This window comes from Pseudomonas sp. BSw22131, from assembly GCF_026810445.1.
In the GTDB taxonomy this organism is placed as follows: Bacteria; Pseudomonadota; Gammaproteobacteria; order Pseudomonadales; family Pseudomonadaceae; genus Aquipseudomonas; species Aquipseudomonas huanghezhanensis.
In genome coordinates this window covers 2869014-2984356 of the sequence record NZ_CP113949.1, presented here as the reverse complement: position 1 = coordinate 2984356, position 115343 = coordinate 2869014, and the positions used below count along the sequence as shown (strand labels likewise).

The window sequence follows — 115343 nt, the reverse complement described above, 5'->3', positions numbered from 1 at the left end:
TCGTCAGGCGCCGGAAAATAAATTCCCGGCAGCCCACGACGATGCACTGGCGGCCTATCGCTGGCTGACGCGCAATGCTTCTTCGGTCAACGGCGATCCAAAACGCCTGGCGTTGGCAGGCGAAAGTGCGGGCGGCAACCTTGCTGTGGCCACTGCCGTCGCCGCGCATAAAGCCGGCCTGACCCAGCCCAAGCACGTGCTGGCGGTGTATCCGGTTGCGCAGAGCGACACCAACACCGAGTCGTACATGAAGTACGCCGATGCCGCTCCACTCAACCGTCCGATGATGCTGTGGTTCATCAACAACGTGACCAAGAGCCCGGCTGACGTGAAAGACCCGCGCATCGATCTGGTTCATGCAGACCTCAAAGGCTTGCCGCCAGTCACTGTGATCAACGCGGAAATCGACCCGCTGCGTGATGACGGCGCCCAACTGGAAACGGCTCTGCGCCGTGCCGGTGTCAGCGTCGAACGTCAGGTGTACAGCGGCGTGACCCACGAGTTCTTTGGCACCGCAGCCGTGGTCGCCAAGGCTCAGCAGGCCCAGGAGTACGCAGGCCAGCGCCTCAAAGCGGATCTGAAGTCGGCAAGGGCGTGGACCGCGTCAAAGTGGGTGACATTGTCTGTCTGCCATTCAACATTGGCTGTGGGTTTTGCGAAAACTGTGAGAAGGGCCTGACCGGGTTCTGTCTGACGGCCAACCCGGGCAGTGCGGGTGCAGCGTATGGATTTGCCGACATGGGCCCTTATGAGGGCGGTCAGGCAGAGCTTCTTCGGGTGCCCTATGCGGACTTCAACTGCCTGGTGTTGCCAGAGGACGCGGCTGAAAAAGAAAACGACTACGTCATGCTCTCCGATATCTTCCCAACCGGATGGCATGCGACTGAACTGGCGGGATTGCTCCCCGGCGAGAGCATTGCCATCTATGGGGCAGGGCCGGTTGGCTTGATGGCAGCCCATTCGGCAATGATTCGCGGCGCATCACAGGTGTTTGTCGTCGATAACCACCCGGACCGGCTTGCACTGGCGGCCAAACTCGGTGCCACGCCGATCAACTCGGTGGAGCAGGAAGCGGTTGATCAGATCCTGAACGCTACCAATGGCAAAGGCACCGACCGCGGCTGCGAATGCGTGGGCTACCAGTGCTGCGACCGTCACGGCCATGAGGCCAACCACCTGACGATGAACAACCTGGTGGCCTCGACCAAGGCCACCGGTGGCATCGGTGTCGTTGGCGTGTTTGTACCTCAGGATCCGGGCGCCAAAAACGACCTGGCGAAGGAGGGCAAAATGGCCTTCGACTTCGGTTCGTTCTGGTTCAAAGGTCAGCAGATCCGCACCGGTCAAGCCAACGTCAAAGTCTACAACCGCCGACTGGCAGAGCTGATCCACCATGGCCGCGCCAACCCTGCACAGATCATCTCTCACAGCCTTAAGCTGGAAGAAGGTCCGGATGCCTACAAGCATTTCGACAATCGGGATGAAGGCTGGACCAAGGTGATTCTTAAACCTGCGGCCTGATCACTCAGTCCTTGTGGCATCAGCGTTGCGGCATTAACGCTGCTCCACAAGGTTGAGAAAGCGCCGTGTCCGTTCGTTGTCCGGCTCGACCAGAATCTGTCTGGGCGAGCCGTCGGCAACAATTTTTCCTGACATTGGTCAGGAATTTTTGTCTCAGCGCTTCAACCACTTGCCTCATTGTTTGAGCGCGGCTTCACCCCGAAGCTTTTGCATGTGAGGTATCTGGTCTTACCCGCACTTCGTCGACACGTCGTTTCGTATCAGATCGGCAGTCCTGCGGGACGGTAACTGCTATCAGCCACTCACCCGGTCCATCACCACCTTATGCAGCAGCGCCGACAACGCGTCGGTGGAGTAGGGCTTTTGCAGCAGATCGAAGCGCCGTGTCTGCTCTCCACTCAAATGCGCGTAATCGTCGTTGTAGCCCGTGGTCAGCACCACCGGCAACCAGGGGTAACGGGCCTCGATTTCACCGAAGAGCTCGATGCCGCTCATACCCGGCATCGAAATATCGGAAAACACCACCTGAAAACTCTCGGGGTGGCTTCCCAGTGCATCCAGCGCGCTTTGACCGTCAGACACCCACAACACCTGGAAACCCAGATGTTCGAGGGTCTGCGAGGTGAAAATCCCGATGTCCTCGTTGTCTTCCACCATTAGCACGCACAGCGCAAGGTCAGTGTGGCTGGCTGAGCTAACGGCTTCTTCACGGGCGGCGCCATCCGGCGTAGCACTCGGTAGGTAGAGGGTGAAGGTGCTGCCTTTACCGTACTCGCTGTCCACCAGAATCTCGCCGCCTGACTGCTTTGCGAATCCATACACCTGAGACAATCCGAGCCCGGTGCCCTGGCCGACACCCTTGGTGGTGTAGAACGGCTCGAAGATCACACTCAGTTTGTCAGGATGGATGCCCGAACCGGTGTCGCTCAACGACACCGTGACGTAATGCCCGGCCCGCTGCGGATGGGAGCGAACCGACGGTAAACATTGTGCGCTCGCCACTTTGATGGAGAGCGTGCCTTCTCCCTCCATGGCGTCGCGAGCGTTGACCGCCATGTTCACCAGCGCCGTGTCGAACTGACTGCCGTCGGCGTTAACGAAGCACGGCTCGTCCGGAACGCTGATCGTGACCTTGATGCGCGCCCCGGTCAGGCTGTCCATCATCTCGCCGACGCGCAGCACACTTTGCCCGGCGTTGAACACTTCCGGCCTAAGTGCCTGACGCCGGGCGAAGGTCAACAGTTGTCCGGTCAGGCGGGCCGCGCGGTCCACAGTGCTGGAGATCGCGTCCACATACTTGAGCCGGCGAGCTTCGGCCAGCGACGTGTTTTTCAATAAGTCGGCGCAGGATTTGATGACGGTCAGCAAGTTGTTGAAGTCGTGGGCGACCCCACCTGTCAGCTGTCCGATGGCTTCCAGCTTTTGTGACTGACGAAGCGCATCTTCGGACTGGCGCAACGCTTCCTTGGCTTGCTCTTCAGCCTGAATGTCCCGGCCCACGGCATGAATGAACTGATTGTCCGGCACCGCCGTCCAGGCAATCATCCGGTAGCTGCCGTCAGCATGGCGGTAGCGGTTCTTGAAGCCGCTGAACACTTTGCCCTCACGCAGCTGCGCCGCTGCGGACTCGGTCTCGAGCATGTCGTCGGGGTGAACAAGATCGAGGAACGGCGTGCCGACCAGCTGTTTCTCCGTATAGCCGAGCACCTGATTCCAGGCCGGGTTCACGGCAAAGATGCCGCCGTCAAAGTAAGCCACCAGCATCAGGTCAGCAGACAATCGCCAGATGCGATCACGGTCCTGGGTACGTTCTATGACCCGTTGTTCGAGGGATTCGTTAAGCGCGCGCAAGGACGCTTCGGCTTCCCTGAGGCTGGTGATATCCCGTGAAACGCAGAGGATTTTCTCAGGGTGTCCGTCCTTGCCCAGAATCGGGCTCGCCTGAACGTGCCACCACTTCTTGTTGCCCGCCATTGTCTGCGCCACGCCGGTAAAGCTCGCGAAGCGTCCTTCCCGCGCCGCCTGAACGGCCGCCATGGCGTCGACATTGCCCTGATCCTGCCAAAAGTCAGGCCATGGGCAACCGCGAATGGCATTGAAGTCACTGACTTCCATGATTTTCTTGCCACCCTCACTCATGAAGGTCAGCTTGCCATCAAGGTCGAGCACCTTGATGCAGTCATTGATGCTGGCGAGCACGCGGTCAGTGAACGCCTCGTTTTCATCCAGACGGGTTTCAGTGCGCATCTGATCGGTGGTTTCGTCGATCTGGCAAAACAAGCCGGCGACCGAACCTGTGTCGTCGTAAAGCGGGCTGAACGACAATGACCACCAGGTGTTTTCATTGAGGCCGTTACGGCGGATGGTCAGGCGCTGATTTTTGACCCGGCTGCTTTCACCGGCAAATGCCTTTTCGGCATAGGGCTGCATGTCCCGCCAGGCGCTGCCGAGGACCTCGTGGGCAGGGCGGCCCAATGCTTTACGGGAGAGCCCGGGCAAGACACGGTGGAAGGCGTCGTTGAAAAACAGCAGGCGCTCGGGGCCCCAGACCAGATAGACGCTTTCGGCAGAGTTAAGCATCACGCTCATGGACGCGATGAAATCGGGCGACCAGTGTTCACGTGGCCCCAAGGCTGTGTTCGACCAGTCAGTGGCCCGCACTAAGCGGCCCAGGTTGGCGCCGCCTGCAGGCAGATCAGGAAAATTGCTCATCTCAGACAGTCATCCACATGTTCACCCATCAAAACCGCAGCTCATGAGAGCACTAACAGAGCACCAGTCGTGGCATTGTGCCAGAGCGGCACCGTCAACATTTTTTGAAACCAGTAGCCCCGGCTGGCTAGGCGTCTTCTTCAGGTGAGACCACGCACGCACGCACTTGAGCAGCGTTCATGAAATTTCTTTCGATAAATCACTCATTTTCATAGGTAAATGAAGGAAAAACGGCCGGACAGAGAAAGCTGCGCGCTGAGGCGAACTCGTTGCTCAGTCGATTTGTGGCAAGTGGGCGCTGCCAGAGTGCCTGCGCAAAGCGATGATCCTCTCGTGCGCCGACATCTGCCATCGACGCCGGCCAGCAAGGGCCAGGTCGATGGAAAGCGGCCAATGGCACGCCTTGGTAGAACAGGAACGGTGGTGCGTTCACGAGCAGCACGGGGTTTCAATCAACTGCGCAGGTCTCGTGCCTCGTTGTCCTGTTCCACCTGTTTTTCAGGGAAAAATTCGCCGGTCAGGCCCTGTTCGTCCAGCCGGGCCTTCAAGGCGTGCTGGACGTGTTCTATAGCCGGTTTGTCGGTCAGAGCATCGACGCGTAACCAGAGGCACGGTAAGGCCTGAAAATAGGATTCATCGATCTCGACATCCTGGGTCAATACGCGGTCCACTCGCCACAGGCACACGCTGTGCTCGTGAGAAGGGTCTTGCGGATGAGTTTCCTGAGACGTCAGCCAGACCTCCTGGAATTCGCTGAGATCGGTATCTGAAAGCTTTTCTAACGGGATGAACGTATTCATGGCTTGGCCTTCTGGGTCAGTGTGTCAATTACGTGCCAGCACTTGTCACGCTGGCGACTTGCAGCGCAAAAGGATAGAAACACTGCAGCGCAAACAGTTCAGAATTTATCCTGATGTCGGCCCTGTTTCTTTTATTGGCCCGATTCAACAGAAAATTCACACCTCATTGACCTCTCCGCGACACACCAGTGATTAGCCTTTGGGCCAAGTCACTGGAGAACACTCATGAGCGCCGCTTTCAGACTCAAACTGGACGAAAAATACGACAGCCCGCGCTCGCGCTATGACTTCTCCAAAAGAAAAAAATTGTTGCTCGCGACGTTGATCGTTATCTGCCTGGCATTCACGACGGGCCATATGATCTGGTCGCGTTCGCCAGTTGATCTGGGACGTGGCGATAACATGAGCAAGTCCGGTCTTTATGCGCAGTGGGCAGCAGGCGGCGTGGTGGTGTTGGTGCGTCACGCCGAGCGTTGCGATCGTTCGAGCCACCCGTGCATGGGGCCGCTAGACGGCATTACCACCCAGGGCAGCGAAGTGTCCAGGCGCGTTGGCGATTCTTTCAAAGCGCTGGGGCTCGAGCGTACAGACATCCTCACCAGCCCCTCGACGCGCACCACGCAAACGGCGTTTTCGATGTTCGGCCATGCCGTCCAGGCGCAGGACTGGCTTTACAACTGCGAATCTTTTTTGCTCGATCAGGTGGTTGCGCATAAAGCGAGTAACCGGAATCTGGTGCTGGTCACTCACAGCGGTTGCATGGCTCATCTGGAAAGCCAGCAAGGCTTTAAGCACGCCGAAATGGCTGAGTACGACAGCGCCCTGTTTCTGACACTGGATGCGCGGGGCAAGCCCAAGATTCAGGGTTTTATGAACGCTAACGACTGGAAACAGCTGGCTGTTGGCAGTAAAAACTGATCTAGGTTTCAGCGGCAGCTTCTTGCCAGAATCAGAAGCTTCGCAAGCCCCCGCTAATCCTGTAGGAGTTGAGGAGTCAGGGCGAGGCCGCGATGGCGGTGTGTCAGGGGAAGCGAATCTTGGACTCTCAACCACCCCACAAGCAGCAGCGACGGTTGTGTGCCGTCGCGGCCTGCCACGCTATTACTTGAGGTCTATGGGTTTCCAGTTCAGCACCTGCTGTTTTAAATCGTGGCTTGCGACCTGGTAATAGGCAATGGCGCGAGCGATCAATGGATCGTCAAGCGTGGACCTCGATTCCACACTGTATCAATGCTGGAGCGTAGATAAACAGCGGAATCTGGTAGTTGGAAACAGGCAAATCTTCCATGCCGGCACTGCCTGCCGTGTGATCCGCGACGAAGATAAACAGTGTGTTCTCGAACCACGGTTTCTTGCGCGCATCTTCAAGAAACTTGCCGATGGCGTAGTCAGTGTATTTCACCGCCCCGTCACGACCCTTGCCCGAAGGGATATCAATGCGCCCGTCCGGAAAGGTATACGGACGATGGTTAGAGGTGGTCATCAATTGCAGCAGAAACGGCTTTTTGCTGGCGAAGTCCGCATCGGCCAGGGCGAGTGCCTGCCGGTACAAGTCTTCATCGGCCATCCCCCAGGCGTTTTTGAAGTGGATGTCTTCTTCCTTGACGCTGCTCTGGTCGACAACGCGGTAACCGTTGCCGCTGAAGAATGCATTCATGTTGTCGAAGTAGCCCCGGCCGCCATAGACAAAAACGCTGTCGTAGCCCACTGCTGACAATTGCTGCCCCAGGCTGGCGAAGCCACTTTCACGACCCACGCGCTTGACGATGGAGCGTCCCGGAGTGGGCGGTATCGACAGCGTAATGGCCTCGAGCCGGCGGTCGGTGCGCGTTCCGGTGGCGTAGAAGTTCTTGAAGTACAGGCTTTGCGTACGCAATTTATCGAGATTGGGCGTCAGGCCCCGGGTGTCGCCATTGCTGCCCAAATACTTGGCGCTCAGGCTTTCAATGGTCACCAGCACGATGTTCAGTGTGCGTGCGTTACCGGGGTTATCGATCATGCGCCGGATGTCCAGCGGGTCCTTGCCGATAAACGTACTGTTGGGTTCGGCCAGTTCGTTACGGAGGCGCGACGCAACGTCAGCATCGGGCAGGGTGCCGTAAAACTGTGTGTAGTCGAGTTCATTGTTTCTGAACGCTGCAAAAAACTGATACGGACCATTGCTCGCCAGTTCGCGCTGATAGGCATTGCCGCCCTGACCGCGCGGATTGTCCTGATCGATCCACAGCAGACTCGCGCCGGCCAGCACCCCAAGCAGCCCGATCATCAGGAACCGGTTGCGCCACGGCGCAAGTGGCGCTTTCACCGAGGCAGTTACCAGACGATGCAAACCAACACTCAACGCATTGGCGACCACCGCCAGCCCGCTGAGCAGTTTGCCGATCGGATAGGACTCCAGGATGTTGTTGAGTACCTCATCGGAATACACCAGATAGTCGACTGCGATGAAGTTGAATCGCACGCCGAACTCATCCCAGAACAAGCCTTCCGCAACGGCCACGAAGAGCATCACGAATATGCTCAGGGTCATGAGTCCCTGGAGGAACCAGCCATGGCCGCGCGTGCGCCACAACGCAGGGGGCACAGCAACACATAAAGCCCAAGCGGCAAGGCGGCGTCAGTCAGAAAGGCCAGGTCATGAAGCAAGCCTATTGCGAAGGTGCTCGCGAGCTGATGCCCGGCTTCTGTGAGGTGAGTTGCGAATAAGAATAAACGCGTGAGAAAGAAAACAACGAGCCATGTTCCGGTCGTGAGCAGCAAGAACCGAACAGGGGCTGAGAGGTGAGTATGCACATTTCAAATTCCTTTGGAGCAGCAGAGAGTTGATCTTTTTATCGGGCGCAACGCCTTGGGGCTAACACTTCCGTTTTGCCGGAGGCACCAGAGGGGCTGTCGCATACTTGTTCAACGACCGTGCTGCATTAATATCCTTTTGGGTGAATCAAGAGCGTCGATGTGTCCGATTGAGCGTATGAAAAGTGTCCATCAAGGATTGTGAAAATCAGGTATGCGCAGTGTGAAAAGCATCTTGTCTTTTATCCATGATTTATATTAATAGCGCTTAAATAAACGGGTGCAAGTAGCGATGCGCTTAACAAGAATTCAACAATGGCCTGCTTATACTGCCTCTCACATGCACTCATATACATTGGCCGGTATTCAATTGATGACTTCTCGCGCGCTTTCTGTATTGCTGTTAGCCGTTGTTCTGTTCTTTTTTGCCTTGGGCAATCATCAATTGCAGAACTCCACCGAGCCTCGCGTCGCCGGTATTGCGATGGAGATGCACCTCAGCGGCAATTGGGTCACGCCCACCCTCAACGGCCAGCCGTTTCTGGAAAAGCCGCCTTTGAGTGTCTGGCTCGATGCTGCAGCCATTCGCGCTTTTGGGGCGACCCCCTGGGCGGTGCGCCTGGCCTCGGCATTCGCCGGTCTGTTCACGGTGTTGTTGCTCTACGCCGTGCTTCTTCGATTGGGGCGTCCGTCAGGCATCGCGTGGTTGGCAGCCATGATGCTGGCGACCACCGCGACGTTCTGGAGTAACAGCCGGCAAGTGGGCGAGGACGCCCTGTTGGCGTTTGGGGTAACGACCGCGTTGCTGGCGTTTTTTCTAGCCAGCTCAGCCACTCGCACCACGGCGCGTCCCTTAGGCGTGTGGTGCCTGTTTGCGCTCGGCATCATGATTTCCACCCTGAGCAAAGGCGTGCTGGGCCTGGCGTTGCCGGGGGTGGTTATTTTCGTCTGGCTGGTTTGCCAGACCGTCTTGCACAAACGCTTGGTTCTGACTGACTGGCTCCGGCCTGCGCTGTTCACACTGCTTGCGCTGCTGCCGTTGTTGTTCTGGTTGTGGTGCCTGTACGGGCAGGGCGGGGCGCAGTCGCTCAAAGACGTGCTGTGGACCAACAGCGTCGGACGCTTCAGTGGCTCGTTCGAAGATGCCGGTCACTACGAACCCTTCTATTACTACCTGAGCAAACTGCCGGAAGCCTTCCTGCCGTGGAACCTGCTGGTGTACCTGGGGTTGTGGCATTTTCGTAAACAGCTGGTCGCCAAGCCGTACCTGCTGTTCTTCACGGTCTGGTTACTGGCCCAGTTCGTGTTGCTGACGCTGGCGTCCAGCAAACGCATGGTCTACCTGATGTCGCTGACACCGGCCGCCGCCGTGATTGCTGCGCACTACGCAGCGGAGCTTGGCGAACGATTGCGCACACGGGTTCACGTTTCTGCGCGCATGGCAGGCTTCGTTCAGCATCGGCAGGCGATCATGCTCGGCGTCATGATGGCCGTCGTCGCGGGGTATCTGGCCGCCGCGTTCTGGCTGGCGCCACGCGCTGACCGACAACTGTCATTTTTGCCGCTCACTGACAAAGTCCACGCGCTCCAACTCGGCGGGCGACGTGTTGCGTTGTTTCAACCCAGCGAGCGTCTGGCAGGCGCCAGCGTTTTCTACAGTCAGAGTTTGCTCGACACCTTGATGACCGACGCCCAACTGATCACATTTCTCGGCGCCGCCCCGGGCAACCTGGCCATCGTCGAAAGCCAGTCAGAACCTGCGCCACCGCTCAGGGTGACCGATCGGGTCAAGGTGGGAGATCGCGACTACTATTTCGTCAGTCATAGCGCAGCAGATGTAAGCGCTGTTGGCACAAACACAGCAGGGGAAGGATTTTGACAGCGTTTGTCAGTCAGCCGTCAGTGGGTCTTACGAGGCGGGATGCGCGGGTGCAGGCCACGCTTGCCGGGCTGTTGGCTTTGTTGCTGTTCATCGCCGGCAGTTGGCATCAGGACATCATCGGCTTCGATTCACGTTTCGTGGTGTTCGCCCAGGAGATGCTGCGCCACGGCCCCGGGTTTTTCCCCACCACTTACGGCGAACCTTACGCCGACTACTCAGCGTTCACGACGCTGTTGATCTACCTGTGCTCGCTACCCTTGGGCCAGGTGACCAGCTTCAGTGCCTGGTTGCCAACGGCAATCGCCTCTGCCGTTCTGGTCGGCCTGATGTACCGGCTGGTGGCGCCTTACTCGCGGCAGTGGGCATTACTCAGCATTGGCATGTTGCTGCTGACCAATACGTTCATCACTGAGACGCGCGCGGTGTCGCTGGACCAGATGCTGGCAACAGTGACGTTTGCCGTGTTTTACCTGGGCTATGCCCACGATCAATTCCAGGCACCCCGACGCATGGGCTGGGTCTTTGCATTGCTGGTGCTGGGGTTTGCAATTCGGGGTCCCATCGGGCTGGTGGTACCCACCGGCGTGCTGTGCAGCTATTACCTGATCAGCGGCTGCCTGATGCAGGGCCAATGGCAGCGGCCCTTGAGGTTTGGGTTGCTCGCGCTGCTGACGTTGTTGCTGTGCATCGCGAGCTTGCTGGCGCTGGCCTGGATCAGCGGCGGCGACAGTTTCATGGCCGAGGTCGTGAGGATGCAGTTCACCTCGCGCATGGACGGCAGCGAAGGCAGCAGCCCGGCGTTGTGGTATTTCAACAGTTCAATGGGCAATTACGCATTGGCGTATCCGCTGGCCATCGTCGTGCTGCTCGTTGTGGGGGCCACGGCAGTGGGGCGACAACCGCGCACGCCAGCGCTGACGCTGGTGGGGCTGTGCCTGGCGGCGGCGCTGACGGTCATGCTCGGGCTGTCTGTTCCGCAGGCTAAAAAAGCCCGATACCTGCTGCCGATGTTGCCCATGGTCGCAATCATCGCGGCCTATCCATTTAAGGTGACCGGTCAGCGTTGGGCGCGTGTGCTGCGGACCTTCATGCTTGGCGTGTTCTGCGTGATTCCCGGGGTGTTGCTGGCCGCGCTGCTGATGGCCAGGCCACGCTTCCCGGAAGAGTTGGGCACCATCGGCCCGGTCTTGGTCGTGCTAGGGTTGTTGCAGATGGGCGCCATTGCGTTGCTGGTCAGGCCTCGCCTGCGCACGCTTGGCCTGACGCTGTGCGCCGTGCTGGCGGTCTGGGGATGCTACATCGGGCTGTTCGAGAAGGTGGAACGCAACCTGTATGACACCGAACACTTCAGCCAGGCCGTGTTCGGCATTCTGCGAGCCGACCCGTTGCCGTTGGTACTGCATGGCATGGGCAAGGACGCCAAGGCGATCAAGTTCATGGTCAACGTCGATACTGACCTGCGACCGCAGTTCACCCAGACTGCGCCGCAGTTGCAGGCCATTCACGCGCCTGCTTACGTAGCCATGAGCAATACCGATTATCTGGCCCTGCAAGGGACCGCGCAGGGGGCTTTGCCCGTGATTTACAGCGGTCGTTTCGACAAAGAGGATTACGTCCTGCTGCGTCTGCCGGGTGTCGCGGCTGGGGGACCTTGAGAGGGAAGAGAACTGAACGTTGAAGCGAGGCTTGCCCGCGAAGCCGTCGATTCAGATGATAGATCTGTCGCTGGCCCAGCTTCTTCGCGGGCCAGCGGCCCCCCCACGGGACATTCACGCGGCGGTAATCTGTGGCGGGATCCTTCGCGGGCAAGCCGCGCCAACAAGTCCGCAAACGCCACACACCCCTTGTAGGAGCGCACGAGCAACGCGAGGCCGCGATGGGGCGCGCAGCGGCCCTGAAACCAGACGCCCCGCTGAACCTGACACACCGCATGTGCCCGATTTACTGCCGGTGCCCGGCAGATCGCGAACAAGTTCGCTGCTACAGCCCTTCGGGCAGAATCAAAAGCTTAGCCGGCGAGCCTCGCGCCAAAAATTGGCAAGCGCCGCACATACTCTGTAGGAGCGCACGAGCAACGCGAGGCCGCGATGGGGCGCGAAGCGGCCCTGAAACCTGTGCCCACGTTGCACCTGACACACCGCATGTGCCCGATTTACTGCCGGTGCCCGGCAGATCGCGAACAAGTTCGCTCCTACAGCCCTCCGGGCGTAATCAAAAGCTTCGCGGGCGAGCCTCCAACGGACCGTGCCCACCGCGCCTACTACGAGGTGCAACACTGTAGGCGCGAATTGATTCGCGTGACGGCGTATGGGTTGGCCCATAAAGCCGCCTCGCAACACGTCACCTCAGACCGTCTGGCCGCTGGCGAGCAGTTCGTAGGGCGCCCACTGTTTTTGCGGTATGGGCAAATCACAGGATTCGCCACGGCCGATGGGATAGTAGTGAAACCCGCTCTGTGCCAGGCGCTCGGTGTCGTAGAGGTTGCGGCCGTCGAAGATCACCGGCGCCGCCAGCCGTTGCTGGATCAACTCGAAATCAGGGGCCTTGAACTGCTGCCATTCAGTGCAGATGATCAAGGCATCGGCGTCATTGAGCGTCGATTCCGGCGTGCCCATCAAAACCAGGTCCTTGCGGTTGCCATAAATGCGTTGGGTTTCCTGCATCGCTTCGGGGTCAAACGCTCGCACCGTTGCACCGGCCTGCCATAGCGCCTCCATCAGCACGCGGCTCGGCGCGTCGCGCATGTCATCGGTGTTGGGTTTGAACGCCAACCCCCACAACGCGAACGTCTTGCCCCGCAGATCGCCTTTGTAAAACGCATTGACCCGATCAAACAGCTTGTTCTTCTGCCGCTCGTTGATGGCCTCGACCACCGACAGCAGGTCGTTGGAACAGTGCGCCTCGCGCGCGCTGTGAATCAGCGCCCGGATGTCTTTGCCAAAGCACGAGCCGCCATAACCGCAGCCGGGGTAGATGAAGTCATAACCGATGCGCGAATCCGCGCCGATCCCCAGCCGCACCGATTCCACATCCGCCCCTAGGTGTTCCGCCAGCTCGGCAATCTGGTTGATGAAGCTGATCTTGGTCGCCAGCATGCAATTGGCGGCGTATTTGGTCAGTTCTGCACTGCGCAGGTCCATGAACATGATGCGGTCATGGTTACGGTTGAACGGCGCGTACAGCTCGCGCATGACCCGCTGCACGGATTCGCTTTCACAGCCGATGACTATACGGTCCGGACGCCGGCAGTCATTGACCGCCGAACCTTCCTTCAAAAACTCGGGATTGGACACGATATCGAACTGCAACAGCCGACCGGCCTGCCGCAAAGCCTTTTCGATGTGCAGGCGCAAGGCATCGCCGCTGCCCACTGGCACGGTGGATTTTTCGACGATGATCAACGGCTCCGATCGGTGCCTGGCGATGGCCTCGCCGACGGCAAAAAAACCTGTCAGATCAGCCGAGCCATCAGGTCGGGACGGCGTGCCGACGGCAATGAACAACACGTCGGCATGCTCCACGGCGAGCTGTTCGTCGCAGGTGAATTGCAGGCGTTTTTGCTCCAGGTTCTCACGCACGAGATTGGCCAGCCCCGGTTCGAAAATATGCACCTGGCCTTGGCGTAACTGATCGATCTTGGCCTGGTCGATGTCCATGCAGATGACGTCATGGCCGACTTCGGCAAGCACGGTGGCCTGCACCAGACCGACATAACCACTACCGAAAACGCTGATTTTCATGGGAGTTATCCTGAAGATTAGCCTGAAGATGAGGCTGAAGATGGGGTTGAAGCGGGACGCTTGGGATTCGCCGACGGTTGATGGTCAAAACGCCCATCACGATCAGCGTGACACCCACAGTTTTCGGTACCGTAAATGTCTCGTGGAAAAACGGCAGGAGGGCAGCCAGCGCGTAAACCAGCACGTAGCTGACACTCAGCATCGAATAGGCGCGACTCAGCGGCAGGTCTCGCAGCGCAATGAGCCAGCACAACATGGAAAGCGCATAAGCAAGGATCGATGCGCAGACGAGCGCGACCGCAGCAATGTCGATCTGCCCGGCCCACAACGCTTGCATCCATTGGCTGGGCGAGGGCAGGCGAACCATGCCCCAGCGCATGCCCAGTTGCGCCGCGCTGACCAGGCCCACGCTGCCCATGGCGAACAGGCTCCCGGTGCGACGGCTCATGCTTCACCTCCGAGCAAGATCACACCGGCGACAATCAAGCCGACGCCGAACCAGTGCCGGCTGTCGATGGATTCGTTGAACACGTAGCGCGCGCTGAGGGTGATCAGAACGAAATTCAGGCCCAGCATCGGGTAGGCGATGCCCACGTCCATGCGTTGCAGCACCAGCAACCAGCTCAGCAGACCCATGCCCATGCAGAACACTGCCAGCCACAGCCGGCGCGAACCCAAGGCCGCGGCGATGCCGGGAAATGCCCCGCGCCAGTGCTCAACGGCGAGCTTCTGCGCGATCTGGCCCAGACAGGTCAGCAGGCACGCCGCCAGCAGCATCAGCCAGGTCATGAGGCTGATTTCCCGTAAATGAGGATCACCAGATTGCCTTCCTCATAACGCTCGCCGTCTTTGGGCAGCAGATCCAGCTCGCGCAGTTCCTCGTCGCTGTTGCCGCGCATGATCACGCCAACCTGGCCCTCGCGCCGGGCCTGATTCATCCACGTGTTGATGTCGATCATCGACACCTCGCGGCCCTGTACGTCCGGGTAGCCAAGCCCGTACTCAAGCTCGCCAAAGGTGTTGAACAGGGCGACGTCTGGCCGGTTGAGGCGCCAGGACAATGCCGAAGCCGCGCCCAGATCATTGCTCAGCAAGTGCGTGCTGGCTGCCAGTGCCGGCTGATGCCGGGCCACGAACTGATCCGGAGTTTTGTTGAACACCACTTGGTCGGGCAGCGCCGACGGCAACAGCGCCACCAGCATCCAGCTGCCCAGCGCAGGCATCGCCCAGTAGCTCAGCGGCCGTGCACCCTGTAGCGCGTTGAACAACGCCCAGCCCGCGAGCACCAGCATTGCCAGCAGCAGCTGCAGAGGCTGATCCTCGTAAACCGGTTGCTTGAGTTGCACGAACAGCAGCGCCAGCAGGCCGATCAGCCCGATTGCGCTATTGAACAGCCCGTTGGCGCGCAAGGCGCTGGTATTGGCGTGCTTGAGCCTTTCCACCACCGCGTCGCCCATCATCAGCGCCACCGGCAACAGACACGGCAGGATGTAGGTCGGCAACTTGCCTTTGCTCAGGCTCAGAAACGCTAGCGGCACCAGCAGCCACAGCAGCAGAAACCCGCTGGCCGCCTGACGTCTTTGCTGCCACGCCTGCTTGAACGTCACCGGCAATAGCAGTGCCCACGGCAGGCACGCGGCCACCAGCAGCGGCAGGTAAAACCACCAAGGCTGCGCGTGTTGTGCATCGGCTCCGGCAAAGCGGCGGATGTGCTCGTGCCAGAAAAAGAACCGCCAGTAGTCAGGCTCCTGACGATGCACGGCCAGCACCCACGGCAGGCACACCGCAAGTGCGACCAGCACCGCCAGCGGGCCGTAGCGCAACAGCTCGCGCCAGCGTTTTTGCCAAAGCATGAAGGGCAGGGCAACCATCACAGGCAGCGCCCACGCCAGAAACCCCTTGGTCATGAAGCCCATGCCGCAGGCCACACCCAGCACTGCCCAGCCCAGCAGCCGAGAGCGGCCCGTGCTGTGAACCGCGTACCAGAACGCAACCAGGCTCAGGTTGACCCACAGCGTGAACTGCGGGTCCAGATTGCTATAGCCCGCTTGCCCGGCAATGAAGCCGAAACTCATGAACAGCAGCGCGCTGGCGAACGACTTACGCGGGTCGTTCCACATCCGGCCCGCCAGCAACCAGGCGAGCACCATGCTCAAGCCAGTACTGAGCGCCGAAGCGATGCGCACCCCGAACAGGTTCTCACCGAACACCGCCTGGCCTAGCGCAATCAACCAATAGCCGCCTGCGGGCTTTTCGAAATAGCGCAGGCCCATGAAATGCGGCGACGCCCACTGCCCGCTGTGGAGCATCTCCTGGCTGACTTGTGCGTAGCGGGTTTCGTCCGGAATCCACAGCCCGTGTGTGCCCAGCGGCACGAGGCAGGCCAGCGCGAACGCCAGCGTCAGCAAAGCGATGTAGCGGTGCTGGGAGGTCATGATTGCTGCACTCCCAGCCAGCCTTCGCGGCCATTGAGTGTGCCGCGCACCACACGGCCGGACGGCAGCTGTGCAAGGGTCGCGGGCAGCAAGTCGCCGAGTGGCGCGAAAGCGATGTTGCGGGCCTGCGCCTGACTCAGCAGTTGCCTGAACGACTCAGCCATCACGATGCCTTCCACTTCGGCGTGAACCGTGTAGACGTTGAGCTTTTCAGGGGCGAAACGCTTGAGCACAAACTGATTGAAATCCTGAGCGGAAAGCTGCGCGCCCACCACTTCATCGAAGGTGGGCAGGTCTACCGGGATCTGCGGCGTGCCCGCGCTGCCATCCGCCAGCAGCGGGCGAAAAACCCGGCTGCCACGGCAATCACTGTTGTAGCGAAAATTGAACGCTTGCTTGGCCTGGATCACGCGTTCGTCGGCGCGCCAACCGGCGGCCGCCGAACAGCTCACCTCTGTGCCGAGAATGTCGTTCAGGCAATCGACGCCGCGCCTGATCTGTGCGACCAGTTGCGCATCGCTCCAGCGCCCGGCGTTGGCTTGCCAGCCATGGTGGTCCCAAGCGTGCAGGCCCACTTCATGACCGGCTTCCTGCGCGCGACGCATCAGCGGCCACAGGTCGCGGGCAATCGGTTTGCCGGGCCAGGCGGTGCCCGCCAGCAGGATGTCCCAGCCATAAAGACTGACCGCCCGCGAGCGCAGCATTTTCCAGAAAAACTGCGGCCGCGCCAGACGCCAGAGATGGCGACCCATGTTGTCCGGCCCGACACTGAAAAAAAACGTCGCCTTGACCTGCGCCTGGTCGAGCATGTCCAGCAAACGCGGCACCCCCTCGCGGGTGCCCCGGTAGGTGTCGACATCGATTCTCAGGCCGGCCTGCATCAGCGTTGATCCGCCTTTTCAGCCATGGCTTCACGCAGGAAAAAGTCCAGGGTCTTGCCGATGGTGTCCTGCAGCGCAATGGTCGGCGTCCAGTCAATCAGGCGCCTGGCGTTATCGATGCTCGGCTTGCGGTGGCTGACGTCCTGATAGCCCTTGCCGTAGAACGACTGGCTTTCGACTTCGCGAAAACCGGCGAACGGCGGAAAGTTACCGCGCAGGGGATGGGCCTCGAACTGACGCAGAAGCTCTTCACCCAGTTGACGAATGCTGGCTTCGTTGTCCGGGTTGCCGATGTTGATGATCTGGCCGTTGCAGCGCTCGCCACTGTTTTCGATGATCCGCGCCAGCGCTTCGATGCCGTCTGCGACATCGGTGAAACAACGCTTTTGCGCGCCGCCGTCCACCAGCCTGATCGGCGTGCCTTCGACCAGGTGCAGGATCAGTTGGGTGATTGCCCGTGAGCTGCCGATGCGTGCAGAGTCCAGGCGATCCAGACGTGGGCCCATCCAGTTGAATGGTCGGAAAAGGGTGAATTGCAGGCCCTTTTGACCGTAAGCCCAGATCACCCGGTCCAGCAGTTGCTTGGAGACCGAGTAAATCCAGCGCTGCTTGTTGATCGGGCCGACCACCAGGTTTGAGGTGTCCTCGTCGAAACTCGGGTCCTGGCACATGCCGTAGACCTCGGACGTGGACGGGAAAATCACCCGCTTGTTGTACTTGACGCAGTAGCGGACGATTTTCAGGTTTTCTTCGAAGTCCAGCTCGAACACCCGCAGCGGGTTGCGCGTGTATTCAATCGGCGTGGCGATGGCCACCAGCGGCAGCACCACGTCGCACTTCTTGATGTGGTACTCGATCCACTCGGAGTGAATGCTGATGTCGCCTTCGATGAAGTGGAAATTGGGCTTGCTGCGCAGGCGCTCGATGGCGTCCGAGCCGATATCCATGCCGTAGATTTCGTAGCGGTCGTCCTGCAGCAGGCGCTCGGACAAGTGATTGCCGATGAAACCGTTGACCCCTAGGATCAACACCCGTGTGCGGCGCTGCGGCCGGCGAGGCTCGGTGCCCAGCAGGCGCGAGTCTTCGACCAGCCCGAACTCGCGGGCCAGCTGCGGGCCGCTCAGATAGAGCCCGTCGTCGCCGCGCTGACCTGCAGTGATCACCAGCGAGCCCTCGCCACACGCGATTCGCAGCGGATCGCAGCTGATGACGGTGCCTGGGGCGCGGTGCTCATTGTCGGGTAGCACGCGCGCGCCCCAGACAATCAACTTGTGCTCGCCCACCGGGCTGAACGCGCCGGGGTAGGGCTGGGTCACGGCGCGCACCAGGTTGTAAATGCGCGAGGCTGGCAGCGACCAGTCGATCAAACCATCGGCTGGCGTACGACGACCGACGTAAGTGGCCTTCGATTCGTCCTGTGCGGTGCCGGTCAGTTGGCCCTGCGCCAACAGCGGCAGGGTTTCACCGAGCAGGTCCTTGGCGGCATCGCGCAGCCTGGCGTGCAGCGTCAAGGCTGTATCGTTCTCGCTGATCGCCACTCGTTGCTGGGCGACGATGGGGCCGGCGTCTGCGCGTTTGACCATCTGGTGCAACGTGACACCGGTCTCGGTCTCGCCATTGACCAGCACCCAGTTGGCCGGTGCCCGACCGCGATAACGCGGCAACAGCGAGCCATGCAGATTGAACGCGCCGCTGCTGGCGCAGGCGAGCACGGGTTCGCCGAGCAGTTGGCGGTAGTAAAACGAGAAGATGAAGTCGGGCGCGCATTTGGCGATTCGCTCCACCCACAGCGGATGGTTGGGGTCTTCGGGTGCATGCACGGGGATATCGTGACGTGCACACAGTTGAGCCACCGAGTCGAAAAAGGTTTTTTTCTTGGGGTCATCGGCATGCGTAAACACCGCCGCGATGTCGTACCCGGCGTCGATCAGCGCTTGCAGACCCACACACCCAATATCGTGATAAGCGAAAACGACAGCTTTCTTGCTCATGGCGCAACCTTGCTCAAGTAGAGAGAAGCGGAGGAATCAATCGTGTCGGCGGCGCCTGAAGATGCGCTGCGCACAACCTTTTCTATGAAGAAACGTGGACGTGCCCTGACGTCGCTGTACATGCGGCCGAGGTATTCGCCCAGCAGCCCCATGCCAATGAACTGCCCGCCGGTGAACACGAACAGCACGGCGAACAGGACGAAGGTGCCGTGCCCGGCCCACTGGGCACCGAACATCAACCGCAGCACGATCAACAACGCGGCAAACAGCACGCCGAGAAACGCCATGCTGAAACCGATAATGCTGAGCAACCGCAGCGGGGTCGTGGTCATGCAGGTGATCAGGTCGAACATCAGGTTGATCAAACGCATCGGGCTGTATTTGGAGTCGCCGTGCTCGCGCTCAGCGTGTTCGACCAGCACTTCGGTGGTGTGCCGGGCGAAGCTGTTGGCGAGGATCGGGATGAAGGTGCTGCGCTCGCTGCAGGCCAGCATTGCGTCGACGATGGTGCGACGGTAAGCGCGCAGCATGCAGCCGTAGTCGGTCATGGCTACGCCGGTAGAGCGCTGCACCGCCAGGTTGATCAGCTTCGACGGCCAGCGCCGCCAGGCCGAATCCTGCCGGTTGCTGCGCACGGTCCCGACCACGTCGTAGCCCTGTTCGGCCAGTTGCACCAGGCGCGGGATTTCCTCGGGCGGGTTTTGCAGGTCGGCGTCGAGGGTGATCACCACGTCGCCCCGGCACTGCTCGAAGCCGGCCATGATTGCGGCGTGCTGACCGTAGTTGCGGTTGAGAATGACCGCCACCACCGGGCTGCCTTCACGTTCGGCGGCCTGCTGCAGGAGTTCCGCCGACTCGTCACGGCTGCCGTCATCCACCAGCACGATTTCGTAGGCGTGCTTGAGCTGTGCACAGGCGGCCTGGGTGCGGCGCAGCAGCTCGGGAAGGCTCTGTTGCTCGTTGTAGACCGGTATGACGATTGACACGAAATTGATGGGATAGGCTTTCATGAGCGCGGTTCCACGATGGATTCAATGGCACCGACCACACGCTCGACATCGTCGAACGTCATGTCAGGGAACAACGGCAATGAGCACAGCCGCGATGAGTTCCACTCGGTGTCTGGCAAGTGCACGTCGGGGAAGCGCTGGCGGTAATACCGGTGCAGGTGCGTGGCGATGAAATGGATACCGGTGCCGACGTTTTGCGCTTGCAGCGCCTTCATGAACCCATCGCGATCTATCCCGCAACGCTCGGCATCGATGCGGACGATGAACAGGTGCCAGGCGTGTTGCTGGTCGTAGCGCGGCTGCAGCAACGGCATCACCGGACTGCCCGAGAGGCGTTCGAGGTAATGGCTGGCGAGGCGCTGACGCTGGGCGTTGATTTGATCCAGTCGCTGCAATTGCACCCGCGCAATGCTGGCGTTGAGGTCGGCCAGGTTGTATTTGAAGCCCGGCTCGATCACCTCGGCCTGCGGTTTGCGCCCCAGGGTCATGCGGTCGTAGGCATCGACGCCCAGGCCGTGGAATTTGAGCTGGCGCACCCGATCAGCCAGTTCCAGGTTGTCGGTGACCAGCATCGCGCCTTCGGCACAGGTCATGTTTTTGATGGCATGGAACGAGAAAATCGCAGTCCCGAGCGCGCCCACGGGCCGGCCTTTATAGTCCGTGCCGGCAGCGTGCGCAGCGTCTTCGATGACGGGGATGCCGTGGCGCTGCGCCAGTGCGTAGATTGGATCGAGATCGGCTGCGGCACCCGCGTAATGCACCGGCACAATGGCTTTGGTGCGTGGCGTGATGGCGCGCTCTATCATCGTTGCGTCCGTCATCAAGGTGTCGCGGTCGACGTCGACAAACACCGGGGTCGCGCCCAGCAAACAAATCATGTTGGCCGTCGAGACCCAGGTTTGTGACGGCGTGATCACCTCATCACCTGGGCCGACACCCAGCGCGAGCAAGGCAACGTGCATCGCCCCGGTCGCCGATGACAACGCCACTGCGTAGGAGGCGCCGGTGAGCCCGGCAAACTCTTGCTCCAGCTTCTGGCATTCGGGGCCAGTGGTGATCCAGCCGGAACGCAACACGCGGGTAACCGCTGCGACTTCCTCGTCGCCCATGCTGGGCCGTGAAAAAGGAAGGAAAGCCTGATCCATGTGAGTCCTCTCGCGCTTGCGCTGTTTGTTTAGCTAAATAGATCTAACCGGGGTGAGTGCGTGTATCTGGACGTATTCAATTAACGCCCTGCGTATTAACCATCTGCTTTAGTAATGTCGGCGTCCTTTATCGAAGGTGCACTAAAACGTCCACGACAGGGCATGCGTGTTGAACATTACTGCCAGCAGTTCGATCTACATCAGGTACTGTGAAGATAGTGTGTCAAACATGAAAATTACGTTTACAGGTCGTTAGTTTTCCATGAGCACTGATAACTTGTCAGCCCTTTATTTTTCAACACGAACAGGCGGTTTGGCGCAGCGTTTGCTAAGGGTTTATCGAACAAAGAAGTTGTTCAAGTTACGTTAAGTTAACGTCAGTGCCGAATGTATCGGCAGACAGCTTATGTTCAGCTTGGCTGTGATAAATGCGTCAGAACATAATCGCGCTGATTGTTGTAAATTTTAAATTCGACACTAAGTTAAGATTTAATGACAACAGGCGAATTTATTTATCGGCTCGGCGATAACCGAAGGATGTGCATCGCAAAGCTGGAGGCTAAGAGGGTCGAGATGGGAGTGGTGCGGCAAGAGCGGCCTAGATGCAGGCCGCCAGGGGATGGGTTTCAAACAGCGTGGGCGCGGCGGACTTTGTGTGCGGCAACCCTCACCAGCCAAGTGAGGGCCGCGATCAGGCAGTAGCCGGCCAGAAGTGGATCAACCAGGCAGTCCCAATAGTTTTCCCAGGCCTTGAGCCGCAGTGCGAACGCCAGTGTGCCGGCGGCCAGCCTGCACAATTTGTCGATCACCTGGCCATCGGCGCTCAGGTAGAGGTACTCGGCAAAGGGCGACTCGGCCGCATGGCTCTTCTGCGCGAAGGGTGCGATGACGTGGGTTGGATGGCTACGCCACGCCGCGATAAAGATGGTGCTCAGCATCAGGCTGCCAATGGCGAACCTGATGGGAAAGGACAACTGCATAGCCCACTCACGTCAATGTACGGAAAACGGAAGGGTGGCAGGTGCCGGATCAGCACGGCTCGTCATCGGGCAACGGAGGGCGGCGCCGGGTCAGCATCGACAACGGAAGGTTGTCGCGGACCTGAATGCTTTCAAGCACTGCCGCAGCAATATGTACGCCGATCAACGCCATCAACACGTCGACCTCCGTTTCGTGAATAGGCCGCACATTGCCTGATCTCAGGCCCGTCACACAAAGACGCCGCTGATTGAGCGGCGTCTATTTTTGTCTGCTTTCTATGGATCTACCGACAGATCAGCCCGGTCAGTTGCTGCCCCGGCTCAAGCCGCCCAGTCGTGTCGAGATGGATTGCATGCCCTGACCCAGCTCACGCAAAGCGCTTGCATCACGTGCACCTTCTTCACTGGCCACATGAATACGCACCGCCAACTCGTTGATTTCATGGGTGACGTGACTCTGCTCCTGAGCGGCAACTGCGATCTGGTGCGCACGCTGGACGATGTCGTCAAAACTGCCCACGGTTGTGCCCAGCGTCGCCGACACGCCAGCTGCCTGCTCCACCGATTCACGGGTCCGACGGGCGCCGCTTTGCATGGTTGCGACGGCAGTACTGGATGCCTGGCGCAGCTGCGTGATCATTTCCTGAATTTCGTTGGCGGAAGTCTGCGTACGTCCGGCCAGTGTCCGGACTTCGTCCGCCACCACCGCAAACCCGCGGCCTTGTTCGCCAGCGCGGGCAGCCTCAATCGCAGCGTTCAGGGCGAGCAGGTTGGTTTGTTGAGAAATCGACTTGATGACCTCCAGCACAGTGCCGACTCGTTCGATGTCTTCACCCAGCTGAGTGATTGCCCCTGCGGCACCGGCGATGTCTGCGGCCAGGCTCTCGATGGACTGGCTGTTGCGCTGCACTTCGTTCTGGGTTTTCTGCGCGTCGTCCAGCGACTGTTTGGCGGTGTCCGAGCAGTCGGTGGTGTTGCGTGCCACTTCGCTTGCGCTGGCCGACATCTGCGTGATGGCGGTGGCGAGCAGGGTGTTGTCCTCGCGCTGCACTTCGGCCCGTTCGGCAAGGCCTCTGGACAACTGAGCGAGTTCGTTGGCTTGATGTTCCAGCGAGACGGATTCCTCGGCGATGCGTCGCAGCATGTCCCGCAGCGAGCCTGCGTAGCGATTGACCGCGCCACGCAGTGCACCGATTTCATCGTGACGGCTGATATCCAGTTCTGCGCCGGCCTGGCCACCCTGGCCCAGACGTTCGATCTGCGCGGTGGTTTCTTCCAGTTGCGCCAGCAGGCGTTTACCGGCCAGCCACGCCAACCCAAGCAAAATGCCCAGCAGCGGCAGCAGGAACATCAGGATCTGACCCGTCAGGCGGTTGGCCAGGCCTACGACCCGCGCTTCGGGCGTCACCAGACCGATGCGCCAGCCGGTGCCTTCCATGGTTTGCAGGGTCACGTAGGCCGGGCCGTCGAGCCGTGCATCATGCTCCAGATACAGCGTGGTGGCAGCTTTGGTCTTGTTGGCCAGACTCGCGGCGACCGGTTGCAGCCAGGGTTGTTGCTGGACGAGGTTGGCGACGGTCGGGAGCCCCTTGCTACTTTTGGCGTCGGGGAAAAACAGCAGGTTGCCGGCCGGGTCTACCGCGAAGGCATACCCCCCGGTGACGGCGCCATTGGACTTGAGGAAGTCTGCCAAGCCGTCGAGTTTGAGGTCCAGAGTGGCAACGCCTGCAAAGGCGCCGTTAGCCCGGTAAGGCACGCTGCAGGTGGTCATCGCGACGCCACTGACCGGGTCTTGATAGGCATCCGACCAGACGCAGCGTCCGGCCGGGGCCGTTTTAGCGCCGACATACCACGACTCTGCGTGATAGGGCGCCGTCTGCGCCAGGTTGTATTCATCCGAGTAATCCAGACCGTTGCCGGCATTACGCGCCCAGAAAAAACTGCGGCGCTCGATGCCCGGGCCAAATGCGTTCGGTTCAGGCCACAGCCCGCCACCGGCAATCGCGGCGTCACCCTGACTGTCGATCACGTTGGGCAGATTGGCTTTCACCAAGGCCTCGTCGTGGGGCAGGCTTTCGGCGAGGTGCGCCATGGCGGCCGTCGTGCCCTCGATTCGGTTGAGTTGCAACGCCAGTTGGCGGGTGATCGCGCTGGCGGACTGTTCGGCGGCTTCTGTGCCGGCTGCCACCAGCTGCGGCTTGCCGCCCAGCGTCATGACCGCGAAAATCGCCACCGCCGTCAGTCCCAGCAAACTCAGAATGCCAAGGGTCATGCGTGCAGCGATGCGGTTGGGTAACAGGGACATAGGGCAATTCCGAATCAAGGTTGGCTGTAGTGCTTTACGGCCGAACCCGGCCGGAGTTGAGCGGCGGACACCCCAACTTGCCGATCAGGCGACGGAAGGCGTGCTTTTGCCGTGCTGCAGAAAAGCCACACTTGCGCGTGGAGTTGTCTGCATTCATGGAGGCTGACGTTGCGGGGAATTCGCAAGTTCGGTAGAACTCGCCACCCCGGCGCCTGTCAAGAAAGAGTTGGCCATCCAGTGCATAGCATGCCGATCCCGCTTACTGGAAGAAACCGGTGCAAGTCATTGGGATCGCGACGAGCGCTGCCGCGAGCGGTCGTCGGTAGGAATTTCCATCTGACAGGGTGTCCGCAGCACGGCACTCAGGGGAGTCGTTGGTCTTGAGTAACGTGATATCTGGTGATCACCCGAGCGAATCGCATCCACTCGATTCGCAGGCACAAGAAGCGTCGGAGCGGCTGCAACTGGCCCTGGATTCCGGCGCGATCGTCGGTACGTGGGTCTGGGATGTGCCGACCGACCGCTTTACCGCTGACGAGCGGTTCGCCCGCTCGTTCGGGTTATCCGTGCAAATGTGCCGCGAAGGACTGCCCTTGGAACTGGTCACGCAATCCATTCATCCGGAGGACGTGTCGCGTGTCGATGAGGCAATTACCCTGGCGCTGGCCGTGGGTGGCGATTATCGCTGTGAATATCGGGTGCTGAATACCGACGGCGTTTACCGCTGGATTGAGGCCAACGGACGGGTCGAGACCGGGTCGGATGGGCGGGCCAGGCGTTTCCCCGGCGTGCTGCTGGACGTTAACTCCCGGCGTGCTGCCGAAGTCGAGCGCGACCGGGTAACCACGCTGCTGCGAACCTTTACTGCCGCCGTGCCGGGCGTGGTGTATGCCAAGGATCTGGAAGGCAGAATGTTGGTGGCCAATCAGGGCACGTCGCTGCTGATCGGCAAGCCGCCGGAGTTTTACCTCGGCAAGACCGATTACGAGTTTTTCGATGACAAGGCTCAGGCGCAGGTCATCATGGCCACAGACCGCCGGATCATGGACAGCGGCCAAGGCGAGCAACTAGAAGAAGTGGTCAACCTGGCCGACGGTTCGGCTGCCACCTGGCTGTCGGTCAAGACGCCACTGGTCAATGCAGACGGTAATGTCATCGGCCTTATCGGCTCATCAATAGACGTCTCGGCCAGAGTCAAGGCCGAAGCGGCACTGCAGGAACTCAATCAGACCCTCGAACAGCGCATTGCGCAAGCCATCCTCGAACGTGAACAAATCGAAGAAGTGCTGCGGCATTCGCAAAAAATGGAAGCGGTCGGGCAATTAACCGGTGGTATTGCGCACGACTTCAATAACTTGCTGGCCGGGATATCCGGCAGTCTGGAGCTGATCAGCACCCGCTTGGGGCAAGGGCGTCTGACCGATGTCGAAAAGTACGTGAATGTGGCTCAGGGCGCCGTTCGCCGCGCCGCGTCTTTGACTCACCGGCTGCTGGCATTCTCCCGTCGGCAGACGCTGTCGCCCCAAGTCACTGACGTCAACGGGCTCATTGGGGGTATGGAGGAGCTGATCACGCGTACGGTGGGCTCTTCCATCGAGCTGAAAGTGACGGCCAATAGTGAACTGTGGCCAGCGCTGATCGACTCGGCTCAGCTCGAAAATTCCCTGCTGAACCTATGCCTGAACTCGCGCGATGCCATGCCTCAAGGCGGCCGCATCGTTATAGAAACCGCCAATGAATGGCTTGACCCTCGTCTGGACTCGGAGCCCGCCCTGATCGCGGGCGAGCACCTGTGCATTCGTGTGTCCGATGACGGCATGGGCATGAGCTCGGCAGTGGTGTCCAAAGCCTTCGATCCGTTTTTCACCACCAAACCCATTGGCGCAGGCACCGGCCTCGGCTTGTCGATGGTTTACGGCTTCGTGCGGCAGTCCGGAGGCCAGATCAAGGTTGAATCAGTCGAGGGGCAGGGCACGACGGTGGTGATGCACCTGCCGCGTCACATCACGCAAGTCGTGCAGCAGGAACCGGCGCTACCGGTTGCCAGCGAGCCGCTGATCGGCCAGGGCGAGATCGTATTGGTGGTGGACGACGAGGCGTCGGTGCGAATGCTTGTGTCCGAAGTGCTCTCGGATCTGGGCTACACGATCATCGAAGCGGCGGACGCGTTTGCCGGTCTGCAAGTGCTGCAAGTGCTGCAATCGGATGCGCGCATCGACCTGTTGATTTCAGATATCGGGCTTCCGGGCGGCATGAACGGCCGGCAGATGGCCAACGCCGCACGTGAATGCCGTCCGGGCCTGCCGGTGTTGTTCATCACCGGTTACGCCGAGACCTCGGTGTTGGATAAATGCCACCTTGAACCGCTCACCGAAGTGCTCACCAAACCCTTTGGACTGGATGCACTGGCGTCGCAGATCAAGGATTTGATCAGGGCAGGGCGCTGAACTGCAATTAGCCTGAACTGTTTGGCGCGCTCAGCTTCTATCCTTAGACCCTTTTGGTCACACGATGAGTTAGCCCAATCTATTTCCGGAGCGTTTGATCATGACTGGTCAATCAGTGAGCGACAGCGCAGCAAGCCAGGATCGTCCTGCCAGCCGTGTAAACGAAGGCCTGCCATACCCGTTGGGTGCGACCTGGGATGGGACGGGTGTCAATTTCGCAATATTTTCTGCGAACGCTACAAAAGTAGAACTGTGTTTGTTCGATGCCGAGACAAACGAAGAGGTCGAGCGCATCGCGCTGCCTGAGTTCACTAACGAGATCTGGCACGGTTACCTGCCCGACGCACGCCCCGGGACCCTGTACGGCTATCGCGTGCACGGTCCGTATGAGCCGGCCAACGGCCATCGCTTCAACCACAACAAATTGTTGATCGATCCGTACGCCAAGCAGATTTCCGGTGAATTGCAGTGGGACGATGCGCTGTTTGGTTACACCGTCGGGCACCCTGACGGCGATTTGTCCTTCGACGAGCGTGACAGTGCGCCTTTCATGCCACGTTGCCGGGTGATCGACCCGGCGTTTACCTGGGGCAGAACCGCCAAGCCGAACGTGCCGTGGGAAAACACCATTTTTTATGAGACCCATGTGCGTGGCTTCACCATGCGTCACCCGTCGGTGCGTGAGTCCGAGCGCGGCACGTTCGCAGCGTTCCATGAGAACGATGTGGTCGAGTACATTCGCTCGCTGGGCGTGACCTCGGTCGAGTTGATGCCGGTGCATTACTTCCTGGATGACAACCATCTGCTGGAAAAGGGCCTGCACAACTTCTGGGGTTACAACACCCTGGGCTTCTTCGCCCCGCATGCTCGCTACATGGCCGGGCAATCGATCGGTGAGTTCAAGGTCATGGTGTCGCGCTTCCACAAGGCCGGCCTGGAAGTGATCCTGGACGTGGTTTACAACCACACCGCCGAAGGCAACGAAATGGGCCCGACCCTGTCGCTCAAGGGGATCGACAACGCCAACTACTACCGCCTGATGCCAGATGATGCGCGTTACTACATCAACGACACAGGCACCGGCAACACCCTGAACATGAGCCATCCGTGCGTGTTGCAGATGGTCACCGACTCCTTGCGTTACTGGAGTTCGGAAATGGGCGTTGACGGTTTCCGCTTCGACCTGGCGACCATCCTCGGCCGTGAGGCTCATGGCTTCACCGAAGGTGGTGGTTTCCTCGACGCGTGTCGTCAGGACCCGGTGCTGGCCAAGGTCAAGCTGGTTGCCGAGCCGTGGGACTGCGGTCCAGGCGGGTATCAGGTGGGTAACTTTCCACCGGGCTGGATGGAGTGGAACGACAAGTTCCGTGACATTTCCCGGGCCTTCTGGAAAGGCGACGACGAGATGCTGGGCGATTTCGCGAAAATCTTCCTGGGCTCGGGCGATCAGTTCAATCGACGCGGCCGTAAGCCTGCGTCGTCGGTCAACTTCATCACCGCGCACGATGGTTTCACGCTGAACGACCTGGTGTCGTACAACGAGAAGCACAACGAGGCCAATGGTGAAGACAACCGCGACGGTCACTCCGACAACCGTTCGTGGAACTGCGGCGTCGAAGGCCCGACCGAAGACCCGGAAATCATCGAGCTGCGTTATCGTCAGATGCGCAACCTGCTGTCGACGCTGTTCCTGTCCCAGGGCACGCCGATGCTGTTGGCCGGTGACGAGTTCGCCCGCACTCAAGGCGGCAGCAACAATGCCTACTGTCAGGACAGCGAGATCGGCTGGGTCGACTGGAACGTCAGCGAGAAAAGTAACGAACTGCAGGAGTTTGTTCGTTACCTGATCGAGTTGCGCAACCGCTATCCGTTGCTGCGCCGTAACCGCTTCTTCACAGGCGAGTTCGACGAGAGCATGGGCGTTAAGGATGTCAGCTGGATCCAGCCAAACGGCGGCGAAATGGGTGTCGAGCAGTGGCAGGACGGTAGCAGCCGCTGCATGGGTATCTTGCTCGACGGTCGCAGTCAGGCCAGTGGTATCCGCCGTGCCGGTATCGATCACTCGCTGTTGGTGATCCTCAACGCGCACCACGATGTAGTGGGTTTCACCCTGCCGGAGGTGCCGCAAGGTCAGCAGTGGATCCTGCAACTGGACACCAATCAGAGCGACTTCGAGCCGGGTGAGTCCTTCCCGTTCGGCGCGGAATACGCGGTGACTGGACGTTCGGTGTTGCTGTTCGAGTTGAAGCCTGCTTCGACCAAAAAACGCAAGCAGTGAGCGTGAGCCGGTAATCGCGTAACACACCGCAGCGTTTTAACCGCTGCGGTGTAATGAGCGTCGCTACCGATATCACCGACGCATTAAAAAACCCGCCAGCATCACTGTGGCGGGTTTTTTATTGGGAAGTTTGGGGGCGTGCCGCACTTGCGAGGGCCAAGGCTCTGCTTCTGCCCGAAGGGCGTGGGAGTCCGGCTTGCCGACGATGGGCAGCGCAGCTGCCCCAAAACCGGCGAATTCAGTTGTCCCTGACCTGTCGGGTGCATTACTTCCTGCCGGTTCCCGGCAGATCGCTGGCAAACGGAACGCCGCCCGGCCAGCTTCCACGCCTGCGGCAGAATCAAGAACAGCTCAGCGAGCGGAGCATGCAATCTCGAGTCTGCCTGGAGGACGTTGATTGTCCAGCGCATGTAACTCTGCTTCTGCCCGGAGGGCGCGGGAGTCTTGGCATAGGTCCCCGCTTGCGCTGTAAAACCCACCTCGGCTGATGCGTGAACGGTTGACATTATTTTCACCTTCTCTCTGTGAGTTTTGGAGGCGTAGTTACGCACCCGTCGCAACACCCCAGCGTTGACCGTACGTTCTCTGATTCCTGCACCTAATCCCGTCTCTATAGCTTTTCAAAGCGATGCCGATACAAAAGAACGATGCGAAAATTGTCGGCGATTCATGGAGTATTTTGAGTGATGTCATTTTCACACCACGGCTCTTGTATACCGCTGAACATTAACCTCCGGGAAGGATCCCGGCCCACTCAGAACATTTTGCGGATTTTGCCATGACCCTACTACCCGACCGCGCTGCAGACCTGACCCAATCCGGGGCCGACCTCAGCTCCTTGCTCAGTGCCATTGACCGTTCTCAAGCCGTGATCGAGTTTGATCTCCAGGGCAACGTGCTCTATGCCAACGATAATTTTCTGACCTGCATGGGCTATGACCTGGACGAAATCCGCGGCCGTCATCACCGTCTGTTTTGCATGCCAGATTACGCGACCAGCAAAGAATACCTGATGTTCTGGGAGAAGCTCGGCACCGGCAAATTCGACGCCGGTCAATATCAGCGCCAAGCCAAGGATGGTCGGCAGATCTGGTTGCAGGCGACCTATAACCCCGTCATGGACAGTAGCGGCAAACCCTTCAAGATCGTCAAGTTCGCCAGCGATGTCACCGAGGCCCGTAACCGCAACGCCGAGTGGGAGAGCAAGATCGCAGCCATCGAGCGCTCCCAGGCGTTGATCGAGTTCTCGCCTGACGGCCATGTGCTGACCGCCAACGACAGGTTTCTCGCGGCAATGGGCTACTCGCTGGATGAAGTGGTAGGTCAGCACCATCGCATGTTCTGTGAGCCCGATTACGCGGCCACCCACGCTTACCGCGAGTTCTGGGAAAAGCTGGGGCAGGGCGAGTACGACTCCAACGAGTACAAGCGTGTGGGCAAGGACGGCAGGGAAGTCTGGATTCAAGCGTCCTACAACCCGATTCTCGACGGACAGGGGCGTGCCTACAAGATCGTGAAGTTTGCCACTGACGTGACTGAAACCAAGATCCGCACCATGGAGCACGAAGGCAAAGTCAATGCCATGAACCGTGCCCAGGGCGTGATCGAATTTGACCTGAGCGGCAATATCCTGACCGCCAACACCAACTTTCTGGAGTTGCTCGGGTACCGTCCTGAAGAGCTCAAAGGCCAGCACCACCGCTTGTTCTGCGAGCCGGAATACGTGAAGACCACCGCCTATCGCGAGTTCTGGAGCGCGCTGGGCAGTGGCAAGTTTTTCAACGGCCGTTTCAAGCGCATCAGTAAATACGGTCAGAACATCTGGATTCAGGCGACCTATAACCCGGTGCTCGACGCCAATGGGCAGCCTTATAAAGTGGTGAAGTTCGCGACCGACATCACCGCCCAAGTGGAGCTTGAAGAAGCCATCGAAGCCAAGACGCAGGCGATGGATGAGTCCGTTGCACAGTTGATGTCTGCCATTGCCGACGTGGTCAAAACCACCGGCGATGCCAACGACCAGGCGCGCATCACTCAGGACGAAGCGCAGCGCGGCTCGCAAACGCTGAACGAGGCAGCGGTGGCGATGGACACCATCGGCAAATCGGCGGAGGACATTCAGGAAATCATTGAGGTCATCAGCAAAATTGCCGGGCAGACCAACATGTTGGCGTTCAACGCCGCCATCGAAGCAGCCCGTGCCGGTGAGCACGGCCTGGGCTTCTCGGTGGTTGCCGACGAGGTGCGCAAACTGGCCGAGAAATCCTCCCAGGCCACCACTGAAATCAACAAGCTGATTCAGGAAACCGTGCGCCGTATCAAGAGCGGCAGCGAGATCTCTCGCAGTGCGGGCAGCGCCTTCGAGCGCATCGTGGCCGGGGTTGCCAGAACCAACGGCGCGATGAGCACCATTGGCGAAGCCACCCATGAGCAACAGCATCTGGCGGAGCGGGTGTCTACGCTGATCAACGAACTCAACCGTATCAAGGCGGCCAACGGCTTGGGGGGCAGCCTGAACAATGCTGTCCTGGCTGAGCAGGCATGAACGAATCCCGCGCGTTCGGGGTGCTCAAGCTTGCGGGCATGGAGTTCGCCGTCGATGCCCATGCGTTGGAACAGGTGATCGACTGGCCGAGCCGGTTGCAGCCCCACCCCTCGCAACGGGGCGCGCTGGTGGGCATGTTCTGCCTGCGAGGGCACGCGCTGCCGTTGATTGACCTGCGTTCGCTGCTGGGCGAGTGCGATGTGCCCGCTGGGCAACCGACGGAAATGGTCGCCATCGTCAATCATCTGGGTCGGCGCCTGGGGATTGCGGTCAACGGGGTCAGCGATGTCATGAAAATTGAATCGCGAACCCTATGTCATTTGAGCGGGCAATCATCAACCTTTGCACTGCTGCCAGAGTTGGCACTGGTGGATAACGAACGGATGGTCTACCTGCTCGACTTGCAGGCGCTGTCTGGCTTGCCGGAGGTGCTGACCGCCCGCGCAGGCGATGCCGGGCAAGTGGCGCAGGTGCTGGAAGCGTCGCAGGTGTCGCACCACTTGTTGGTGTTTGAGTGCGAGCAGAAACGCTACGCCGTCGATGCAAAAGCCATCACTGAACTGGTGGACAAGCCCACGATGGCGCCCAGCAAGTTTGGCGTCGATTACTGTCTGGGCGTCACCAATCGGCGCGGGGTCGATGTGCCCGCACTGAGCCTGAGCCGGGTATTGGGCGTGGAGAATGCGGACGCCGCCGGTGAGCAGGATCAGTTGCTGGTGTTGACGTCCCGCGAGGGCTATCGCATCGGACTGGTGTACGACCGAATGGTGGCGATCATTCGCGCTCGGGCCAGCGACATCCTGCCGCTTTCGACTTACGGCCTGCGCGAACCGGAGCTGTTCGCCGGCGTCATCGGAGTTGAAAACGGCGAGCAGGCGCTGTTGATTGAACATCGCACGTTGCTGGAACGCCCGCAGACCCTCAACTTCGCCAAAATCTACCAGCCCGTTGCGCCAGGCCAGGACACGTCCGCACTGCGCTCCGTCCAGTCCGGCCAGACGTGCCTGGTGTTCCGCGCTCCTGTGCAGTTTGTGGTGCCCCTGGATCAGGTTCAGGAAATTCTCGACATGCCAGAACGCTACGTCATTTTCGGCCAACGTGACTCGCATCTGATGGGCAGCTTTAATCTGCGCGGCGAGCAGATTCCGCTGGTATGCCTGAGCAGTTTGATAGAGGGCTCGACGTCGGCAGAAAACGCCCGCACACGCGTGCTTTTGGTCAAAGGCGCATTCAGCAGTTTCGGGCTGGTGGTCAACGGCACCGACTCGATTGAAACGTTTACCCATCCGGCATCCGAGCACCCGGCTGGCTGGGAAAGCGGCATGAACAATGGCGCCTCGGTCAACGCTCGCGTGCGCAGCCTTGTCAGTATCGGCAGAGGCGAGCAGAACCGCTGGATGACCCTGATCAATCTGCGCGATGTGGTAATGAGGCTTGAAAAATCTTGCGAGCAGCCCACGACTTCGCGGCTCGCAAGTTGAAGAATGCGTGCCATTGCGAGAAGGGGGTGAACGAGTCTCGCGCGTTGATAACTAATCCTGACAAGTGCGCAGTTTGTGGGCTTTAAATCTACGAACGGTCATTGATGAATGCTCTGTTACTCAACAAACAAAACCCTGCAATGATATTATTGCGCCACTACTCAGCGTGTTCAGGTATCAAGCGTCATGAGGCAAGACAATCGCATGAAAACGACGCTGATCCTTCCTTCCACGCTGACGCAGTGCCTGGGAATAGTGGCGTGGGCGGCTAGCTGGTATTTCAATCCTTATTTCAACAGCGGCCTGAGTTCGGCGGTCTGTCTGGTATTCGCGGCGCTGCTCTGCAACTCGTTGTTAATGGTTTACGCCTCAAGTTCTGTGGTGTGGAGAGTGGCCAGTGTGATCTACGTCGGCTTCCTGGCCATGCTCTTTCGGTTCGAATTATTGCTGATGGCAGAAAGCGGCCAGTTATGGTCGTTGGTGGTGTCTTGTTTGATCGTCACCGGGATGAGTGCTTTTTATATTGAGGTTAAAGACTACTTGATGGCCGCATTATCGGTCTGGGTCATCATGTGGGACATCAATGTTGGAACGCTGCCGCCCTCATACCTGACGCTTTATTATGTTGCCGCTGTGAGTGCGACTTTCTTGGGGGCGAACATCAACTTGACGTTTACCCGGGCCATGCGCGAGGCCTACAACCTGCAAGAGAAATACCGCAGCCTGTCGGAGACCGATCCGCTGACGCAGGCGCCCAATCGCCGGGCATTGATGCAGAATCTGGAACTGTCATCACGCGCCACCAGCGCTTCAAAGTTATGGTTTGCGATGCTCGACATCGACAACTTCAAGAAGATAAACGACAGCTTCGGTCACGACGTGGGTGATCAAGTGCTCATTCACTTCGCCAATGTGATCGCGAACATACCAGGGCTGGTGTACTTCGGCCGCTTGGGCGGCGAGGAGTTTGGCGTGGTGGTCGCGGCTGCCTCAGTCGAGGGCGCGGCGGATGCGTTGCTCAAGGCACTTGCCCATACCTCGGACGGTGAAGGCGATTATGTGCACTACTCCTTCAGCGCCGGGGTCTCGGAGGTCAAAGCCGGATCGAGCTCCACCGAGTTGTTGAGCCGTGCCGACAAGCATCTTTATCTGGCCAAAGAGCAGGGCCGCTCCAGAGTGGTGTGCAGTGAGCATCTGGTGCTGACTGCACTGGCTCCAGCCTGACCGGCGTCAATGGGTGAACAGCGCCTGTTCGGTGTCCGGCAGGTTGGCGAAGAAAATGCAGCCGATCAACCTGGCGAACAGCTCAAGGGTCTCACTCAGGTTGGGATCATCGAACACCATCGGACGTGAATCCAGAGCGCACAGCGCGCCATACAATTGGCCATTGGGCAAGAAAATCGGCACCCCCGCGTAACTTTCCAGCGCATATTGCTTGACCACCGGGCGCGCGGCGTAGCGTTCGTGCTGGCTGATGTGCGAGATGAACAATGCCTTCGGGTCGATACAGAACTCGCTGCACAGCGTGGTTTCCAGCGCCAGGGCTTCACCCGCTTCGATCCCTAACAAGCCTGTGTCGTAGACGGAGCAGGTGACCCACTCGACGTCAGTAAACTTGGCGATGCCGGCGAACCGCAAATTTGTCAGGCGCGTGACCAACTTTAAAATATTGGTAGTTGCTTCTATCTCGGCAATCGCTGAGCGCTCGTGATTAGTCAGCAAGCTGTGAGTGCTGGTCGAACCTTGAACCATCGTGCAGATCTCCAGATCCGTGAAGTGCAATGCTATGCGTCATGAGGTTGCGTAGCATACCGGCGAGTTGGCGAGCCGTCATGAACCAATGGCTCGCCCTGAAATTACCAGACGGAATGCAATATAGCGTTTGCAGAATGCCAGTTAGCTGGCATTCGTTTCAAACACTAACGCGAGCTGCACCGATGATTTTCGCAAGATCTTCTGGCCGCATTGGCGGGCTTAGCAAATATCCCTGAAAGTAGGGGCAGTTCATCTCCTTCAGGCGCTCGTATTGTTCGGTGGTTTCCACGCCTTCAGCGGTTATATCGAGGTTCAATGCTCTTCCCAGTGACAGGATGCTGCTAACGATGGCTTCACTGCGTTCATGCAACATCATCCGAGAGACAAACGACCGGTCGATTTTTACTGCATCAATCGGGTAGCGATCGATGTAACCCAACGAGCTGTATCCCGTCCCAAAGTCATCCAGCGCCACCCGCACGCCCAGGCGTTGGATGCTTTGGAGTACCTGCGCAATAAACTCCGGCTGCTGGAGGAATACTGACTCGGTGACTTCAATTTGCAATTGGGTGGCAGGCAGCCCGGTTTCCGCCGTCACCTGGCTCACCAGATCAGCGAACCCCGGACGAATGAGCTGTTTGCCGGATACATTGACGTTGAGCCTCAAGTTCACATCGGGGAAGTTTTTACGCCATGACTGAACGTCAGTGCAGGCTTCGCGCAACACCCAAGCGCCCAGTTCGTGAATCAGCCCCAAGTCTTCTGCGATCGGGATGAAGGCGTCCGGCGCGACGATGCCCAAATGCGGGTGCGCCCATCTGACCAGCGCCTCCACGCCCGACAGACTGCCCGTTCTGCCGCAGTAGATCGGCTGATAGAACACCAGAAAGTCCTTGTCCTTGATCGCCTGACGCAAGGCGTTCTGAATCACCAGTGCATCAATCGCCGCCTTGCGCATGGACGAGTCAAAAATGCTCCAGCGCCCCCGACCTTGCTTCTTTGCCGCATACATCGCGACATCGGCGTCGCGTAGCAAGTCATCCGGTTTCAAGTGGCGTTCAGTGGCAGTCACGATGCCAATGCTGCAAGAGATGAAAATGTCTTGATCTTCAATGGTCATGGGCGTGTGCAGTTGCGCGACGATGCGCTCGGCAATGTCGACGGCCACCTGCTGCTGGTCTTTGCCAAGCACCAGAATGGCGAACTCGTCGCCACCGATCCGCGCCAGTATATCGTTGGATCGCACGCATCCCTGCAAGCGCCTGGCGACCCACGCCAGCAAGTGATCCCCGGCCAGATGGCCCATGCTGTCATTCACCAGCTTGAACCCGTCCAGATCCATGAACAGAATCGTCGCGCGCTCGAAGGCGCTGTCGCTGGACTGAAAAGCTGCCGTCAGTTCGTTCATCAGGTAGGCACGGTTGTAGAGCGCCGTCAGTTCGTCGTGAAAAGCGATGTAGGACAGTTCTTCGGAAATCCGCTCGCGTTCTCGCAGCCGGCTTTCCAGGGCCAGTTTTTCTTCCCAGTCGATGCGCGCTTGTTGGGCAAAACGCTGGGCCTCCTTGCGCTCGGTGATGTCCCGTTGCACCGACACCCAATGGGTAAACCAGCCTTTTTCGTTGGCCACGGGCACGATGCTCAGCTCCACCCAGAACTGGCTGCCGTCCTTGCGCGTATTGACCACTTCGACCTCAACGGGTTGCCAGCTGGACAGGGCGGCGCGAATCACATCCAGCGTGGCGCGGTTGGTTTCCGGGCATTGAAGGATGCGCGGCGTGCGACCGATGACTTCTTCTTCGGAGTAGCCGGTGGTGCTCAGGAACGCGGGATTGCAGTAAACGATTCGCGGGCCGGGTTTATCGATAGTCTCCGCTTCGGTGATCAGAATGGCGTCCTTGGCATTGATCACCACTGACTCCAAAAGCCTGAGGCGTTCGAGCGAACGGGCATCGCGACAGACCCCCTTGGCCGGCCAGCTCGGTTTCAAGTAGCTCGACAGTTGCGCGGCTTGGGTTTGCAGCGCATACCGCTGGGCAGCGCTCAGGTGCGTGTCTGCCTGCGGACTGCTCAACAAAAAAACGCCAAGCAGCGCATGGTCCGGGCAGCGAACGGCGACGCAGATGATCGTCGGGCGAGGTGCGTTGCCTGATGAATGGAGCAGCGGCATGTCGCGACCCACCAGCACCACGTCGCCGTAGGAGGTGGCCATTCTCAGCCAGGACTCGTCTGCTTCGACGGGCATTGATCCCGAAGCAGGGCCGAACTCGGCCATCTTTTCCCAACCAAGGGTGTCACCGCCCATGAGTAAGGCGGACTCGCAAGAAACGGAATGAGCAGCGGCTTTCAGGACCTTGATCAGATCATCGCGATTACAGGGCAATACGCGTCCGGTGATGTGTCCTGAGTTGCTCATCTGATCAATGCACCTGCGTTGTACGGGGGCCCGATTCGCCCCATTTATAGTTGAATAAGCCAGCTGGGCGGGCGATGTCAATGCGCCACCCACGTAGGCTGGCGGCACGTTAAAGTGATGCTGCGGTGCCGACCAATTGATCCTGCCTAAAGCCCCTATAGAAACATGCTATCGAGGTTTGTTGCCGCGGCTCAGCAGTGACCAGGGTACAGCGTGTCTGATCTAGAGTTCTTTCTTCATGTGCTTTTCAATCTGCTCAAGCGACTTGCCCTTGGTCTCAGGCAGGCAAAAGAAAACGAACAGCAGCGAACCGACGTTGATCACCGCGAAGACGAAAAACGTCGGATTCCCGATGGCTTGCAGTGCCATCGGGAAGGTAAAGGCAACGCTCGCGTTGAAGATCCATTGCATCGACACGGCGGTACCGGTCAGCAGCCCGCGCACCTGCATCGGGAACAGTTCCGACATCAGCAGCCAGTAAACCGGCGAGATGCACATCTGCATGAACAGCAGAAACAGCAAGATGCACGCGAGGGCGGCGTAACTCTGAACCAGATTCTGGGGAAGGAACTGCAACACGCAGCCCAACGCCACCTGGGCCAGCACCACCGCAACCAGCCCGGTCATCAGCAAATGACGACGACCAAAGCGTCCGATGGCCCAGATCCCCAGCAAGGTGGCGATGACCGAGACTACGCCGTTGCCAATCGTGGCCGTCAGCGCGGCATTGGTCCCCATGCCGGTGTTCTTGAGAATGATCGGGGTGTAATACATGAATGCATTGACCCCGGTGAACTGCGCAGTAAACCCCAGCCCCACGCCGATCAGCAGCAGCTTGATGACCCAACCCTGGCGCAGCAGCTCTTTGACCGGCGGACGGCTGCGGGCTTGCTTGTCCTGGGTTTTCATTTCTTCGATTTCGCGCTGGGCATCGGCCTTGTTGTCACGCAGCTGCTCAAGCACCTCTTGGGCTTCGTCGAAACGTCCTTTGGATGCCAGCCAGCGAGGCGAAGCAGGCACGAAAAACGTGCCGACCAGTAGCAACACACCAGGAACCATGGCAATGGCCAGCATGTAGCGCCAGATGCCCGGGGTGGCCAGGAGGGCGGCGAGCAATGCGCTGAGGACATAAGCCAGTAACTGGCCGCTGACGATCATCAGTTCATTGCGGCTGACCAGCCGTGCCCGGCGTGATGGCCCGGCGATCTCGGCGATAAACACCGGGACCGTTGCCGAACCGCCGCCCACTGCGATGCCCAGCAAGAAGCGTGCGGCAATCATGAAGGGGATGGTCGATGCGACCGCGGTGCCCAGAGCGCCCGCAATGAACAGCAGGGAGAGGACGCGCAAGGTGAGGCGTCGGCCGAAGCGGTCGGACAGATAACCGCTGCCGAGTGATCCCAGCGCCGCGCCGAGGATGAGTGATGCCGTCACGAGGCCTTCGCTGAAAGCGTTGAGGCCGAGCCCGCCCTGATCGACCGGCAATGTCATGAAGGGCAGGGCGCCGGCGATGATGCCGGTGTCATAACCGAAGGCGAGTGCCCCCATGGTGGCGACGAGAACGGAAATAAAGATCAGGCGGCCCGGCGACGAAGGTTTCCCGTCGTGGCGCGCGGTTGCCGCAGCAGTGCTTGAAGACATGAAATGCAAAACCCTTCAGTTGGAACCAGCGTGCTCACAGCACGCAAACGTGAGGCTTAGGGCGATGTCGGGAGTATGAGTTCCATCGGCCTGTGAAATTAGCGGCAAGGCATGGCATTGCGGTGCCTACGCCTGCAATTAAAGGTGGGAGCATATGAGCAATGAGAGTCTGGGCCTCGCGCGGGCTCGTGAACTGATACAGGATTTGGCGGCGTTCGTCAGATTAGATTCGCCGCCTAATCCGTTAACAATCAATGTGCGGCGCCCTTGTTGCGGCGGCAGCGTTCCGAGCAGTAGCGCACGTCGTCCCAGCATCGCGCCCATTTCTTGCGCCACGTGAAGGGCAGCCCGCACACGGCGCAGACTTTGACCGGCAGTTCACTCTTTTTCACGTTGGGTCTTCCAGCAACGATGGCAAGTCAAAGCGCGGCTTTGCCCTTCATGGCCTGGCGCGCAACGGCTGTCACCCGATCACCTCACCAGGGGGCGACCAGTGAAAAAGGGATTCTCAGCGCCTCGACCGGTCCCTCGCGACGTCCGCACATTTCATCGTGAACGCACTGTTGCACCAGCACGCACGGGAAAGACGGTGCAGGGACCGACTGCAGCAAGTCACGCAAGTGCGTGGTGGAGCGCAGGTGCATGGGCTTGGCGTGGTCGTCCAGCAGCGTCAAGAGCCCGCTGTCGAGCCGGGCGCGGGCGATGTAGATGCCGCCTTCGAGCGACAGCAGTTCGAGTTCGCGTATCTCGCCGTTGGCGGCCAGTCGTGTCAGTGCTTGCAGATTCAATATTCACTCCTTGCCTACCAGGGTAGGGGCTCGCCGTCATATGCAAAGAAGTTGCCGCTGTCAGCGGGTGTCAGGCGGTCAACCAGTGATAACAGTTCGTGTGCCGCGACCGTGGCAGGCCGCGCCGCCGCAGCGCCGCGAAAAGGCTGCGAGAGAGCGGAAATGACTGTCCCTGGATGCAGGCTGAGCAAGCGGCTATGCGGACGGGTTCGGGCCAGTTCGATGGCCGCGGTTTTGATCAGCATGTTCAACGCCGCTTTGGAGGCGCGATAGGCGTACCAGCCGCCCAGCCGGTTATCGCCGATGCTACCGACCTTGGCAGATAGCATAGCCATCGCGCCCTTGGGGTCGAGCAGCGGCAGGAAATGACGCAGCACCATCGCAGGCCCCAATGTGTTGACCTGAAACACCGCGCTCAGCGCTTCGTGATCGATAGCCGCGATACTTTTCTCTGGATGGATCGTGCCGCGGTGCAGCAAGCCCGCAGCATGAATGATTAACTGATACGGCGCCTCGTCCGCCATTGCTGCGGCGGCGTCGGCAATGCTGACCGGGTTTTCCAGATCAAGCCGTGGCGAGGTGCTGCGGCTCAGTTCGCGCACGGCCGCACAGTTCGGGTCTGCACGCAACAACTCGCAAAACGCAGTACCCAGAGCGCCACTGGCGCCAATCACCAACGCACGGTAGTTGTCGCCCAGCGAGGTCATGTTCAAGGAATTGCTCATCTAAAGCGCTCCCACGAATTCAACGGTTTACCCGGCAACGGCGGCTACCGTCCGGGTGAGGCAGCCACGCCAGATGCGGGCGCAGCCGACAGAACAGGCGATAGCCGATCTCGAACAGCGGCCGCAGCGCGCGGGAGGAGAGCGGTGCAGCCCACTTGCCCAAGCCCGCCGCCCGCCAGCTCCAGAGCGTCGCATCCAGCCCTGTCACCCACCGGCCATCGGCAAATCTGGCATGAAGCGCCGACTGCATCTGCTCCACAGTGAACCCCAGCGCCTGGGCATCAAAGCCATCGTCGCTCATGTCGACCAGCAACAACCGGTCTTCGGTGGAGCGTGCGCGCAGGAGCTTGATTTCCCGAGCGCAAAGCGGGCATTCCCCGTCGAAGTACAGCATCAACGGCCATTGCGCGTTCTTGTACATGGGTAGTTGCCTTGTATAGGTTTTGTATAAGGTAAGCCCAAATAAACAGACTGACAATCACTGTTTCCGGCGAGCGCTCCGCGGTGTGTTTCATCCAGCGCTGGTCAATCGTCATCTGTCTGACGGCCGTGAGTGGCTACTGGGCGGCGAAGCTCCAACGTTCTCGGACATTACGCTGGCAACTGCTATCGCGTTTTCCAAGTCCCCGGTCAATGCCACGCCGTTGGACGAGCGCTACGAGTTTCTGGACGCTTACTGGCAGCGCTTGCATAAGCGTCCCGCGTTCGAGGCGGCTTATGCCTACCGCAGCAGCGGTGTGCCTGAGCTGGATTCGCCTGCCAACTGACATCGCGGGTAATCAGCGTTTTCCGGTCCGGAAGTGCCGCCGCCTGGCATTTCCGGTATCGACTGAAAGTTAAACGTCTGGCTGAACAAACTCATACTTTTGCTTTAGCATGCCGGCACTTTAAAACCAGACATCGCCACCAGAGCGCAAGACCCCATGAGCACCAACGCCCGAGAATCCATCCTGACAGCCGCCACCAGGATTGCTCAGTCACAAGGTTACAATGGCTTGAATTTTCGCGACCTCGCTCAGGCTGTTGGCATCAAGCGTACGAGTATTTATTACCACTTCCCCAGCAAAGCCGATCTCGGCGCTGCCGTCGCCAGACGTTACTGGGAGGAGGGAATACGTGTAAGTATTGCCCATTAAGTCTGCGCGAGAAATAGCTACATTAAATGTCTGTTTAGTTGAGCTAACTTTCAACCTTACTTGTCAGCGTCTTCATGGGTGATGCAAACAAGAAAGGCACGACGAGGGTACTTGCTTTCGGCAAATATTGAACAGCTACGTTTTACGCCGGTAATCATGCCTGTTTTGTTGGTTTCAGGTGATTCAGGGATGAGTGTTTTGGAGGTGGATCGGGTTTGGGGTTCGATTCAGGGTATTTAATATAAGTGCTCGGTAACGGTTCGGGACGTATGCAGGCCGGGATTTACAATTCTGGTCCGTAATACTGGCGAACTCTGCACTGGCGCGTTGGCTGCATTGCTTGGACACGTCAAGACCAATGGGTGATCTGTCGCCTCTGTAGGTTTCACACAGGGTGGCGCTGGTGGCTCGCTGGATCTGCACAGCGAACGGCATGATCAAAGGATCTTCAGCGCGCGTATGTGTACTGACGCAAACGCATAACGCAAACGCATAACGCTAACGCAATCGACATCCGTTTCATGAGCTTGATCCTTGAGGTGCTGGCTGAGGGTGGCTGAGAGATCGAGGGATTTAAGGGAGGATCGGTGTAGAGAGTTTCTGCTGCGTGGAAAGCATGTCAGGGGTTGGTGTGAGGCTGCAATATCCTGTTACGCATAATAGAACAGGCGTTATGGTACTTGCGGCCAACGGCCTGAATCGGGCATCGGGACAATTGCGAAGCCCCCGGTGCCCGATTTATCCATAGCGTCCATTATGCGAAGCTGGTACCAATAACGTGTTCCAGGATCTGCTGCAGCTGGACATTTTGGTACCATAAGGCTTGATCTATCGATAAGTTTTGGTACCATAACCTCCGCCGGCACTTCGACCTGGTCAGACATATAGGTACCAAAATGTTAGTAAAGATACTCGATGCAGATCCCGATTTCGTTGAAACCCTCAAACGCCTGACAGGAACAACGACCGGTTCCAAGGCTTACGCCTATGCTGCTGATCGACATCAAACCCTGACCAGCATCATTGATGATTTGCGCATCCAGAATGACCGGCTCAAATCAGATCTGATCAGGTCGCGTTCTATAATCGAGGCCGCTCGATCAGCCGCCGCTCAGCTCCTGGACAAAACATCTCAGGCCGATCTACTTGATTGATTTGGTACCACTGCCTTTCCCGATCGGCGACCTCGAGGCGATTACCAGGTTAACTTTTGGTACTAAACCTAAGGTCCGCCGCCACGCTATTCACTGATTACCTGCTTTACCGCAACGGACCAATCCCGCCAGTCGCTTCGGTGGTTGGTCCCGAAGGCAATTTCCCCGAGGCTGCGCTTTTACTGCGGTACTCCGAATATCACTTTGACCTGGTGCATGTAGATCTGCCAGGCAATGAACGCAAACACAGCCTGTATCGCTGCCAGCCCCAATCCTCCCAATATGATGCCTATTGCTATTTCGTGCGCTAGGCGCCGCTCTGGGGCTCTTCTGTTGCTTACCCGCGGTTCATCCTCGTCGCGTTCTGCGCGCATTTTTCTGTCCTTGATTTTTGGGATTTTGGAGCGGAGCGGGGTGGGGGTGCTGTTACACCCCCACTTTACCGTGGTATCCCACGATTGCCGTGGCTTAACAAAATAAATCTTCAATTAAATCAGCGTGATGCTTTCCACTTCGTCAAATTCAAATGTAGTTATCTTGTAACTACTTGACAGATACAGAACACGCTTGTACATTCTAGATACAGTCCATGTAACTACAAGGTAACTATAATGAACGAAGAAGAAGATAAGTTGGTTCAATTTCGGAATCAGTCTAACCGTGTTCGTGACCAGCGCGCAGGTTTGACGGCGTTTAAACGATTAGATGCTGTCGGAGAAGAGCTTGATTCAACTCTTAACTTTAGGGTGAACTCTGGTCTTAAGGCTGAATTTGAAAAGTTATGTCGCCAAAGTGAATCAAACATTGCTCGTGAACTTAAGTTGTATATGCGCGCCGCAATAACCGCTGGAAGACTTCTTTAATATTTCGGCAATCCTGCCGATCAATGCAGAACAGGGGAGTCGTAAGCTCCCCAGTCTGCTGACCAAAGTGATCTATGGAGGATCAAAATGGCTAATCAACATTCTACAGAATCTGCCCGGCTTGCTGGTGTTGCGCCCGCGTTCCAGCCTTGGATTTCCGCCATCCAAAATGAAAAAATATCATGTTCATTTTCTCCTTTGAGTGGTATCGATCCCGTAGGGCTCCTCGGGCGTCACGTGCAGGTTGATCATGTTCAGGAATATTCTTCGCTCATTGTTACATATGGAGCCCTTGTTGTTGGGTTACAGCTCGGCGCTCCGGGGCTTGGTATTGATTCACAGCTTCTTCTTCGTCCCGACGATGGATCAGAAGACGAATATGTTCCAGTCGCAGCCCTTACAGTTTTAGCTGTGTTTTCCTAGCTTGTGGTGTCTACGTGGTTGGTTATTGGCTCCTCGATAACTACGCAAGGTTTCTATCAATTCTGTCGTAGACATAGAACCGATGCGCGAAGGCGTCTCAGCTTGCTGAGCCGTCGAGCGTGTAGGTTGCTTCGTCAGTTCCTTTGTCATTACCCAGCCAGAGTTTGACAGTGGTCGAAGACAGCAGCCGCGGCGGACGCAACGTGCTCAAATGATCAGCAGAACCACCCCCGAGGTAAATCCAAGGGTTCGCATAATGTGGTGCACGTTATGTTAGCGAAGCCGTCCCTGGACGAATCAGGCGTCGGGAAAATCGCGCAGCCCCGACGTCTGATTTACACATAGCGTGCATTATGCGTGGCCCTTTTGATTGCATTTCTTTGACCTGGTGATCGAGCTCGATCAGCAAAATGCAATCATAATTCAGTTACTTCATCATCATCGGTCAGTAGCACTTGCATCGCCTGATGCATGTGACAATAATCGCGTCGAGCTTTAGCTCACCTTGTCAGTTACAAAGTACCGTCGAAGCTCCACCAAAAGGCCCTGTTACCAGCTGGGCCTTTTGTTTTTCCTCTATCGAAACACTGAGCTATGCTGCGTTCTCACTGGATGAAGAGAGTTCGCAATGAGTAGCTATGACGGCAAAGCAAATGTCACTTTTAGTGGTGTGAATCTCACTGATGGAGACATTCAACTTCGTGATGTATCTGTCAAATACGACCTTCAAGGCTGGGATTTTGACTCTTCGACAGTCGTCCGCACGCGCGTTGGCGGCACCTTGTATGTAGAAATCGGTGACCAGATACGCGCTCAACACGCCGATAGCGCTGCGGTTGAATTGCTTGAAGGCGCGGATGCAGGGCTCACCCGTAATTTTTCACTTGGTTCGAACATTCATAGTCGGAACGTTCGTAACGTTTCTGATGGCTGGCTTGAGATCCACATTCGGTAGGTATACCTCGACCTGCCCGAAGGGCATTAGGCGCTTCGCAGATCCTCGCTAGTGCGTTGCAATACCGGCGCCGATACCCCGCAACGCGGGCCGGTCTATCGCCCAAAGAAAAACCCCAGCGTTCTCTAGAGCCCTGGGGTTTTCTTCGCGTTCAAAAAAGCTTGTAGTCACCGTGGTGTCACTTCGCGCCCTGATTTGCCCAAGGCGTTATTCCGGATATTGCGCGTAGCCTGCGCGGTTCCGTGACGTGTAGCGCTATCGTCTGATAGGTCCCGGCAGGTCCGATGTATCAGCACCGGTTGGCCAGCTGTCCTAGCGGAAGGTACGGCACTTCCCGCGGTGTTCTTTAGCTGCGTTGTTCGATCCCCAGAAATAACCGATAAGCCCCATGATCCCTATCGGAATGATCGTCCCAAACCCTAAGCCGTAGCCTAGCGTTATGGATGTGCCCAGGTATTTATTGAGTAATTCCGGTAGTCCAAACATCAGCAGAGCGCCCAAAACCGCACCGACGATAGCCATGAACTGTCCGGCTTGGTGCATTTCTTGTTGCGTAGCTCCCCAAATGACTGTCCCTAGACAGCCCTGGCAGGCCGTTACACCTTTGTTAAATTCAAAATGACAGTGACCACACGTGTACGTCTCTGCTGACATCTGCTGCTCCTTTTTCGATCTGATTTTTTGCTTTCGCTGATTGGGTTTTCGAGCGAAGCGAGTGGGGGTGCTGTTACACCCCCACTTTACCGTGGTATCCCACGATTGCCGTGGCTTAACAAAATAAATCTTCAATTAAATCAGCGTGATGCTTTCCACTTCGTCAAATTCAAATGTAGTTATCTTGTAACTACTTGACAGATACAGAACACGCTTGTACATTCTAGATACAGTCCATGTAACTACAAGGTAACTATAATGAACGAAGAAGAAGATAAGTTGGTTCAATTTCGGAATCAGTCTAACCGTGTTCGTGACCAGCGCGCAGGTTTGACGGCGTTTAAACGATTAGATGCTGTCGGAGAAGAGCTTGATTCAACTCTTAACTTTAGGGTGAACTCTGGTCTTAAGGCTGAATTTGAAAAGTTATGTCGCCAAAGTGAATCAAACATTGCTCGTGAACTTAAGTTGTATATGCGCGCCGCAATAACCGCTGGAAGACTTCTTTAATATTTCGGCAATCCTGCCGATCAATGCAGAACAGGGAGTCGTAAGCTCCCCAGTCTGCTGACCAAAGTGATCTATGGAGGATCAAAATGGCTAATCAACATTCTACAGAATCTGCCCGGCTTGCTGGTGTTGCGCCCGCGTTCCAGCCTTGGATTTCCGCCATCCAAAATGAAAAAATATCATGTTCATTTTCTCCTTTGAGTGGTATCGATCCCGTAGGGCTCCTCGGGCGTCACGTGCAGGTTGATCATGTTCAGGAATATTCTTCGCTCATTGTTACATATGGAGCCCTTGTTGTTGGGTTACAGCTCGGCGCTCCGGGGCTTGGTATTGATTCACAGCTTCTTCTTCGTCCCGACGATGGATCAGAAGACGAATATGTTCCAGTCGCAGCCCTTACAGTTTTAGCTGTGTTTTCCTAGCTTGTGGTGTCTACGTGGTTGGTTATTGGCTCCTCGATAACTACGCAAGGTTTCTATCAATTCTGTCGTAGACATAGAACCGATGCGCGAAGGCGTCTCAGCTTGCTGAGCCGTCGAGCGTGTAGGTTGCTTCGTCAGTTCCTTTGTCATTACCCAGCCAGAGTTTGACAGTGGTCGAAGACAGCAGCCGCGGCGGACGCAACGTGCTCAAATGATCAGCAGAACCACCCCCGAGGTAAATCCAAGGGTTCGCATAATAGAACAGGCGTTATGGTACTTGCTGCCAACGGCTAGAATCGGGCATCGGGACAATTGCGAAGCCCCCGGTGCCCGATTTATCCATAGCGTCCATTATGCGAAGCTGGTACCAATAACGTGTTCCAGGATCTGCTGCAGCTTGACATTTTGGTACCATAAGGCTTGATCTATCGATAAGTTTTGGTACCATAACCTCCGCCGGCACTTCGACCTGGTCAGACATATAGGTACCAAAATGTTAGTGAAGATACTCGATGCAGATCCCGATTTCGTTGAAACCCTCAAACGCCTGACAGGAACAACGACCGGTTCCAAGGCTTACGCCTATGCTGCTGATCGACATCAAACCCTGACCAGCATCATTGATGATTTGCGCATCCAGAATGACCGGCTCAAATCAGATCTGATCAGGTCGCGTTCTATAATCGAGGCCGCTCGATCAGCCGCGGCTCAGCTCCTGGACAAAACATCTCAGGCCGATCTACTTGATTGATTTGGTACACTGCCTTTCCCGATCGGCGACCTCGAGGCGATTACCAGGTTAACTTTTGGTACTAAACCTAAGGTCCGCCGCCACGCTCTTCACTGATTACCTGCTTTACCGCAACGGACCAATCCCGCCAGTCGCTTCGGTGGTTGGTCCCGAAGGCAATTTCCCTGAGGCTGCGCTTTACTGCGGTACTCCGAATATCACTTTGACCTGGTGCATGTAGATCTGCCAGGCAATGAACGCAAACACAGCCTGTATCGCTGCCAGCCCCAATCCTCCAATATGATGCCTATTGCTATTTCGTGCGCTAGGCGCCGCTCTGGGGCTCTTCTGTTGCTTACCCGCGGTTCATCCTCGTCGCGTTCTGCGCGCATTTTTCTGTCCTTGATTTTTGGGATTTTGGAGCCGAGCGGGGTGGGGGTGCTGTAACACCCCCACTTTCGTATGGAATCGCATACTTTTTCTACTTTAACGTCTCCTGCTCGAAGCTTTGTAGAACACCTCTCAGCACAATCCTTGCCATCGATTTCATCTCATCTGGCAGCAGGTCGAACCTGTTGAAAAGCGCCCTTAAATCCTCTGACACGTGCCTTTCTGACTCTTCCATTACCAGCTGATCAGCCGAAATTCCAGCGCCCTAGCAAGGGCTCCGATCCGGTCCCCTGGTGGTGGCTGTGATCCGCTCTCGTATTTTTTGTAGGTCGATATCGGAATCCCTGCGCTCACCGCTACTTGCGCCTGAGTCAATCCCTTGTCTTCTCTGGCTTTGCTGAGATTTTCACCGATGTTCATCGTTTCGCCGCTCTGATGTGCCTCTTCGTCCACAGATGCTATTTCCTGTATGAATAACCATAGATCGGATTTGGAACCAGTAGGGACCGTATTAGGGTTGACGGGTTCCGCTCATATCCTATACCTTTGCGTCTCGGATGTGGGTCTTGACAGGATTCTAGATGTTTTACGATTGGATAAAGGCATTTCAGGACTATGACTACGACCTTCCAAAGGTCGGCGATGTCATCACCCGTCGATTTGACGTCGACACTGAAGAGTTGCTTTCGACAAGCGTCCCAGCGTTTTTCGCTGAGGGTAGCTATTCGACCACCTTTCGTATTCATGTCTGTGGCCGTCGCATTACCGTTGACGGTAACCCCTCCCGACTTAACAGGCTGGATAACGTTTTCGGTATTCCCAATTTGGATGGCTGCATGCGTGTCATCAATTCGCTGCTTGCTGAGTACGGTCTTCCTCCTATGACCAAATGCAAAACTGTTAAACGTTTGCAGGACGGCGCTTGTGTTGTTGATGGAGCGGTTTTTCAGCGCCTTGACCTCACTTCAAACTTTTATGTGGGGCAGGGCAATGAACGTGCTTACTTGCGGGGCATTTCTTCTCAGCGCTTTCGTAATTCCATTGGTTATCTCTACCCTGATGGGAACACCACTGTTTGGACTCCGAAAGGCGGCGAGAAGGCTGGTCGTCTCGTTTATCCGGGTAATTACGCCAAGGCTGCTGAGCTTGAGGCTCACTTGCTCCCCGTGTTAAACGTACTTTCGGCGAAGACTCCGAAGAATTTCTGTATGTACGTGAGCTTCGCGATTGGTGCAGAAGTGTTGGTATGGTCCGCTCTGAAATTAAGTGCCGCTCTGAGTTCTTAAAGCGAGAAAGTCTCCAGTTTTGGGGGCTATTTGACGAAGATAAATTGCTGGAAATCCACAGGGGTTTTCTTATGATTGGCGAAAAGTGCGAAATAAATAACTTTGATCTGCTCACTGTTGCAGATGAATTACTTTCAAAAAACGTAGTTGATACTCGTAAAGCTGCCATGACCACAGCAGGTATGCCCACCTTTGGCAGTCTGGCCAGACCTTCAACTTTGACACTCTGCCGTCAAGACGCATCGTGCCGCCTGCGTCTCATTGGTATTGATATCAAGCTGCCGTTTGACTGCACACGTCACGGTATTGTGTTCATTCGTAATGTTCGCGAAGTTGAGCGCAAGTTTGACACCAGCATTCCTGCGTTCTACCGGCATGCTGTTATCCCTCGGCACTTGCACTTGGTGGCAGCATGAAGCGCGTCAGCTTCCAGGGTAAAACCCTTTCTGCCGCCCAGCGCCGTCAGCTTGATCTTCAAGCACGTATGCGCGCTATTTCCACTTCTCCTTTTCAAACTGAGGTTCAACAAGCGTTGGCCGTTCTTCATGATCGGAAAGAGCAGGGCATTAAGCCTGATAAGCAGCATTTCCTTGTTTCCTCTGAGCGCGGCACTATTTCCGTTGCAGAATGGATGGGTTTCTAATGGATAAGAGCGATTATCAGAAACTCCGTTTCGCTGTTGAATGCCATATTGCTGGTCTTATATCTGATCCCGCTGTCGCTTCTGCTCTCTGTAATGAGCTCATGCGCCAATTTGTTACAGCTATATCCGCTTCTGTTGTTAAACAGGCTGCGGCCAAACGAGCTTTCGTTACTTTCAGGCGTGATTTCACAACCACTGTGCCCAGCTGGGCTTATCGTAAACCGGGCATAGATTCCCGACTTCCTCGATTGTAAGGAGTTATTATATGAAAATTGCGTACGGATTTATTCAGGACGTTCTTGATCGCGGCGATGGCGACAAGGCATATTCTATATCGGTCTCGGCGTGACCAATAAAAACCGCAACGGCTTTGATGTTACTACCGTTATGGAGTTTCAAGTACGTGGCGAAGATTACAAAAAAGGCCTCCAGAATGTTTACCGCTCTTTGAAAGGCACGGAAGTTTATGTTCCTTTCAATGATGAGATTGACACCTACTATAAGGACAATCCGCGCATTCGTTATAACCTTCAAGGTCCGCCTGTTCGCCTTTCTGAGCAACGTCCTTTGCAGTCTACCCTGCCGCTTCATCGTCGAAGGTCGGCTAATCATGTTATTCGCTGATCGCGTTCACTGTGACTTTTGTGGTTGTCGCATAGGGCAATTATTCAACACGTCCGCTCAATGTGATCAGCTTATTCATGAATTGTCTGTTCCACACATTTTGCATTGTGCCCTGATTGTCTTGATGGGTCAGCTGTTGTTATAGAACTCTTGCCACAGCAGTTTACTGCTTTGGGAGCGTAATAAGTGTCTAGCCAATCGGTACTTGCTTGCAGTCAATTCACCACATCATCTGATGGGTCTATTTCCTGCACTCAGCAAACTTGGACAGAAACTTATGTTTTAAGCCCTGATGAACAAGCTCAACTTGAACTTGTTATCGGTGGTGGTTTTGATGCTGGAACTTTCACTCTGTTTTTCAACGCAACTTTGGCGCTGTTTGCAATCGGTTTCGGCGTCGGAATAATTATTTCTCAAATCCGCAAAGCAAAAAGAGGCTAGACCATGAAAACTGCAATCCGTAATACCGTTGTTGGCACCGGTGCTGTAGCTGTTGCCCTGGCATCCGTCGTTTCGCTCGCCGCCGATATCGATACCGCTGCTACTGCCGCAATCACTGCCGCACAATCGAGTGGAATCAGCGTTGGTGGTGCTGTTGTTGCCTGTGTGGCCGCTCTCTGCGTCGTCGGCATCGTTTTGTCCATGATCAAGAAAGTCTGATCATTCGTGATCTGGTCCGCGCTGGCTGCCGTCATCATGGCCAGCGCACTGGTTTCAGGTATCCGGTGCGCTGAATATCTCTAACTTCAGCCCCCGGAAACGGGGGTTTTTTTATGCGTCACTTTTTACTTTTTCTTCTTTTCTTATCCCCCTCAGCGTTTGCCGAGTGGTACTTTGTTGGGCTTACACGGGTTCTAGATATTCATCCGCCCTTGAAGCCTGCACAACTGATGGCGCTATAGCAGGTCAGTCAGAGTCAATTAACGTCACACGTGCTTTTCTCGTACATATAACTGTGGTAACGGCTGGTCCATAGCCGCTCAGGGCACTTGTGAAACCGCTAACATTAATCTTTCAACTGGTGCTTGCGAAATTATTGAGCCTCAAAAGGTTGGTGATAAGTGCAAGGATCAAACTGGCGCTAAAGACGGCATACCTATGATCTTTTCCGCCAAGTCCAATTCATGTTTACTTGCAACTGATGCTGATGATGATGCTTCTTGCAAATGGCTTAGCCAGCTTGGCGGCTCTGCATCATCAGGAGGAACCGGGCTTTCCTATACCATCAAGGGTTTTTGGGACGCTGGCGTTCCTACAGCTCCTCCTACTTTTGCTCAACAAGGCCTCAACTGTGAGGTTTCTACTATTAGTACTAGCGAATGCGTAACTAACACCTTTGGCGAAGTAACATGCAATGTTATTGGCAAGCTTTCCGGCAATGCTACAAATACCACTCCAAACACCAAGGCCACTGACGCAGAGTGTCCTAATGGTGTATGTCCGCCTATTCAGCAGAACACCACCGCAAACAACAACCCATGTGTTTACTCTGGCAGTTCAACTGAACAGAGTTGCACTTCCCAGCAAGAAACCCAGAAAGACGGCAAACAGGACTGTGGCACTGTTAACGGCAAGACCACTTGCATCTATCAAAAGCCAAGTAGTAACGTTATAAAAATTGATACCAACGTTAAAACAACTACTGAAACAGATGGATCTAAAACATCTGTTAAGACCGATAATGCTACTAAAACCACTTGTACCGATGTTAAAAAGTGCACTTCCACCACTTCAAAGACTACTACTACAAGCAAGACTAATGGTTCAGGAGTCTCTACCTCAACTACTAGCACTTGTACCGGCACTTGTGGTGCAAACGGAACAGGACTTGAAAGCGTTTCTTCTACTGGTACTGGTACAGGTAATGCAACCGGTGACGAAGGTGATGGCGACGGCGGTGATGCAGGCTCTCTCAAAGACCCACAGAACGGCAGTTTCGATCCACAAGTTGCCGAATGGGATGATAAATTAACCAAGGCAAAAACTGACTTAAAAGATTCACTTACTAAGATCAAATCCGCTTTCCAACCTATCGGCGATACAAGCTTGTCCGGTGGAGCAGGGGCCTATATTGTCCGCCTCCGGTAACTGTCCTTAATCGCTCCATAGATTTCTGCTTAGATAGATATGCCGGTTCTCTCGGCTGGCTAGCTTCTGCCATTTTTGCCGTATTTGCCGTTATGGCACTTTTGATAATTTTTCTGTGAGGTTCAAATGGATTATTTGTCTGAAAATTTCCCTTTAATCTTTGTCGCTTTCATGGTCCCCAGCATTCTTATAATCTGCGCTTTATCCACTAGAGGTCATGATTAAAATGGACGCAATTATTTCTTGGCTTGGCAGCACAACCCACTTCTTTCAGGCTCAGTGGGATTTTATGGATTCTGGTATCTACGACTTTATAAAGTCCCTTATGGTTGTTCTCACAAAGGCCTCAATCTGGAGTGCCATTCAGCTCAAATCATGATGATCGACGTTGCTTACGAAGTCGTTCAGGAGGTCATTACAGACAGTGGAGCAGCCCAACTTGTCAGTTCGGCTTGGGCATCCATCCCCGGTGATATACAGTCAACACTTTCGTTCTTCAAAATTCCACAGGGTTTAAGCCTCCTTTTTTCCGCCATTCCCACTCGCTGGGCGATGCGCTTTATTCCAGGAGCTTGACCCATGGCAATCAAAATTCACCATGGGCCTAACGGTTCCTACAAAACCTCAGGCGCTGTATGGGACGATGCCGTCCCAGCTGCTAAAGAAGGTCGTTTAATCATTACCAACGTTCGAGGTATGTCCCGTGACCGTTTCGAAGCTCTGTTTGATGATCTCCCTGATACTTTTGACGTTCTCTTTATCAGCCACGAATCAACAGAAGGCATGGAACGGATTAGAACTTGGTTTCAATGGGCTCCGCGAAACGCCTTTCTGATCTTCGACGAGGCTCAGGTTATTTTCCCCAGCAAGTGGACCAGCAAGGAAGTTGAACGTTTCAACTATCCCGGTGGCCCTGACAAAGCCAAACTTGATGACAAGCCCACTGATTGGCTTTCTGCTTGGACCATGCACCGCCATTTCAACTGGGACGTGATCCTCACGATGCCCAATATCAAATATTTGCACACCGACATCCGTAACACTTCTGAGGCCGCCTATCAGCATTCGAACTTGATGCTATTGGGCAAGTGGACCAAAAAGCTCGTCCAGAAAGACTACAAAGAGGCAATGCACAGTGCTCAGGAAAATAAGGCGCCTACTGATGGTTCTAACATTGTTCAACTTCGTAAAATCGATGTTCGTGTTTTCTCGCTCTACGACTCCACAGCAACCGGTCTACACCGAGACACCATGGCGGGCAAAAACGCCCTCGCGTCTCCGCGCGTATTGGTCCTCGCGGTGTGGCCGCACTTGTTATCGGGGGTGTTTTTTACGTTAACGACGGAAATCCTTTCCACAATCCGCTGGGTACTGTTGCAGCTAAAACCGGTGTACAACCTCCTCAAAATGTTCCTGTTAAAAGTCCTCAGCAGGCTATTAACCTTGATCCTGTTCACGTATCTGCTGAGCAAAATTTGCCGCCTGTTCCTTTGAGCAGTGATCCTTTTTCGGGTTTCGATATCGTTATTAAAGGCAGTGTCACCAACGTCGCTCGCGGCACCGTCACGCTGTTCCAGCTCAGTCAGAATGACCGTTCATTCATGCAAACATCCGATGATTTACAGCAGACTGGTTACGGCGTTATTCAGCGCGGACCGTGTGTAGCTGATTTGACCTTTCCCGGTGGCCACCGCACCGTTATCTGTTCCGGCGCAGCCAGTGGTGGCGGAGAGCGGCTCGGTTCAGAGCGAGCCGCCGCCACTGGCGGCGGTCCTTTTGCTTCCTCTGGGGTTCAAGCCCCAGGGTTTGGGAATGGAGCTAACTCACGCGGCGCTAATTACACCGTTGTGCCTGACAACAGCCGTACACCACGAACTCTGCTTTCTGGTGGTCCTCAATGACCTTGCTCATTTCTATCGTTGTTGTTTTCTGCCTTGTCAGATCCACGACAGCGGAAGCGTAAGCCACTGATGCTCAAGCAATTATCCAAGGGTTCGCATAATAGAACAGGCGTTATGGTACTTGCTGCCAACGGCTAGAATCGGGCATCGGGACAATTGCGAAGCCCCCGGTGCCCGATTTATCCATAGCGTCCATTATGCGAAGCTGGTACCAATAACGTGTTCCAGGATCTGCTGCAGCTTGACATTTTGGTACCATAAGGCTTGATCTATCGATAAGTTTTGGTACCATAACCTCCGCCGGCACTTCGACCTGGTCAGACATATAGGTACCAAAATGTTAGTGAAGATACTCGATGCAGATCCCGATTTCGTTGAAACCCTCAAACGCCTGACAGGAACAACGACCGGTTCCAAGGCTTACGCCTATGCTGCTGATCGACATCAAACCCTGACCAGCATCATTGATGATTTGCGCATCCAGAATGACCGGCTCAAATCAGATCTGATCAGGTCGCGTTCTATAATCGAGGCCGCTCGATCAGCCGCGGCTCAGCTCCTGGACAAAACATCTCAGGCCGATCTACTTGATTGATTTGGTACCACTGCCTTTCCCGATCGGCGACCTCGAGGCGATTACCAGGTTAACTTTTGGTACTAAACCTAAGGTCCGCCGCCACGCTCTTCACTGATTACCTGCTTTACCGCAACGGACCAATCCCGCCAGTCGCTTCGGTGGTTGGTCCCGAAGGCAATTTCCCTGAGGCTGCGCTTTTACTGCGGTACTCCGAATATCACTTTGACCTGGTGCATGTAGATCTGCCAGGCAATGAACGCAAACACAGCCTGTATCGCTGCCAGCCCCAATCCTCCCAATATGATGCCTATTGCTATTTCGTGCGCTAGGCGCCGCTCTGGGGCTCTTCTGTTGCTTACCCGCGGTTCATCCTCGTCGCGTTCTGCGCGCATTTTTCTGTCCTTGATTTTTGGGATTTTGGAGCCGAGCGGGGTGGGGGTGCTGTAACACCCCCACTTTCGTATGGAATCGCATACTTTTTCTACTTTAACGTCTCCTGCTCGAAGCTTTGTAGAACACCTCTCAGCACAATCCTTGCCATCGATTTCATCTCATCTGGCAGCAGGTCGAACCTGTTGAAAAGCGCCCTTAAATCCTCTGACACGTGCCTTTCTGACTCTTCCATTACCAGCTGATCAGCCGAAATTCCCAGCGCCCTAGCAAGGGCTCCGATCCGGTCCCCTGGTGGTGGCTGTGATCCGCTCTCGTATTTTTTGTAGGTCGATATCGGAATCCCTGCGCTCACCGCTACTTGCGCCTGAGTCAATCCCTTGTCTTCTCTGGCTTTGCTGAGATTTTCACCGATGTTCATCGTTTCGCCGCTCTGATGTGCCTCTTCGTCCACAGATGCTATTTCCTGTATGAATAACCATAGATCGGATTTGGAACCAGTAGGGACCGTATTAGGGTTGACGGGTTCCGCTCATATCCTATACCTTTGCGTCTCGGATGTGGGTCTTGACAGGATTCTAGATGTTTTACGATTGGATAAAGGCATTTCAGGACTATGACTACGACCTTCCAAAGGTCGGCGATGTCATCACCCGTCGATTTGACGTCGACACTGAAGAGTTGCTTTCGACAAGCGTCCCAGCGTTTTTCGCTGAGGGTAGCTATTCGACCACCTTTCGTATTCATGTCTGTGGCCGTCGCATTACCGTTGACGGTAACCCCTCCCGACTTAACAGGCTGGATAACGTTTTCGGTATTCCCAATTTGGATGGCTGCATGCGTGTCATCAATTCGCTGCTTGCTGAGTACGGTCTTCCTCCTATGACCAAATGCAAAACTGTTAAACGTTTGCAGGACGGCGCTTGTTTGTTGATGGAGCGTTTTTCAGCGCCTTGACCTCACTTCAAACTTTTATGTGGGGCAGGGCAATGAACGTGCTTACTTGCGGGGCATTTCTTCTCAGCGCTTTCGTAATTCCATTGGTTATCTCTACCCTGATGGGAACACCACTGTTTGGACTCCGAAAGGCGGCGAGAAGGCTGGTCGTCTCGTTTATCCGGGTAATTACGCCAAGGCTGCTGAGCTTGAGGCTCACTTGCTCCCCCGTGTTAAACGTACTTTCGGCGAAGACTCCGAAGAATTTCTGTATGTACGTGAGCTTCGCGATTGGTGCAGAAGTGTTGGTATGGTCCGCTCTGAAATTAAGTGCCGCTCTGAGTTCTTAAAGCGAGAAAGTCTCCAGTTTTGGGGGCTATTTGACGAAGATAAATTGCTGGAAATCCACAGGGGTTTTCTTATGATTGGCGAAAAGTGCGAAATAAATAACTTTGATCTGCTCACTGTTGCAGATGAATTACTTTCAAAAAACGTAGTTGATACTCGTAAAGCTGCCATGACCACAGCAGGGTATGCCCACCTTTGGCAGTCTGGCCAGACCTTCAACTTTGACACCTCTGCCGTCAAGACGCATCGTGCCCGCCTGCGTCTCATTGGTATTGATATCAAGCTGCCGTTTGACTGCACACGTCACGGTATTGTGTTCATTCGTAATGTTCGCGAAGTTGAGCGCAAGTTTGACACCAGCATTCCTGCGTTCTACCGGCATGCTGTTATCCCTCGGCACTTGCACTTGGTGGCAGCATGAAGCGCGTCAGCTTCCAGGGTAAAACCCTTTCTGCCGCCCAGCGCCGTCAGCTTGATCTTCAAGCACGTATGCGCGCTATTTCCACTTCTCCTTTTCAAACTGAGGTTCAACAAGCGTTGGCCGTTCTTCATGATCGGAAAGAGCAGGGCATTAAGCCTGATAAGCAGCATTTCCTTGTTTCCTCTGAGCGCGGCACTATTTCCGTTGCAGAATGGATGGGTTTCTAATGGATAAGAGCGATTATCAGAAACTCCGTTTCGCTGTTGAATGCCATATTGCTGGTCTTATATCTGATCCCGCTGTCGCTTCTGCTCTCTGTAATGAGCTCATGCGCCAATTTGTTACAGCTATATCCGCTTCTGTTGTTAAACAGGCTGCGGCCAAACGAGCTTTCGTTACTTTCAGGCGTGATTTCACAACCACTGTGCCCAGCTGGGCTTATCGTAAACCGGGCATAGATTCCCGACTTCCTCGATTGTAAGGAGTTATTATATGAAAATTGCGTACGGATTTATTCAGGACGTTCTTGATCGCGGCGATGGCGACAAGGCATATTCTATTATCGGTCTCGGCGTGACCAATAAAAACCGCAACGGCTTTGATGTTACTACCGTTATGGAGTTTCAAGTACGTGGCGAAGATTACAAAAAAGGCCTCCAGAATGTTTACCGCTCTTTGAAAGGCACGGAAGTTTATGTTCCTTTCAATGATGAGATTGACACCTACTATAAGGACAATCCGCGCATTCGTTATAACCTTCAAGGTCCGCCTGTTCGCCTTTCTGAGCAACGTCCTTTGCAGTCTACCCCTGCCGCTTCATCGTCGAAGGTCGGCTAATCATGTTATTCGCTGATCGCGTTCACTGTGACTTTTGTGGTTGTCGCATAGGGCAATTATTCAACACGTCCGCTCAATGTGATCAGCTTATTCATGAATTGTCTGTTCCACCACATTTTGCATTGTGCCCTGATTGTCTTGATGGGTCAGCTGTTGTTATAGAACTCTTGCCACAGCAGTTTACTGCTTTGGGAGCGTAATAAGTGTCTAGCCAATCGGTACTTGCTTGCAGTCAATTCACCACATCATCTGATGGGTCTATTTCCTGCACTCAGCAAACTTGGACAGAAACTTATGTTTTAAGCCCTGATGAACAAGCTCAACTTGAACTTGTTATCGGTGGTGGTTTTGATGCTGGAACTTTCACTCTGTTTTCAACGCAACTTTGGCGCTGTTTGCAATCGGTTTCGGCGTCGGAATAATTATTTCTCAAATCCGCAAAGCAAAAAGAGGCTAGACCATGAAAACTGCAATCCGTAATACCGTTGTTGGCACCGGTGCTGTAGCTGTTGCCCTGGCATCCGTCGTTTCGCTCGCCGCGATATCGATACCGCTGCTACTGCCGCAATCACTGCCGCACAATCGAGTGGAATCAGCGTTGGTGGTGCTGTTGTTGCCTGTGTGGCCGCTCTCTGCGTCGTCGGCATCGTTTTGTCCATGATCAAGAAAGTCTGATCATTCGTGATCTGGTCCGCGCTGGCTGCCGTCATCATGGCCAGCGCACTGGTTTCAGGTATCCGGTGCGCTGAATATCTCTAACTTCAGCCCCCGGAAACGGGGGTTTTTTTATGCGTCACTTTTTACTTTTTCTTCTTTTCTTATCCCCCTCAGCGTTTGCCGAGTGGTACTTTGTTGGGCCTTACACGGGTTCTAGATATTCATCCGCCCTTGAAGCCTGCACAACTGATGGCGCTATAGCAGGTCAGTCAGAGTCAATTAACGTCACACGTGCTTTTTCTCGTACATATAACTGTGGTAACGGCTGGTCCATAGCCGCTCAGGGCACTTGTGAAACCGCTAACATTAATCTTTCAACTGGTGCTTGCGAAATTATTGAGCCTCAAAAGGTTGGTGATAAGTGCAAGGATCAAACTGGCGCTAAAGACGGCATACTATGATCTTTTCCGCCAAGTCCAATTCATGTTTACTTGCAACTGATGCTGATGATGATGCTTCTTGCAAATGGCTTAGCCAGCTTGGCGGCTCTGCATCATCAGGAGGAACGGGCTTTCCTATACCATCAAGGGTTTTGGGACGCTGGCGTTCCTACAGCTCCTCCTACTTTTGCTCAACAAGGCCTCAACTGTGAGGTTTCTACTATTAGTACTAGCGAATGCGTAACTAACACCTTTGGCGAAGTAACATGCAATGTTATTGGCAAGCTTTCCGGCAATGCTACAAATACCACTCCAAACACCAAGGCCACTGACGCAGAGTGTCCTAATGGTGTATGTCCGCCTATTCAGCAGAACACACCGCAAACAACAACCCATGTGTTTACTCTGGCAGTTCAACTGAACAGAGTTGCACTTCCCAGCAAGAAACCCAGAAGACGGCAAACAGGACTGTGGCACTGTTAACGGCAAGACCACTTGCATCTATCAAAAGCCAAGTAGTAACGTTATAAAAATTGATACCAACGTTAAAACAACTACTGAAACAGATGGATCTAAAACATCTGTTAACGATAATGCTACTAAAGCCACTTGTACCGATGTTAAAAAGTGCACTTCCACCACTTCAAAGACTACTACTACAGCAAGACTAATGGTTCAGAGTCTCTACCTCAACTACTAGCACTTGTACCGGCACTTGTGGTGCAAACGGAACAGGACTTGAAAGCGTTCTTCTACTGGTACTGGTACAGGTAATGCAACCGGTGACGAAGGTGATGGCGACGGCGGTGATGCAGGCTCTCTCAAAGACCCACAGAACGGCAGTTTCGATCCACAAGTTGCCGAATGGGATGATAAATTAACCAAGGCAAAAACTGACTTAAAAGATTCACTTACTAAGATCAAATCCGCTTTCCAACCTATCGGCGATACAAGCTTGTCCGGTGGAGCAGGGGGCCTATATTGTCCGCCTCCGGTAACTGTCCTTAATCGCTCCATAGATTTCTGCTTAGATAGATATGCCGGTTCTCTCGGCTGGCTAGCTTCTGCCATTTTTGCCGTATTTGCCGTTATGGCACTTTTGATAATTTTTCTGTGAGGTTCAAATGGATTATTTGTCTGAAAATTTCCCTTTAATCTTTGTCGCTTTCATGGTCCCCAGCATTCTTATAATCTGCGCTTTATCCACTAGAGGTCATGATTAAAATGGACGCAATTATTTCTTGGCTTGGCAGCACAACCCACTTCTTTCAGGCTCAGTGGGATTTTATGGATTCTGGTATCTACGACTTTATAAAGTCCCTTATGGTTGTTCTCACAAAGGCCTCAATCTGGAGTGCCATTCAGCTCAAAATCATGATGATCGACGTTGCTTACGAAGTCGTTCAGGAGGTCATTACAGACAGTGGAGCAGCCCAACTTGTCAGTTCGGCTTGGGCATCCATCCCCGGTGATATACAGTCAACACTTTCGTTCTTCAAAATTCCACAGGGTTTAAGCCTCCTTTTTTCCGCCATTCCCACTCGCTGGGCGATGCGCTTTATTCCAGGAGCTTGACCCATGGCAATCAAAATTCACCATGGGCCTAACGGTTCCTACAAAACCTCAGGCGCTGTATGGGACGATGCCGTCCCAGCTGCTAAAGAAGGTCGTTTAATCATTACCAACGTTCGAGGTATGTCCCGTGACCGTTTCGAAGCTCTGTTTGATGATCTCCCTGATACTTTTGACGTTCTCTTTATCAGCCACGAATCAACAGAAGGCATGGAACGGATTAGAACTTGGTTTCAATGGGCTCCGCGAAACGCCTTTCTGATCTTCGACGAGGCTCAGGTTATTTTCCCCAGCAAGTGGACCAGCAAGGAAGTTGAACGTTTCAACTATCCCGGTGGCCCTGACAAAGCCAAACTTGATGACAAGCCCACTGATTGGCTTTCTGCTTGGACCATGCACCGCCATTTCAACTGGGACGTGATCCTCACGATGCCCAATATCAAATATTTGCACACCGACATCCGTAACACTTCTGAGGCCGCCTATCAGCATTCGAACTTGATGCTATTGGGCAAGTGGACCAAAAAGCTCGTCCAGAAAGACTACAAAGAGGCAATGCACAGTGCTCAGGAAAATAAGGCGCCTACTGATGGTTCTAACATTGTTCAACTTCGTAAAATCGATGTTCGTGTTTTCTCGCTCTACGACTCCACAGCAACCGGTCTACACCGAGACACCATGGCGGGCAAAAACGCCCTCGCGTCTCCGCGCGTATTGGTCCTCGGCGGTGTGGCCGCACTTGTTATCGGGGGTGTTTTTTACGTTAACGACGGAAATCCTTTCCACAATCCGCTGGGTACTGTTGCAGCTAAAACCGGTGTACAACCTCCTCAAAATGTTCCTGTTAAAAGTCCTCAGCAGGCTATTAACCTTGATCCTGTTCACGTATCTGCTGAGCAAAATTTGCCGCCTGTTCCTTTGAGCAGTGATCCTTTTTCGGGTTTCGATATCGTTATTAAAGGCAGTGTCACCAACGTCGCTCGCGGCACCGTCACGCTGTTCCAGCTCAGTCAGAATGACCGTTCATTCATGCAAACATCCGATGATTTACAGCAGACTGGTTACGGCGTTATTCAGCGCGGACCGTGTGTAGCTGATTTGACCTTTCCCGGTGGCCACCGCACCGTTATCTGTTCCGGCGCAGCCAGTGGTGGCGGAGAGCGGCTCGGTTCAGAGCGAGCCGCCGCCACTGGCGGCGGTCCTTTTGCTTCCTCTGGGGTTCAAGCCCCAGGGTTTGGGAATGGAGCTAACTCACGCGGCGCTAATTACACCGTTGTGCCTGACAACAGCCGTACACCACGAACTCTGCTTTCTGGTGGTCCTCAATGACCTTGCTCATTTCTATCGTTGTTGTTTTCTGCCTTGTCAGATCCACGACAGCGGAAGCGTAAGCCACTGATGCTCAAGCAATTATCCAAGGGTTCGCATAATGTATATTATGTTAAATTATGTTTCAGGCTGGCGGATTCTAGATGGGTGCTTGTGGCCAATAACAGTACCCGGAACTAAACATCAAAACTTCTGAGAACTAAAACGGAAACATGCACTTTCACAAGTATTTTCCCCTCCCCATAGGTATGCTCCGCGTTTATTACCGATCAGTGATACCGGGATGCCAAACCACGTCTCTGCTGCATAACCGCAGTATCTGGAGCCGTATCCTCTCAAGGACGCTTGAACACGATGAATACCCCCGCGCTGGACATCAGCAGCCTGACGCCACTGCCTTACCACCAGCGTGTGGTCGACTACCTGAAAGCCCATGAACCTGTTGTGTGGGATTGGGCCTCGTCCTTGGGCGTTCAGCAGGAGCATGCCCAGGATGTACGCGCGCAATTGCTGCGTGACACCTATCGCCTGAGCCCCGAGACCCATCCGCAGGCCTATCAAGCCTCTGAAAAGGCGTTACAGTGCTTGCAGATCAAGGCACCCGCAACCCTTTATCAGGCTGGCGACGGTGCGATGAATGCAAGCCTGTATTACCTGGCCGGTGAAGTGCATGTGGTGTTCTACGGACCGATTCTTGAGCGTCTGGACGCCCAGGAACTGCTGGCATTGCTCGGGCACGAGCTCGCTCATTACCGACTGTGGTCGGAGCACGGTGGCGACTTTCTCACCGCCGAGCGGATTCTCAATCACGCCATGGCCGACGTGAATACGCCGCCCAGCCTGGAACAGACTGCACGTCTATATAGCCTGCACACTGAGATCTATGCCGACCGCGGCGCGGCACTGGTGGCCAACGGGTCGGAGGCGTCGATTACCTCGCTGGTCAAGATTCATACCGGGATTGTGAGCGTCGATGCGGCCAGTTACTTGAAGCAGGCCCGCGAGCTGGATGGCAAGGATGCGCAGCTGTCCCAGGGCGTCTCCCATCCGGAGACGTTTTTGCGCTCCCAGGCGGTGGACAACTGGTGGCAGCAACTCCCGGAGACGGATAGCTGGCTGGATCGCCGGTTGCGCGGGCCCTTGTCACTCAATCGCTTGGATGTGACCGACCAGGTCGAGTTGACCGCCCTCACCCGCGGCTTTATGGCCCATTTCATCGGCACGCCCGTGTTGCAATCGGAGGTTGTGCTCAATCAGGTACGCGTTTTTTTCCCGGACTGGAAAGACAACGAAACGCCACTCGACCTGACGACGTTGAATGCCGAGCGCATCGACACCAGCATCCATGAATACCTGCACTTCATCATGCTCGACCTGAGCCTGGTGGACCGCGACCTGCGGGATGAAGCCCTGCTGCACGCCGCGCGCACCGCCAGGAAACTCGGAAGCGCAGATGACTTTATCAACGTGCTCAAGCGCGATATCAAATTACCAAAACGTGAGCTCGACCCTATCGTTCGTACGCTCAAAGCGGAGGTCGACACATGGACTCAGTAATCCAACCCGTCACATTCACTCAATTACTGAATAGCCACGATGGCGCTGCCGTGCCCATCGACGATGTGTTGTTCCTGGCGCTACCGCTGCTACGCCAAGTGGCGCAACTGCATGAACTGGGACGTGTCGCCCAGCTCAGTTATCTCGATGTGATGCAAGGGCAGGAACGCACGCTGCAACTGCGCAATCCCGAGGGTGTCCCTCCGCGACTGTCGCTGGAAGCGATCAAGCAGGTGCAGCCCAATCCGGAATCGGCGCTTAACGTCGTCGGCAAAGTCCGCCTGATTCGGGATTCGGAAAGTGGCGTGGCCATTACCGACCTGCAAGTCCAGGAAGATCTGCATCAAACCATCGACCACCCGGTGTTTCTCCCGGACCTGCACAGTTGGGAGCATCGCCTCGGGCACCACGATGAGATCACCGACATATTCCAGCTCGGCCAGTTGCTGGCGTGCCTGGCGTGCGGGCTGGATTTCGCCGATATCAATGACCTCAAGACATTTGCCCGGCACCGTCGCAATCTGTTTCAGCTCAATGGCCGGCTCAACCCGGTGCTGGCCAACCTGATCGTCGAGATGACTGAGCTCAACCGCCATGAGCGCGCCACTGATGTGGGCTCGCTGGCACGCCGCTTGGAGTCCTGGCGCGAACAGCCGGCCAGCCTGGATGTCGAGCGCGTGTTAGCCCAGGCCGAAGGCCCGGCTTCGCGGCGCACTGTGGTGCTGGAACATCTGCGCAACCGGTTGTTTGACCTTTCGCGTCGCAATCGCCTGCTGTATTTCCGGCCGACCCAGGCCAACGTCAACCTGACCGTGGCCAGCGTTCCGTTGGTGATGCGCATTGAAAGTATCCGGCCCGAAGCGCTGTGCACCTGGCAGCCAACCTTCGGCGGATTCTCCGAACAAGTGCTGAGCGGTAAACCTGTCGGCCTGCAGCAATGGCTGCGGTTCGAAGACCAGACCTGGCTGCAGGCGTCGCTGGAGCGCATCATCCAGGAAACCCGCCGCGACCGCGCCGAATTCGGCTTCAGTAACCTTCGCCTGGTGGTGGCGTTCATGCGCTGGCACAACCTCAAGGACACCCCGGAAGAACGCATCGTCACCCCGCTGCTGTGGTTGCCGGTAGAATTGAGTCGCAAAAAAGGGGTACGTGACCAGTTCGTGTTGCAGTGCGACGAAACCGAGGCCGAATTCAACCCGGTACTGCGTCATCAATTGCGTCAGCTCTACGACATCCAGTTGCCGGAAACCGTCGACCTGCAAAAGACTTCGCTGGAAGACATCCACGCCGATATTGCGCGCCAGATCAAACTGACCGAGCCCGGCGTCGAGTTACGCCTGCAAAGCAAACCGCAAATCGAACTGATCCACCAAAAAGCCGTGCAGCATCTGCACCACTTCCAGCGCCGTCGTGCCCGGCAGCGCATGTCGACGCCTTTGGTGAAGCCGGATTTCAGCTACGACCGCGAAGATTTCCGTCCGCTGGGCCTGCAGTTGTTCCAGCAGAAGGTGCTCCCCAGCGAGTTGCCGCTGCGCCTGGCCGTAGGCGCCAACCCCGTTCTGCGCAACCAACACCCTCAGATGGTTGCCAGCAGCGCCGAAAACAGCACCTTCGTCCTGCCCGAGAACCAGGGCCATCGCTACGCCTGGGACATCGACCTGACCCAGGTTACCCTGGCCAACTTCAATTATCGCAAGATGTCGCTGGTGCGTGACTATGCGCAGTTGATCGACGAACCGGCGCAGAACGAAGCGTTTGACCGGATGTTCTCCATCGAGCCTCGGGATGTCGAGGTCCAGGCCCCCGCCCCGACCCCGTTGCCCGAACAGTGGAACGTGGTGGCGGGCGACGCCACGCAGAATGCTGCCGTCAGCCTGGCCCGTACCGGGCGTAACTTCATCATTCAAGGACCGCCAGGCACGGGCAAATCCCAGACCATCACTAACCTGATCGCGGATTACGCCGGTCGCGGCCTGCGAGTGCTGTTTGTCTGTGAAAAACGTGCAGCGCTGGACGTGGTGTTCCATCGCCTGCAACAAAGTGAACTGGGTGAGTTGTGCTGCCTGATCCACGATTCCCAGACCGACAAGAAGGCCTTCGTGGGCAACCTGCGCGAGTGCTATGAGCGCTGGATCGCCGGTGATGCGCAGTCGTCTCAGTTGCAAGCCCGGCGCGACACCTTACTGGCTGGCCTGAGCCAACAGCTGGGTTTGATAGAGCGTTTTGAACAGGCAATGCGTGGGGTGCCGGAGTCCTTGGCATGCTCGGCACGCGAGTTGGTACGTCATCTTATCGAACTGCCGCCCGTTGCTGCCAAGCTGCCCCCCGAAGCCTTGGAACGTTTACCCGAATGGCGTCATTGGCAGGCACAAAGCGAGCTGACCGGTCGGGTGTATCAGGCGATCAAAGAACGTTTCGGCCTCGACAGCTTCGCACGTCATCCCTTCAGCCATTTGGCCTCAAGCCTGATTGCCCACGAACATGCGTACGGCCAACTCAAGGCGTTCCTGGATGAAGCCAGTGGGCTGATGGACAACGTCGAGCAATTCCTGGAGTCATCGTTTAGCCTGTTGTCCGGGGACACTCGCCTGGCGGATGCGTGCATGCTGACCCAAGCCGCCGAACAATTGACCAGCGCCAACCTGGCAGCGCACCTCGACCTGCTGGAACCGGGCTCATCAGGCGCCCAAGCGCTGCACGCCGAGCAGGCGGCGTTGCAAGCACTGGCCGTACAGCAACATAACGCCCGTGAATCCACCCACCACTGGCGTGAAAAACTCGCGCCCCAGGACACCCAGGCTGCCATCGATCTGGTACAGCGGCTGGAAGGCTCGCTGCTGCGTTGGCTGCAACCCGCCTGGTGGAGGCTGCGCGGTGAATTGCAACGACGCTACGACTTCAGTCAGCACGCGATTCGACCCGGTTTCCGGAGCGTGCTAGACAACCTGGCCGGTGAGCATCGCGCCACTGCCGAGCTGCACGCCGAGCAGCAACGCTTGCAAGACCGTTATGGCATCCCGGATATCGCCCTGTTCGTGCACAACCTGCAAGCCTTGCTCCAGCAACTGAGCGCATCACCGCTGTTGCGCCAATGGGTTGAGGGCCTGCGGGGTAATCCGGACGCCCTGCCCGGTGTACGCCAGGAAGCCAGCCTGCGCCAGCCGGTGGCGCGATTGACCGAGCTGGTCGCGCAACATTGTGTGTTCGACCCGGCGCTGAGCCTGGGCGAGTTGGCCGAGTATCTGCGCGATCTGCGTGAAGAACTCGACGAACTGCCCGACACCCTGCCCCTGCTCAATGAGCTGCACCAAGCCGATCCTGTCTGCCTGGCGGTTGTGCAACAGTACGCCTTGGCGCAACGTGCACTGGACGGTTTGATTGCCCAGGAAAACCTGACCCGCCTGTACCGCGCCAATCCGCAACTGGCGCGCTTCGACGGCCCGGCCTTGAGTTTGGCCGCGCGCAAGGTCAGTCAGGCTGAATGCAACCTGCTCAAAAGCAATGCCCACGTGCTTAGCGCCACGTTGCACCAGCGCTTTCTGGAGCATGTGAAGCAATCGGCGATGTCGGTGACCCAACTCGACGCCCAGGCCCGTGAATTCAAGAAAGCCTACGCCAAAGGCCGCCGTGAACTGGAACATGAGCTGGGCAAGACCATGCGCTATCGCTCCATTCGCGAAATGGCGAGTGGCGACAGTGGCCGCGTGATCAACGACCTCAAGCCCATCTGGTTGATGAGCCCGCTGTCGGTGTCCGACACCCTGCCGTTGATACCGGACCTGTTTGACGTGGTGATTTTCGACGAAGCCAGTCAGATCCCCAGCGAAGAAGCCGTGCCTGCACTGAGCCGTGCGCAGCAGGTGATTGTGGTCGGTGATGAGATGCAATTGCCACCGACTAACTTCTTCTCCAGTGCCGGCGACCAGGACCATAACGAACTGATTGCCATGGAGGATGGCGAACAGATCGCAATCAACCTTGATGCCGACAGCCTGCTGAGCCAAGCCGCGCGAAACTTGCCTGCAACCCTCCTGGCCTGGCACTACCGCAGTCGCCACGAAGCCTTGATCAGTTTTTCCAACGCGGCGTTCTACGAAGGGCGGCTGATCACCGTTCCCGACCGTCGTATCGAGCGCCCTGCCCCGCCCGAAACCGCACTGGACTCCACCGACGCCCAGGCAGTCATCCGGGGCGCCGACACGCTGCTCGACAGCCCGATCAGCTTCTTGAAGATGAGCGACGGTGTCTACCTCAGCCGCAGCAACCTGGCCGAAGCGCGGTATATCGCCAACCTGGTAAGGGAGCTGCTGCAACGGGAGACTGGTCTGAGCCTGGGTATCGTGGCCTTTTCCGAGGCCCAGCAAGGCGCCATCGAGCAGGCCCTGGAAGACTTGGCGAGCGGCGACTCGGCCTTTGCCACACGGCTTGAGCGCGAGTACGTGCGTGAAGATGCCGGGCAATTCAATGGCCTGTTCGTCAAGAACCTGGAGAACGTCCAGGGGGATGAGCGTGATGTGATCATCTTGAGCATCTGCTACGCGCCAGGACCGAACGGCAAGATGCTGATGAACTTCGGCCCGATCAACCAGCGTGGTGGGGAAAAACGCCTTAATGTGATCTTCAGTCGTGCCCGCAAGCGCATGGCGATTGTCTCCAGCATTGAGTCCGAAGCCATCACCAACACCCACAACGATGGTGCCGCCGCACTGCGTGCATTCCTGCAGTTCGCACAGGCCAGTGCCAGCGGGGATACGCCGCGCTCCCAGGGCATACTCGCCAACCTCAATCCAGGCGCCAAGCAGTCCTTTGCCGTCAGCCTGCCCAAGGACCACCTGCGCGGCGCCCTCGCTGCCGCGTTGCGCAAACGCGGGCATTCGGTTCAGGAGTATGTCGGACGTTCGCAGTTCCGGTGCGACCTCGCGATCAGTGACGCCAGTGGTGAACACTTCAACCTCGGCGTACTGCTGGACGGTGATACGGCGGCCGCCGTTGACGTACGTGAGCGCTACATTTTCCGCCCGACGGTACTGCGCAGCTTCGGTTGGAAGATCATCGACGTACTCAGTAATGACTGGCTGCGCGACCAAGAAGAGGTGCTCAATCGCATCGAAGCGTTACTAAGGGGCGAGGAAGCCGCTGCACTTCCAGAACCGGAACAGCCCGAGGAAACCATCGAGATCCAAGCCCAGCCGCCAGTCACCACTGAAGCGACACCCTTGATGCGCGAGTTCACCTTTGGTGAAGGCAATTCCAACAAGTTCTGGCGTATCGGCGTCACCGAGGCTGAGGTGGTGGTGAATTTCGGCCGTATCGGCACCAGGGGCCAGACCCTGATCAAGTCCCTCGACAGTCCCGAACGCGCTTTGCGTGAAGCGGAAAAGCTGATCGCGGAGAAACTGCGCAAAGGGTATCAAGAGCAGGCGGGTTCAATCACCCCGATCTGTCAGGGAGAGCGACCTGTATGTTCAACAAATCCGCTTCAAACCTGACGAGCTGTAAATCTTGGGATCTCTCAAAAAATCTGAATCATTTCCCCATAAGCCACTCTCTCTTTTAATTGCTAAGAGATTAGAGGAGACGTCTTGAATTATCTGGATTTTGTTCAATGGCCTGCCATGGTTGTGACAGTGATCGCGGCGTGGCTGATTGGATCTCAGCGCCCAGCGAGAAGAATGACGGGATTCTTCTGTTTCATATTAAGTAATATTTTGTGGGTTATTTGGGGTGCATACGCTGAGGCCTACGCGCTGATCGTGTTGCAGATCTGCCTTTGCTCAATGAACCTGCGTGGGTTAAAAAAGAATTTTCAGAATCAATGATCGCAATTCATCCAGAGGCTTGGTAGTCGCGCTGATTCTTTCTGAAGCACCGAGCGCTCAAGGGGGTCGCCTGAAAATTCAAGTACACCCCATGCCTTGGCTTGCTGAGCTGAGCTGAGTAGATGACTTCGCCGGACGGATACGTTAGGACTGAAACACAGTGCGGTGTAACGCTCGGCGACAGTCCTGAGGACTGGTCTCGAATCGGCGTCTATCCCCATGATCAAGAGGCCTTGCCAGCGCAGCAAAAGAGGGCCGTGGCTATTGTGTAGTCGCACTCCCCTATTTGTCCTGGCCACATGATCAAACGTCTCAGGATCGACCTCCATGTCCAAGAAAACTGATAAAGCGCTTTCCAGATCCTCAACTGATTTGAGTCGACGACGTTTATCAGCTCGCTTGATCGGCCTGTATTTTATCCGTCTCATCCGAACAGTATTAGCAAGTGCTTGGCTAGGAAACATGAAGCAGGAAGCTGAAGGATTTTCACTTCAAGTGGCTGGTTCTCGTCCACGCCATCTGTTACTACAGCACCTCTTGTAAATAGCCCTTGATCACTCGCAAGGGGGCGTCCAGCGATTCCATTGTTCTAGCTGCGTAAAAACCGGCGGAAAGATCTTGAAGCTCACGTCCGAGCGGCTTGTCAGGGCCGCCCATCGCTTCAATCGCAACGAGCAGGCACTCATTGATCTTCTGCTGAATAGCGTCCACATCCCTCCTGGCTATCAACAGTTTGAAGACATCGCGATTGTAGTCACCCATGATTAGATCATCGCGCAAAATTGGACTTTCATCTTCCATCTCATAAGCGAGCTTATGACAAAAAAGAGCGACTGTTTCCAATTCCGACACCATAGATAATCCTTGCAAAATGCTCTTTTGCTTCTAGAAAACGCGTTCTCGTGGCCCCAACGCTCTCAACCGTCTTTGGTTTGTAGAAAGGGCTCATGGATCCGAGGTGTGATTTACGCACGCGTATACTCTCCAGACTCGGCACGTGCCTTATCGGAGCAGTCCGCTACATCGACATGACAGACAGCACTTCCACATACCGGAATTTCTTCCTGGCTGCCTTTGTAGCTTCTTGCTCAGCAAGGAGTGAGCTCAACGTGTCTGCCTCATAAATCAGCTCGTGCATTTTGCCTTCAAACTCATTACCGACACGCATGGTGACTCGCAACCTTGGCGTGAACGCTTTGGCGACAGTCTTTTTCTTTGTCGGTTTTACTGGGTCCGCCGTCACGACTTTCGGCAGGACAACTGACTCCGGCTGTGTAATGGGCTGCGCAGCAGGCTCGATTTCACCGAATAGCGCCCGGCGCATCTCGTCTTCTGTAAGCTCTGCGTTCATGCCGCCTCTCGTAAGTCTGGGATAAGTAACGTAGACCATTCTATCAGCATGCCTGGTCGCTCGCTAAACGAGTCGCTATCCTAGACCTGCTGATCATGTAGGTTGATTAATGATGGGCAGCAGCTCCGTAACCGTCCGGGTAAAGCAGCACACGCGGACGTTACAGTTCATTCCGAGTTTATTGCCAGCTACGCCAATCACAGCCCCAAGTTACGCTCTATTCTGTTGTCTTTCACAGCGCCCGAAGCCAGAGATGACGAGATAAGATGTTGCTGCAGAGCGCCGTAAATATGCTCTCGCAGGTGAGCCCTGATCGAAACGGAATTATCGCCGTATTTCGAGCGTGACAGCCCTGCCCCTGCATCGTCGCCTGGGTAATTGAATGTTCATTTTAAAATCGGATATGCCAGCCGCCAGGGTCGGGTTTGCGGAGAGCGCCGTAAGCGGGCAGTGAACACGTCTGCGTTTTATCGCCGTGAGTTGCAGGACCAGGAATAGGCAAGCAGACCTATCATCAGGCACGACAAAATGGCTTAAGATCATCGAAGACTGTAATGGAACATTTCGACTAAAAGGACGCGACATCTTGTGGAAATTCCCTTCGCTCAAATCAGGGCGCGTTTGAACAATCGCCGATTTACGGTAGCGGGTAACGCCCACGGGCGATCCGGTGCCGGCACAGTATTTCACTACCATGTCGAAGAAGATTCCATTTGGGGTACTCACCAAGGTGGCCGGATCCGCATGGGTCATCAAGTCGGACGCGTGACTGGCCCGATACCATTGAGCTTCTTTATCACTGCGTAACTACGGAGGGTGCGATTCTTGCTGGCTGGTCTCGTGGCACGGTAGGCGTTGATCACGCAGGACGTACCACTCTGATGTTCGTATGGGGCTGGTTGTCAGGCGCGACTGGAGGTGGGGAGTCTAGCTACGTTGAGCTTGCCGCTTAGCGGTTAAGCTTTTTGTAATAGAGACGCTTAATCCGCTACCCAGCACATCAGCAGCACGCGTTAGTCTGAATGGCGCTAGGGCTGTTACAGCTGATGCGATTTTGACCCAGGCTGCCGGAATTCGTTGACCTACCCAAATACTGAGCAAACTAAGTTCTTAGCGCGAAATTTCAAAGGCCGCATATAGTTCTGTCAAAATCAGCAACCTCGGTCAAAATCGTATCAGCGCCAACAAAATGAGTTTCGAAACTCCAAAATACAGATATTCAGCTGTGCAGTAGGAGCGCCAGCAACATTACTGTATTGCTTTTTTTTGGAAGTAACGAACATAAGTCGCCCCGCTGCACACGCTAGTAAAATGGCTCTGAAGACTCGATTGTGGCGATTGCATAAGCGTCAGAAACCAGTCTAAGGGGAGCACCGTCAACATCCGATTTGCGGGATTTCAGAAGACCCCAAAAGTGGCGATACATATCCTCATATTCTTCTGAGGAAGAACCGGCATGGACGAGATCGCCATTCACATGAAGATGCGTCCCTCCATTGCTTAGTAAGATCTCCAGGCCGTCTTTGGTTTCAATATGGATATCCCAAGAAGGCCTTCCCGGCTGGAGCCAATCAAATTCAGCGGTCCAATCCGTATCTGTTTCCCTGACAGACCCAAACGTTAAGAATGCAGCAATGGCTGTTTGCTTATTGGATGGCTTGAGAATTCGGGCTTCTTTGATAAAAATAGGGAAAGGCATAATTTCAGTAAGAATCGAAAATGCGTTAATTCCGGGGTCAAAAACTCCGAATCCTGCTGGCTCCCAAATCCATTCTTGTCCTGGATGCCAGAAGCGAACGTCCTCCTTCCAAGAGATATGTAAACGTTCTATCTCGGCACTACAAAGATATTTTTTTGCCTCAGCGACCGAAGCATTGTGTTTAGAGTGCCATGCTGCAAACAGGACACGACCGGTCTGTTCTGCCAGCGCAATGAGAGCCTCAAATTCACCTAATGTTGCTGTAGGTGGTCTCTCAAGAAGTATGTCATACCCGGCATTCAGTGAATCTCTCGCAATATCAAATCTAAATTTAGGAGGCATGCATAAAGTGACTGCATCAACTTCAATTTCACTTTTGGCAAGCTCCGCTATTGACTTGAATGCCGGAGTATCGTCGAATGTCGAGTTTGGGCTAACGACAGCTACAAGTTCAAAGTCTGATTGCTTATTTATGACTCTAAGGTGCTGATCAGTTGCGATTTTACCCAAGCCAACAACCGCTATTTTTATGCTCATTGTATTTCCCTATTCAGTCCCTTAGAACTTGCTATTATTGTGAGGGTAGCCATTAGCAGGGTGCAAAAGCCATTGCGTACGGTGTGGCCGCCTTAAGCAACTTGGTGCACCCTAGCATACAATATCGTTTTAGTGGTCACACCCATGCTGACCAAAACGGCTCGGGGCTGACGTAGCCGATGTTGCAGGCTGTCATTCGCAAGTGGCGCCTTCAGATTGTTGGCGCTGATACGATTTTGATCCAGATTGCTGATTTTGACCGACCTATTTTGCGGCCTTTGAAATTCCGCGCAAAGACTTGGTTCGCTGAGTATTTCCCCCGGTCCCGACGCGCTCAAAAACGTTTTTTACACAGCCTCGGACCGTAGCTGTCATTTTCCGGACCTTTGTAAGGCTTCAGCTAGCTGGCCATCAAACTACTCTGTGTCATCGCGCTGTTCTAAACTCAGGCGCCGTTTGGCTTCTATGACCATTCAGGGCACTGCGATTTGTTGACTAAGAAAGATCGCAACCATGAGATCTGAAAGCTCATGAATGGGTGCATACCAGTCATCTCGGCAACGCTGCATGAGAGTTGTTGGAGCTTCTCCTTCCCATGGACCAAGGAGGTTGGCGACTGTGGTCATTTCACTGCCGCTCCAACTCTGACCATAAACTACTGCGTCCAATGCCGGACATTATCTTTGCGTAGTCTTCAAATTTACTGACGTTTACATCCGCTTGGCTCTTCCATGTTGCTTCACATTCTTCGCACACCCACAACGAAATTTGTGTAGAGCGCACACGCATCACTCGGACGTAACCTTGGCCGCACCTTTGGCACTCAACCAGCATGTTAATAATCTCTGAAAGGACTTCGATTCAGTCTAACCTTATTGGGCGCTTTTGCGCCGAAAGCGCCTCAAGTGCAGTGGTTCATATGGCTGGCAATATTGCTTATCAGATGACACGTAGCAGGAAGCTAAAAACCGCAGTTGAATCGGCAAGTCAATTCGGTTGAGCTGCTCCAACGAGGCCTCTGCACCAATCCTGAGCAGCACCCGCTGACCGGACAATGCAAATAAAGCCTGCTTGTTCACCGTTTCGGTGTGTCGGTCAATAGATAGACTGACCGACACATCGTCATCCCGAAATATCCTATCCGCAAATGTTTTATCGCGCGCAATCCTTCAACGCACGAACGCGTTGCATGCGCTGCTGCTCTACCGGCGCAGCGGCCACCTGCAGCTCAAAGTCAAATTCAATCTGTGCAAAGCGCCTTGCACACCCAACTCCCGCGCCAACTGTTGATCGTCGCTGAAGCGGATTTCGGCGATCAGTTCATCGCGTGTCGCATACGCAAAATCGTCGTGCAGGTACGGGTCATCCGACAGGCTGATCTGCGTGGTCAAGTGCCCATAACCCGGTGCCGAGATAAAGAAATGGATATGCGCCGGCCGCTGCCCATGGCGCCCCAATTGGTCAAGCAACTGCTGAGTCGGACCGGTCGGCGGGCGGCCATAGCCCGACGGCACAATGCTGCGAAAACGGTAGTTGCCCTGGGCATCGGTCTCGATGCGCCGGCGCAGGTTGAACTCCGATTGGCTGCTGTCGAACCAGCAATAGGTGCCACCGGTGTTGGCCTGCCCACATCGACAATCGCGCCGGCCAACGGCTTGCCGTCGGTGTCGCGCACCTGGCTACGCATGAACAGCGGCACGGCGGCATCGGCCCCATCATCCAGGCGCGCTTCGTACTTGGACAACGGCGCACCGGCTACGTACAGCGGGCCTTCGATGGTACGCGGGGTGCCACCGGTCTTGCCGGCCTCGACATCGGCGGCGTCCATCAACATATCCAGGTAATGCTCTAGGCCCAGCCCGGCGACGAGCAGCCCGGCCTCCAGCTTCTTGACCAGTTCGTTGAGGTAGTTTACGGCCTTCCAGAATTCTTCGGGGGTCACCTCCAAGTCTTCGATGATGTTCAAGGTGTCGCGCAGAATCCGATACACCAACGCCTTGGTGCGCGGGTTGCCGGCATCGTTAAGGTTGCCGCTGGCCAGGGTCCAGGCCACCGGCAATGCGTCGCGCACACGGCCGCCAAGCAGTTCGCTGACCGGCAGGGCCAGGCGTTTGCCCAGCGCATCAAGCAAGGCGCTTTCGATACCGGACTTGGCAAAGGTGTTGCCGCGAATGCTGCGCTCCAGTCGCAACATGGCCGCATTGACATTGCTGGCGTCCTGTCCAATCAGCAGTGGCGCGAAGTGGCGATCGATGTTGACCTTGATGCTGTCGGGGCTTTCATTGCCGTAGCTCAGGCCACCAATGGTGGTGGATTCGCCGATGCCTTCGATGCCGTCGGTGCAGCGCACGCGGATGATCACCAGGGTCTGGTTCTGCATCGTGTGCATCGCCAGCTTGTGGGGGCGAATGGTAGGAAGGTCGAAGATGATGGTCCTGATCGACTCTATGGCGCAAATCGGCATGGCTATACCCGTTGAGTTCTTTTTAGATTTAAACCGATTCTGTTCCCTATTTTTTAAGGCATCCAATATAGAATTGGTCTCGAGCTATACCTCTAGATGAGGCGGAAGCGAAGTTGCTGTCGCCTATCTGCCCTGTCGTGTCGAAGCCGGCGGTGCCACCGCCTTCGCTGAAGCTTGAGCCGCTCAGGGTGGTGGAGCGGGTAAATTGCGGCTGCTTGCTGACCACGTTGATCAGGCAGCCGGGATCGATTGCACCGTAAAGCAACGAGGCCGGCCCTTTGAGCACTTCGACGTGATCGGTGGTGGGACTGACCTTGCGGCCAAGCATGGAGCGCACGACATCCAGAAGAATCGAGCCATAGGAACTGTCACCGAAGCCGCTCTTGATAAAGGCATAACGGGAGTTGCGCAAAAGGTGTGGGGCTGTGACACGCCGCTGACTAACTTCATGACATCGTCGAGGCTTCTGAGTTGGTAGTCGTTCATGGTCTGGTGCGAAACCACGTTAACGGCCTGAGCTTCGTCCTTGATCGAAGTTCCCGACTTGCTGGCGGTGGACGCCGTGGGCGGCGCATACAAGTGATCCTCAGCCAGGCCGTGGCCGTCCATCGAGGTGGCAACTCCATACATTTTTGGAAGCGCTATTGTTCGTAAGCTCAAAGGTAAAAACAGCGCTATATAGAATTTTCTATTTCACTTGGACGATTGATGCCGATGCAGCGACCTGCGCTCCTAGACACATATCGAACCAAGAGCCCAGCCCATGCAGCCAGAAGTCGCCCTCGATATTCCAGCCGCGAAAAAATGAATTTCAGTGACGGCATTTATCGCCAGGCCGCGAACCGCTAGCGTTGTACCTGACGATCGGTCGTTATCTGGCGGGTCTGCCGCGCCCGAAGTGGGCAATATCCAATTGAATGCCGAGGCTGGCTGAATGGCCAAGAATATCAAACACATCGTTATGTGGGACGTCAAAGGTGAAACTGCAGCCGAAAAGCGTCGTTCAATCGAAATAATAAAGAACTGCTTTGAAAGCCTGCGCGGGCGGGTTCCGGGGCTGGTGCACATCGAAATAGGCGTGGACTTCAGCCGCATCGATTACGCCTGCGACCTGGTGCTCTATTCCGAGTTCTCTTCTCTCGAGGCACTGGCAAAGTACGCGACGGACCCAGAACATATCCGGATAAAGCATGAGATAGGTGATTTGCGCATTGCGAGGCATCAAGTGGATTACGTATCGGAAACTGATATTTGAACTAAAGGCTGGCCAAATCGCCAGCTGATCGCAAACGTGAGAACGGGGCCGAATGGCCCCGTTTGTTTTTACTGGCGAGCACCTGAAGCAGATGTGGGCAGTTCGATATTGTAACTGTCCTCGGCATCGGTATATTCATCGGGCTTGTGAAACTTCCAGCCAAACAGGGCGACCACTACATAGCAAGGCGTTACCACCAGATAAGCGTAGTTGCTACCGAATGAGTCAGCAACCAGCCCCATGATCGGCGGAATGATCGCCCCACCCGACACCCCAAATACCAGCGCCGCGGCGCCACGCTTGGTGTTGGCACCGAGGCCGCGCAGCCCAAGGGCAAAGATGTAGGCATAGGTGCCGCCGCAGCCGAAGAAGGTACCGATCAACGCGATCGTCGACGCTTTCGGCACATCCAGCGCCACCAGCAGGGTCAGCACCACATTGAGCAACCCGAACGCGGTGAGGATGACGCTCGAGGAAAACTTGCCCAGCAACAAGGTCGAAACGAAACGCCCGGCGAGGAACATCGCCATGCCGATCGACAGCAGGTACGCCGCATTGGCAGACGTCATGTTCGGCCAGTTCTCGACCGTGAAGTTGATAAACAGCGCGCCCAGGCCGATCTGCCCGCCTACGCTCAGCCACTGCGCCACCACTGCCCACACGAAATGGCGCTGCTTGGACAATGGCCGAGCGGGCTTGGCCTGGCGTTCCTCCAGGGGCACTTTGCGGACCTCGGGCAACCAGGCGCGGCCGATGACGAATGCCCACACCAAGACACCGCAGCCGATGGCGGCGTAGGTCAGTTCAACCGCGTTGAGACCGCCAGGCGCGGTAGGTTCGAGATCGAAGAACAGCGCGCCACCGATGATCGGACCAAGAAACGCCCCCACCCCGAAGAAACACTGGGCCACCGCGATACGGCGGTCGCCCGAATCTGCGGCGCCGAGCTGAGTAACATAAGGGCTGGCCGTGGTTTCGATAAAGCACAGGCCGCTCGCGAGGACGAACAGCGAGAGCACGAAGAAGGTGAAACTTGACGCGGCAGCGGACGGGATGAACAGGAACGCACCCAGTGCGTAGAGCCCCAGACCGAACAGGATGGTCTTCTTGTAGCCGAACTTTTCCATCATACGCCCGGCGGGCCAAGACATGATTGCGTACGAGCCGAAATAGGCGAACTGGAGCAATGTACTGCGCGCCACGTCGACGTGTAGGGCTTCCTGAAAGTGCTTGTTGAGCACATCAAGCAGTCCGTAGGAGATACCCCACATAAAGAACAGGCTGGTAGTAAATGCAATAGGCCAGAGCAAACTTCTGCCATTGGATTCGAGCGTTGTAAATCCTGCAGTATCAATAGGTCCAGGCATCGCAACATCCTCCTGAAAACACGACTATCGATAGTCGTGTTTCTTCTTCTCATCTTATTTTTAGTGCGCGGTACCGTGTGCGTTCGGCGGCGCTTCGAGTATGGGTGGAGCCCTGCTTAGTTGTTCAGTTATTATTTTTCATGTGTCACACCTCGATTAGCGACCCATCAAGCCGCTGATATTTTTGTAGTTATGCATCGGAATTCATTGGGCGAAGTACAACCATGCACCTTGCTCAGGTATCAAGAAGGACGGTTACCTTCGTAGGCGTTTTGCAACAGATCGCGAATGGCCTTTCGCTCTATCGGCCGGGGATTCCAATAAGGATTGGAAAGCGCGATATCCGTTGCCCGGTCCAGGTCTGGCTCGGTCAAGCCGAGTTCTTTTAAGGTCAGGGGCGCACCAAGCGATGCCGCCAGATCATAGAGCGCCCCGCCCGCCGAACCGCCATTGTCGCGCAGCGCGCGCAGAATGCGCCTGGACGCCTCTGGCGTGGCGGGCGAGTTATAGGCAATGGCGTGGGGCAGAATGACCGTGTGGGTCTGCGCGTGAGGCAGATTGAAACTTCCGCCCAAGGTGTGGCAAAGCTTGTGGTGCAGTGCCATGCCGACATTGCCCAGCACGCTGCCGCACAGCCAGGCGCCGTATAGGCAATCACTGCGCGCGCCGATATCGTCGGGGGTTTGCGCTACGTTGCGCAGCCCTTCGGCCATCGCCCGAATGCCTTCCTCGGCCAGCAGTGACATCACCGGGTTGCCATCTTGCGCATAGAGCCCCTCGGCGGCATGGGCGATGGCGTTGATGCCGCTGGTGATCGATAGCCCCACGGGCAGGGTGAGGGTCAGCTCGGGGTCGTAGATCACCATCTTGGGCAGGACGCGCGGGTCCTTGCCGGTCTTTTTCACCCCGGCCTCGGTCAAGCCGTATACCGGGGTCATTTCCGAACCAGCATAGGTGGTAGGAATGGCCAGTATCGGCAGCCCGGAATCGAGGGCGATGGCCTTGCCTAACCCGGTAGTCGAGCCACCACCGATCGCCACTGCACAATCAGCGCCCAGGGACTGTGCCACCCGGCGCGCCTCCTTGGCCGTCTCTATGGGCACGTGCATAACCGCCTGATCGAAGATGCCGGCCGCCCGCGAACCCAGGATATCGGCGACTTTCTGCGCTTGTGCCCGCTGGTCCGGCGTGCAAAGCACCAAGGCGCGCTGGGCGCCCAAGCACTCAATTTCTTCCGCCAGGGCACTAATTTTGCCCGGCCCGAATACCACTCGGCCTGGCTGCGATACATAGGTAAAGTCTTGGATGGGCACAATTGAATCCCTCGTCTACATCAAGCGATGGGGGTGGGCTGGAACGCCAGCAGCTTCCAGGCACAGGCTTCGGTGTCGTTGATCCAGACGGCGAGGGTCTTGTTGCGCAAGCTCTTGGCGGTTCCACCTGCGGTAATGTCGGCATTCATTTCACCGAACACCAAGGCAATATTGCCTTCTACGCGGATGGCGCTGATGGGGTGGTCGACACGGTGATAGACGTAGAAACCGTCGTGGCATTTCTTCAGGTACGACTCGACGGTGTCGACCACGCCATTGGAATGGGCATAGGAAAGGTCAGGGTGAGCGTGATCGGCGAACAGTTCGAACTCACCGTCGACAATGGCCTGGAAGCGGCGGTCTTCAAGTTCGCGGATGAGCGCTTCTGTGCTGTTGGAATTATTCATAGATATCTCGTCGTAGGATGTCCACGCAAGCACCCAGGCATTTGAACGCCTCTGGCTCTCGTACATGCAGACCAAGCCTATATTCCGTGACGGGTGGAAGAAATGCGCCGGGTGAAAATCTTTATTTCTCTGGCGAAAGAATGGGCGAGTGCCTGAGGGTTTTCCGGCAACTGAAATACCCGAGCCAATTAGTGAGGGGATCTTTTCATAATTGGGAAACTGAATTCCATGCTCAGCATTTATCCGTGCTACCTCGGCGGCTAGGATGATGCAAAATCCGGCTGCCGCTAAGACGTGAAGAAGGCGGTAAGCATAAGAAAACAACAAAGCTTCAGGCGTTGAGCCTCAGGATAATAACAAGTGGAAAAGACCTACGTAATCATTGGTGGGGGCACCGCCGGCGCGGTACTGGCGGCCAGGCTTTCCGAAACCCAAAGCGTGCAAGTCACCTTGCTGGAGGCTGGGCGCGACGTTCCTCCTCAGCAAACGCCAGCCGATATCTCGGACCCCTTCCCTTCCGCGTCGTTGAACCTCAGTTATTTCTGGTCGCAATTGAAGGCCAAGCGCAAAGCCAACGGCATCGAGCTGCCTTACGCACAGGCCAAGGTCATGGGGGGCGGTTCCAGCATCAACGGCATGTGGACCCTGCGTGGCCTGCCCACGGACTTCGCGCACTGGGAACAGCAAGGCGCGGCCGCCTGGGGCTGGCAGGACGTGCTGCCCTACTTCAACAAGGCGGAAGGCGATGTCGATAGAAAAGACGTCGTGCCCGGCCCGTTTCGCGTCCGACGCTCGCCGGAAAGCGAGTTGCCCGGCTTCGTCAAGGCCGCGCGCAATGCCGTCAGCGCCAGGGGCTTAGCCAGTGTGGAGGACATCAACCAGAACCCTGACTGCAGCTTCTTCTCGATGCCTTACGCCGCCGTGGATGGCAAACGATCCTCGACCGCCAGCTGCTACCTGACCGCCAACGTGCGAGAGCGCAAGAACTTGAAAATCATCGATGCCAGCCTGGTGCAATCGATTTCGATGATGGGCACCCAGGCCACGGGGGTGGTCTACAAGCGCCACGGCGAGGTGCACGAGTTGGCTGCCGATGAGGTGATCCTGAGCGCCGGCGCCATTCATTCACCGGCCATTCTCATGCGCTCCGGTATCGGCGACTCGGCAGAACTGAAAACCCTTGGCATCCATGCGCATGTGCATTTGCCTGGGGTCGGCAAGCGCTTGCAGAATCACCCCTACCTACAGATCGCCTTCACCATGCCCCGCGCCGCTCGCCAGAACGCGCTGCTGCGCACCTTCGCCATCGCCGGCGTTCGCCACTCCTCAGGCCTGCCCGACACACCCGCAGGCGATCTGTTCCTGGCGATGCTTGGCAGGGTCAGCGCACGCAGCTTCGGTACCGCGGTGGGGATGTTGAGCGCTGCTCTCTACGCTCCGCGCTCCAGGGGAAGCGTGCAGTTGGCCTCTGCCGATGCAACGGTCGCCCCCAAGGTTGAATTCAACTTCCTGAAAGACCCGCTCGATGCTCAGCGCATGCTCCAGGCAGCCCGCTTCGCCGAATCGCTGTTCGCCGATGACGCCTTCAAGTACTCGTTCAACGATGCGTTCATAATGCCGCCGGTGATGGCCGCCAACCAGTTCAACCGTTTAGGTATTCAGGGCTGGCTGATGAATATCGGCGCCAATGCTCTACTGAACGGGCCGGTCGCGCTCTCGCGAAGGGTCTTGTCCAAACGTCTGAACCCCGGCCGCTGGATTGCTAGCCCGGGCCAGCGCAAGCCGCTGACCGACGAGGAAATCCTCAACTCCATCGCCCCCATGGGCCACCCGTGCGGTAGCTGCAAGATGGGCCGCGTGGACGATCCCGAAAGCGTCGTCGACCCACGCTGTCGTGTAATAGGCACGCAAGGGCTGCGAGTGGTTGACGCCTCAATCATGCCCAGCATCACCAGCGCAAATACCAACCTGACGACCATCATGATCGCGGAGAAAGCGGCTGACCTGATTCTTCAGGACGCATCGCCAGAGCATTGATTCACATATTCCAAGAACAACGGCGCGGCAGCGACTGCGCCGAATCAAGCGTCGTCACCGGCGACGGCCACAGGAGATATGCAAATGAAAAGCGTAGTTTTCGAAGCGCCAAAACAGCCCGTTGTCAAAGAACTCCCACGTCCCGAGATCGGCGAAAATGAAGTGCTGATCGAGATGGCGGCAGTAGGCATATGCCACTCGGATTACGAGCTGCTCGACGGTCGCTATATCATCCCTATCTCGTACCCGGTCACACCGGGGCATGAATGGTCCGGCCGCATCGCGGCACTGGGCAAATCGGCGCATGGTTTCGAGATCGGCGATCGCGTCACCGGTGAATGCGTGGTGGAGCTTCCCGACGCCCTGCACCACTTCGGCTTCTCGCTCGATGGCGCCTACTCGCAGTACTTCAAGGCACGACCCGAATGGCTGCACAAACTGCCGGATGCGGTCGACAACCTCACTGCGTCGCTGATCGAACCCTTCACCTGCGGCTACTACGCCATCAAGAAAGCCGGCGGTACCGATGCTTCGCAGACCGTGGTCGTTTCGGGGGGCGGCACCATCGGCTTGATGGCAGCAGCGGCCGCTATCGGTTCCGGGGCACGGACCATAGTCATCGACCCGATCGCGCGGCGCCGTGACGCGGCGATGAAGCTGGGTGCCGAGATGACCTTCGACCCCACCGACGGCGACCTCATCGCCAAGGTCATGGCGGCCACGGATGGCGTGGGCGCGGACCTCGTGGTTGAAGCCTCTGGCCACGATGCCTCGCTGGGCGTGGTGTTCGACCTGGTTCGCGAGGAAGGCCGGATCGCCATGGTCGGAATCAACATCGGCCGCGCGATCACCGCGCAGCTCGGCAAGATCCAGTCGCGCAACCTTACCATCGTCGGCTGCATCGGTTCGCCAGGCGTGTGGCCGGACGCGATCAAGTTCCTCGAGCGCACCAAGCTCGACCTGTCGCCGATCCGTACCCACGTGTTCCCATTGGAAAACGCCCTCGAAGCACTCGAGCAGGGGCGCCGTGCGGACGAATGCATCAAGGTCACGATCACCAACAAATTCTGAACCTGGGCGCTGTAGACGTCATTCCAACCCAAGGAGAATAAAAATGGCACGTCTGGAAGGCAAAACCGCAATCGTCACCGGTGGCAGCAGTGGTATCGGCCACGCCACCTGCCAGCGCTTCGGTGAAGAAGGCGCACGCATCATGATTTTCGACATCAACGAGGAACTCGGCCGGCAAACCGAGAAGGAGTTGCAGGCGCAAGGCTTCGAGGCAGCGTTCCAGAAGGTCGATGTGCGCAACGAGACCACCATCAAGGAAGGCGTACTCGCCGTCGAGAAGCTATGGGGCGGCGCGGACATCCTGATAAATTGCGCCGCCATGCCGGGGGCCAACAAGATGGCCCACGAATGTTCCAGCGAAGAATGGGACTTGGTGTTCGACATCAACGTACGGGGCGTCTTTCTGTGCACCAAGCATGCGCTGCCTTACATGATGAAGAAGAAATCCGGGGCGATCGTCAACTTCTCGTCAATCTACGGCCTGATTGGTAACATCGACCTGCCGCCCTACCATGCGGCCAAAGGCGCGGTACTGATGATGACCAAGACGGATGCCATCTGCTACGCGCCACAGGGCATTCGCGTCAATGCGGTGCATCCCGGATCGGTAAAAACACCACTGTTCCTGCAGGCCGGTGATACCTATCCGGGTGGGCGCGAGGCGTACATCGCCGAGATGTCCAAGCTTCATCCCCTGCGGCTCGGCGAACCGGTGGACGTCGCCAATTGCGTGCTGTTCCTGGCGTCGGAGGAAGCGCGCTTCGTAACCGGCGCCAGCCTGGTCTGCGATGGTGGCTACACCGCGCAATAACGACAATGCCGTCGGTATCCAACGGCGGCGCTTCATGCCAAACACTGGCAACACATTGGATGGGGCGCTCGGCGCCCCTTTTTTTCACGCGTCGGCGACTTTGACCAGAATCTTCAGCTGGTTGCCCTGGGGATCGAACAACTGTTCGAAACCGCCGCTGACGATATCGTCCATCGCAATCACCGATGTCACCACCTTCTCCAGCGGCAAGATCCCGCTTTCGATCATTGAGGCAACTCGCGGAAAGCTAAAGCTGGGCAGCACCAGGCGGCCTCGACCGTAAGATCTTCGAGCGCCCATTTCACATCGACCGTGGCCGGAACGCAATGCAGGCCCGGGTGCACCACTGGGCCTTTGCGCCCAGCGGCGACAGCGCGCAGATCGGCGCCCAAGCCGGAAATCAGAACCGAGGAGCCCGCAGCAACGCGCCCGCGATCCAGCACGTAGAGGGTAACCGCGGCGGGTTCGATCATGGCAGCCTGTGAGTTGGACGAGGCCTTGGGGGCCGGGATAGCGTTGTAGCCTTTGATCACCCCCAGCTCACCCGTGCCGCCCCACTGCCACAAAAGGCCGATACACGCTTGGCAAGGGCTGAGTTGAAACAGCCCTCGCCGACCGTAATAATTGTCGCGCTGTGCCACCAACGGCTGAGCCGAGATCCGATCACCGACTTTTACAGGGCGCAAGGCTGTTGCCGCTGATGCAATTTTGAACCAGGCTGCCAGAATTTATTGACCTACCCCAATACTCAGCGAACGAAGTCTTTGCGCGGGATTTCAGAGGCCGTCTATAGGTCAGTCAGCATCAGCAACCTGGGTCAAAATCATATCAGCGCCATCACTCAGGGATATGGCTGCGCTGACACAGTTCCTGGCGCCAGCCTGAAAGGCGGCTTTTAGCGTGAGGCCAGCCGAGGCACCGCTCGAACGCGGCGCCCCGGCCAGTAGGTCAGGCGCTGTAAGGCGCGTAGTCTATGTAGCCGCGCGCATCGCCACCGTAGTAGCTGTCACGGTCCGGGATGGTCAGCGGCCAGCCGTTTTTCAGCCGTGCGACCAGGTCGGGGTTGCCGATGAAGGGCTGGCCAAACGCAGCCAGGTCGATCAGGTTTTCTTCCAACAGCGCATCAGCGCGTTCGCGGGTCATATCGCCGGCGAGGATCAGCGCGGTGTCGCCCAGTTCTGCCTTGCAGTGCTTGAGCAGTTTGCGTAGTGCCTGCTCCTGCGCCGCCGAGCTTTCGCCGGCCATGAAGAAGTGCGTCTGGTCCATGACGTGTACATAGGCGATGCCGCGTTCGCGCATGCCTGCGCACAGCGCCGAGTAGGTTTCGTCGATCTCTGGGTAGAGCGGCATGTCGAACAGCTGGCCATAGGGCGAGATGCGAATACCAACGCGGTCGGCACCGATTCTGGCGCAGGCGGCATCGACCACTTCGAACACGAAGCGCAGCCGGTCTTTCAGGTTGCTCGCGCCGTACATATCGGTTCGGTCGTTGACCAGCGGGTTGAGGAACTGCTCCAACAGGTAACCATTGGCGCCGTGAACTTCCACGCCGTCGAAACCGGCGTCGATTGCATTCTGCGCGGCCTGGGCGAAATCCTCGACTACTCGCGCCACTTCTTCGGTGGTCAGCGGGCGCGGCACGGAGGTGGGCACGAAGCCCGGCTCGCGGTCTTCGCCATAGCCGAACGCGACTGCCCCCTGAGCTTGTTTGGTGGTGGCGCTGACCGGTGCTTTGCCGTCGATCTGGATCGAGGTGTGGGACACCCGGCCAACGTGCCAGATCTGCGCGAACATGCGGCCGCCGACGCTGCGAACCGAGTCGGTTACCAGCTTCCAACCCTGGATCTGCTCCGGGGTATAGATGCCTGGGTTGAACAGGTAGCCCTGGCCTTCCCTGGAGATCGGCGTGCCTTCCGAGACGATCAGGCCGGCGGTGGCGCGCTGAGTGTAGTGCAGCGCAATCTGTTCGGTGGCGATGTCCTGTGGGGCACGCGAGCGGGTCATGGGCGCCATGACGACGCGATTGCTGAGTGTCGTGTTGCCGAGTTTGAATTCGTTAAACAGAGTCAAGGCAGTCTCTCCTGTGGACGGGGAATCAAAAGAAAAATGACGACAGCGGCCTTGGGGAAGGCCGCTGTCAGGGGATTACTGGCGACACATAAGCAGCAGCGCAACGATCAGGGCCACCTCGCCAATCAGGGTAGCGATGACACCGGACACCAGCGCGGCCGTGATGCCCAGGTACAGCCGCCTCCCGCCTCGCCCGATTGGCCAGGGCCTGCCAATTGTCTGGCAGTTTCACTGGAAGTACCCCAGAACACCGGCAGGGCCGAGGCTGGGATGAAGTGCGCCAGCACCGAGATATTGGGTGGAGGCCGCCGGTAGGACATTGGAAGCGGCAAACATCATAAGCATCAGGGTGAAGACCTTCTTGCGTTCAACGTGGTCCAGCCTGGCTGTAAGCACAGGCCCGAACAACATGACAGCGAGGGCGGACGGTGTGACGACCTGTCCAGCAAGAGCAATCGAAATGTTCAGCTCGTGGGACAAGGCCGGTAGGAGACTGACGATCAGAAACTCAGTGGTCACGATAATAAAAGCCGCGACCCCCATGATCAGGATTAATAGCTCCGAGCGTGAGGTGTCAGCCGGGCCCAGTGCCGCGCTGGACATAGATGAGGAATACATGACGCTTAAATCCAAACAGGTTTTGACATAGTCTATTGGAGAAATGATGTTTTATTTTGTCTGGTTTCTATCAAGTGAGTGGAATGGAATTCAATAATCGGAGTGCCTATGTTTTCGTCTGAGCGCCTCAAGGGTATCGATGTGTTTGTTATCGTCGCCGACATGGGCAGCTTCACGGCCGCAGCTGAACGGTTGAACCTGACAAACTCGGCGATCAGTAAGAGCATTGTTCGATTGGAAGGGCGTCTGGGCACCCGGCTGTTTCAGCGCACCACGCGTCGGTTGTCGCTCACTGAGGCAGGGGAAACCTTCTACCGTACTTGCACAACGGTCCTTTCGGATCTGGAGGAAGTGGAGATTGCGCTGACTTCAGTCCAGACCGAGCCACAGGGCAAGGTGCGCATTGATTTGCCCGCTTCGTATGGACGTTTACATGTCCTGCCGTTGATTCTTGATTTCATGAAGCAGCACCCGAGATTGCAGCCCCATGTGTCCTTTTCCGATCGGTACGTCGACCCGGTGCACGAGAGCATCGACATCGTCGTCAGGATCGGTGGTTCAGATGCTTGGCCAGCCTCCATAGGTCACCAGTTTTTCGGAACACAGAAGCTGATTTTCTGTGCGGCTCCCGAATATGTGAACCAATATGGCGAGCCCAAAACGGTGTCAGACCTCGATGCCCACCAGCGTATCGGCTATGCGCAAAATGACGGGATGGCGATCCCCTGGTATTTCAAGGGCCGCCAACCGGGGGATATGGAACGCAGGATCATGCATCCGCACATTGCCGTGGGAGACGGAGAAGGTGAGGTGATGGCGGTGTTGGCGGGCCTCGGGATCGCTCAGCTACCAACCTGGCTGGCCCAGGTGCATCTGAATAGCGGCAGGCTGGTGGAGGTGCTACCGGATTTCGCTACCGAAGGCCTTCCAATGAATCTTGTCTGGCTTCGAAGCCGCGAGGCGCTGCCAAAAGTCAGTGCTCTAGTTGCTTACCTAGGGGCCAATCTCACGCCTGCTGGGCGGTGTTGATCGGGCCTTGAATAATCATTGAATCGGGGATGATCGTAAACCCGGTGATATTAGGCTCCCGCAACAAAGTGACGCTCAACGCGCTGGCTATGGTGGTTTTAAGCAGTGCGCTGGCTAAAAAATTCATTTTTAGCCAGCGCATTACTCGCTCGCGTTGTTAGCGCTTAACTTCATTGGGCTTGAAGTCCAACAATAAAGAGGTGCAAAGCCATAACATTGCAAGGCAGCCCGGCCCGCGACTTCTTCAGCGTGCTAGAAGATGTGGAGGCGAGTTCCGGACAGCGCGTGCAGGTGAAACCTTAGCGGCAACTCAACCGAAAGCCATCATGCCCGGGGTTTTTGTTTCAGCCCTGCCGATCAGCGTGCGCGGTTGAGCACGAAGTCGAACTCCAGGGTGTAGAACGCCTCTTCGCAGAGGGTGCCATCGGGGGCGATGCCGGCCGGATGTTCCACCCACTCGGCGATCAGCGATGAGCGCACGCCAAAAACGGCGTCCGAGTCGAGGTAGTCCCCACCCTGCTTGAACACGTGGGTCACCAGCCGCTCATAACCCTCGGCGATGATCATGAAATGCAAATGGGCCGGGCGCCATGGATGGCGCTTGAGCGCCTTGAGCATGTCGCCCACCGGCCCGTCGTTGGGGATGGGGTAGGGCTCGGGCACGATGGTCTTGAAGTGGAAGCGCCCTTCCTCATCGGCCTGCAGTACACCACGGCCCTGGTACTCCTTGAAGTCCGGGTTCTGTACGTCATAGAAGCCTTCGTCGTCGGCCTGCCAAACTTCCAGGGTTGCATTGGGCACGGGCTCGCCGTCGTTGCCCTTGACCTGGCCACGCACGAACCATCGGATGCCGCTCAAGCCATTGGAAACGTCATCGCCCAGCTCGTACCGCGGCGCGCTCTCGACGTGAAAGGGGCCGAATACCGTAGCCTCGGTACAGCCGACGGGCTTGCGGTGGTTTTGCGCCGTGACCAGAGTCGACAGACCCAGGGTGTCCGACAGCAGAATGAATTCTTGGCGCACCGGGCTGCAGCTCTGGCCCACGGCAGTCAGAAATTGAATGCCCTCGTTCCATTCCTCTTCGGTGAGGTTCACCTCGCGCGCAAACGAATGCAGGTGTTGAACCAGGCTGGTCATGATCTGGTGCAGGCGGCGACTCTCCGTTCCTGCATTTCTTGCAAGCACGGCCTGGGTAATGGTTTTTTCGTCGAGGTTTCGCATATCGATACAGCCTCCAGCTCTTCTTGTAATAAGGTGCCAGCGCACAATAGTGCCAACCACCTGAGTTCCCCGCCGATGGCTTTGGGAATGCGTGCATCTACGCTATAGTTTCGAAATCTGAAATAAAATCGATGAATTGGAATTGTCTTTTTCAATGCTGGAATAATCATAACAAACAGATGGGGGATCAGTATGGATCGACTGACAGAGTTAGAACTTTTCGTCAGTACCACCGAACTCGGGACGCTTTCGAAGGCTGCCGAACTGCTAGATATCTCCAATGCCTCTGCCAGTCGTCATTTGTCGGCGCTTGAAGAGCGGCTGAAGGTGCGGCTGATCGAACGTAATACTCGGCGTTTGTCTCTGACCCCTGCGGGTAACGAGTTCTACAAGCGCTGCAAAGTACTGTTGGCCGAGTTGCGCGAGGCCGAATCGTCCCTGACTTCATCGCTGGCCGAGCCTACCGGTACATTGACGATCACCGCGTCCATCTCCTTTGCCATGCTGCACATTTCGCCTTTACTGCCGAGGTTCTGCAAGCGCTACCCGCAGATCAAGGTCAAGGTAGTCGGTGCCAACCGCTATTACGACATCATGGATTCGGAAATCGACATGGCTATCCGCACCCGTGAATTCGAGCCGGATTCCAACATCAGCATTCGCCGCCTGGCCGAGACCCGGCGGGTACTGGCGGCCTCGCCCGAATACCTGCATCAGCGTGGCACTCCGGAGCGGGTCGAAGACCTTGCGCAGCACGACATGCTGCTATACAGCCACGCCAACCAACCGCGCACCCTCAACTTTCGCAAGGGCGACGCCGAGGCGTCCATCACCATCGACCCGATCATGGAAACCAACGACGGGCAGATCGTGCGAGCGGCTGCACTGTCAGGGCTGGGCATACTGGTGCAGCCCATGTACATCCTCTACACCGACCTGATCGCCGGGCGTCTGGTGCCGTTGCTCGATGATTGGCATCTCCCGACGCTTACCATCAACATCGCATTCCAGAACAAACGCTTCATGCCTGCCAAAACCCGTTTGTTCATTGATTTTCTGCTGGAGGAGTTCAACGATCAGCAGTACGAGCGTTACTGGACACGTTAAAAAACTGCTGGCTCGACCGGCGCCTCTCAATCAGGGGCCATGGGGCAGACAGGGCGAAGGCATGTTGTGATAGTTTCCTATCAAAAATAGAATGGTGCGACAGGCCCTCGCGCTATAGAGTTTGGCGACAGTGGGTGGCACTGCTGCTTGCAATACACGTGTATTAGTTAAAGCCTGCCAATGCGCTCTTATTTCACAACTCCATCTTGATCGGGTAAGTGACAACAACAGCACGCTGTCTGGCATTTGCTCTCCTGATGCTTCGAGCTATCGTCCGGGCCTCGCCTTTATTTCTGGCAGTTCGTGTCATATGAGCACGGAGTGTTTGTGCGCACCACTAAAACTACTGCAAACGTTACATATAGCGGTTAATAGCATTGGCTTGGTGCTGGTCAGCCCGTTAATGGTGTTGTTTGGATGAGGGCTATTCCTCGGCGGCGGAAAATTGGCCTGGTTGGGGGGCAGTTGGTATTACTTGCTGGCGGGCGCGTTGATGGTCGCCATCGGCGGGCCCACTTCCGAGGGCACCCAGTTCCTTGAGGACGGCCAGCACCTTCAGCGTGCTCGACTGGGACACCTGGCCCCGGTTGCTCAGCACGTTATCAGCCGCGACCATGCTGACTCGCGCGAGCGTAGCGATGGCTTGAATTTCCGGTTGTTTTTCTGACATGCCTATCGCCAAATCAGAGGTGCGGCCGGACTGCGCGAAGGCGCCGGTATTATTATAGAAAACAACGGCTTGGCTATCTGAATCGCTTGCAGTTTTGAATTCAATGAGCGGCCATGAGTGTTCCGCAAGTGAAAATATGTTTTGCCCTTGTGCTGTGCCTCCACGGATGCCTGATCCTTAGGCTTGGTGCGTAGTCAATTGCCCAATAAACAAACCAACAGGTAGTCACTATGTCCATTGCTACTGCCGTTTCGGCCATGAAGGTTGCATGAAGGCCGTCCGATTCCATGCGAAGCGCGACATTCGTGTCGAACAGGTGGCCGAGCGCTACCTCGCCCCTGGCCGATGACGAAATACTGGTCAAGTCGCCGGTTTGCGTCATCTGCGGGACCGATCTGCACGAATATATAGGTGGCCCGATCATGACGCCGGCAACCCCCCTTCCCTTTTGCGAAGCCGAGATGCCGCCAATGCTCGGCTATCGTCATGGATCACGGGAAGGCCGTGTGTTGGCGCATATATGAGTTTGACCCAGGTTGCTGAGGTTGACTGACCTATATACAGCCTGTGAAATCCGGCGCAAAGACTCCGTTGGATGAGTATTTGGGTAGATCAATGAATCATGGCTGCCTAGGTCAAAATCGCATCAGCGGCAACAGGGCTAGCTCATACCGTCTTCGGATAGTTGGACGGAAACAATGCACGTTTGGCCTGTTCGTCCATGTCCTTTTTGAAAGCGTGATTCGTCCCCACATCCTTTGCTCGAGCGGCTGCCGGGCGAGCGTCAACTCGTTCGAACCAACGCTTTAGATTGGGATAGTCGGCCAGAGCATCCTCTGCGCCTTTCATCACCCTGGGCGCGCGGATCAGCCAGCCCCAAGTGGAAATGTCGGCAAGGGTGTACTCATCGCCAACGATGTATTCACGGTCCGCGAGATGCTTGTCGAGTACTTCGTAGTGACGCTCGATTTCACGGCGATAGCGATTCACTGCGTAGTCGTTTCCTTCTGGCGCCGCATATTGGAAGTGCACGGCCTGTCCTGAAAAAGGCCCCAAACCAGAGGAAATAAAGAACAGCCACGACAGTAGCTCAGCCTTGTCTTCAGGCGCGCCCATGAACTGACCGGTTTTCTCGCCCAGATAGAGCAGGATCGCACTGGAGTCGAACACCCGCACTTCCCTGCCGCCAGGCCCCTCGGTGTCGATGATCGCCGGTACCTTGCCATTGGGATTTATCGCAAGGAATTCCGGCAGGTGCTGCTCCCCTTTGCTTGTGTCCACCGGCACGACTTCGTAGTCCAGACCTGACTCTTCCAGAAACAGCGCGACCTTCGCCGGGTTAGGTGTGGGGTGGAAATAAAAACGGATCATGGCGTCATCTCTTGTGAGTGAGTAGGTGCAACCGAACTCGAGTGTTGTGTTTTAGAACGATTGATCTAGATTAGGCGAACGGTGGAGCACGGCGCAACGTTCGCTTCTGCCCGAGAGGAAATCAGCAATGGCAAGACCAAGAGAGTTTGACGAAGCCATGGTACTAGAGGCCGCCATCCAGTGTTTCTGGGCCAAGGGTTTTGAGGCGACTTCGATGCGCGACCTGATCGACCGGATGGGTATCACCGGCGCCAGCGTCTACAACGCATTCGGCGACAAGCGTGCGTTGTACCGCAGGGCTTTAGCGCATTACCTGGAGCGCAGCTTCGGTGAGCGTGTCACTCGTCTAGAGACCACCCTGCCCCCGCGTCAGGCAATTGAAATGTTTTTCACGGAAATCATTGATCGCTCGATGAGCGATTCCCTCCATCGCGGTTGCATGATGGTGAACTCAGCGCTGGAGGCCGTCCCCTCTGCTCCAGAGGCGCAGGACATCATTGATGACTTCCTGACGCGTGCTGAAGGATTTTTCCATCGCTGCGTTCATGCCGGTCAGAGCGACGGCAGCATTACCCGCTCACAACCTGCCGAAGACCTAGGGCGTCTGTTGCTAGGCATCTTGCTAGGCGTTCGTGTTCTGGCACGTGCCAAGCCGCAGCGCCAGCTACTGGAAAGCGTCGTCAGACCCGTTCTTGCTTTGCTAGATGCGGGCGCACTGTCCCGGTCCTCCGCCCAAGTTCATCAGTCGTTTACGGAATCTCAGAGATGATCGAGCTCTACTACTGGCCAACACCCAATGGCCAAAAAATCACCCTGTTCCTGGAAGAGAGCGGTCTGGAATACCGCATTCACCCGATTGATATCAGCGCCGGGGATCAGTTCAAACCCGAGTTTCTTGCTTTTTCTCCGAACAACCGGATGCCGGCGATCATCGACACCCGTCCTGCTGATGGTGGCGAGGCGATTACTGTGTTCGAGTCCGGTGCGATTCTGATGTACCTGGCTGAGAAGACCGGAAAGTTTCTGCCGACTGATGTGCGCGGCAAAAAGACTGTTACTGAATGGCTGATGTGGCAGATGGGTGGATTAGGCCCGATGGCGGGCCAGAATCATCACTTCGGAATCTATGCGCCGGAGAAGCTCCCCTACGCAATAAACCGCTACGTGAATGAGACAAATCGCCTGTATGGCGTGCTTGATCGCAGACTGGAAGGCCTGACTTTCATTACCGGTGATGACTATTCAATCGCGGACATCGCTGCGTATCCGTGGGTGGTGCCATGGCAGCGCCAGCAGCAGAACCTTCACGACTTCCCAAATCTGAAGCGTTGGTTTCAGGCGATTCAGGCCAGGCCGGCAACCATCAACGCATACGCCAAGGGTGAAGCGTTGTCGCAGAACAGGGCGACGGTAACCGAGGAAGGCAAGAATATCTTGTTTGGGCAGACTGCGAAGAACGTATAGCCAATGCTGGAAAGCATTGATAAATCATCGCCGAACCCGACATCTTCACCGGCGAGCAAATCTACGGCTGGAAAAGCGTGGCAGATGCTCAATTTGGGGTTTATATGTCATAAGTCACTGCAGTCACCGACTTGATAATAGAACCCCACCCAGCACGAGGGGTCTGCTCTTGTATTGGATTTGGGGAATACATCGAATGTTCGCGCACCACAGCCTGGTAATACTTGCTCGGGGAGGCTACGCCGCTCGGGGACTGCTTTATTTGATCATCGGTATTTTCGCGCTGCTGGCAGCACAAGACTCGACAAAACCGAAAGACAGCCACAAAAGCCTGGAAGCAGTGCTTAGCCAACCATTTGGCTATTTTTTAGTTGGGCTCGTGGTAGCGGGTCTACTCGCATTTGCAGCTTGGCGCGTCCTGCAAGCTACGCGTGATGTCGATCATCACGGCAAACAATTCAAAGGTCTGGTGATTCGCTCTGGTCTGTTTGCGGGCGGTATCGTCAACGGCGCTCTGGCTTTTTTTGCATTGGGCCTACTCATTAGCGGCATTAAAAGCTCGGACAATTCCGGAGGGCAGACCAAAGACTGGCTAGCGCTTGTTTTGTCTTGGGAACATTCGAATTTGTTGGTGTACGTGATCGCTCTGGTTCCGCTTGGTGTGGGTATTGCTCACATCATTAAAGGATGGAAGGCTTCGTTCGAGAAATATTTCGAGGCCGACGAAGACGTCATGCGGTACGTCAGGCCGGTATCTCGGTTTGGCCTGATTGCCCGTGGAGTCGTGTTTATAGAGATCGCATTTCTACTGGCAATCAGCGGTTCCGCTTATCAAGCCATGGATCCACCGGGTATGAAAGAAGCCTTGGATGCGCTGCAGAATCAACCGGCTGGATGGCTGATTCTGATAGTTATGGCATTAGGGCTGATTGCTTTCTCGGTTTACAGCTTCTCTGAAGCCTGCTGGCGCAAGATCAATATGGATGTGCCGGGAGTAACTCGACCGTAGGGTGTCGCAGTAATGACATGTCAATAATCGAGGGTGTAGCTACCTGGAAAACCCGTCCGCCGCGCCCAGCCGCGGCCAATCTGCCGGTGTGGTTTTCGAGTACCTACCCCTCCAAATCTGACATATGGAATAGCAGCCTCTCCTACTTCCATCGCAACCACCTCCCCCCTACCTGCTTACACTGGCAAGCCGGCAGCTAGGAACGAAGCTTGTCCATGGGACCGGAGAAGAAATACAAGCAATACTGCCGTTTAAGGCGCTTCTCAGCAGGTAATTCCCAGGCAAAGGATCATTCAGCTACCGGCTTCTGCGTTCAATCGTCTGAAAGGTTTTTCCGAGCCCATTGCTCCGCGGTGGTGACCTGAATCGACTGCTGCTCGTTGAAAGTGGCAGCTTTAGGCCACGCCACTCCTCTGCCTTGTGCGAACACAGCGCGGTACTTTTTGATGTGATGAGTGGGGTCTTTTTCCAATTCCTGGATCAGGTAAGGAACAGTCCACACGTTACGTTTGAAGGGTCGTCCCAGAACCCGTTCAAGGATGCCCGCAACCTGCCCATACGTCACAGTATCGCCAGAAAGGTAGACGATTTGATTGCGGAAATGAGGTTCAAAGAAAACGATTTCCGCTGTCAAAGTACCGATGTCATCTGGTGTCGTGAGCGTCACGCTGTTCTCAAGACTGCCCAGGGCGTTCACTGCGTCGTTTTGGAAGTCCACTACCTCAAATACAGGCTCGAAAAGAAAGCTGGTGAACATACCCGTCGAGATGATTACCCATTCAGTTTTGTCTTGGGCACGAAGCAACTCGCGCACATCAAGCTGAGCATCAAATAAATCCTGGGGACTGCCCCGACCGATCACCTCAAAATCGACGCCAAACTGCCATGGGAAGTAGCGCTTCACGCCGGACTTGAGAGCGGCTTTAGCCAGCTTCATCGGGGTTTCTCGACCCGCGACCATGCCTGCGCAACCTATTACTGTATCGAACCGTGCGAACACTTCGGCAAGCTGATCGATTGAGTCGTTCACCAGGTCTGCGGCGACCATTTGGACGCCAAGACTAAGAAGCTCATCGATTTCTACCTTTTTCTCAGGCACCTGAGTGTTGATGGTCGAATCCCTGAGCAGGACGCTGATTTTGGAGCCGGGGGTACGCTTTGCCACCCGCGTAAGATTGCGCAAAACCGGAAGACCAAGTTCACCGGCGCCTAGAACTAGAATTGATTGGGGGTAAAGCTCGGTTACTTTGGTCATGATTTCTCCTGAGACCTGTTGCCTGTAAGATGCGCGAATGCTTACACGATTCAGCAGCGCTCGTAAGAAGGCACATGTGTGATACCAGAGGTAGAAATGACCGATCATGAAACGCTTGGCCAGGCAGAAGCTATCTGCCAAACGCTTAGAGAAGATGATGACGGGGTCAGGCGGGAAGTCCTCGCCCACGCAGGTAGCCGCTGGTCATTGGGTATCCTGCACGCCTTAGGTGTGTACGGAAAAATGCGCCACGCCGAGATAAGAAGGCAGATGGCTGGTGTGACTCAGCGAATGTTGACCAAGACGCTACGCGCCCTGGAGCGGGATGGTCTAGTGATTCGGCAGGAGTTCGATGAAGTTTCGCCCCGTGTTGAGTACGAGCTGACGCCGCTGGGCATGGGACTGTTGATACGTATGTCCCCTATCTGGACTTGGGTAGTCGAAAATGTCGAGGACTTCCGAAAGGCGCGTCGGGTTTTCGACAGCCAGGATGGCAAAAAACCTTCGTGGCAAATCCCCGCTTCGGTTCCAGTAGATCCAGAAGCGCCTGCGTAATCGTTAGCGCTGCAATTAACGTCTTCAGGCTAAAATCGGGCTAAGCGTCCGTCCAGCTCACAGTGCTTAAGTCAGGCTTGAATCCATTGATGCGGGAGTCGTTGATCAATGCTGTCGCGAGCTTTTCCAGTCTCGCTGAAACGCTCGCGAAGCTAAAATCAATCGAACTCGATCAATACCTTCCCAACATGGTTGGCAGCAGCGAAGTAGGCAAAGGCATCAGGCGCATCATCAAACTTGAACGTCTTAGCGATCACAGTCTCGATCCGGTTCGCATCTATTGCGCGGACGAGGTCGATGAACATCTTACGATTGCCGTTGGCTATACCCCGAATTGTTACGTTTTTGATGATAAGCGATAGGTAGTCAGGAATCGGAGAATGCTGCCCCGGTGTCACACCGATCACTGCAATACGACCATTCACAGCGCTGGCTGCAATGGACTGCCCCAACGTGTCCTGACCACCCGTTTCAATGATGACGTCGGCGCCAGCATTATCAGTCAGCGCCATGACTTGCGCTGCCCAGTCAGGATATTGGTTGTAGTTAATTGTGATGTCCGCGCCAAGCTCACGTGCGATTTCCAGCTTATTATCAGACGACGAAGTAATGGCCACTCTCGCGCCATGAAGCTTGGCTAACTTCAACGCAGCCAAAGCAACCCCGCCAGTACCCAGGCAAAGGACAAGATCACCAGGTTTGACCTTGCACACCTCGAATAGAGCATTCCAGGCTGTAAGGTCAGCGGATGCCAGTGCTGCAACCTCTTTGTCGGCCAAGGCGTCAGGCACGCAGATCAGTGCTTTGGCGGGCAATACAACCTTTTCGGCAAGCCAGCCGTCATGAGTTACACCGACGTCGTGGGCAAAAACGCTGGTACGAAACTCACCATCCAACCAACTTGGGAAGTGGCCGCAGATGACCCGATCGCCTGGTTTGACTTCACTAACACCCTCGCCTACCGCAATAACCTCTCCCACGCCTTCTGACATAGGAATACGATCAGTTGCCTGCTTGGCACCGTAGACCCCACGGAGGATTTGTACATCCCGACTTATGAGACTAATTAAGCGAGGAGCAACGATTGCCTCTCCTGGCCCCGCCACAGGCTCTGGCCGTGTGGTTGCGGTCAGCGAACCCAAGCCTTGCTGGTTGCCAATCTGAAAAGCCTTCATCAAATGAATCCTTGTATCGGTGTGCGGAGGACGACACGTGTGCATTTAAAAATATGCGGCAGCGCAGTCTCGGATTTAGGTGTGTTAAGACTCATCCTACACGAGATATTTTCTTGGGGCTGAGCAGCGATAACAGCAACACCATCGCCATCGCATAGCAAACTGCGATCACAATTTCCCAATTGAACCCGTATCCGAAGACCTGCCCACCCATTAATGCGCTGGCCTCTATGCATAAACTTACGACGCACATCAATGACACTTGAACGCTCCCGACACATCCGATCGAGGCACCGAAACACAAGATTTTTTTCATAGTAAGAATGATATCGAGTGCAATTCCCCACAAAACAGGTTCACGTGAGCGCGCAGCTGACCGAAACGAACTTTTAATCACTGTGGAAATTGCCGCAAAGCCAAGTATTTTCTGGCTATCGCTATCGAGCGCCACCACGACAGGACAGGCCTCACATCTCTCAGGGGTCAACGCAGGTATTTCATCAATATAGGCGAGAGATTGAATAGTCCTGTAACGCAGACGAGCCTCAGCGGAGATACGGCATAATTCCGCCATATCTCATCTACCACTCTGCCTGAAAGTATGCGTCCGGCCAAGTCCATGCCTCCCCTCATCATCCTCATCGAGCCGACGCTCAAGCTCTCCAGATTCATCGAGAGTCAGTTCCTTTGAGGAGATGCATCATGAAAGCTATCAACGTTGTGGTTATTGCACTCAGTTTGGCTATGTCGTCACTGGCCTTTGCCGAAGGCGGCGCTGATCGCACCTATGAGCGCATGGAAAAAGCTCGTTTGGCTGCGTTGGAGAACCGCAAATCAGCCTCTGAAGCGCAAGAAGATGTCGCACAGGAAAAGCCCACGGCTGAAAAGCAGAAGCATCACTGCTAAGTCGCCCAGCTTACGGAAATGTAATCACGCTGTTTGTTGTCTTATGGCATCTTCGATGTATCAAGCGCACCAGGTATCCAAAGGGCAAACCCTCGGGAATACACCGCAGTGCGTGCACCTGACTGACAGGACATGAATCGGTATGCACTCCAAAACTTCTCGGCGCATCTTCGTGAAAGGTCTTACCGCAGGCGGAATTCTCGGTGGTTTAGGCCTCTGGCACACCCCTGTATGGGCAGCGACTACTTCGGGCGGGACTAATGTCTTATCTGGGACAGAGTTCGACCTTTTTATTGGAGAAACACCGGTAAATATCACCGGAAATCCCCGCACGGCCATAACGATCAATGGTGGAATTCCTGGGCCTCTGCTGCGCTGGCGTGAAGGAGATACCGTGACCTTGCGGGTCAAGAACCGCCTTAAGGACATGACTTCCATTCATTGGCACGGGATTATTCTTCCAGCAAATATGGACGGTGTGCCGGGCCTCAGTTTCCATGGGATTGAGCCTAATGGCACCTACGTTTACCAGTTCAAGGTCAAGCAGAACGGAACGTACTGGTATCACAGTCACTCCGGCTTCCAGGAACAGGTAGGCGTGTACGGCCCGTTAGTCATCGAGGCAAAAGAGCCCGAACCTTTTGAGTATGACCGTGACCACGTGGTGATGCTCACTGACTGGACGGATGAAGATCCCGCTGCACTGATGAAAACGCTTAAGAAACAGGCGGACTACTACAACAACCATAAGCGAACAGTCGGTGACTTCATTAAGGACGTAGCGGACAAAGGTTGGTCAGCTACCGTCGCTGATCGCAAGATGTGGGCAGAGATGAAGATGAACCCTACTGACATTGCAGACGTCAGTGGCGCGACATACACCTACCTAATGAACGGCCACGCCCCGGACTCCAACTGGACAGGCACTTTTAAACCTGGTGAAAAGCTTAGGTTGAGGTTCATCAATGGTTCGGCCATGTCCTACTTTGATGTCCGTATTCCGGGCTTGAAGATGACCGTTGTAGCCGCCGATGGCCTGTATGTGAAGCCTGTGGTTGTGGATGAGTTCAGGATCGCCACAGCTGAGACCTTCGACGTGATCGTCGAACCGACTCAGGACGCCTACACGCTGTTTGCGCAGTCGATGGATCGGACAGGGTACGCCAGAGGCACCTTGGCCGTCCGGCCTGGTCTGGTTGCCCCAGTACCTAAACTTGACCCTCGTCCTCTCGTCACCATGGCCGACATGGGCATGGCCGGGATGGATCACGGCTCAATGTCTGGTATGGGCGATATGGCTGGAATGGATCACAGCAAGATGGCCGGTGCTGGTGACAGCTCTATGCAGGGTATGTCCGGGATGGACGGCGGCGACATGAAAGGCATGAATCATGGCGCTACCCAAGACATGTCCGGTATGGACAGCATGGCTGGAATGGATCACAGCAAATCGTCTATGGGGGGCATGGGAGAAATGCAGCAGCACCCGGCCTCAGAGTCCAACAACCCTCTCGTCGATATGCAGGCCATGTCGACGTCGCCAAAGCTTGATGATCCCGGTATGGGCCTTCGCGAAAATGGCCGAAAGGTACTGACGTACTCTGATCTAAAAAGCACGTTTGAAGATCCAGATGGCCGTGAGCCAAGTCGTACCATCGAATTGCACTTAACCGGTCATATGGAGAAGTTTTCCTGGTCTTTCAACGGCGTGAAGTTTTCGGACGCCGAGCCTCTAAAACTGAAATATGGCGAGCGAGTCCGCATCGTTCTCGTCAACGACACGATGATGACGCATCCCATTCACTTGCATGGTATGTGGAGCGACCTAGAGGATGAAAACGGGCAATTCCTTGTCCGAAAACACACCATCGATATGCCGCCAGGATCAAAGCGCAGCTACCGAGTAACCGCCGATGCGCTGGGACGCTGGGCCTACCACTGCCATCTCCTGTACCACATGGAAATGGGCATGTTCCGCGAAGTGCGTGTTGAGGAATAAGGAGCCTACTATGAGCAATTTCTTTTGCGGGACTCGGATGCACTCAGCTGTATTTACGGTTGCTCTAACCGCTGGTGTTATCTTGCCTGTAGCCGCCGAACCGGGCCAGGGCACGGAAGACGGGCAGATGCAGACAATGGATCATGGCCAGATGCCGGGCATGGATCACAGTAACATGCAGGGTATGGATCATAGCCAGATGCAGGGTATGCAGCCTCCCAAGCAGCAGACCCAGAGCCGGACACCGATACCGGCTCTAACCGACGCGGATAGAGCCGCAGTCTATAAGGCTCCTGGTGGTCACGAAGTCCACGACACTGCCCTCAACTCATTTTTTATATTTGAGAAGCTGGAATGGCAGGATGCTGACGATGGGGGCGCGCTGAACTGGGAAGCCCAAGGTTGGATAGGTGGAGATGTTGATCGTCTATGGCTGCGCTCCGAAGGCGAGCGCACCAACGGAAAGACCGAAGAAGCTGAGGTTCAAGCTCTTTGGGGACACTCCATCAGCCCTTGGTGGGATCTGGTCGGCGGGGTTCGTCAAGACTTCAAACCAGGCGACACTCAAACGTGGGCGGCTTTCGGTATCCAGGGCTTGGCGCTCTACAATTTCGAAGCCCAGGCCACTGCTTATCTGGGTGAAGGTGGCCAGACCGCAGCTCGGCTGGAAGGGGATTACGACATCCTCCTGACCAATAAGCTCATTTTGCAACCGACGGCGGAATTCAATTTCTATGGCAAAAACGATCCCCAGCGGGGCGTTGGTTCAGGGCTGTCCGAGAGTGAGGTCGGTTTGCGTCTTCGGTACGAAATTCGCCCAGAATTCGCACCTTACGTAGGTGTAACCTGGAATCGGGCTTATGGAAAGACCGCTGATTACGCCCGCGACGAAGGCGAAGACATTAACGAAGCACGCCTGGTGCTTGGCGTCCGAGTGTGGTTCTAAATCAAAGTTAGCAGCACCAAATAATTATCTAACCTCATTACAACAGCTTTGCGCTGTGAGGAGCCTTGCATGTCTGTATTTAAATCCTGTGTTGTGGCCGTCGCTCTTTCTTCCAGCCTTCTGCTCAGCGCAGTTGCCCAGGCTCACCCTAAGCTGCTGTCTTCGACTCCGGCTGAAGGCGAGAGCGGCCCAGCTCCTGCGAAGATAGAACTGCATTTTTCCGAAAACCTGGTTACCCAGTTTTCCGGGGCCAAGTTGGTCATGACGGAAATGCCTGGCATGGCACACGCCCCTATGCCCATGAAGGCCAGCGTCGCAGGGAGTAACGATCCAAAAACAATGATCCTAACTCCAGCTGCCCCCCTCACCGCTGGCACCTACAAAGTCGAATGGCGAGCGGTTTCCTCCGACACCCATCCGATTACAGGCAGCGTTACTTTCAAAGTGAAATAAGCATGGGCGACGCATTGAATGTGGCGCTGCGCCTCGCGCTTTATCTGGATCTGATGCTCCTGTTTGGCCTCGCGTCCTTTGGACTGTACAGCTTTCGGGGGAAAGAGCGCGTGTCCGGGGTAGTGCTGCATTTTGGATGGCTACTTTCTGGCACCGCTGCTTTAGGCATGCTTTTGTCCATAGCAGCTTTCGTGGTTATGACAAGCAATATGAGCGGCGCGTCCGACTGGGCCGAGCTGCGGCCTCACCTCGAAATGATGCTGTACGAGACAGAGATTGGCTTTAGCTGGGTGACGCGCATGATCTGGCTGGCCGTTGTCATTGGTGTGGCAAGCCAGAGCAAGCGATGGCCAACAGAGAGTCTATGGGTTGCTACCTTGGCAGGCAGCATCGCCGTGGCGACGCTCGCGTGGACAGGTCATGGGGCCATGGATGAGGGTGATAAGCGGTTCTGGCACTTTACGGCTGATATCCTGCATCTACTGGCCGCTGGCGGGTGGATTGGAGCCCTTGCTGCGTTCGGTTTGATGTTGAGGGTAAAAGAATCTGATCCAGAGCTACTCGTCCGAGTGCTGTCACGAGCGCTCAGCGGATTCGAAAAAGCAGGCGCACTGATCGTTGGCACGGTCATAGTTACTGGCGTCGCGAATTATCTCTTCATCGTTGGGCCGACAGTGGCCAATGTCTTATCAGGCGCCTATGGCGTTCTTCTACTCGTGAAAATCGTGTTGTTCGCTGGCATGATCGGACTTGCTACCCTTAATCGTTTCTACCTCAGTCCTGCCCTTGAGCGATCTGAACAGACGGGTGATTATTCGCTAGCGGTGACTGCTTTGAGAAAAAGTGTGGCGCTCGAATCGACCTTTGCTGTTGTCATTGTGTGCTTGGTGGCGTGGCTTGGAACGTTGAGTCCCTCAATCGAGATGGCTCAAGGATGATTGGAATCAGACCTGAGCGGCCCTAGTAGGCGCTCAGGTCTGGGCAACAACTATCGGCTGATCGGGTATTCTGCGACTACTTCCTGGGCACCTTCCTTGGCGACCCCCAAGACTTTATACGGCTGATGGTTCTGCCCGTATTCCATGCCTGGGGATCCTGCTGGCATGCCCGGTACTGCGATCCCTACGAGATCGGCGCGACCGCTCAGTTTCTTGATTTCTTCGGCTGGGACATGGCCTTCCACGAATTTCCCGTCAATGACAGCGGTATGGCATGAGGCGAGTTCCTGTGGAACACCCAGGTTCTGCTTGATAGCGCTCATATTGCTTTCTACATGGTCGACCACTTTGAATCCACTCGACTCAAGGTGTTTGACCCACTCTTTGCAACACCCGCAGTTCGCGTCGCGGTGTACATCAATAGTGAGCGGCGCTGCTGCCTGAGCTGCACCACAAATCAGCAACGCCACAGCCAGCGATAATTTTCGTTTGAACATTCCATGAACCTCATCAAGGTTAGTATGCGGCTGCTTTAGGTGCTCTTGGCCTGGGCCGCCAGTCGCGCTTGCGCACCGATTACAACGTAGGTTAAGCGCAAAGAGTCAGATTGCCGATTACATTTCTGTAAGCTGCTTGCTCGCTGCTTTCACTGGGTTTACCCCATCTCGACCGGTTTGAAGGAAGCTATCCGTAGGCTTCGAGCCGATTACATTTGCGTCAGCTTGCGCATAGCGGCCAATTTGGTAGCACACTTGAACGCCGCACAACCGGAGCCCAAGCATGAAACTCTTGGTAGCAGAAGACGAACCTAAAACAGGCATGTATCTACAGCAAGGTCTAGTAGAGGCCGGGTTCAGTGTTGATCGGGTTGTGACTGGTATCAGCAGAGCCCTCGATTACAGCCTGAAACGTTGGGCAGCGCTGTCGCGCTACCTCGATGACAGGGCCGTACCCATTGACAATAATTGGGCGGAGAACCAGATCCGGCCGTGGGCACTTGGACGCAAGAACTGGCTCTTTGCAGGATCGTTGCGCAGCGGCAAACGGGCGGCGGCGATTATGAGTTTGATCCAGTCTGCGCGGCTGAATGGCCCTGATCCGTACGCGTATCTAAAAGATGTCCTCACGCGCCTGCCGACGCAGCGGGCGAGTGAAATCGATCAGTTGCTGCCGCATAAGTGGCAACTGGATTAGATACTCCAGGCGGTATGCATGCATGCATGCCTTAAAAGCTATATGGCTCAAGCTCTGCAAGCTGGGACAGCAGGATTAGATGTTCCACTGCTTTTAGTTTCTCAACATGATCAAGAGATGCCGATCCGCCAAGCATCAACGCTGGAACAAAACCATACATTTCATCATGGCGTAGTGTACCAAGCTGTCTTCTTGCCGGTTTGAACAAGTCTTCTACATCGTTGGAGTCCACATTTCTGGATAACAGAAAACCTTGTAGCTCTCTGTCCATTTCCTCGGCTGTAATTTCAAAATCATGGATCACGCAACGAGAAAAGACGCTGGTTATCTTTAGTGAAAATCCCGTTTTCTCGCCCCACAAATAGAGATCGCCAAACGCTCCACGTGCAATCAGGTGGTAAGTGTCGCGTTTTCCAAGTTCCGTTCCCTCAATCCAGGAAGCCACCACTCCCTCGTATTCCTGCGGGTTCACGATCCAAAAAATCCCATCACCGTATCCGCACCAGCCGTGTTCGGCCCAGTATTCCAACAACTGATTGGGTAGCTTGCCTCTATAGCGCTCGATACTTGACGCTGGTACTTCCTGGCGATCAACCGGGCCACCAAACGTTTCTAAAAAAATGGAAAATATCTCATCCATTGCTTTTTCCCTTAACATTTATGAAGCTTGACATTGAGATAGGTGTCACCGCGTAAAGTTGCTGGCACTCTCTCCGCGGCCTTTTTCAAATTTGCAATTTTTGGCCTCCACTGAGGGCCAATACTGGAGTTCACTTGTCGATCACCGAAATCGCCGATGATATCCTTGCCACCAGCACTCAGATCGGGGTTGTGCAGTCCTGCAAGGTTTGACATCGTTTCCGTGGCTTTTTTCACACTCTCTGCTCTTGCAGTCTTGGCACTCATGGTTTTCAAATATTCCTTTTGCAAACGCTCTTGCAACGTGTCTCGTAGATCTATTCGGGCTTGCCTAGCGGCCGTTTGGCTACGCTTAATCGGATTGGCGATATTCTCTAAATACTCATCAACCGTCAGCCGATTCAGCCCGTCCTCCTGCCCCTTCAATTGCCGCTCGAACTCTCCGACTTTAGAGGCCGGCATCTTGTCTGCCTTGAAGCATTCGACGTCATGGCGCGGCATAGTATTTGGCTTGCCCTTGGGCGGCTCTTTGTCTTTTCCAGATGGGCTGTTCGGTGGTGATTCCTGCGGCCCAAGTGCGCCTCTGCGAGGCTCTGCCGCTTGTAGGTCAGGATGTTTTTTCAATGCTTCTTCGTGCTTGAGCATCCACTGGCCAAGCTTTGCACCTCGCTCGCTGCCTCGCATTTCGGTTGCGAGCACCCTTGCGTTTCCACGGCCTCGCGTCAGATAAGCAACGATAGCGCTTAGCAGGAGAATCACTACGGCCTCATGGGAGCGTGCAATATCCCACGCACCTTGTTGTGCTGCCATGCTGTCATCGGAAAAGGAACTCAACGGATTACCGGTTCGCTCTCGAGGGCCGTTCCAAGCGGTGGAAACCCCACGAATGTAGCCCGTAGCTATCGGCTTAAGGCCTTCTGTGAAGAATTCAGCAATCGAGGCCAGCCCCAGTACTCCAAGAATCCACGTTCCCGCTTGCACTCCGACCAGTGCTCCTGCCGTTGCGCCTGGGAACGCGCCGATGCCGCCTGCAAGTAATCCGATCCCTCCACCTATCGTAGCGCCAGTTAACGCACTGCCGATAATGATCATGGCCATGTCGACCACTGCGCTAATCATCTCATCAAGGATGCTTCGAATATCAAGGTCAGAAAAGCGCTTCAGGATGCTGTTGGCGGCCTCTTTTTCGCCCAAATCACAAGCTCGGCGGACACATCTGACCCGGCGATAAATCAGATCGATACTAGGTACATTTATGGAGCTGGGTGGGCTGAGAGGATTCATGCCCGTTCTGCGTTCCGCTAGGCCGCGCTTACTAAATATGCGTTCGGCATAAGCCTCGATATCGAGCCAACTGGGGATCCTTGTCCATAAAGGCATTCATCGCTCCTGCGTTCCGGGGGAGAATTGGGAAAGCTAAACTTTGTGCCATGTTATGTCAAAAGTGACTTCAAGGGATCCAAACCTTTAAGGCTGCGGCAGTCGAAAGGGTCGTGCCAGAGGATTCCCGCTCCCCTGTGGTTCAGGCAGTGCCCCCGGTGTCAGGATACTCACGTCGGACGTCTACAAATTTACCTGCTAGATGACTTCGCCAGACGAATACGCCTTAGGTAATGGGTATGCATGCTTTCCTATCTTTCAGGTTCACTTTCCAGCATTCAGCCGGTCAGCGCCTAGGTAAGTCATGCACCCATAACGTATTCCATGATTGCGCGCTGAACCTGAAGCAGTGCTGCCTTCTGTTCGTATCCAGCGAAACCGCCGTAGTCGACAGGATCAAATCCAACCTCTTCACCGATAAAAAAAGGCGGTGTTGGTAACAGGATCGGGTTGCCTAGCGTTGTCAGATGTTCTTTTGTGAGCGACCACTCCGTATCAGTGAAGTCGGCTGGCCACGAATCGGTTATCAAGATATCCACTTGCCGATTTGCAGCGTCGGAAAACGCAATATGAGGATTTGAATGATGAAGGTCTTGGCTACAGAAATGCACGATCGTTATTCCTAGCACTTCCGCCAGCTCGTGCCATGAGCGCAGCACATTTGTAGTTGGGCCCCACAGACCTATTTTTGCCTTACGGATCTCACCAAATTTAGAGTGGATGTAGAAGGCATCGGAAAGAACCTCGCAGGGATGCCCCTGAGCCGACATGGCATTTATGACGGGTCTTCGACTCGCCGAAGCAAATGCCCTGAGCTTTTCGTGGTTCGACTCCCTGATGACATAAATAGAATAAAAATGATCAAGGTAGCCCGCTAGATCTTCTGCACGCTCCTTCGACTTGAGAAGATTCGGAAGCTCTATGAATTGCAAACCCAGCTGTCCAAAAGCTTGTATGAACGTGGTGCGGGTGCGAATACCATTCCCTTCGAATGACCAACCCACGGTGCCTTTCACGGATTTGGGAGGCTGTTTTGCCAGAGCCCATATCTCCATGACGTGCCGTGTAGTCAAATCTCTGAGGCTGATTACATTCAAGTAATGCTCCTTCCCTGGATGGCGGCGTTGATGGTCTGTACGCATACGGATCATGCCCGTTCATGCTCCGGCGGAGCGGCCTTGGGGAGATGACTTGGCCGGACGCATACCTCAGAGTCCCACCCAGCGCTCTATGATTTTTTTGGTCAGCCCTGTTAAATCTACAGCGACCAGGTCTGGTTCAGGGACTTCAATGACGGGTAAAAGTGCATTGTGCGGCCGGGTCAGCAGCGCGCCAAGACAACCAGCAGCCTGGGCACCAGCAGTATCCCAAAGATGGCAAGCGACCAGTAGCAAGTCTGACATTTCTACATTCAAGTCTCTGGCAACCATCTGATAAGTCTCTGGGGCGGGCTTGAATTTCCTCACTGCCTCGACACTGAAGCGGCGCTCAAAGAACTTCGACAACCCGGCACCCTCAAGTGCCGAAGGCGATGCCCCGCTCCCGGAATTACTCAATGTCACCAGCCGGAAACCAGCATCTTTTAAGAGGTTGAGTGCCGGCAGTACATCCGGGTGCGCGGGCATAGTGTTCATTCGTGCCTTCAATTCATCGATATCGCTAACGTTGATCGTGACTTGATAGATAGAACCGAGCATGCGCAGAGTGCCAACGGCCAGTTCGCCAAATGGAACGTAACGGCCACATAAGGTCATCGTTTGCGAGTACAGAATCAGTTGGGCGAACCACTCGCGTAAAATGGCTCGATCTCCAAAGACACGTTCAAAAAAAGGGTCAAGGGTGGTGATATCGAGTAGGGTCTCATTCACATCAAAAACCAGGATGGGCGCGAATCTTTGCTTTGCCATGACTAACCTCTTCTCGTAGTGCTGCACGCATCCACACGCAGTTGATTCTGCCACATGCGACGCCTCCCCCCACAGCTACAAGGAACGAACAATGCGTCGTTGTTTGGCCGCCCGCCAGGTTTGCGGCGGTCAGTTGCAACGCGCGATGATTGCCATGGCGTTGTGCAGCGCGCCTGATCTGATTGTGTTCGATGAGCCAACGACCACGCTGGACGTCATCACGCAACTGGGGATTCTTAAGGCCATCGCCGGGGTGATCCGCGAGGCTGGAGTCGCGGCGTCTCCATCAGCCACGATCTGGCGGTGGTCGCCCAGTTGGCTGACCACATTCTGGTGTTGGGCCATGGGCGGCCGGTGGAATACGGCAAGACCCGGCAGATTCTGCAGTCACCCACTAATGACTACACCCAGCGCTTGATCGAGGTCGTACCGGAAATGAGAGAGGGCTGGTTAGTCCAGATCACGGGGTGATGCGCGCGATGTAATGGGTCGAAGGCCAGAACCCGTCATCAGTGCCGCAGATGAGCAAGACGGGGCCGGTCAGCGCAACAGCGGACAGCAGCACCCCGTGAACAAAAAATCCGCCTAGGCTTTTCTGAGATCTATCACCACACGCGAATGAACTTCACCCTGCTCAAGCTGCTCGAAAATTTGGTTTATTTCCGACAACGCCCGCACCTCAATGTCGGCCTTGACCTTGCCCTGCGCCGCAAAGGCTAATGCCTCGGCCATGTCCTGACGATTGCCGACAAACGACCCGCGAACCGTTATGCAATTGGCAACCACGTCGAACAGAGGCAATGGAAACTCTCCAGGTGGTAAACCGACCAGCACGCAGGTGCCGAGTTTTCGGGTCATGCCCACGCCTTGCTTGAAAGCACTCAGGGAGGGCGCAGTAATCAACACCCCGTGGGCGCCGCCCTCGGTGACCTGTTTTACAGCCTCAACCGGATCCCCCTCTCTCGCGTTCACCACCGCATCGGCGCCGAGTTTGCTCGCATGGGCCAGTTTTCGGTCATCAATATCCACCGCACAAACTCGCAGCCCCATGGCCTTGGCATACTGCACCGCCAAGTGGCCCAGCCCGCCTATACCCGAAATCACAATCCACTGCCCCGGCCTGACATCGGCCTCTTTGACACCCTTGTACGTTGTAATGCCGGCGCAAATGATCGGCGCCGCTTCAAGCGGATCAAGGCCTGCCGGGATGTGGGCGACATAATTGGGGTCCGCGAGGATGTATTCGGCAAACCCGCCATTTTGGGTGTAGCCACCAAATTGAGCGCTGGCACAGACCGTTTCCCAGGCACTGAGGCAGTACTCGCAATGACCACACGCCGAATACAGCCACGGCACACCGACGCGCTCGCCCTCGCGCACGCTGGTCACGCCAGCGCCCAGTGCTACCACAATGCCGATCCCTTCATGCCCTGGAATAAAGGGCGGTGTCGGCTTCAAAGGCCAGTCGCCCCGCGCCGCATGCAAATCGGTGTGGCATACACCGCATGCTTCGGTCTTGACCAGAATCTGCCCGGGTCCCGGCGTGGGAATGTCGTATTCGCGCAGCACCAAGGGTTTGCCGAATGCTTCAACAACGGCCGCCCGCATCTTGTTTTTCATGGTCTGTCCCTTTGTGTTGAATGGATATTGATGACATAGGGCTCGGATCAGACTGACTGCGTGATCACATGGCCATAAGCACGGATGCGGCCATCGGTCTCGGTGCGCAGATACACACCTTGCAGTTCAGGGTTGAACCCGGGGAATTGGTTGATCGCATCCTGCAGCGCCAGGAAATATTGCAGCACCGCGCCGTCCCAGATTTCACCGGGGACCACACACAGCACGCCGGGCGGATAAGGCAACGCACCTTCAGCCGCCATGCGCCCGCGGGCGTCCTCCAGGGCAATCAGCTCCACGTGGCCACGCACGAACTCCAGGTTGGCTTCTCGCGGATCCATAGCGACTGCCGGCATGCCTTTCTTGCGGAACATGTCTTTCTGCAATTGCTTCACGTCATGACGTGCGTAGAGCGAGTGCATCTCCTGGCACAGTTGGCGAATGCTGTAATCGCGGTAGCGCACCTCGTGATTGGCATAGAGCCCGGGCAGCACAATTGCCAGCGGCGCATCCTCTTTGATGAACCGTTCGAAGCGTCCTATCTGGGCCACCAGATGCTCCAGTTTCGCTTTGCCCTCAGCAGGCGTGAGCAGAAACAGAATGGTATTGAGGTCGTTCTTCTCCGGGACAATCTCGTACTGGCGCAGGAAGGTCGCCAGCACGCCGGCGTGGATGCCGAAGTCCATGTACTGCCCGGTTTCTGCGTCAATGCCAGGCGTGGTGAACAGCAGTTTGCAGGGATCGATGAAGTATTGATTCTCGCCGTAGCCTTCAAACGCATGCCAGCGCTCGTCGGGGTGATAGCGGAAGAACCGCAGATCACTGGCGATCTCGTCGGTGGGGTAATCCTGCCAATAGCGACCATCGATGGTGGGCGGCACGAAGGGCCTGACCAGCGTGCAGTTGTCCATCATCAGCTTGCGCGCCTCGATACCCGCTCGCACGCACTCATCCCACAGCCGATGGCCACTGCGGCCACTGTGCATGCGAGCGTTGACATCCAGGCACGCGAAAAGCGGATAAAACGGGCTGGTCGATGCCTGCGCCATAAACGAATTGTTCAGGCGCAAATGATTGCAGTAGCGCGCCTGCCCCTTGATGTGACGGTCTTTCTTGTGAATCTGCGAAGCCTGGGAAAATCCCGCCTGTTGTTTGTGAATCGATTGAGTGACGAAAATCCCCGGATCATCAGCACCCAATTCCAGTAGCAAAGGCGAGCAGTCGCGCATCATCGGGATGAACTGTTCGTACCCCAGCCAGGCCGAGTCAAACAGGATGTAGTCACACAGATGACCAATGCGGTCGACGATCTGCCGGGCGTTGTAGACGGTGCCGTCGTAAGTGCCGAGCTGGATGATTGCCAGACGAAATGGCCGCGCATCATCGGCTTTGGCAGCCGCCACGATGCGCAGTTGCTCACGCAAGTACGCCTCTTCAAAACAGTGCGAGTCGATGCCGCCGATCAGCCCGTAAGGGTTACGCGCCGTCTCCAGATAAAGCGGCGTGGCCCCGGCTTGAAACAGCGCGCCCTGGTGGATGGACTTATGGTTGTTACGGTCAAACAGCACCACATCACCGGGTGTGAGCAGTGCCTGAGTGACAACTTTGTTAGAGGTCGATGTTCCGTTCAGGACGAAGTACGTCTTGTCAGCGTTGTAGACCTTCGCCGCGCGCTTCTGCGCTTCTAGCGGTGCGCCTTCGTGGATGAGAAGGTCGCCCATTTCAACATCGGCATTGCAGCGATCAGCGCGGAACAATGTTTCGCCGAAAAAATCGAAAAATTGTCGGCCTGCCGGATGCTTGCGAAAAAACTGACCGCCTTGATGACCGGGGCAGGCAAAGGTGGAATTACCGCGTTCGACGTAGTGCTTGAGCGCACCGAAAAACGGCGGCAGCAAGGCTTCTTCATACTGCGTTGCCGCCCTCTCCAGCTTGTGCCCATAAAAATCGGCGTTATCGGTGCCCAGATCGAACACCCCGCTGATCTGCAACAGCACTTTTTCGATGTCGCGAATGGCTTCCCGAGTCAGTTCATCGTGTTCGGTCACGGCGAAAAAAACCGGAATATCGAACCCGGACCGGCTGATGTCGTCCACCCTGCCCTCACGCCAGTCTTGTGCTGTGAGCACCACCGCCGCCACGTCAGTGAGGTCGGTCGCGCCAAACCCCACGACCTCACGGCTCGTTGTAAAGCTGCCCTGCGCGCTCGGGCTTGCGGCGATCTTCAGTCTGTTCATGGGATGACCTTTTTCTATTCTCGAGTGGGGAGCCAGAACCAGACACAGGCCATCAGGCATCCGTGAAGGTCTGCGCTCGCACATGCCCCAGCGCCATCGGCGGTGGCCCTTCGGGTTCGCTGAAGTCCGCGGTCCAGTGCCAGTTCCGAATCTCCGGCAGATCCTCGAAATGCTCGCGAATCCAGGTGTGGTGCTTGCGCAACTGGCTCTCGAAAAAATGCACCGCGTCCAGGCTGTGCTCGCGCAGCCGAGGCACATGACTGAGTGCATCGATGGCCAGGTGGTAACGGCTCATGCCGTTGAGCACCACCATGTCGAACGGCGTGGTGGTGGTGCCGCGATCGCTGAAGCCACGGACGTGAAAACGCGCCTCGTTGGCGCGCCCGTGAACCATGGAGTGGATCACCCAGGTCGAGCCGTGAAAGGCGAACATCACCGGTGCTTCGCGGGTGAACAATGCCTCGAACGACACATGATCCATGCCGTGGGGCCGCACTTGCGGGGCGCTCAAAATCCCCAGGTCCACGACATTGACCAGCCGCACGCGGATGCCCGGCACATGCTTTTGCAACAGCCAGGCCGCCGCGACGGCTTCGGTGGTGGGCACGTCTCCGGCGCAGGCCAGCACCACATCCGGCTGTTCGTCCTCACCGCTGCCGGCGAACGACCAGATGCCGGCGCCTTGCGAGCAGTGCTTGAGCGCCGCGTCGAAATCCAGCCACTGGAAATCCGGCTGCTTGCCGCAGGTCACAACGTTCACGTAGTTGCGGCTGCGCAGGCAGTGATCGAACACGTTGACCAGGCAGTTGGAGTCCGGCGGGTAATACACCCGGACCACGTCGGACCTTCGTTGCAGCACGTTGTCGACAAACCCGGTGGACTGATGACTGAAGCCGTTGTGATCATTGCGCCAGGCATGGCTGCTGATGAGGATGTTGAGCGAGGCCAACGGACGGCGCCAGGCAAACTCGCGGCTCTGCTGCAGCCACTTGGCGTGCTGAGTGACCATCGAATCGACCACCTGCGCGAACGCTTCATAGGTCGACCACATGCCGTGCCGACCGGTGAGCAGATAGCCTTCCAGCCAACCCTCGCACAGGTGCTCGCTCAGCACTTCCATCACCCGACCGTCAGGCGCCAGGTGATCGTCAATGTTCAGGCACGGTCCGGGAGCGGTTCGATTGCTGGCGTCGAACACGGCGTTCAGCCGGTTGGAGTTGGTTTCGTCCGGGCCGAATACCCGGAAGTTATGCGCATTGTTACGCATCACATCGCGCAGGTACTCGCCCAGCTTGCGCGGTGCTTCGGCGATGACCTGTCCGGGGCCGTCCACTTGCAGGCCGTAATCGGCGAAATCGGGCAGGTCCAGCGCTACCAGAACACGACCGCCGTTCACGCTGGGCACAGCACCCATGCGCAGGGCAGATGGAGGCGTCAACGCCTGAAGCTCAGGCAACAACTGCCCCAGATCATCGAACAGCGTCTGTGGCGCATAGCTGCGCATCCAGGTTTCCAGTTGCTGGAGGTGCTCGGGGTTGTTGATGACATTGGCCAGCGGCACCTGATGCGCCCGAAACGTACCCTCCACCGGCAAACCGTCCACCACTTTCGGGCCGGTCCAGCCTTTGGGGCTGCGCAGGATGATCATCGGCCAACGCGCCCGCGCCCGACCGCCCATTTCTCTGGCGTGGGACTGGATGTCCGTGATCGCGTCGTGGCAGGTGTTGAGCGCTGCGGCAAAGCGCTGATGCATGCCCGGCAGGTCATCGCCGGCGACGATGATCGGCAGGTAGCCCCGTCCCCGGTACAGCTCGATCAAAGCTTCGTCCGGCAAGCGCGCTTCAACCGTCGGCCCGGATATTTTGTAGCCGTTGAGGTGCAGGATCGGGAGCACCGCGCCGTCACGGCGCGGGTCGAGAAAATGCACGCTTTTCCAACTGCCTTCCAGGGGGCAGGTTTCTGCTTCGCCGTCGCCGATCACGCACGCTACCAATAACGCAGGGTTGTCAAAGACCGCGCCAAAGGCGTGCATCAGTGAGTAACCCAACTCCCCGCCTTCGTGCAGCGAATTGGGCGTGTGCGGGCCGCAGTGGCTGGGCACGCCACCGGGAGTGGAGAAGCTGCGAAAAAACGCCAGCATGCCCGCCTCGTCAGCGGTGATGTGCGGGTGAACCTCGCTGTAGGTGCCTTCGAGCCAGGCGCAGGCGTTCATCGTCGGGCCGCCGTGGCCAGGGCCGGAGATAAAAAGTGTCTCGACGCGGCGCTCACTGATCAGCCGGTTCAGGTGCACGTAGATAAAGTTCTGTCCGACCGAAGTGCCCCAATGCCCCAGCAGTCGGGGCTTGATGTGCTCAGCCAGCAAGGGCTCGCGCAGCAGTGCGTTGGCCTTGAGATAGATCTGGCCGACGCACAGGTAATTGGCGGCGTTCCAGTAACGGTGCAATCGCGACAGCAGGTCCGCGTCTAACGGACCGCTTTCGATCGGCGGCGCGTCAGAGGAAATAGCCGGGGCAAGGTCGGTGTGTTCGACGCTGGAAAGCGTTGAGTTGAAGCGATACATGGCGACTCCAGAGGGTGCAATGCACAAGCCTTGCGACTCGCAGGTTTGAAGGGGTGTATCGATTCAGAGGCTGCGGTGCAGCAAACCGAGCGCATGGCGTGCGATGACCGCGTTCTCGTCGGTAGCGATGGTCCAGGCCGAAACGCGGCTGCCAGGCAACGACAGGCAACCGGCTTGCTCGCTTTTCACCGACGCATCGTGCTCGACGCCCAGCCAGGCGCAGCCCTCAAGAATGGCGCTGCGCACCTCGACCGCGTGCTCGCCGATGCCACCGGTAAACACCAATGCATCGACGCCGCCTAATACCGCCGCCAGGCTGCCGATCTCGCGCACCACGCTGCGCACGAACAACGCGATGGCCTCGGCGGCCTCAGGCGCCCGGCTGGCAGACAGTTCGCGCATGTCGCTGGCGATGCCGCCGGACACACCCAGCAGGCCGCACTGGTGGTACAACAGGTCTTGCAGCGCCTGCACGCTCATGCCGCGTTCGCGCAGCAGATACAGCAACAGGCCAGGGTCCAGGCGACCGGGGCGCGTGCCCATCAGCAAACCATCCAGAGTGGTAAAGCCCATGGTCGTGGCGCGGCTGACCCGGTTGTGCATCGCGCACAGACTCGCGCCGTTGCCCAAGTGCGCGACGATGGTTCGTCCATGTGCCGCTCGCTGATCGTATTGCGGCAACACGCTGGCGATGTATTCGTAGGACAACCCGTGAAAACCATAGCGGCGCAGGCCCTCGTCGGTCATTGCCCGAGGCAGGCCGAAGCGCGTTTCCAAGGGGTCCAGGCTGTGATGAAACGCAGTGTCGAAGCAGGCGAATTGCAGGATGTCGCGGTGTTCGCGGGCCAGATACGAGATCGGTGCCAGACACAGCGGTTGATGCAGCGGCGCGACAGGCACAAGCGCCTGCATCTCGGCCATCAATGCTGGTTCGATGGGCGCTGCCACTTCACTGCGGTTGCCGCCATGGACGATTCGATGGGCGGCTGCGCAAATCTGTCCATCGGTGTGGCGCTCGATCCAGTCCATCACATTGAATAACGTACCGCCGTCGGGTGACGCGTCGTTGCGCGGCCAGTCTTCATGCATTTGCGTCTGGCTGCCCGTGTGCCGGTAGATCAGCCGCTCGATGTCCTTGCGCACTTCAAAGCTGCCGGTGCCGACACAGCGCAACCTCGGCTCAGCCTGCGGGGCGGCGTCGTAGAGGGAAAACTTGATGCTTGATGAGCCGGCGTTCAGCACCAGCAAAACAGGCCGCGATTGATCGTTCATGGAACACTCCGTGGACGGCACTCGATCTGTATGAGCCTGGCCGCGGTCAACGCGGGGCACCGGCGGTTAGTCTGATCGCCCGGGCGTAAGCGGTATTGATCTGGATCAAAAAGCCTTGAACCACCACTACTGCTTACGTCCATTTTTGATTGAGTACACCCAATCGCGTGAACTTAACCCCCGTTTGGCGGACCCTTTCGCCCATCCAGCCCCGCTCATCCACATTTGAAATGGGTGGTATCACTGCCCTCCCCGCGCGCCTATGCTCGATTGAACAAGGAGATGTACATGACCGCCCATTTGGCCGCCGTTCCCGGCTTGTTCCTCAAGGCAGAGTGCTCCAACTGCAGCGTTAGTGAGCTGTGTCTTTCAATAGGAATGAGCGTCACCGACAGCGATCGTTTAGCAGCGATCATCCCTCAACGGATAAAAATCAAGAAAGGCACTGCGCTCTATCACGCTGGCGATCCGTTGCGATCGCTTTATGGGGTGCGATTCGGTTTTTT

The 115343-nt window shown here is 56.2% G+C and carries 105 protein-coding genes and 9 pseudogenes (2 of these 114 cut by a window edge); 60 read left to right on the top strand and 54 right to left on the bottom strand.

What is annotated here, in order from left to right:
- Together OYW20_RS13270 and OYW20_RS13265 are read left to right on the top strand one after the other, a co-directional pair.
- Nucleotides 1-679, top strand: partial view of an alpha/beta hydrolase gene (locus OYW20_RS13270; protein ID WP_268796446.1) — the 3' portion only. The gene continues 452 nt to the left of window position 1, outside the view; only the last 679 of its 1131 coding nucleotides appear in the window; the start codon falls outside the window, past its left edge; the stop codon is at nucleotides 677-679.
- Nucleotides 580-1521 (top strand): annotated as a pseudogene (locus OYW20_RS13265) (glutathione-independent formaldehyde dehydrogenase); the annotation flags it as partial. The gene OYW20_RS13270 and the pseudogene OYW20_RS13265, both read left to right, overlap by 100 nt.
- A gap of 294 nt (nucleotides 1522-1815) precedes the next feature.
- Here the strand turns inward: OYW20_RS13265 and OYW20_RS13260 are convergent.
- Complete coding sequence (locus OYW20_RS13260) at nucleotides 1816-4194, bottom strand: PAS domain S-box protein (protein WP_268801121.1); 2379 nt, start codon at nucleotides 4192-4194, stop codon at nucleotides 1816-1818.
- 491 nt (nucleotides 4195-4685) lie between these two features.
- Entirely contained in the window at nucleotides 4686-5033 is a 348-nt protein-coding gene (locus OYW20_RS13255; protein ID WP_268796445.1) for a hypothetical protein, read from the bottom strand.
- A gap of 225 nt (nucleotides 5034-5258) precedes the next feature.
- Here OYW20_RS13255 and pmrG point away from each other — a divergent pair, with 225 nt between their 5' ends.
- Nucleotides 5259-5951, top strand: a complete 693-nt coding sequence (gene pmrG / locus OYW20_RS13250) for a lipopolysaccharide core heptose(II)-phosphate phosphatase PmrG (RefSeq protein ID WP_268796444.1) — start codon at nucleotides 5259-5261, stop codon at nucleotides 5949-5951.
- 183 nt (nucleotides 5952-6134) lie between these two features.
- Here the strand turns inward: pmrG and OYW20_RS13245 are convergent.
- Nucleotides 6135-7826, bottom strand: a pseudogene (locus tag OYW20_RS13245) (LTA synthase family protein).
- A 373-nt stretch (nucleotides 7827-8199) separates the two neighbouring features.
- Here OYW20_RS13245 and OYW20_RS13240 point away from each other — a divergent pair.
- Together OYW20_RS13240 and OYW20_RS13235 are read left to right on the top strand one after the other, a co-directional pair.
- On the top strand, nucleotides 8200-9705 hold the full coding sequence (locus OYW20_RS13240) for an ArnT family glycosyltransferase (RefSeq protein ID WP_268796443.1): 1506 nt from the start codon (nucleotides 8200-8202) through the stop codon (nucleotides 9703-9705).
- A 50-nt stretch (nucleotides 9706-9755) separates the two neighbouring features.
- Nucleotides 9756-11363 carry an ArnT family glycosyltransferase gene (locus tag OYW20_RS13235; RefSeq protein WP_268796442.1) on the top strand — a complete coding sequence of 536 codons (1608 nt, stop codon included), beginning with the start codon at nucleotides 9756-9758 and terminating at the stop codon, nucleotides 11361-11363.
- Nucleotides 11364-12053: 690 nt separating this feature from the next.
- Here the strand turns inward: OYW20_RS13235 and OYW20_RS13230 are convergent.
- The 12 genes and pseudogenes from OYW20_RS13230 to OYW20_RS26285 form a co-directional block, all read right to left on the bottom strand.
- Nucleotides 12054-13448 carry a UDP-glucose dehydrogenase family protein gene (locus OYW20_RS13230; protein ID WP_268796441.1) on the bottom strand — a complete coding sequence of 465 codons (1395 nt, stop codon included), beginning with the start codon at nucleotides 13446-13448 and terminating at the stop codon, nucleotides 12054-12056.
- Nucleotides 13426-13866 carry a 4-amino-4-deoxy-L-arabinose-phosphoundecaprenol flippase subunit ArnF gene (gene arnF / locus OYW20_RS13225; protein ID WP_268801120.1) on the bottom strand — a complete coding sequence of 147 codons (441 nt, stop codon included), beginning with the start codon at nucleotides 13864-13866 and terminating at the stop codon, nucleotides 13426-13428. The genes OYW20_RS13230 and arnF overlap by 23 nt, the downstream gene beginning before the upstream one ends.
- A 26-nt stretch (nucleotides 13867-13892) precedes the next feature.
- Nucleotides 13893-14237, bottom strand: coding sequence for a 4-amino-4-deoxy-L-arabinose-phosphoundecaprenol flippase subunit ArnE (gene arnE / locus OYW20_RS13220; protein WP_268796440.1), 345 nt, complete (start codon nucleotides 14235-14237; stop codon nucleotides 13893-13895).
- The gene (gene arnT, locus OYW20_RS13215; protein ID WP_268796439.1) at nucleotides 14234-15883 is read right to left on the bottom strand and encodes a lipid IV(A) 4-amino-4-deoxy-L-arabinosyltransferase; all 1650 of its coding nucleotides are present in this window, start codon (nucleotides 15881-15883) and stop codon (nucleotides 14234-14236) included. The genes arnE and arnT overlap by 4 nt, the downstream gene beginning before the upstream one ends.
- Nucleotides 15880-16764: a 4-deoxy-4-formamido-L-arabinose-phosphoundecaprenol deformylase gene (arnD, locus tag OYW20_RS13210; RefSeq protein WP_268796438.1), complete on the bottom strand. Its 885-nt coding sequence runs from the start codon at nucleotides 16762-16764 to the stop codon at nucleotides 15880-15882. Before arnD ends, arnT begins: the two co-directional genes overlap by 4 nt.
- The gene (gene arnA, locus OYW20_RS13205; protein ID WP_268796437.1) at nucleotides 16764-18755 is read right to left on the bottom strand and encodes a bifunctional UDP-4-amino-4-deoxy-L-arabinose formyltransferase/UDP-glucuronic acid oxidase ArnA; all 1992 of its coding nucleotides are present in this window, start codon (nucleotides 18753-18755) and stop codon (nucleotides 16764-16766) included. The genes arnD and arnA overlap by 1 nt, the downstream gene beginning before the upstream one ends.
- Nucleotides 18752-19765, bottom strand: coding sequence for an undecaprenyl-phosphate 4-deoxy-4-formamido-L-arabinose transferase (gene arnC / locus OYW20_RS13200; protein WP_268796436.1), 1014 nt, complete (start codon nucleotides 19763-19765; stop codon nucleotides 18752-18754). Before arnC ends, arnA begins: the two co-directional genes overlap by 4 nt.
- Nucleotides 19762-20910, bottom strand: coding sequence for a UDP-4-amino-4-deoxy-L-arabinose aminotransferase (gene arnB / locus OYW20_RS13195; RefSeq protein WP_268796435.1), 1149 nt, complete (start codon nucleotides 20908-20910; stop codon nucleotides 19762-19764). The genes arnC and arnB overlap by 4 nt, the downstream gene beginning before the upstream one ends.
- 626 nt (nucleotides 20911-21536) lie before the next feature.
- The gene (locus tag OYW20_RS13190) at nucleotides 21537-21890 is read right to left on the bottom strand and encodes a hypothetical protein (protein ID WP_268801251.1); all 354 of its coding nucleotides are present in this window, start codon (nucleotides 21888-21890) and stop codon (nucleotides 21537-21539) included.
- 49 nt (nucleotides 21891-21939) lie between these two features.
- Nucleotides 21940-22089: pseudogene (locus OYW20_RS13185) on the bottom strand (cytochrome b/b6 domain-containing protein); the annotation flags it as partial.
- Between the two features lie 105 nt (nucleotides 22090-22194).
- Entirely contained in the window at nucleotides 22195-22896 is a 702-nt protein-coding gene (locus OYW20_RS26290; RefSeq protein ID WP_408005516.1) for a methyl-accepting chemotaxis protein, read from the bottom strand.
- A gap of 465 nt (nucleotides 22897-23361) precedes the next feature.
- A pseudogene (locus OYW20_RS26285) lies at nucleotides 23362-24105 on the bottom strand (cache domain-containing protein); the annotation flags it as partial.
- A gap of 470 nt (nucleotides 24106-24575) precedes the next feature.
- Here OYW20_RS26285 and OYW20_RS13175 point away from each other — a divergent pair.
- From OYW20_RS13175 to OYW20_RS13155, 5 genes are all read left to right on the top strand, one after another.
- The gene (locus OYW20_RS13175; RefSeq protein WP_268796432.1) at nucleotides 24576-26642 is read left to right on the top strand and encodes a hybrid sensor histidine kinase/response regulator; all 2067 of its coding nucleotides are present in this window, start codon (nucleotides 24576-24578) and stop codon (nucleotides 26640-26642) included.
- A 100-nt stretch (nucleotides 26643-26742) separates the two neighbouring features.
- On the top strand, nucleotides 26743-28920 hold the full coding sequence (gene glgX, locus OYW20_RS13170) for a glycogen debranching protein GlgX (RefSeq protein WP_268796431.1): 2178 nt from the start codon (nucleotides 26743-26745) through the stop codon (nucleotides 28918-28920).
- Between the two features lie 778 nt (nucleotides 28921-29698).
- A complete protein-coding gene (locus tag OYW20_RS13165) occupies nucleotides 29699-31465 on the top strand; it encodes a PAS domain-containing methyl-accepting chemotaxis protein (protein ID WP_328284780.1) in 1767 nt (588 codons plus the stop codon).
- Nucleotides 31462-32946 carry a chemotaxis protein CheW gene (locus OYW20_RS13160; protein ID WP_268796430.1) on the top strand — a complete coding sequence of 495 codons (1485 nt, stop codon included), beginning with the start codon at nucleotides 31462-31464 and terminating at the stop codon, nucleotides 32944-32946. The genes OYW20_RS13165 and OYW20_RS13160 overlap by 4 nt, the downstream gene beginning before the upstream one ends.
- Nucleotides 32947-33150: 204 nt before the next feature.
- Nucleotides 33151-34170 (top strand): GGDEF domain-containing protein, encoded by a 1020-nt coding sequence (locus tag OYW20_RS13155; RefSeq protein ID WP_268796429.1) that lies wholly within the window; start codon nucleotides 33151-33153, stop codon nucleotides 34168-34170.
- A gap of 6 nt (nucleotides 34171-34176) precedes the next feature.
- Here the strand turns inward: OYW20_RS13155 and OYW20_RS13150 are convergent, their stop codons facing one another.
- The 7 genes from OYW20_RS13150 to OYW20_RS13120 form a co-directional block, all read right to left on the bottom strand.
- On the bottom strand, nucleotides 34177-34698 hold the full coding sequence (locus tag OYW20_RS13150) for a GAF domain-containing protein (RefSeq protein ID WP_268796427.1): 522 nt from the start codon (nucleotides 34696-34698) through the stop codon (nucleotides 34177-34179).
- Between the two features lie 160 nt (nucleotides 34699-34858).
- Nucleotides 34859-37114: a putative bifunctional diguanylate cyclase/phosphodiesterase gene (locus OYW20_RS13145; protein ID WP_268796426.1), complete on the bottom strand. Its 2256-nt coding sequence runs from the start codon at nucleotides 37112-37114 to the stop codon at nucleotides 34859-34861.
- A 222-nt stretch (nucleotides 37115-37336) separates the two neighbouring features.
- A complete protein-coding gene (locus OYW20_RS13140; RefSeq protein WP_268796425.1) occupies nucleotides 37337-38755 on the bottom strand; it encodes a sugar porter family MFS transporter in 1419 nt (472 codons plus the stop codon).
- A 251-nt stretch (nucleotides 38756-39006) separates the two neighbouring features.
- Nucleotides 39007-39147, bottom strand: coding sequence for a DUF2256 domain-containing protein (locus OYW20_RS13135; RefSeq protein WP_268796424.1), 141 nt, complete (start codon nucleotides 39145-39147; stop codon nucleotides 39007-39009).
- Between the two features lie 84 nt (nucleotides 39148-39231).
- Nucleotides 39232-39543: a DUF6482 family protein gene (locus OYW20_RS13130; RefSeq protein ID WP_268796422.1), complete on the bottom strand. Its 312-nt coding sequence runs from the start codon at nucleotides 39541-39543 to the stop codon at nucleotides 39232-39234.
- A 14-nt stretch (nucleotides 39544-39557) separates the two neighbouring features.
- Nucleotides 39558-40268, bottom strand: a complete 711-nt coding sequence (locus tag OYW20_RS13125; RefSeq protein ID WP_268796421.1) for an SDR family NAD(P)-dependent oxidoreductase — start codon at nucleotides 40266-40268, stop codon at nucleotides 39558-39560.
- A 19-nt stretch (nucleotides 40269-40287) separates the two neighbouring features.
- Nucleotides 40288-40689, bottom strand: a complete 402-nt coding sequence (locus OYW20_RS13120; protein WP_268796420.1) for a thiol-disulfide oxidoreductase DCC family protein — start codon at nucleotides 40687-40689, stop codon at nucleotides 40288-40290.
- A gap of 91 nt (nucleotides 40690-40780) precedes the next feature.
- On the opposite strand from OYW20_RS13120, the pseudogene OYW20_RS13115 reads away from it, so the two are divergent.
- The 6 genes and pseudogenes from OYW20_RS13115 to OYW20_RS13090 all read left to right on the top strand — a co-directional run.
- Nucleotides 40781-41035, top strand: a pseudogene (locus OYW20_RS13115) (glutathione S-transferase); the annotation flags it as partial.
- Between the two features lie 156 nt (nucleotides 41036-41191).
- Nucleotides 41192-41380, top strand: a pseudogene (locus OYW20_RS13110) (TetR/AcrR family transcriptional regulator); the annotation flags it as partial.
- Between the two features lie 920 nt (nucleotides 41381-42300).
- Nucleotides 42301-42558: a hypothetical protein gene (locus OYW20_RS13105; protein WP_268796406.1), complete on the top strand. Its 258-nt coding sequence runs from the start codon at nucleotides 42301-42303 to the stop codon at nucleotides 42556-42558.
- Between the two features lie 611 nt (nucleotides 42559-43169).
- Nucleotides 43170-43421, top strand: a complete 252-nt coding sequence (locus OYW20_RS13100; RefSeq protein WP_268796417.1) for a hypothetical protein — start codon at nucleotides 43170-43172, stop codon at nucleotides 43419-43421.
- Nucleotides 43422-43508: 87 nt separating this feature from the next.
- Nucleotides 43509-43844: a hypothetical protein gene (locus OYW20_RS13095; protein ID WP_268796416.1), complete on the top strand. Its 336-nt coding sequence runs from the start codon at nucleotides 43509-43511 to the stop codon at nucleotides 43842-43844.
- Nucleotides 43845-44472: 628 nt separating this feature from the next.
- Nucleotides 44473-44799: a hypothetical protein gene (locus OYW20_RS13090; RefSeq protein ID WP_268796419.1), complete on the top strand. Its 327-nt coding sequence runs from the start codon at nucleotides 44473-44475 to the stop codon at nucleotides 44797-44799.
- Nucleotides 44800-45111: 312 nt separating this feature from the next.
- Here the strand turns inward: OYW20_RS13090 and OYW20_RS13085 are convergent, their stop codons facing one another.
- Nucleotides 45112-45453, bottom strand: a complete 342-nt coding sequence (locus OYW20_RS13085; RefSeq protein WP_268796418.1) for a hypothetical protein — start codon at nucleotides 45451-45453, stop codon at nucleotides 45112-45114.
- A 258-nt stretch (nucleotides 45454-45711) separates the two neighbouring features.
- Here OYW20_RS13085 and OYW20_RS13080 point away from each other — a divergent pair, with 258 nt between their 5' ends.
- From OYW20_RS13080 to OYW20_RS13070, 3 genes are all read left to right on the top strand, one after another.
- Nucleotides 45712-45963 carry a hypothetical protein gene (locus OYW20_RS13080; protein ID WP_268796417.1) on the top strand — a complete coding sequence of 84 codons (252 nt, stop codon included), beginning with the start codon at nucleotides 45712-45714 and terminating at the stop codon, nucleotides 45961-45963.
- A gap of 86 nt (nucleotides 45964-46049) precedes the next feature.
- Entirely contained in the window at nucleotides 46050-46385 is a 336-nt protein-coding gene (locus OYW20_RS13075) for a hypothetical protein (protein ID WP_268796416.1), read from the top strand.
- A 493-nt stretch (nucleotides 46386-46878) separates the two neighbouring features.
- Nucleotides 46879-47136: a hypothetical protein gene (locus tag OYW20_RS13070; RefSeq protein WP_268796406.1), complete on the top strand. Its 258-nt coding sequence runs from the start codon at nucleotides 46879-46881 to the stop codon at nucleotides 47134-47136.
- Between the two features lie 603 nt (nucleotides 47137-47739).
- Here the strand turns inward: OYW20_RS13070 and OYW20_RS13065 are convergent.
- On the bottom strand, nucleotides 47740-47958 hold the full coding sequence (locus tag OYW20_RS13065; RefSeq protein ID WP_268796415.1) for a helix-turn-helix domain-containing protein: 219 nt from the start codon (nucleotides 47956-47958) through the stop codon (nucleotides 47740-47742).
- 128 nt (nucleotides 47959-48086) lie between these two features.
- Here OYW20_RS13065 and OYW20_RS13060 point away from each other — a divergent pair, with 128 nt between their 5' ends.
- From OYW20_RS13060 to OYW20_RS13015, 10 genes are all read left to right on the top strand, one after another.
- Entirely contained in the window at nucleotides 48087-48791 is a 705-nt protein-coding gene (locus OYW20_RS13060; protein ID WP_268796414.1) for a hypothetical protein, read from the top strand.
- Nucleotides 48752-49207 (top strand): phage/plasmid replication protein, encoded by a 456-nt coding sequence (locus OYW20_RS13055; RefSeq protein WP_268796413.1) that lies wholly within the window; start codon nucleotides 48752-48754, stop codon nucleotides 49205-49207. Before OYW20_RS13060 ends, OYW20_RS13055 begins: the two co-directional genes overlap by 40 nt.
- Nucleotides 49204-49434, top strand: coding sequence for a hypothetical protein (locus tag OYW20_RS13050; protein ID WP_268796402.1), 231 nt, complete (start codon nucleotides 49204-49206; stop codon nucleotides 49432-49434). The genes OYW20_RS13055 and OYW20_RS13050 overlap by 4 nt, the downstream gene beginning before the upstream one ends.
- A 345-nt stretch (nucleotides 49435-49779) precedes the next feature.
- Nucleotides 49780-50058 (top strand): hypothetical protein, encoded by a 279-nt coding sequence (locus OYW20_RS13045; RefSeq protein ID WP_268796412.1) that lies wholly within the window; start codon nucleotides 49780-49782, stop codon nucleotides 50056-50058.
- A 186-nt stretch (nucleotides 50059-50244) separates the two neighbouring features.
- Nucleotides 50245-50499 carry a hypothetical protein gene (locus OYW20_RS13040; protein ID WP_268796411.1) on the top strand — a complete coding sequence of 85 codons (255 nt, stop codon included), beginning with the start codon at nucleotides 50245-50247 and terminating at the stop codon, nucleotides 50497-50499.
- Between the two features lie 3 nt (nucleotides 50500-50502).
- Entirely contained in the window at nucleotides 50503-50718 is a 216-nt protein-coding gene (locus OYW20_RS13035) for a hypothetical protein (RefSeq protein ID WP_268796410.1), read from the top strand.
- A 438-nt stretch (nucleotides 50719-51156) separates the two neighbouring features.
- Entirely contained in the window at nucleotides 51157-52146 is a 990-nt protein-coding gene (locus OYW20_RS13030) for a hypothetical protein (RefSeq protein ID WP_268796409.1), read from the top strand.
- A 243-nt stretch (nucleotides 52147-52389) separates the two neighbouring features.
- A complete protein-coding gene (locus OYW20_RS13025) occupies nucleotides 52390-52722 on the top strand; it encodes a DUF2523 family protein (RefSeq protein ID WP_268796408.1) in 333 nt (110 codons plus the stop codon).
- 3 nt (nucleotides 52723-52725) lie between these two features.
- Complete coding sequence (locus tag OYW20_RS13020; RefSeq protein WP_268796407.1) at nucleotides 52726-53640, top strand: zonular occludens toxin domain-containing protein; 915 nt, start codon at nucleotides 52726-52728, stop codon at nucleotides 53638-53640.
- A 744-nt stretch (nucleotides 53641-54384) separates the two neighbouring features.
- A complete protein-coding gene (locus OYW20_RS13015) occupies nucleotides 54385-54642 on the top strand; it encodes a hypothetical protein (RefSeq protein WP_268796406.1) in 258 nt (85 codons plus the stop codon).
- A gap of 463 nt (nucleotides 54643-55105) precedes the next feature.
- Here OYW20_RS13015 and OYW20_RS13010 read toward each other — a convergent pair whose 3' ends face one another.
- The gene (locus OYW20_RS13010; RefSeq protein WP_268796405.1) at nucleotides 55106-55468 is read right to left on the bottom strand and encodes a helix-turn-helix domain-containing protein; all 363 of its coding nucleotides are present in this window, start codon (nucleotides 55466-55468) and stop codon (nucleotides 55106-55108) included.
- Between the two features lie 128 nt (nucleotides 55469-55596).
- Between OYW20_RS13010 and OYW20_RS13005 the strand changes: the two genes are divergently transcribed.
- The 11 genes from OYW20_RS13005 to OYW20_RS12955 all read left to right on the top strand — a co-directional run bounded on the left by OYW20_RS13005 (nucleotide 55597) and on the right by OYW20_RS12955 (nucleotide 69473).
- Nucleotides 55597-55971, top strand: a complete 375-nt coding sequence (locus tag OYW20_RS13005; RefSeq protein ID WP_268796404.1) for a hypothetical protein — start codon at nucleotides 55597-55599, stop codon at nucleotides 55969-55971.
- A 46-nt stretch (nucleotides 55972-56017) separates the two neighbouring features.
- Nucleotides 56018-56719: a phage/plasmid replication domain-containing protein gene (locus OYW20_RS13000; protein WP_268796403.1), complete on the top strand. Its 702-nt coding sequence runs from the start codon at nucleotides 56018-56020 to the stop codon at nucleotides 56717-56719.
- Nucleotides 56716-56946 (top strand): hypothetical protein, encoded by a 231-nt coding sequence (locus tag OYW20_RS12995; protein WP_268796402.1) that lies wholly within the window; start codon nucleotides 56716-56718, stop codon nucleotides 56944-56946. Before OYW20_RS13000 ends, OYW20_RS12995 begins: the two co-directional genes overlap by 4 nt.
- A gap of 265 nt (nucleotides 56947-57211) precedes the next feature.
- Nucleotides 57212-57556: a hypothetical protein gene (locus OYW20_RS12990; RefSeq protein ID WP_268796401.1), complete on the top strand. Its 345-nt coding sequence runs from the start codon at nucleotides 57212-57214 to the stop codon at nucleotides 57554-57556.
- Between the two features lie 460 nt (nucleotides 57557-58016).
- Nucleotides 58017-58217 carry a hypothetical protein gene (locus OYW20_RS12985; protein ID WP_268796400.1) on the top strand — a complete coding sequence of 67 codons (201 nt, stop codon included), beginning with the start codon at nucleotides 58017-58019 and terminating at the stop codon, nucleotides 58215-58217.
- A gap of 1660 nt (nucleotides 58218-59877) precedes the next feature.
- Nucleotides 59878-60228 (top strand): DUF2523 family protein, encoded by a 351-nt coding sequence (locus OYW20_RS12980; RefSeq protein ID WP_268796399.1) that lies wholly within the window; start codon nucleotides 59878-59880, stop codon nucleotides 60226-60228.
- 3 nt (nucleotides 60229-60231) lie between these two features.
- Nucleotides 60232-61554 (top strand): zonular occludens toxin domain-containing protein, encoded by a 1323-nt coding sequence (locus tag OYW20_RS12975; protein ID WP_268796398.1) that lies wholly within the window; start codon nucleotides 60232-60234, stop codon nucleotides 61552-61554.
- A gap of 354 nt (nucleotides 61555-61908) precedes the next feature.
- On the top strand, nucleotides 61909-63111 hold the full coding sequence (locus OYW20_RS12970; protein ID WP_268796397.1) for a M48 family metalloprotease: 1203 nt from the start codon (nucleotides 61909-61911) through the stop codon (nucleotides 63109-63111).
- Nucleotides 63099-68600 (top strand): WGR domain-containing protein, encoded by a 5502-nt coding sequence (locus OYW20_RS12965; protein ID WP_268796396.1) that lies wholly within the window; start codon nucleotides 63099-63101, stop codon nucleotides 68598-68600. Before OYW20_RS12970 ends, OYW20_RS12965 begins: the two co-directional genes overlap by 13 nt.
- 93 nt (nucleotides 68601-68693) lie before the next feature.
- Complete coding sequence (locus OYW20_RS12960; protein WP_268796395.1) at nucleotides 68694-68930, top strand: hypothetical protein; 237 nt, start codon at nucleotides 68694-68696, stop codon at nucleotides 68928-68930.
- A gap of 327 nt (nucleotides 68931-69257) precedes the next feature.
- A complete protein-coding gene (locus tag OYW20_RS12955; RefSeq protein ID WP_268796394.1) occupies nucleotides 69258-69473 on the top strand; it encodes a hypothetical protein in 216 nt (71 codons plus the stop codon).
- Here the strand turns inward: OYW20_RS12955 and OYW20_RS12950 are convergent.
- Complete coding sequence (locus OYW20_RS12950) at nucleotides 69456-69785, bottom strand: hypothetical protein (RefSeq protein WP_268796393.1); 330 nt, start codon at nucleotides 69783-69785, stop codon at nucleotides 69456-69458. The genes OYW20_RS12955 and OYW20_RS12950 overlap by 18 nt on opposite strands.
- A gap of 163 nt (nucleotides 69786-69948) precedes the next feature.
- Nucleotides 69949-70281, bottom strand: a complete 333-nt coding sequence (locus OYW20_RS12945) for a hypothetical protein (protein WP_268796392.1) — start codon at nucleotides 70279-70281, stop codon at nucleotides 69949-69951.
- A 588-nt stretch (nucleotides 70282-70869) separates the two neighbouring features.
- Between OYW20_RS12945 and OYW20_RS12940 the strand changes: the two are divergent.
- Nucleotides 70870-71234 (top strand): annotated as a pseudogene (locus tag OYW20_RS12940) (hypothetical protein).
- Between the two features lie 350 nt (nucleotides 71235-71584).
- Here OYW20_RS12940 and OYW20_RS12935 read toward each other — a convergent pair.
- The 4 genes and pseudogenes from OYW20_RS12935 to OYW20_RS12920 form a co-directional block, all read right to left on the bottom strand.
- Nucleotides 71585-72517, bottom strand: a complete 933-nt coding sequence (locus tag OYW20_RS12935; protein WP_268796391.1) for a Gfo/Idh/MocA family protein — start codon at nucleotides 72515-72517, stop codon at nucleotides 71585-71587.
- A 1202-nt stretch (nucleotides 72518-73719) separates the two neighbouring features.
- The gene (locus OYW20_RS26005; RefSeq protein ID WP_328284825.1) at nucleotides 73720-74085 is read right to left on the bottom strand and encodes a dioxygenase family protein; all 366 of its coding nucleotides are present in this window, start codon (nucleotides 74083-74085) and stop codon (nucleotides 73720-73722) included.
- Nucleotides 74086-74204: 119 nt separating this feature from the next.
- Nucleotides 74205-74981 (bottom strand): annotated as a pseudogene (locus OYW20_RS26000) (dioxygenase); the annotation flags it as partial.
- Nucleotides 74982-75027: 46 nt separating this feature from the next.
- On the bottom strand, nucleotides 75028-75393 hold the full coding sequence (locus OYW20_RS12920) for a hypothetical protein (protein WP_408005404.1): 366 nt from the start codon (nucleotides 75391-75393) through the stop codon (nucleotides 75028-75030).
- A 522-nt stretch (nucleotides 75394-75915) separates the two neighbouring features.
- Between OYW20_RS12920 and OYW20_RS12915 the strand changes: the two genes are divergently transcribed.
- Nucleotides 75916-76236, top strand: a complete 321-nt coding sequence (locus OYW20_RS12915) for a Dabb family protein (RefSeq protein WP_268796390.1) — start codon at nucleotides 75916-75918, stop codon at nucleotides 76234-76236.
- Between the two features lie 68 nt (nucleotides 76237-76304).
- On the opposite strand, the gene OYW20_RS12910 is transcribed toward OYW20_RS12915, so the two are convergent.
- From OYW20_RS12910 to OYW20_RS12900, 3 genes are all read right to left on the bottom strand, one after another.
- Nucleotides 76305-77603 (bottom strand): MFS transporter, encoded by a 1299-nt coding sequence (locus tag OYW20_RS12910; RefSeq protein WP_268796389.1) that lies wholly within the window; start codon nucleotides 77601-77603, stop codon nucleotides 76305-76307.
- A gap of 242 nt (nucleotides 77604-77845) precedes the next feature.
- Entirely contained in the window at nucleotides 77846-78910 is a 1065-nt protein-coding gene (locus tag OYW20_RS12905) for a maleylacetate reductase (protein ID WP_268801119.1), read from the bottom strand.
- A gap of 26 nt (nucleotides 78911-78936) precedes the next feature.
- A complete protein-coding gene (locus OYW20_RS12900) occupies nucleotides 78937-79323 on the bottom strand; it encodes a nuclear transport factor 2 family protein (protein ID WP_268796388.1) in 387 nt (128 codons plus the stop codon).
- A 360-nt stretch (nucleotides 79324-79683) separates the two neighbouring features.
- On the opposite strand from OYW20_RS12900, the gene OYW20_RS12895 reads away from it, so the two are divergent.
- The 3 genes from OYW20_RS12895 (at nucleotide 79684) to OYW20_RS12885 (ending at nucleotide 83242) form a co-directional block, all read left to right on the top strand.
- A complete protein-coding gene (locus OYW20_RS12895; RefSeq protein ID WP_268796387.1) occupies nucleotides 79684-81360 on the top strand; it encodes a GMC family oxidoreductase in 1677 nt (558 codons plus the stop codon).
- Between the two features lie 84 nt (nucleotides 81361-81444).
- On the top strand, nucleotides 81445-82431 hold the full coding sequence (locus OYW20_RS12890) for a zinc-dependent alcohol dehydrogenase (RefSeq protein ID WP_268796386.1): 987 nt from the start codon (nucleotides 81445-81447) through the stop codon (nucleotides 82429-82431).
- A 43-nt stretch (nucleotides 82432-82474) separates the two neighbouring features.
- A complete protein-coding gene (locus OYW20_RS12885) occupies nucleotides 82475-83242 on the top strand; it encodes an SDR family NAD(P)-dependent oxidoreductase (RefSeq protein WP_268796385.1) in 768 nt (255 codons plus the stop codon).
- Nucleotides 83243-83326: 84 nt separating this feature from the next.
- Here the strand turns inward: OYW20_RS12885 and OYW20_RS12880 are convergent, their stop codons facing one another.
- The 4 genes from OYW20_RS12880 to OYW20_RS12865 form a co-directional block, all read right to left on the bottom strand.
- A complete protein-coding gene (locus tag OYW20_RS12880; protein ID WP_268796384.1) occupies nucleotides 83327-83470 on the bottom strand; it encodes a hypothetical protein in 144 nt (47 codons plus the stop codon).
- The gene (locus tag OYW20_RS12875) at nucleotides 83467-83928 is read right to left on the bottom strand and encodes an MDR/zinc-dependent alcohol dehydrogenase-like family protein (RefSeq protein ID WP_268796383.1); all 462 of its coding nucleotides are present in this window, start codon (nucleotides 83926-83928) and stop codon (nucleotides 83467-83469) included. The genes OYW20_RS12880 and OYW20_RS12875 overlap by 4 nt, the downstream gene beginning before the upstream one ends.
- Nucleotides 83929-84190: 262 nt before the next feature.
- Nucleotides 84191-85312: an alkene reductase gene (locus OYW20_RS12870; protein WP_268796382.1), complete on the bottom strand. Its 1122-nt coding sequence runs from the start codon at nucleotides 85310-85312 to the stop codon at nucleotides 84191-84193.
- A 228-nt stretch (nucleotides 85313-85540) separates the two neighbouring features.
- Nucleotides 85541-85930: an MFS transporter gene (locus tag OYW20_RS12865; protein WP_268796381.1), complete on the bottom strand. Its 390-nt coding sequence runs from the start codon at nucleotides 85928-85930 to the stop codon at nucleotides 85541-85543.
- 108 nt (nucleotides 85931-86038) lie between these two features.
- On the opposite strand from OYW20_RS12865, the gene OYW20_RS12860 reads away from it, so the two are divergent.
- Complete coding sequence (locus OYW20_RS12860) at nucleotides 86039-86959, top strand: LysR family transcriptional regulator (protein WP_268796380.1); 921 nt, start codon at nucleotides 86039-86041, stop codon at nucleotides 86957-86959.
- Here the strand turns inward: OYW20_RS12860 and OYW20_RS12855 are convergent.
- Together OYW20_RS12855 and OYW20_RS12850 are read right to left on the bottom strand one after the other, a co-directional pair.
- Nucleotides 86937-87101 (bottom strand): hypothetical protein, encoded by a 165-nt coding sequence (locus tag OYW20_RS12855; protein WP_268796379.1) that lies wholly within the window; start codon nucleotides 87099-87101, stop codon nucleotides 86937-86939. The two genes, OYW20_RS12860 and OYW20_RS12855, sit on opposite strands and share 23 nt — an antisense overlap.
- Before the next feature lie 215 nt (nucleotides 87102-87316).
- Nucleotides 87317-88180: an intradiol ring-cleavage dioxygenase gene (locus OYW20_RS12850; protein WP_268796378.1), complete on the bottom strand. Its 864-nt coding sequence runs from the start codon at nucleotides 88178-88180 to the stop codon at nucleotides 87317-87319.
- A gap of 192 nt (nucleotides 88181-88372) precedes the next feature.
- Here OYW20_RS12850 and OYW20_RS12845 point away from each other — a divergent pair, with 192 nt between their 5' ends.
- Complete coding sequence (locus OYW20_RS12845; protein WP_268796377.1) at nucleotides 88373-89287, top strand: LysR family transcriptional regulator; 915 nt, start codon at nucleotides 88373-88375, stop codon at nucleotides 89285-89287.
- 424 nt (nucleotides 89288-89711) lie between these two features.
- On the opposite strand, the gene OYW20_RS12840 is transcribed toward OYW20_RS12845, so the two are convergent.
- Together OYW20_RS12840 and OYW20_RS12835 are read right to left on the bottom strand one after the other, a co-directional pair.
- Entirely contained in the window at nucleotides 89712-89957 is a 246-nt protein-coding gene (locus OYW20_RS12840; protein ID WP_268796376.1) for a LacI family DNA-binding transcriptional regulator, read from the bottom strand.
- Between the two features lie 666 nt (nucleotides 89958-90623).
- Nucleotides 90624-91328 (bottom strand): glutathione S-transferase family protein, encoded by a 705-nt coding sequence (locus tag OYW20_RS12835; RefSeq protein WP_268796375.1) that lies wholly within the window; start codon nucleotides 91326-91328, stop codon nucleotides 90624-90626.
- A gap of 214 nt (nucleotides 91329-91542) precedes the next feature.
- Between OYW20_RS12835 and OYW20_RS12830 the strand changes: the two genes are divergently transcribed.
- The 3 genes from OYW20_RS12830 to OYW20_RS12820 all read left to right on the top strand — a co-directional run bounded on the left by OYW20_RS12830 (nucleotide 91543) and on the right by OYW20_RS12820 (nucleotide 93801).
- Nucleotides 91543-92097, top strand: a complete 555-nt coding sequence (locus tag OYW20_RS12830) for a TetR/AcrR family transcriptional regulator (protein WP_268796374.1) — start codon at nucleotides 91543-91545, stop codon at nucleotides 92095-92097.
- Complete coding sequence (locus tag OYW20_RS12825) at nucleotides 92094-92792, top strand: glutathione binding-like protein (RefSeq protein ID WP_268796373.1); 699 nt, start codon at nucleotides 92094-92096, stop codon at nucleotides 92790-92792. Before OYW20_RS12830 ends, OYW20_RS12825 begins: the two co-directional genes overlap by 4 nt.
- 196 nt (nucleotides 92793-92988) lie before the next feature.
- A complete protein-coding gene (locus tag OYW20_RS12820) occupies nucleotides 92989-93801 on the top strand; it encodes a DUF1206 domain-containing protein (protein WP_268796372.1) in 813 nt (270 codons plus the stop codon).
- A gap of 313 nt (nucleotides 93802-94114) precedes the next feature.
- On the opposite strand, the gene OYW20_RS12815 is transcribed toward OYW20_RS12820, so the two are convergent.
- Nucleotides 94115-95056 carry an aromatic alcohol reductase gene (locus OYW20_RS12815; RefSeq protein ID WP_268796371.1) on the bottom strand — a complete coding sequence of 314 codons (942 nt, stop codon included), beginning with the start codon at nucleotides 95054-95056 and terminating at the stop codon, nucleotides 94115-94117.
- 96 nt (nucleotides 95057-95152) lie between these two features.
- On the opposite strand from OYW20_RS12815, the gene OYW20_RS12810 reads away from it, so the two are divergent.
- Complete coding sequence (locus OYW20_RS12810; protein ID WP_268796370.1) at nucleotides 95153-95611, top strand: winged helix-turn-helix transcriptional regulator; 459 nt, start codon at nucleotides 95153-95155, stop codon at nucleotides 95609-95611.
- A 158-nt stretch (nucleotides 95612-95769) separates the two neighbouring features.
- On the opposite strand, the gene OYW20_RS12805 is transcribed toward OYW20_RS12810, so the two are convergent.
- Together OYW20_RS12805 and OYW20_RS12800 are read right to left on the bottom strand one after the other, a co-directional pair.
- On the bottom strand, nucleotides 95770-96786 hold the full coding sequence (locus tag OYW20_RS12805; protein ID WP_268796369.1) for a zinc-dependent alcohol dehydrogenase family protein: 1017 nt from the start codon (nucleotides 96784-96786) through the stop codon (nucleotides 95770-95772).
- A gap of 91 nt (nucleotides 96787-96877) precedes the next feature.
- A complete protein-coding gene (locus tag OYW20_RS12800) occupies nucleotides 96878-97360 on the bottom strand; it encodes a hypothetical protein (protein ID WP_268796368.1) in 483 nt (160 codons plus the stop codon).
- Between the two features lie 128 nt (nucleotides 97361-97488).
- On the opposite strand from OYW20_RS12800, the gene OYW20_RS12795 reads away from it, so the two are divergent.
- The 5 genes from OYW20_RS12795 (at nucleotide 97489) to copD (ending at nucleotide 102028) form a co-directional block, all read left to right on the top strand.
- Nucleotides 97489-97692 carry a co-regulatory protein PtrA N-terminal domain-containing protein gene (locus OYW20_RS12795; protein WP_268796367.1) on the top strand — a complete coding sequence of 68 codons (204 nt, stop codon included), beginning with the start codon at nucleotides 97489-97491 and terminating at the stop codon, nucleotides 97690-97692.
- Nucleotides 97693-97834: 142 nt separating this feature from the next.
- Nucleotides 97835-99691 carry a copper resistance system multicopper oxidase gene (locus tag OYW20_RS12790; protein ID WP_268796366.1) on the top strand — a complete coding sequence of 619 codons (1857 nt, stop codon included), beginning with the start codon at nucleotides 97835-97837 and terminating at the stop codon, nucleotides 99689-99691.
- 10 nt (nucleotides 99692-99701) lie between these two features.
- Nucleotides 99702-100637 carry a copper resistance protein B gene (locus tag OYW20_RS12785; protein ID WP_268796365.1) on the top strand — a complete coding sequence of 312 codons (936 nt, stop codon included), beginning with the start codon at nucleotides 99702-99704 and terminating at the stop codon, nucleotides 100635-100637.
- Nucleotides 100638-100706: 69 nt separating this feature from the next.
- Nucleotides 100707-101090, top strand: coding sequence for a copper homeostasis periplasmic binding protein CopC (copC, locus tag OYW20_RS12780; RefSeq protein ID WP_268796364.1), 384 nt, complete (start codon nucleotides 100707-100709; stop codon nucleotides 101088-101090).
- A gap of 2 nt (nucleotides 101091-101092) precedes the next feature.
- Nucleotides 101093-102028, top strand: a complete 936-nt coding sequence (gene copD / locus OYW20_RS12775) for a copper homeostasis membrane protein CopD (protein WP_268796363.1) — start codon at nucleotides 101093-101095, stop codon at nucleotides 102026-102028.
- A gap of 50 nt (nucleotides 102029-102078) precedes the next feature.
- Here copD and OYW20_RS12770 read toward each other — a convergent pair whose 3' ends face one another.
- On the bottom strand, nucleotides 102079-102525 hold the full coding sequence (locus OYW20_RS12770; RefSeq protein WP_268796362.1) for a DUF411 domain-containing protein: 447 nt from the start codon (nucleotides 102523-102525) through the stop codon (nucleotides 102079-102081).
- A 385-nt stretch (nucleotides 102526-102910) separates the two neighbouring features.
- Here OYW20_RS12770 and OYW20_RS12765 point away from each other — a divergent pair.
- A pseudogene (locus OYW20_RS12765) lies at nucleotides 102911-103222 on the top strand (IS66 family transposase); the annotation flags it as partial.
- 31 nt (nucleotides 103223-103253) lie between these two features.
- On the opposite strand, the gene OYW20_RS12760 reads toward OYW20_RS12765, so the two are convergent.
- From OYW20_RS12760 to OYW20_RS12745, 4 genes are all read right to left on the bottom strand, one after another.
- The gene (locus tag OYW20_RS12760; RefSeq protein ID WP_268796361.1) at nucleotides 103254-103862 is read right to left on the bottom strand and encodes a GAD-like domain-containing protein; all 609 of its coding nucleotides are present in this window, start codon (nucleotides 103860-103862) and stop codon (nucleotides 103254-103256) included.
- 11 nt (nucleotides 103863-103873) lie between these two features.
- A complete protein-coding gene (locus tag OYW20_RS12755) occupies nucleotides 103874-105241 on the bottom strand; it encodes a DUF6861 domain-containing protein (protein WP_268796360.1) in 1368 nt (455 codons plus the stop codon).
- A gap of 302 nt (nucleotides 105242-105543) precedes the next feature.
- A complete protein-coding gene (locus OYW20_RS12750; RefSeq protein ID WP_268796359.1) occupies nucleotides 105544-106338 on the bottom strand; it encodes a hypothetical protein in 795 nt (264 codons plus the stop codon).
- Between the two features lie 111 nt (nucleotides 106339-106449).
- Entirely contained in the window at nucleotides 106450-107148 is a 699-nt protein-coding gene (locus OYW20_RS12745) for a haloacid dehalogenase type II (protein WP_268796358.1), read from the bottom strand.
- 91 nt (nucleotides 107149-107239) lie between these two features.
- On the opposite strand from OYW20_RS12745, the gene OYW20_RS12740 reads away from it, so the two are divergent.
- Nucleotides 107240-107566: an ATP-binding cassette domain-containing protein gene (locus OYW20_RS12740; RefSeq protein WP_268796357.1), complete on the top strand. Its 327-nt coding sequence runs from the start codon at nucleotides 107240-107242 to the stop codon at nucleotides 107564-107566.
- On the top strand, nucleotides 107527-107619 hold the full coding sequence (locus tag OYW20_RS26280) for a hypothetical protein (protein ID WP_408005515.1): 93 nt from the start codon (nucleotides 107527-107529) through the stop codon (nucleotides 107617-107619). Before OYW20_RS12740 ends, OYW20_RS26280 begins: the two co-directional genes overlap by 40 nt.
- A 114-nt stretch (nucleotides 107620-107733) precedes the next feature.
- On the opposite strand, the gene adhP is transcribed toward OYW20_RS26280, so the two are convergent.
- From adhP to OYW20_RS12720, 4 genes are all read right to left on the bottom strand, one after another.
- Nucleotides 107734-108768: an alcohol dehydrogenase AdhP gene (gene adhP / locus OYW20_RS12735; protein ID WP_268796356.1), complete on the bottom strand. Its 1035-nt coding sequence runs from the start codon at nucleotides 108766-108768 to the stop codon at nucleotides 107734-107736.
- Between the two features lie 47 nt (nucleotides 108769-108815).
- Nucleotides 108816-111005 carry an ornithine decarboxylase gene (locus OYW20_RS12730; RefSeq protein WP_268796355.1) on the bottom strand — a complete coding sequence of 730 codons (2190 nt, stop codon included), beginning with the start codon at nucleotides 111003-111005 and terminating at the stop codon, nucleotides 108816-108818.
- Nucleotides 111006-111057: 52 nt separating this feature from the next.
- Nucleotides 111058-113565 (bottom strand): phosphoketolase family protein, encoded by a 2508-nt coding sequence (locus OYW20_RS12725; RefSeq protein WP_268796354.1) that lies wholly within the window; start codon nucleotides 113563-113565, stop codon nucleotides 111058-111060.
- Nucleotides 113566-113628: 63 nt separating this feature from the next.
- Nucleotides 113629-114837 carry an acetate/propionate family kinase gene (locus OYW20_RS12720; protein ID WP_268801014.1) on the bottom strand — a complete coding sequence of 403 codons (1209 nt, stop codon included), beginning with the start codon at nucleotides 114835-114837 and terminating at the stop codon, nucleotides 113629-113631.
- Between the two features lie 288 nt (nucleotides 114838-115125).
- On the opposite strand from OYW20_RS12720, the gene OYW20_RS12715 reads away from it, so the two are divergent.
- Nucleotides 115126-115343, top strand: partial view of a helix-turn-helix domain-containing protein gene (locus tag OYW20_RS12715; protein ID WP_268801013.1) — the 5' portion only. 535 nt of this gene lie beyond the right edge of the window; 218 of the gene's 753 nt are visible here — the first part of the coding sequence; the start codon lies at nucleotides 115126-115128; its stop codon lies beyond the right edge, outside the window.

Coding starts and splice junctions, on each gene's coding strand:
- OYW20_RS13255 (WP_268796445.1), bottom strand. CDS start 5,033: ATGAATACGTTCATCCCGTTAGAAAAGCTTTCAGATACCGATCTCAGC.
- pmrG (WP_268796444.1), top strand. CDS start 5,259: ATGAGCGCCGCTTTCAGACTCAAACTGGACGAAAAATACGACAGCCCG.
- OYW20_RS13240 (WP_268796443.1), top strand. CDS start 8,200: ATGACTTCTCGCGCGCTTTCTGTATTGCTGTTAGCCGTTGTTCTGTTC.
- OYW20_RS13230 (WP_268796441.1), bottom strand. CDS start 13,448: ATGAAAATCAGCGTTTTCGGTAGTGGTTATGTCGGTCTGGTGCAGGCC.
- arnF (WP_268801120.1), bottom strand. CDS start 13,866: ATGGGCAGCGTGGGCCTGGTCAGCGCGGCGCAACTGGGCATGCGCTGG.
- arnE (WP_268796440.1), bottom strand. CDS start 14,237: ATGACCTGGCTGATGCTGCTGGCGGCGTGCCTGCTGACCTGTCTGGGC.
- arnT (WP_268796439.1), bottom strand. CDS start 15,883: ATGACCTCCCAGCACCGCTACATCGCTTTGCTGACGCTGGCGTTCGCG.
- arnD (WP_268796438.1), bottom strand. CDS start 16,764: ATGCAGGCCGGCCTGAGAATCGATGTCGACACCTACCGGGGCACCCGC.
- arnA (WP_268796437.1), bottom strand. CDS start 18,755: ATGAGCAAGAAAGCTGTCGTTTTCGCTTATCACGATATTGGGTGTGTG.
- arnC (WP_268796436.1), bottom strand. CDS start 19,765: ATGAAAGCCTATCCCATCAATTTCGTGTCAATCGTCATACCGGTCTAC.
- arnB (WP_268796435.1), bottom strand. CDS start 20,910: ATGGATCAGGCTTTCCTTCCTTTTTCACGGCCCAGCATGGGCGACGAG.
- OYW20_RS13190 (WP_268801251.1), bottom strand. CDS start 21,890: ATGCAGTTGTCCTTTCCCATCAGGTTCGCCATTGGCAGCCTGATGCTG.
- OYW20_RS26290 (WP_408005516.1), bottom strand. CDS start 22,896: ATGTCGGCCAGCGCAAGCGAAGTGGCACGCAACACCACCGACTGCTCG.
- glgX (WP_268796431.1), top strand. CDS start 26,743: ATGACTGGTCAATCAGTGAGCGACAGCGCAGCAAGCCAGGATCGTCCT.
- OYW20_RS13165 (WP_328284780.1), top strand. CDS start 29,699: ATGACCCTACTACCCGACCGCGCTGCAGACCTGACCCAATCCGGGGCC.
- OYW20_RS13160 (WP_268796430.1), top strand. CDS start 31,462: ATGAACGAATCCCGCGCGTTCGGGGTGCTCAAGCTTGCGGGCATGGAG.
- OYW20_RS13155 (WP_268796429.1), top strand. CDS start 33,151: ATGAAAACGACGCTGATCCTTCCTTCCACGCTGACGCAGTGCCTGGGA.
- OYW20_RS13150 (WP_268796427.1), bottom strand. CDS start 34,698: ATGGTTCAAGGTTCGACCAGCACTCACAGCTTGCTGACTAATCACGAG.
- OYW20_RS13145 (WP_268796426.1), bottom strand. CDS start 37,114: ATGAGCAACTCAGGACACATCACCGGACGCGTATTGCCCTGTAATCGC.
- OYW20_RS13140 (WP_268796425.1), bottom strand. CDS start 38,755: ATGTCTTCAAGCACTGCTGCGGCAACCGCGCGCCACGACGGGAAACCT.
- OYW20_RS13125 (WP_268796421.1), bottom strand. CDS start 40,268: ATGAGCAATTCCTTGAACATGACCTCGCTGGGCGACAACTACCGTGCG.
- OYW20_RS13120 (WP_268796420.1), bottom strand. CDS start 40,689: ATGTACAAGAACGCGCAATGGCCGTTGATGCTGTACTTCGACGGGGAA.
- OYW20_RS13105 (WP_268796406.1), top strand. CDS start 42,301: ATGTTAGTAAAGATACTCGATGCAGATCCCGATTTCGTTGAAACCCTC.
- OYW20_RS13100 (WP_268796417.1), top strand. CDS start 43,170: ATGAACGAAGAAGAAGATAAGTTGGTTCAATTTCGGAATCAGTCTAAC.
- OYW20_RS13095 (WP_268796416.1), top strand. CDS start 43,509: ATGGCTAATCAACATTCTACAGAATCTGCCCGGCTTGCTGGTGTTGCG.
- OYW20_RS13090 (WP_268796419.1), top strand. CDS start 44,473: ATGAGTAGCTATGACGGCAAAGCAAATGTCACTTTTAGTGGTGTGAAT.
- OYW20_RS13085 (WP_268796418.1), bottom strand. CDS start 45,453: ATGTCAGCAGAGACGTACACGTGTGGTCACTGTCATTTTGAATTTAAC.
- OYW20_RS13080 (WP_268796417.1), top strand. CDS start 45,712: ATGAACGAAGAAGAAGATAAGTTGGTTCAATTTCGGAATCAGTCTAAC.
- OYW20_RS13075 (WP_268796416.1), top strand. CDS start 46,050: ATGGCTAATCAACATTCTACAGAATCTGCCCGGCTTGCTGGTGTTGCG.
- OYW20_RS13070 (WP_268796406.1), top strand. CDS start 46,879: ATGTTAGTGAAGATACTCGATGCAGATCCCGATTTCGTTGAAACCCTC.
- OYW20_RS13060 (WP_268796414.1), top strand. CDS start 48,087: ATGTTTTACGATTGGATAAAGGCATTTCAGGACTATGACTACGACCTT.
- OYW20_RS13055 (WP_268796413.1), top strand. CDS start 48,752: ATGGTCCGCTCTGAAATTAAGTGCCGCTCTGAGTTCTTAAAGCGAGAA.
- OYW20_RS13050 (WP_268796402.1), top strand. CDS start 49,204: ATGAAGCGCGTCAGCTTCCAGGGTAAAACCCTTTCTGCCGCCCAGCGC.
- OYW20_RS13035 (WP_268796410.1), top strand. CDS start 50,503: ATGAAAACTGCAATCCGTAATACCGTTGTTGGCACCGGTGCTGTAGCT.
- OYW20_RS13030 (WP_268796409.1), top strand. CDS start 51,157: ATGATCTTTTCCGCCAAGTCCAATTCATGTTTACTTGCAACTGATGCT.
- OYW20_RS13020 (WP_268796407.1), top strand. CDS start 52,726: ATGGCAATCAAAATTCACCATGGGCCTAACGGTTCCTACAAAACCTCA.
- OYW20_RS13015 (WP_268796406.1), top strand. CDS start 54,385: ATGTTAGTGAAGATACTCGATGCAGATCCCGATTTCGTTGAAACCCTC.
- OYW20_RS13005 (WP_268796404.1), top strand. CDS start 55,597: ATGTTTTACGATTGGATAAAGGCATTTCAGGACTATGACTACGACCTT.
- OYW20_RS12995 (WP_268796402.1), top strand. CDS start 56,716: ATGAAGCGCGTCAGCTTCCAGGGTAAAACCCTTTCTGCCGCCCAGCGC.
- OYW20_RS12990 (WP_268796401.1), top strand. CDS start 57,212: ATGAAAATTGCGTACGGATTTATTCAGGACGTTCTTGATCGCGGCGAT.
- OYW20_RS12985 (WP_268796400.1), top strand. CDS start 58,017: ATGAAAACTGCAATCCGTAATACCGTTGTTGGCACCGGTGCTGTAGCT.
- OYW20_RS12980 (WP_268796399.1), top strand. CDS start 59,878: ATGGACGCAATTATTTCTTGGCTTGGCAGCACAACCCACTTCTTTCAG.
- OYW20_RS12975 (WP_268796398.1), top strand. CDS start 60,232: ATGGCAATCAAAATTCACCATGGGCCTAACGGTTCCTACAAAACCTCA.
- OYW20_RS12970 (WP_268796397.1), top strand. CDS start 61,909: ATGAATACCCCCGCGCTGGACATCAGCAGCCTGACGCCACTGCCTTAC.
- OYW20_RS12965 (WP_268796396.1), top strand. CDS start 63,099: ATGGACTCAGTAATCCAACCCGTCACATTCACTCAATTACTGAATAGC.
- OYW20_RS12955 (WP_268796394.1), top strand. CDS start 69,258: ATGTCCAAGAAAACTGATAAAGCGCTTTCCAGATCCTCAACTGATTTG.
- OYW20_RS12950 (WP_268796393.1), bottom strand. CDS start 69,785: ATGGTGTCGGAATTGGAAACAGTCGCTCTTTTTTGTCATAAGCTCGCT.
- OYW20_RS12945 (WP_268796392.1), bottom strand. CDS start 70,281: ATGAACGCAGAGCTTACAGAAGACGAGATGCGCCGGGCGCTATTCGGT.
- OYW20_RS12935 (WP_268796391.1), bottom strand. CDS start 72,517: ATGAGCATAAAAATAGCGGTTGTTGGCTTGGGTAAAATCGCAACTGAT.
- OYW20_RS12915 (WP_268796390.1), top strand. CDS start 75,916: ATGGCCAAGAATATCAAACACATCGTTATGTGGGACGTCAAAGGTGAA.
- OYW20_RS12910 (WP_268796389.1), bottom strand. CDS start 77,603: ATGCCTGGACCTATTGATACTGCAGGATTTACAACGCTCGAATCCAAT.
- OYW20_RS12900 (WP_268796388.1), bottom strand. CDS start 79,323: ATGAATAATTCCAACAGCACAGAAGCGCTCATCCGCGAACTTGAAGAC.
- OYW20_RS12890 (WP_268796386.1), top strand. CDS start 81,445: ATGAAAAGCGTAGTTTTCGAAGCGCCAAAACAGCCCGTTGTCAAAGAA.
- OYW20_RS12885 (WP_268796385.1), top strand. CDS start 82,475: ATGGCACGTCTGGAAGGCAAAACCGCAATCGTCACCGGTGGCAGCAGT.
- OYW20_RS12880 (WP_268796384.1), bottom strand. CDS start 83,470: ATGATCGAAAGCGGGATCTTGCCGCTGGAGAAGGTGGTGACATCGGTG.
- OYW20_RS12865 (WP_268796381.1), bottom strand. CDS start 85,930: ATGTATTCCTCATCTATGTCCAGCGCGGCACTGGGCCCGGCTGACACC.
- OYW20_RS12860 (WP_268796380.1), top strand. CDS start 86,039: ATGTTTTCGTCTGAGCGCCTCAAGGGTATCGATGTGTTTGTTATCGTC.
- OYW20_RS12855 (WP_268796379.1), bottom strand. CDS start 87,101: ATGCGCTGGCTAAAAATGAATTTTTTAGCCAGCGCACTGCTTAAAACC.
- OYW20_RS12850 (WP_268796378.1), bottom strand. CDS start 88,180: ATGCGAAACCTCGACGAAAAAACCATTACCCAGGCCGTGCTTGCAAGA.
- OYW20_RS12845 (WP_268796377.1), top strand. CDS start 88,373: ATGGATCGACTGACAGAGTTAGAACTTTTCGTCAGTACCACCGAACTC.
- OYW20_RS12840 (WP_268796376.1), bottom strand. CDS start 89,957: ATGTCAGAAAAACAACCGGAAATTCAAGCCATCGCTACGCTCGCGCGA.
- OYW20_RS12835 (WP_268796375.1), bottom strand. CDS start 91,328: ATGATCCGTTTTTATTTCCACCCCACACCTAACCCGGCGAAGGTCGCG.
- OYW20_RS12830 (WP_268796374.1), top strand. CDS start 91,543: ATGCGCGACCTGATCGACCGGATGGGTATCACCGGCGCCAGCGTCTAC.
- OYW20_RS12825 (WP_268796373.1), top strand. CDS start 92,094: ATGATCGAGCTCTACTACTGGCCAACACCCAATGGCCAAAAAATCACC.
- OYW20_RS12820 (WP_268796372.1), top strand. CDS start 92,989: ATGTTCGCGCACCACAGCCTGGTAATACTTGCTCGGGGAGGCTACGCC.
- OYW20_RS12815 (WP_268796371.1), bottom strand. CDS start 95,056: ATGACCAAAGTAACCGAGCTTTACCCCCAATCAATTCTAGTTCTAGGC.
- OYW20_RS12810 (WP_268796370.1), top strand. CDS start 95,153: ATGACCGATCATGAAACGCTTGGCCAGGCAGAAGCTATCTGCCAAACG.
- OYW20_RS12805 (WP_268796369.1), bottom strand. CDS start 96,786: ATGAAGGCTTTTCAGATTGGCAACCAGCAAGGCTTGGGTTCGCTGACC.
- OYW20_RS12800 (WP_268796368.1), bottom strand. CDS start 97,360: ATGGCGGAATTATGCCGTATCTCCGCTGAGGCTCGTCTGCGTTACAGG.
- OYW20_RS12795 (WP_268796367.1), top strand. CDS start 97,489: ATGAAAGCTATCAACGTTGTGGTTATTGCACTCAGTTTGGCTATGTCG.
- OYW20_RS12790 (WP_268796366.1), top strand. CDS start 97,835: ATGCACTCCAAAACTTCTCGGCGCATCTTCGTGAAAGGTCTTACCGCA.
- OYW20_RS12785 (WP_268796365.1), top strand. CDS start 99,702: ATGAGCAATTTCTTTTGCGGGACTCGGATGCACTCAGCTGTATTTACG.
- copC (WP_268796364.1), top strand. CDS start 100,707: ATGTCTGTATTTAAATCCTGTGTTGTGGCCGTCGCTCTTTCTTCCAGC.
- copD (WP_268796363.1), top strand. CDS start 101,093: ATGGGCGACGCATTGAATGTGGCGCTGCGCCTCGCGCTTTATCTGGAT.
- OYW20_RS12770 (WP_268796362.1), bottom strand. CDS start 102,525: ATGTTCAAACGAAAATTATCGCTGGCTGTGGCGTTGCTGATTTGTGGT.
- OYW20_RS12760 (WP_268796361.1), bottom strand. CDS start 103,862: ATGGATGAGATATTTTCCATTTTTTTAGAAACGTTTGGTGGCCCGGTT.
- OYW20_RS12755 (WP_268796360.1), bottom strand. CDS start 105,241: ATGCCTTTATGGACAAGGATCCCCAGTTGGCTCGATATCGAGGCTTAT.
- OYW20_RS12745 (WP_268796358.1), bottom strand. CDS start 107,148: ATGGCAAAGCAAAGATTCGCGCCCATCCTGGTTTTTGATGTGAATGAG.
- OYW20_RS12740 (WP_268796357.1), top strand. CDS start 107,240: ATGCGTCGTTGTTTGGCCGCCCGCCAGGTTTGCGGCGGTCAGTTGCAA.
- adhP (WP_268796356.1), bottom strand. CDS start 108,768: ATGAAAAACAAGATGCGGGCGGCCGTTGTTGAAGCATTCGGCAAACCC.
- OYW20_RS12730 (WP_268796355.1), bottom strand. CDS start 111,005: ATGAACAGACTGAAGATCGCCGCAAGCCCGAGCGCGCAGGGCAGCTTT.
- OYW20_RS12725 (WP_268796354.1), bottom strand. CDS start 113,565: ATGTATCGCTTCAACTCAACGCTTTCCAGCGTCGAACACACCGACCTT.
- OYW20_RS12720 (WP_268801014.1), bottom strand. CDS start 114,837: ATGAACGATCAATCGCGGCCTGTTTTGCTGGTGCTGAACGCCGGCTCA.